At 59.4% G+C, this 115,343-nt stretch carries 93 protein-coding genes (2 of these 93 running past the window's edge); 46 read left to right on the top strand and 47 right to left on the bottom strand.

Annotated features, from left to right (window positions below):
- Positions 1–894 carry the 3' portion of a hypothetical protein gene (locus IPM54_45220; protein ID MBK9266965.1) on the top strand. 315 nt of this gene lie to the left of the window's left edge, so only the last 894 of its 1,209 coding nucleotides appear in the window; the start codon falls outside the window, past its left edge; its stop codon occupies positions 892–894.
- A gap of 380 nt (positions 895–1,274) precedes the next feature.
- Here the strand turns inward: IPM54_45220 and IPM54_45215 are convergent, their stop codons facing one another.
- The 4 genes from IPM54_45215 to IPM54_45200 form a co-directional block, all read right to left on the bottom strand.
- A complete protein-coding gene (locus IPM54_45215; protein MBK9266964.1) occupies positions 1,275–2,006 on the bottom strand; it encodes an ankyrin repeat domain-containing protein in 732 nt (243 codons plus the stop codon).
- Between the two features lie 7 nt (positions 2,007–2,013).
- Positions 2,014–2,256, bottom strand: coding sequence for a hypothetical protein (locus tag IPM54_45210; protein ID MBK9266963.1), 243 nt, complete (start codon positions 2,254–2,256; stop codon positions 2,014–2,016).
- Positions 2,257–2,258: 2 nt separating this feature from the next.
- Positions 2,259–2,951 (bottom strand): hypothetical protein, encoded by a 693-nt coding sequence (locus IPM54_45205; GenBank protein ID MBK9266962.1) that lies wholly within the window; start codon positions 2,949–2,951, stop codon positions 2,259–2,261.
- A gap of 377 nt (positions 2,952–3,328) precedes the next feature.
- Positions 3,329–3,544 (bottom strand): hypothetical protein, encoded by a 216-nt coding sequence (locus IPM54_45200; GenBank protein ID MBK9266961.1) that lies wholly within the window; start codon positions 3,542–3,544, stop codon positions 3,329–3,331.
- A 118-nt stretch (positions 3,545–3,662) separates the two neighbouring features.
- Here IPM54_45200 and IPM54_45195 point away from each other — a divergent pair, with 118 nt between their 5' ends.
- A complete protein-coding gene (locus tag IPM54_45195) occupies positions 3,663–4,175 on the top strand; it encodes a hypothetical protein (GenBank protein MBK9266960.1) in 513 nt (170 codons plus the stop codon).
- Between the two features lie 124 nt (positions 4,176–4,299).
- Here IPM54_45195 and IPM54_45190 read toward each other — a convergent pair whose 3' ends face one another.
- Positions 4,300–7,008 carry a hypothetical protein gene (locus IPM54_45190; protein ID MBK9266959.1) on the bottom strand — a complete coding sequence of 903 codons (2,709 nt, stop codon included), beginning with the start codon at positions 7,006–7,008 and terminating at the stop codon, positions 4,300–4,302.
- A 221-nt stretch (positions 7,009–7,229) separates the two neighbouring features.
- Between IPM54_45190 and IPM54_45185 the strand changes: the two genes are divergently transcribed.
- Both IPM54_45185 and IPM54_45180 read left to right on the top strand, forming a co-directional pair.
- Positions 7,230–9,449 carry a hypothetical protein gene (locus IPM54_45185; GenBank protein MBK9266958.1) on the top strand — a complete coding sequence of 740 codons (2,220 nt, stop codon included), beginning with the start codon at positions 7,230–7,232 and terminating at the stop codon, positions 9,447–9,449.
- Entirely contained in the window at positions 9,446–10,030 is a 585-nt protein-coding gene (locus IPM54_45180; GenBank protein MBK9266957.1) for a hypothetical protein, read from the top strand. Before IPM54_45185 ends, IPM54_45180 begins: the two co-directional genes overlap by 4 nt.
- Before the next feature lie 6 nt (positions 10,031–10,036).
- Here the strand turns inward: IPM54_45180 and IPM54_45175 are convergent, their stop codons facing one another.
- Complete coding sequence (locus tag IPM54_45175) at positions 10,037–10,759, bottom strand: PspA/IM30 family protein (protein MBK9266956.1); 723 nt, start codon at positions 10,757–10,759, stop codon at positions 10,037–10,039.
- Positions 10,760–11,547: 788 nt separating this feature from the next.
- Here IPM54_45175 and IPM54_45170 point away from each other — a divergent pair.
- Complete coding sequence (locus IPM54_45170; GenBank protein MBK9266955.1) at positions 11,548–12,888, top strand: cytochrome P450; 1,341 nt, start codon at positions 11,548–11,550, stop codon at positions 12,886–12,888.
- Between the two features lie 201 nt (positions 12,889–13,089).
- Here the strand turns inward: IPM54_45170 and IPM54_45165 are convergent, their stop codons facing one another.
- The 3 genes from IPM54_45165 to IPM54_45155 all read right to left on the bottom strand — a co-directional run bounded on the left by IPM54_45165 (position 13,090) and on the right by IPM54_45155 (position 17,176).
- The gene (locus tag IPM54_45165; protein ID MBK9266954.1) at positions 13,090–13,314 is read right to left on the bottom strand and encodes a hypothetical protein; all 225 of its coding nucleotides are present in this window, start codon (positions 13,312–13,314) and stop codon (positions 13,090–13,092) included.
- Between the two features lie 5 nt (positions 13,315–13,319).
- Positions 13,320–14,234, bottom strand: coding sequence for a diiron oxygenase (locus tag IPM54_45160; GenBank protein ID MBK9266953.1), 915 nt, complete (start codon positions 14,232–14,234; stop codon positions 13,320–13,322).
- A gap of 185 nt (positions 14,235–14,419) precedes the next feature.
- The gene (locus IPM54_45155; protein MBK9266952.1) at positions 14,420–17,176 is read right to left on the bottom strand and encodes a pyruvate, phosphate dikinase; all 2,757 of its coding nucleotides are present in this window, start codon (positions 17,174–17,176) and stop codon (positions 14,420–14,422) included.
- Between the two features lie 958 nt (positions 17,177–18,134).
- Between IPM54_45155 and IPM54_45150 the strand changes: the two genes are divergently transcribed.
- The 4 genes from IPM54_45150 to IPM54_45135 all read left to right on the top strand — a co-directional run bounded on the left by IPM54_45150 (position 18,135) and on the right by IPM54_45135 (position 20,651).
- Entirely contained in the window at positions 18,135–18,623 is a 489-nt protein-coding gene (locus IPM54_45150; GenBank protein MBK9266951.1) for a hypothetical protein, read from the top strand.
- Positions 18,624–18,826: 203 nt separating this feature from the next.
- Positions 18,827–19,561: a hypothetical protein gene (locus IPM54_45145; GenBank protein ID MBK9266950.1), complete on the top strand. Its 735-nt coding sequence runs from the start codon at positions 18,827–18,829 to the stop codon at positions 19,559–19,561.
- Between the two features lie 54 nt (positions 19,562–19,615).
- On the top strand, positions 19,616–19,801 hold the full coding sequence (locus IPM54_45140; GenBank protein MBK9266949.1) for a hypothetical protein: 186 nt from the start codon (positions 19,616–19,618) through the stop codon (positions 19,799–19,801).
- 64 nt (positions 19,802–19,865) lie between these two features.
- Entirely contained in the window at positions 19,866–20,651 is a 786-nt protein-coding gene (locus IPM54_45135; GenBank protein MBK9266948.1) for a hypothetical protein, read from the top strand.
- 39 nt (positions 20,652–20,690) lie between these two features.
- Here the strand turns inward: IPM54_45135 and pbpC are convergent, their stop codons facing one another.
- Entirely contained in the window at positions 20,691–23,120 is a 2,430-nt protein-coding gene (gene pbpC / locus IPM54_45130; protein MBK9266947.1) for a penicillin-binding protein 1C, read from the bottom strand.
- Entirely contained in the window at positions 23,117–28,855 is a 5,739-nt protein-coding gene (locus IPM54_45125; protein MBK9266946.1) for a hypothetical protein, read from the bottom strand. The genes pbpC and IPM54_45125 overlap by 4 nt, the downstream gene beginning before the upstream one ends.
- A 220-nt stretch (positions 28,856–29,075) precedes the next feature.
- Here IPM54_45125 and IPM54_45120 point away from each other — a divergent pair, with 220 nt between their 5' ends.
- The 3 genes from IPM54_45120 (at position 29,076) to IPM54_45110 (ending at position 35,266) form a co-directional block, all read left to right on the top strand.
- Positions 29,076–33,062, top strand: a complete 3,987-nt coding sequence (locus IPM54_45120) for a DNA topoisomerase 3 (GenBank protein ID MBK9266945.1) — start codon at positions 29,076–29,078, stop codon at positions 33,060–33,062.
- 328 nt (positions 33,063–33,390) lie between these two features.
- Complete coding sequence (locus IPM54_45115) at positions 33,391–34,488, top strand: hypothetical protein (GenBank protein ID MBK9266944.1); 1,098 nt, start codon at positions 33,391–33,393, stop codon at positions 34,486–34,488.
- Positions 34,489–34,492: 4 nt separating this feature from the next.
- Positions 34,493–35,266, top strand: coding sequence for a matrixin family metalloprotease (locus IPM54_45110; GenBank protein ID MBK9266943.1), 774 nt, complete (start codon positions 34,493–34,495; stop codon positions 35,264–35,266).
- Between the two features lie 3 nt (positions 35,267–35,269).
- On the opposite strand, the gene IPM54_45105 is transcribed toward IPM54_45110, so the two are convergent.
- A complete protein-coding gene (locus IPM54_45105) occupies positions 35,270–35,836 on the bottom strand; it encodes an RNA polymerase sigma factor (protein MBK9266942.1) in 567 nt (188 codons plus the stop codon).
- Positions 35,837–35,982: 146 nt separating this feature from the next.
- On the opposite strand from IPM54_45105, the gene IPM54_45100 reads away from it, so the two are divergent.
- The 4 genes from IPM54_45100 to IPM54_45085 all read left to right on the top strand — a co-directional run bounded on the left by IPM54_45100 (position 35,983) and on the right by IPM54_45085 (position 40,903).
- Positions 35,983–36,987 (top strand): hypothetical protein, encoded by a 1,005-nt coding sequence (locus IPM54_45100; protein ID MBK9266941.1) that lies wholly within the window; start codon positions 35,983–35,985, stop codon positions 36,985–36,987.
- Positions 36,988–38,367, top strand: coding sequence for a serine/threonine protein kinase (locus tag IPM54_45095; GenBank protein ID MBK9266940.1), 1,380 nt, complete (start codon positions 36,988–36,990; stop codon positions 38,365–38,367).
- Complete coding sequence (locus tag IPM54_45090; protein MBK9266939.1) at positions 38,364–39,395, top strand: hypothetical protein; 1,032 nt, start codon at positions 38,364–38,366, stop codon at positions 39,393–39,395. The genes IPM54_45095 and IPM54_45090 overlap by 4 nt, the downstream gene beginning before the upstream one ends.
- Before the next feature lie 131 nt (positions 39,396–39,526).
- Positions 39,527–40,903 carry a 3-deoxy-7-phosphoheptulonate synthase gene (locus IPM54_45085; protein ID MBK9266938.1) on the top strand — a complete coding sequence of 459 codons (1,377 nt, stop codon included), beginning with the start codon at positions 39,527–39,529 and terminating at the stop codon, positions 40,901–40,903.
- Between the two features lie 198 nt (positions 40,904–41,101).
- Here IPM54_45085 and IPM54_45080 read toward each other — a convergent pair whose 3' ends face one another.
- On the bottom strand, positions 41,102–42,190 hold the full coding sequence (locus tag IPM54_45080; GenBank protein ID MBK9266937.1) for a hypothetical protein: 1,089 nt from the start codon (positions 42,188–42,190) through the stop codon (positions 41,102–41,104).
- 179 nt (positions 42,191–42,369) lie between these two features.
- Between IPM54_45080 and IPM54_45075 the strand changes: the two genes are divergently transcribed.
- The 3 genes from IPM54_45075 (at position 42,370) to IPM54_45065 (ending at position 46,376) form a co-directional block, all read left to right on the top strand.
- Positions 42,370–43,407 (top strand): hypothetical protein, encoded by a 1,038-nt coding sequence (locus IPM54_45075; protein MBK9266936.1) that lies wholly within the window; start codon positions 42,370–42,372, stop codon positions 43,405–43,407.
- Between the two features lie 103 nt (positions 43,408–43,510).
- Entirely contained in the window at positions 43,511–44,926 is a 1,416-nt protein-coding gene (locus tag IPM54_45070) for a glycoside hydrolase family 1 protein (protein ID MBK9266935.1), read from the top strand.
- Between the two features lie 13 nt (positions 44,927–44,939).
- Entirely contained in the window at positions 44,940–46,376 is a 1,437-nt protein-coding gene (locus IPM54_45065) for an MFS transporter (protein ID MBK9266934.1), read from the top strand.
- Between the two features lie 15 nt (positions 46,377–46,391).
- Here the strand turns inward: IPM54_45065 and IPM54_45060 are convergent, their stop codons facing one another.
- The 4 genes from IPM54_45060 to IPM54_45045 form a co-directional block, all read right to left on the bottom strand.
- Positions 46,392–47,876 (bottom strand): hypothetical protein, encoded by a 1,485-nt coding sequence (locus IPM54_45060; GenBank protein MBK9266933.1) that lies wholly within the window; start codon positions 47,874–47,876, stop codon positions 46,392–46,394.
- Between the two features lie 26 nt (positions 47,877–47,902).
- Positions 47,903–48,997, bottom strand: a complete 1,095-nt coding sequence (locus tag IPM54_45055; protein ID MBK9266932.1) for a hypothetical protein — start codon at positions 48,995–48,997, stop codon at positions 47,903–47,905.
- A gap of 161 nt (positions 48,998–49,158) precedes the next feature.
- Entirely contained in the window at positions 49,159–50,700 is a 1,542-nt protein-coding gene (locus IPM54_45050) for an aldehyde dehydrogenase family protein (GenBank protein ID MBK9266931.1), read from the bottom strand.
- 49 nt (positions 50,701–50,749) lie between these two features.
- Positions 50,750–52,021, bottom strand: a complete 1,272-nt coding sequence (locus tag IPM54_45045) for a hypothetical protein (GenBank protein ID MBK9266930.1) — start codon at positions 52,019–52,021, stop codon at positions 50,750–50,752.
- A 157-nt stretch (positions 52,022–52,178) separates the two neighbouring features.
- Between IPM54_45045 and IPM54_45040 the strand changes: the two genes are divergently transcribed.
- Together IPM54_45040 and IPM54_45035 are read left to right on the top strand one after the other, a co-directional pair.
- Positions 52,179–52,319, top strand: a complete 141-nt coding sequence (locus IPM54_45040) for a hypothetical protein (protein MBK9266929.1) — start codon at positions 52,179–52,181, stop codon at positions 52,317–52,319.
- A 722-nt stretch (positions 52,320–53,041) separates the two neighbouring features.
- On the top strand, positions 53,042–53,560 hold the full coding sequence (locus tag IPM54_45035) for a hypothetical protein (GenBank protein ID MBK9266928.1): 519 nt from the start codon (positions 53,042–53,044) through the stop codon (positions 53,558–53,560).
- A gap of 95 nt (positions 53,561–53,655) precedes the next feature.
- On the opposite strand, the gene IPM54_45030 is transcribed toward IPM54_45035, so the two are convergent.
- Complete coding sequence (locus IPM54_45030) at positions 53,656–54,045, bottom strand: hypothetical protein (GenBank protein MBK9266927.1); 390 nt, start codon at positions 54,043–54,045, stop codon at positions 53,656–53,658.
- Positions 54,046–54,182: 137 nt separating this feature from the next.
- Between IPM54_45030 and IPM54_45025 the strand changes: the two genes are divergently transcribed.
- From IPM54_45025 to IPM54_45015, 3 genes are all read left to right on the top strand, one after another.
- Positions 54,183–54,341, top strand: a complete 159-nt coding sequence (locus tag IPM54_45025) for a hypothetical protein (protein MBK9266926.1) — start codon at positions 54,183–54,185, stop codon at positions 54,339–54,341.
- A gap of 69 nt (positions 54,342–54,410) precedes the next feature.
- Positions 54,411–55,217 (top strand): bifunctional hydroxymethylpyrimidine kinase/phosphomethylpyrimidine kinase, encoded by an 807-nt coding sequence (gene thiD, locus IPM54_45020; protein MBK9266925.1) that lies wholly within the window; start codon positions 54,411–54,413, stop codon positions 55,215–55,217.
- A 238-nt stretch (positions 55,218–55,455) separates the two neighbouring features.
- Positions 55,456–56,817: a HAMP domain-containing histidine kinase gene (locus tag IPM54_45015; protein MBK9266924.1), complete on the top strand. Its 1,362-nt coding sequence runs from the start codon at positions 55,456–55,458 to the stop codon at positions 56,815–56,817.
- A 13-nt stretch (positions 56,818–56,830) separates the two neighbouring features.
- Here the strand turns inward: IPM54_45015 and msrA are convergent, their stop codons facing one another.
- Genes msrA through IPM54_45000 form a run of 3 tightly spaced genes read right to left on the bottom strand, consistent with a single transcriptional unit; the run spans position 56,831 to position 59,013 of the window.
- A complete protein-coding gene (msrA, locus tag IPM54_45010) occupies positions 56,831–57,490 on the bottom strand; it encodes a peptide-methionine (S)-S-oxide reductase MsrA (protein ID MBK9266923.1) in 660 nt (219 codons plus the stop codon).
- Positions 57,491–57,550: 60 nt separating this feature from the next.
- A complete protein-coding gene (locus IPM54_45005) occupies positions 57,551–58,471 on the bottom strand; it encodes a hypothetical protein (GenBank protein ID MBK9266922.1) in 921 nt (306 codons plus the stop codon).
- Positions 58,468–59,013, bottom strand: a complete 546-nt coding sequence (locus IPM54_45000) for a DUF350 domain-containing protein (GenBank protein ID MBK9266921.1) — start codon at positions 59,011–59,013, stop codon at positions 58,468–58,470. The genes IPM54_45005 and IPM54_45000 overlap by 4 nt, the downstream gene beginning before the upstream one ends.
- A 123-nt stretch (positions 59,014–59,136) precedes the next feature.
- Between IPM54_45000 and IPM54_44995 the strand changes: the two genes are divergently transcribed.
- Together IPM54_44995 and IPM54_44990 are read left to right on the top strand one after the other, a co-directional pair.
- On the top strand, positions 59,137–61,233 hold the full coding sequence (locus IPM54_44995; GenBank protein MBK9266920.1) for a M3 family metallopeptidase: 2,097 nt from the start codon (positions 59,137–59,139) through the stop codon (positions 61,231–61,233).
- On the top strand, positions 61,230–62,102 hold the full coding sequence (locus tag IPM54_44990; GenBank protein ID MBK9266919.1) for an Hsp33 family molecular chaperone HslO: 873 nt from the start codon (positions 61,230–61,232) through the stop codon (positions 62,100–62,102). The genes IPM54_44995 and IPM54_44990 overlap by 4 nt, the downstream gene beginning before the upstream one ends.
- Before the next feature lie 173 nt (positions 62,103–62,275).
- Here the strand turns inward: IPM54_44990 and IPM54_44985 are convergent, their stop codons facing one another.
- Positions 62,276–63,208, bottom strand: a complete 933-nt coding sequence (locus IPM54_44985; GenBank protein MBK9266918.1) for a hypothetical protein — start codon at positions 63,206–63,208, stop codon at positions 62,276–62,278.
- A gap of 222 nt (positions 63,209–63,430) precedes the next feature.
- Here IPM54_44985 and IPM54_44980 point away from each other — a divergent pair, with 222 nt between their 5' ends.
- From IPM54_44980 to IPM54_44970, 3 genes are read left to right on the top strand one after another with little or no spacing between them, the layout of a single operon-like run.
- Positions 63,431–64,201 (top strand): hypothetical protein, encoded by a 771-nt coding sequence (locus tag IPM54_44980; protein MBK9266917.1) that lies wholly within the window; start codon positions 63,431–63,433, stop codon positions 64,199–64,201.
- A 41-nt stretch (positions 64,202–64,242) separates the two neighbouring features.
- Positions 64,243–65,577, top strand: coding sequence for an aminotransferase class III-fold pyridoxal phosphate-dependent enzyme (locus IPM54_44975; GenBank protein ID MBK9266916.1), 1,335 nt, complete (start codon positions 64,243–64,245; stop codon positions 65,575–65,577).
- A 53-nt stretch (positions 65,578–65,630) separates the two neighbouring features.
- Complete coding sequence (locus IPM54_44970; protein MBK9266915.1) at positions 65,631–66,467, top strand: hypothetical protein; 837 nt, start codon at positions 65,631–65,633, stop codon at positions 66,465–66,467.
- Between the two features lie 3 nt (positions 66,468–66,470).
- On the opposite strand, the gene IPM54_44965 is transcribed toward IPM54_44970, so the two are convergent.
- The 4 genes from IPM54_44965 to IPM54_44950 all read right to left on the bottom strand — a co-directional run bounded on the left by IPM54_44965 (position 66,471) and on the right by IPM54_44950 (position 71,455).
- Positions 66,471–67,793 (bottom strand): hypothetical protein, encoded by a 1,323-nt coding sequence (locus IPM54_44965; GenBank protein ID MBK9266914.1) that lies wholly within the window; start codon positions 67,791–67,793, stop codon positions 66,471–66,473.
- Positions 67,793–68,695 (bottom strand): PEGA domain-containing protein, encoded by a 903-nt coding sequence (locus IPM54_44960; GenBank protein MBK9266913.1) that lies wholly within the window; start codon positions 68,693–68,695, stop codon positions 67,793–67,795. Before IPM54_44960 ends, IPM54_44965 begins: the two co-directional genes overlap by 1 nt.
- Before the next feature lie 56 nt (positions 68,696–68,751).
- Positions 68,752–70,122: a serine/threonine protein kinase gene (locus IPM54_44955; protein MBK9266912.1), complete on the bottom strand. Its 1,371-nt coding sequence runs from the start codon at positions 70,120–70,122 to the stop codon at positions 68,752–68,754.
- A gap of 67 nt (positions 70,123–70,189) precedes the next feature.
- Complete coding sequence (locus tag IPM54_44950) at positions 70,190–71,455, bottom strand: hypothetical protein (GenBank protein ID MBK9266911.1); 1,266 nt, start codon at positions 71,453–71,455, stop codon at positions 70,190–70,192.
- 130 nt (positions 71,456–71,585) lie between these two features.
- On the opposite strand from IPM54_44950, the gene IPM54_44945 reads away from it, so the two are divergent.
- Positions 71,586–72,380, top strand: a complete 795-nt coding sequence (locus IPM54_44945; GenBank protein MBK9266910.1) for a leucine-rich repeat domain-containing protein — start codon at positions 71,586–71,588, stop codon at positions 72,378–72,380.
- A gap of 156 nt (positions 72,381–72,536) precedes the next feature.
- Here IPM54_44945 and IPM54_44940 read toward each other — a convergent pair whose 3' ends face one another.
- Positions 72,537–74,600, bottom strand: coding sequence for a sulfatase (locus IPM54_44940; GenBank protein MBK9266909.1), 2,064 nt, complete (start codon positions 74,598–74,600; stop codon positions 72,537–72,539).
- 188 nt (positions 74,601–74,788) lie between these two features.
- Here IPM54_44940 and IPM54_44935 point away from each other — a divergent pair, with 188 nt between their 5' ends.
- Positions 74,789–76,036: an MFS transporter gene (locus IPM54_44935; GenBank protein MBK9266908.1), complete on the top strand. Its 1,248-nt coding sequence runs from the start codon at positions 74,789–74,791 to the stop codon at positions 76,034–76,036.
- A 180-nt stretch (positions 76,037–76,216) separates the two neighbouring features.
- On the opposite strand, the gene IPM54_44930 is transcribed toward IPM54_44935, so the two are convergent.
- Together IPM54_44930 and IPM54_44925 are read right to left on the bottom strand one after the other, a co-directional pair.
- Positions 76,217–76,630, bottom strand: a complete 414-nt coding sequence (locus IPM54_44930; GenBank protein MBK9266907.1) for a hypothetical protein — start codon at positions 76,628–76,630, stop codon at positions 76,217–76,219.
- A 100-nt stretch (positions 76,631–76,730) separates the two neighbouring features.
- The gene (locus IPM54_44925) at positions 76,731–77,099 is read right to left on the bottom strand and encodes a GFA family protein (protein MBK9266906.1); all 369 of its coding nucleotides are present in this window, start codon (positions 77,097–77,099) and stop codon (positions 76,731–76,733) included.
- A 132-nt stretch (positions 77,100–77,231) separates the two neighbouring features.
- On the opposite strand from IPM54_44925, the gene IPM54_44920 reads away from it, so the two are divergent.
- Together IPM54_44920 and IPM54_44915 are read left to right on the top strand one after the other, a co-directional pair.
- Positions 77,232–77,816 carry a Uma2 family endonuclease gene (locus IPM54_44920; GenBank protein ID MBK9266905.1) on the top strand — a complete coding sequence of 195 codons (585 nt, stop codon included), beginning with the start codon at positions 77,232–77,234 and terminating at the stop codon, positions 77,814–77,816.
- Positions 77,817–77,881: 65 nt separating this feature from the next.
- Positions 77,882–81,217 carry a serine/threonine protein kinase gene (locus tag IPM54_44915; protein ID MBK9266904.1) on the top strand — a complete coding sequence of 1,112 codons (3,336 nt, stop codon included), beginning with the start codon at positions 77,882–77,884 and terminating at the stop codon, positions 81,215–81,217.
- Between the two features lie 7 nt (positions 81,218–81,224).
- On the opposite strand, the gene IPM54_44910 is transcribed toward IPM54_44915, so the two are convergent.
- Positions 81,225–82,829 carry a L,D-transpeptidase gene (locus tag IPM54_44910; GenBank protein MBK9266903.1) on the bottom strand — a complete coding sequence of 535 codons (1,605 nt, stop codon included), beginning with the start codon at positions 82,827–82,829 and terminating at the stop codon, positions 81,225–81,227.
- Positions 82,830–82,970: 141 nt separating this feature from the next.
- Here IPM54_44910 and IPM54_44905 point away from each other — a divergent pair, with 141 nt between their 5' ends.
- Positions 82,971–83,948, top strand: a complete 978-nt coding sequence (locus IPM54_44905; GenBank protein ID MBK9266902.1) for a hypothetical protein — start codon at positions 82,971–82,973, stop codon at positions 83,946–83,948.
- Between the two features lie 10 nt (positions 83,949–83,958).
- Positions 83,959–85,443 (top strand): hypothetical protein, encoded by a 1,485-nt coding sequence (locus IPM54_44900; protein MBK9266901.1) that lies wholly within the window; start codon positions 83,959–83,961, stop codon positions 85,441–85,443.
- Here IPM54_44900 and IPM54_44895 read toward each other — a convergent pair.
- The 3 genes from IPM54_44895 to IPM54_44885 form a co-directional block, all read right to left on the bottom strand.
- Positions 85,430–86,023 carry a hypothetical protein gene (locus IPM54_44895; protein ID MBK9266900.1) on the bottom strand — a complete coding sequence of 198 codons (594 nt, stop codon included), beginning with the start codon at positions 86,021–86,023 and terminating at the stop codon, positions 85,430–85,432. The genes IPM54_44900 and IPM54_44895 overlap by 14 nt on opposite strands.
- A 75-nt stretch (positions 86,024–86,098) precedes the next feature.
- Positions 86,099–87,088, bottom strand: a complete 990-nt coding sequence (locus tag IPM54_44890) for a site-specific DNA-methyltransferase (GenBank protein MBK9266899.1) — start codon at positions 87,086–87,088, stop codon at positions 86,099–86,101.
- Positions 87,085–87,933: a penicillin-insensitive murein endopeptidase gene (locus IPM54_44885; GenBank protein MBK9266898.1), complete on the bottom strand. Its 849-nt coding sequence runs from the start codon at positions 87,931–87,933 to the stop codon at positions 87,085–87,087. Before IPM54_44885 ends, IPM54_44890 begins: the two co-directional genes overlap by 4 nt.
- A 59-nt stretch (positions 87,934–87,992) precedes the next feature.
- On the opposite strand from IPM54_44885, the gene IPM54_44880 reads away from it, so the two are divergent.
- Positions 87,993–88,472: a hypothetical protein gene (locus IPM54_44880; GenBank protein MBK9266897.1), complete on the top strand. Its 480-nt coding sequence runs from the start codon at positions 87,993–87,995 to the stop codon at positions 88,470–88,472.
- Here the strand turns inward: IPM54_44880 and IPM54_44875 are convergent.
- Positions 88,469–90,313 carry a hypothetical protein gene (locus tag IPM54_44875; protein ID MBK9266896.1) on the bottom strand — a complete coding sequence of 615 codons (1,845 nt, stop codon included), beginning with the start codon at positions 90,311–90,313 and terminating at the stop codon, positions 88,469–88,471. The two genes, IPM54_44880 and IPM54_44875, sit on opposite strands and share 4 nt — an antisense overlap.
- A gap of 288 nt (positions 90,314–90,601) precedes the next feature.
- On the opposite strand from IPM54_44875, the gene IPM54_44870 reads away from it, so the two are divergent.
- A complete protein-coding gene (locus IPM54_44870; protein MBK9266895.1) occupies positions 90,602–91,828 on the top strand; it encodes a hypothetical protein in 1,227 nt (408 codons plus the stop codon).
- A 306-nt stretch (positions 91,829–92,134) separates the two neighbouring features.
- On the top strand, positions 92,135–92,959 hold the full coding sequence (locus IPM54_44865) for a hypothetical protein (protein ID MBK9266894.1): 825 nt from the start codon (positions 92,135–92,137) through the stop codon (positions 92,957–92,959).
- 5 nt (positions 92,960–92,964) lie between these two features.
- Here IPM54_44865 and IPM54_44860 read toward each other — a convergent pair whose 3' ends face one another.
- Both IPM54_44860 and IPM54_44855 read right to left on the bottom strand, forming a co-directional pair.
- Complete coding sequence (locus tag IPM54_44860; protein MBK9266893.1) at positions 92,965–94,299, bottom strand: hypothetical protein; 1,335 nt, start codon at positions 94,297–94,299, stop codon at positions 92,965–92,967.
- Between the two features lie 83 nt (positions 94,300–94,382).
- Positions 94,383–95,903, bottom strand: coding sequence for a HAMP domain-containing protein (locus IPM54_44855; GenBank protein MBK9266892.1), 1,521 nt, complete (start codon positions 95,901–95,903; stop codon positions 94,383–94,385).
- 159 nt (positions 95,904–96,062) lie between these two features.
- On the opposite strand from IPM54_44855, the gene IPM54_44850 reads away from it, so the two are divergent.
- The 3 genes from IPM54_44850 to IPM54_44840 are packed head-to-tail and all read left to right on the top strand — an operon-like array spanning position 96,063 to position 98,627.
- Positions 96,063–96,875 (top strand): phytanoyl-CoA dioxygenase family protein, encoded by an 813-nt coding sequence (locus IPM54_44850; protein MBK9266891.1) that lies wholly within the window; start codon positions 96,063–96,065, stop codon positions 96,873–96,875.
- A gap of 24 nt (positions 96,876–96,899) precedes the next feature.
- Entirely contained in the window at positions 96,900–97,313 is a 414-nt protein-coding gene (locus IPM54_44845; GenBank protein MBK9266890.1) for a hypothetical protein, read from the top strand.
- Between the two features lie 42 nt (positions 97,314–97,355).
- The gene (locus IPM54_44840; protein ID MBK9266889.1) at positions 97,356–98,627 is read left to right on the top strand and encodes a M4 family metallopeptidase; all 1,272 of its coding nucleotides are present in this window, start codon (positions 97,356–97,358) and stop codon (positions 98,625–98,627) included.
- 62 nt (positions 98,628–98,689) lie between these two features.
- Here the strand turns inward: IPM54_44840 and IPM54_44835 are convergent, their stop codons facing one another.
- From IPM54_44835 to IPM54_44820, 4 genes are read right to left on the bottom strand one after another with little or no spacing between them, the layout of a single operon-like run.
- Positions 98,690–99,373 carry a response regulator transcription factor gene (locus tag IPM54_44835; protein MBK9266888.1) on the bottom strand — a complete coding sequence of 228 codons (684 nt, stop codon included), beginning with the start codon at positions 99,371–99,373 and terminating at the stop codon, positions 98,690–98,692.
- A gap of 32 nt (positions 99,374–99,405) precedes the next feature.
- A complete protein-coding gene (locus IPM54_44830) occupies positions 99,406–100,101 on the bottom strand; it encodes a hypothetical protein (protein MBK9266887.1) in 696 nt (231 codons plus the stop codon).
- Positions 100,098–100,862: a hypothetical protein gene (locus tag IPM54_44825; protein MBK9266886.1), complete on the bottom strand. Its 765-nt coding sequence runs from the start codon at positions 100,860–100,862 to the stop codon at positions 100,098–100,100. The genes IPM54_44830 and IPM54_44825 overlap by 4 nt, the downstream gene beginning before the upstream one ends.
- Positions 100,859–101,566 (bottom strand): hypothetical protein, encoded by a 708-nt coding sequence (locus IPM54_44820; protein ID MBK9266885.1) that lies wholly within the window; start codon positions 101,564–101,566, stop codon positions 100,859–100,861. The genes IPM54_44825 and IPM54_44820 overlap by 4 nt, the downstream gene beginning before the upstream one ends.
- A 234-nt stretch (positions 101,567–101,800) precedes the next feature.
- On the opposite strand from IPM54_44820, the gene IPM54_44815 reads away from it, so the two are divergent.
- Entirely contained in the window at positions 101,801–102,847 is a 1,047-nt protein-coding gene (locus tag IPM54_44815) for an NAD-dependent epimerase/dehydratase family protein (protein ID MBK9266884.1), read from the top strand.
- A gap of 9 nt (positions 102,848–102,856) precedes the next feature.
- Here the strand turns inward: IPM54_44815 and IPM54_44810 are convergent, their stop codons facing one another.
- Positions 102,857–103,273, bottom strand: coding sequence for an STAS/SEC14 domain-containing protein (locus IPM54_44810; GenBank protein MBK9266883.1), 417 nt, complete (start codon positions 103,271–103,273; stop codon positions 102,857–102,859).
- Positions 103,274–103,499: 226 nt separating this feature from the next.
- Between IPM54_44810 and IPM54_44805 the strand changes: the two genes are divergently transcribed.
- Entirely contained in the window at positions 103,500–104,825 is a 1,326-nt protein-coding gene (locus IPM54_44805; protein ID MBK9266882.1) for a hypothetical protein, read from the top strand.
- The gene (locus tag IPM54_44800; protein ID MBK9266881.1) at positions 104,822–106,510 is read left to right on the top strand and encodes a prolipoprotein diacylglyceryl transferase; all 1,689 of its coding nucleotides are present in this window, start codon (positions 104,822–104,824) and stop codon (positions 106,508–106,510) included. Before IPM54_44805 ends, IPM54_44800 begins: the two co-directional genes overlap by 4 nt.
- Positions 106,511–106,513: 3 nt before the next feature.
- Here the strand turns inward: IPM54_44800 and IPM54_44795 are convergent, their stop codons facing one another.
- Positions 106,514–108,130: a peptide chain release factor 3 gene (locus tag IPM54_44795; GenBank protein MBK9266880.1), complete on the bottom strand. Its 1,617-nt coding sequence runs from the start codon at positions 108,128–108,130 to the stop codon at positions 106,514–106,516.
- 151 nt (positions 108,131–108,281) lie between these two features.
- Here IPM54_44795 and IPM54_44790 point away from each other — a divergent pair, with 151 nt between their 5' ends.
- Positions 108,282–108,698, top strand: a complete 417-nt coding sequence (locus tag IPM54_44790) for a DUF4189 domain-containing protein (GenBank protein MBK9266879.1) — start codon at positions 108,282–108,284, stop codon at positions 108,696–108,698.
- A 26-nt stretch (positions 108,699–108,724) separates the two neighbouring features.
- Here the strand turns inward: IPM54_44790 and IPM54_44785 are convergent, their stop codons facing one another.
- The 4 genes from IPM54_44785 to IPM54_44770 form a co-directional block, all read right to left on the bottom strand.
- On the bottom strand, positions 108,725–109,492 hold the full coding sequence (locus IPM54_44785) for a hypothetical protein (protein ID MBK9266878.1): 768 nt from the start codon (positions 109,490–109,492) through the stop codon (positions 108,725–108,727).
- 99 nt (positions 109,493–109,591) lie between these two features.
- Positions 109,592–111,385 carry a tryptophan 7-halogenase gene (locus IPM54_44780; protein ID MBK9266877.1) on the bottom strand — a complete coding sequence of 598 codons (1,794 nt, stop codon included), beginning with the start codon at positions 111,383–111,385 and terminating at the stop codon, positions 109,592–109,594.
- Positions 111,386–111,403: 18 nt separating this feature from the next.
- A complete protein-coding gene (locus IPM54_44775; protein ID MBK9266876.1) occupies positions 111,404–111,916 on the bottom strand; it encodes a hypothetical protein in 513 nt (170 codons plus the stop codon).
- Entirely contained in the window at positions 111,903–112,556 is a 654-nt protein-coding gene (locus IPM54_44770; protein ID MBK9266875.1) for a hypothetical protein, read from the bottom strand. The genes IPM54_44775 and IPM54_44770 overlap by 14 nt, the downstream gene beginning before the upstream one ends.
- Positions 112,557–112,835: 279 nt before the next feature.
- Between IPM54_44770 and IPM54_44765 the strand changes: the two genes are divergently transcribed.
- Positions 112,836–114,686: an IgGFc-binding protein gene (locus IPM54_44765; GenBank protein MBK9266874.1), complete on the top strand. Its 1,851-nt coding sequence runs from the start codon at positions 112,836–112,838 to the stop codon at positions 114,684–114,686.
- 228 nt (positions 114,687–114,914) lie between these two features.
- Here the strand turns inward: IPM54_44765 and IPM54_44760 are convergent, their stop codons facing one another.
- Positions 114,915–115,343, bottom strand: the final stretch of a protein-coding gene (locus IPM54_44760; protein ID MBK9266873.1) for a hypothetical protein. 888 nt of this gene lie beyond the right edge of the window; the window shows 429 of its 1,317 coding nt (coding positions 889–1,317); its start codon lies beyond the right edge, outside the window; its stop codon occupies positions 114,915–114,917.

Below are 115,343 nucleotides of genomic sequence, written 5' to 3'. Positions count from 1 at the left end.
GTCGCAAAGATGTGCGAGCTCGTGAAGTACGAGGCCCTGACGATCCGCGCCGCCCAGCGTCGTCGAGCGGAACGCGAGATTGCTGCCGGCACGGATATCGCCGAACTGGCTGGGGTTCCACCGGCCGCCGAGGCCGTGGAGGCGCACAAGATGCTGGATTCCGCCATCATGGCGCTCGATCCAGAGGATCGAGCCTTTCTTCATGCGCTGTACGCTGAAGAAAGCACCATTGCCGACATTGCTCGAGAACAAGACGAACCCTGGTCTACGGTGGACTCACGCAAGAGGCGGCTCTTGGTATTGCTACGTGCGGCCATTCGCGCGACGATTGCCGCGTTGGTACTGGTGCCGAAGCGCGCGCGCGCGTTTGTCGCACACGTCACGCAGCAGGCCCCGCATGTGCTGGTGCACGCAACGCACGTCAGTGGCGCCATGGCGGTGACCGTCGTTTGCGGCGCGCTTTTGCCCACGAGTTCGTCGGCGACCCCCCCTTCAGCCATGCCCGTGGGTTTGACGCCGTACAGCATCCCACAAACGACCACGACGCAAGCGGCAAGTTTGCAGCCAACTATCGTTCCCGAGGTTGCGCCGGAAGAACCGGAAGCCCTTGACACCGCGACAAACCAGTGCTCGGCTACGGTCATGAAGTCCGCCAAAATCTCGAGTTACCTCCAAGCAACCGCACTCCCATTCGCTTTGCTGGTCGCCCCTGCGCTCACCCATGTCGCGTGTGCGGGTGCAGAACAACAAACACCACCCCCACGACAACCCGTCAACGATGACGCGAAAGAGGAACGCCAACGGAAAGAAAGTCACTACCTGACCTATTGCCTCCAGGAACAAGCGCGCGGGGACAAGTGCTTGTCAATGGAAGAGTGGGACGCCCAGCAATAAAACTCATGCCGCTTGCTACCGTGACAACCCAATGCTCGGCTTTGGAGTCGCGAGGCATCCCTATTCCCAATCCGCCTTTTTGAATTTCAAGCCCTGATGGCCCGGAACGGGAATCAGCACCCGCAGCAGCAGCCCGCCGCGTCTACGTTCCGCGATGCTCTTGTACGGTTCGAGGAAAGGATCACGTAATCGGAGTCGTCGTCGTACATGACGTACGGTTCCCAGATGCCCCCGTGCACTTCATTCAAATGCCAATGGCCTCCCGTCACGTGTCTCGCGACTTCGCCCGTATACGCGACAATCGCGGCAAACAAATTGGGAATTTTTAATATCGGGTTCGATGGGCGTCGAAGGCCGGGATCGTTCTCCATTGGATTTCTTTAGGGGTTGGGGTTGGTGGACCCAGGGACGCCCGGATCACCCACCAGGCCATCGTCCAGGATGGGCGTCTCCCGAAGACGGTCCTGGTCGGCGGGATCCTCGGGCAGATCCATGTGCCGGAGATGCTCGAACACCGTCATGCGGTCAATGTCTTCAACATGCGGATCTGCTCCGTGCGCGAGCAGCAGCTTCACCATCTCGACATTGAGCCAGTACGCGGCCAGCCCCAGCGCAGTCATGCCACCGCCCACGGTCTTGTTGATGTTTTTGTTCGCACCGCAGAGGAGGAGGAGCCGGGCCATCTCCAGATACTCTTTCTCTATGCAGAAACGAAGCGGTGAATCACCCTCGTTATCGCGCACGTTGGGGTCTGCGCCGTGAGCGAGCAGCAGCCGCACCGCTTCGATGTGATTCATCCCTACGGCAAGAAAGAGCGGATCCCCTTCGTTGTCCACGTCCCAACCCTTGACTTTTGCGCCATGGCGCAGGAGCAGCACGATGGAGTCGATTGGTCCGGCAGGCTCCGGGCCGTACGGGCCGATGGCTTCGAACGCCTGGAGTTCGCCGATCGCAGCCTGCAATGGGAGTTCTCGGCCGCTGCCGTAGTTGGCATATCGAGACTTGCCATCTTCATTTGGATCCGCGCCGGCGGCAAGAAGCGCCGCCACGCGGTCGACGTCGCGAGTCTGAATGGCATCGAGAAGGGCGTCTTCGGCCATGTCCTTGTCCACCGTAGCCTCAGGCGTCGCCCTCGTGATCGTCGCTGGGCGTCGGAGACGGTGGTTCCAGGTCAGGGTATTCATGGTAAATGGGATACAGAAGCTCCGCCCCGAGCTCGGTGAGAACCTGCGCGACCGCCTTCCTGTGCTCTTGAAGTTGTGCCTCCGTGCCATGGTGCTCCATCAACCAAATCGTGTGCACGAGTAGGCCTGAAGCCTGTTGATAAATGTACGCCAACTGTCGAGCTAATTCTTTGTCCATGACTACATCGCTTTCCAGCATCCCGCAGCTTCACGGCATTGCCTCATACACCTATGAAATAGGTTACCGAAATCTGAGTGCTTCAATTTCGGAAGACAAGTTGTTGGGCACGCTTCATTCACTTTACGACAGCGTTCCCTCTCAGCCTCCTCCGCGGTGATCGGCGGCGCGGTCGTCGTCGTGGTGGGTTTGGCGGTCGTGGTCGCCGCGTGCACCATGAGCTGCACGGTGATCGCGGAAGCACCCACGAGGACGGTCAGCGCGAGCAAACAAGGTGGCGACGCAACGCAAGCCGCAAGCGGTATGGCCGGATTACCCAGCAGCATGCGCGATTCCGGCTGTGCAAGCTCCCGATCGAAATTCTCCGAGCGGTGGCGCAGAAGATCGTCCTGGGTCAGCGAGCGGATCGAGGCAGCTATGCATTGCTCGAGCTCTTCATCGCCGACGCTGGAATCCATGAGCGTTATGGAGTCAACTTGGCCGTTGCTATCGAGCGTCACGTCATACTTGACGATTTGGTCCGCATCTCTGACGTGATGCGTGTGCTCGAAAGCGCACGCTTTGATCGGCGCTGCAACGTGCTCGGGAATGTCCGCGACAGGATGAGCTCCCCCGCATCCTTGAGGCAGGAACGCAAAACCCAATCCCATGGCAAGGCTCAACGACAATGTGAGTCTTTTGATGGTGGGAACCATGGTGCGATTGCACCCGATGCAGTCCTTTGTGGTCAAGGTGAAACCCGCATGTGTTCTGGGTACAACCATCCGGCGTCTGCTTGTGCGTACGCTGATACGCAGATCAACCACGAATCCAACTTCCTGCCGCATTTCCGTTTGCTCACCGAGGGTCCGCCTCGACCAACCTTCACGCGCAACTGGTGGCGCTGCACCGCCCGCATGCACAACCACGTCGGCATAGCAAGCGAAAACCTATGCAAGGCATGCGCACCTGCCGGCGTGCGAGGATACAGGTGCTTACCCGGGGCCGTCAGCCTTACGCGCGACGACCTCGCCGACCCCCTTCGACGAGTTCGTCAGCCAACACGACGACATCGCCAAGCCACTCGGCGAGCTCACCAACGAGCGCGACGGAATCGTCGACCACCCTCGACGATTTCGTCAGCCAACGCGACGACTTCGCCTAGGCCATCGACGAGCTCACCGATCATCCCGACCACATCGCCAAACCACTCGACGATTTCACCAACGAACGCGACGACTTCGTCGACCCACTCGACGATCTCACCAACCAACGCGACGCAATCGTCGACCACCCTCGACGACTTCACCAAGCCCCTCGACGACTTCGTCGCCACTCACCAAGGATTCGCACTGTTGGCAGATACATGTTGACGCCCGTTTCCCGGCATGCAAACGTCCAAAGCACCTTGGAGGAGGAGGTAAATCATGAGCAAAGTCACCGGTGCAGCCTACGGGGGACCGCTGGAAATCTCATTGAAGGATCTCGACGGACACTTGATCGACCTACCCAAAAACGCAATGCAACGTCTTCGTTCAGCACAAGACGGCATTGACGACGTCATCACCGAGCTTGCACAAAGCGTCCCATTGCATGGCGAGGATGCCGGCATCACGTCCAAGGTCTATCAAAGCTTCGTGGACGATACGGCGATCATCGAAAAGCTCGAGGCGGGCGAGAGCGAGCTCGAAAAGCTCCTCGAAGTCGTACGCGAAAGCCGAGCGAGAAAGGTGCACGAGCGCGAAAATACGATTGCCCAAATGGCCGACGCGGCCAAATCGACCGCGCACCGCACTGGCGACAAGAGCATCCTCGCGCCCTTCGAAAAAACCATTCGATACAATTCACAGATTGCTGAAAAAGCCGCGCAAACGCGACGAAAGAATGCCGAATCCAAGGCGGCGGAGGGAAATCCGCCCGATGGCAATGGCACGCCATAAAAACTCGGCAACCCCCAAAGTCGTTTCATTTGCGCGGCGATTCCCGAAATCTGAAAGCGCGACCCGCGCCAGGGGGTGACGCGCGAGCGTCCAAATCCAGGCTCGGATCAAACCGATCGACGCTTTACCGCGCCCGCATCCAAAGCTGCTCGGGGTCCCGCGTTGCAATCTGAACGAACCCTTGCGTCGCTTCCAGCGGCGCTGGCGGCTTGCACTTGCTGTCGGTGACGATGTAATCGGCCTGCGCGATGAACGCTGGAAATTCCTGCGGCTGCGTCGGCATCGGCTGCGTCGCCTTCACGCGCGGAGGCCGCTTGACGACTTGCCGCTCACGCACCGACAAACTCGATAGCTTGTGCAGACCACGCTCGTATTGAGCGCCGCAGCCGAGATAGGCAACGATGTTGTTCGGCGTTCGTTTCGAGGGGGCCGTCGGCATCGAATACAGCGCCCATTCGCCAAACTTCTTGATGAGCTTCGGCTCGCGCTCCATGAACGCGAAAAACTGAATGTCCGCGCCAAGACTGTCGTGATGGGTGCTCTTTTCCACACGGGCAATGATGTGGGTCACCCCGAGCCCGCGAATGCGCTCGTACACCTCGGCGGGGCCCTTCAGCATTTCATAACGATAGGCATACGCGAGGCCCGGTTGGTCGGAAACCACCGTACGCCACAAGCCGAGGCGCGTTTCGTGTTCGTGCAAAAGCACGCGCGCATCCTGGGGCAGCGCTGGGTCGCGACCCATTTCGAAAAGTCTGTCGCCAAAGCCGTAACGTTCTTTGTGTTTTCCCTTCATTCCCTGCGCCAATAGCTCTGCCGTGACGGGGGCAGCGCTATTGCCCGTCATTGCATGGGCAGGAATGAAGTACGCGTCGCCACCCCAAACGATTTGAACGCCCACGAGCATACACGCGAGGGGTTTGGCGCTCCAGTGCGCCTGTCGCCACAAGAGCAGCAACGTCGCGGCGACAGTGCAGACCATCCACGGCAAAAGCGCTTGCAGATAGCGATCTTGATGCAGCGTCCAGTACCAAACGACGACGCCGACGTGTGTCGCGACGAAGAGCGCCCAAATGCGCTTGGTCTTCTTCAAAAATGGCAAAATGAGCGCGCTCAGGGTGAAGAGCGAACCGAAAATGGGTACTTTCCCGTGGAACTTCGCCCAGTCGTGCGGCTGAAAGGAGAACATCACGACGGCTTGGGCTGTTTCGGCGAGTTTTTCGGGCAGGGTGCCTTTGGGTCGCCAATTTTGATGCTGCGTGCCGTCCCAGCCGGCAAATAGCGCGCTCGTGTCCGGCACCCACTTCGGCGACAACATGAAGCGGCTCAGATACGGGAACAATGGATCCCCATAAAAAAACCAATTCTTGAGCCAATGGGGCGTCGTGACCAAGAGGCCCACGACGAGCGCCGTGCCGAGGCCCGCGAAAATCGCACGGAACGTGGGCCTCAGCAAATCGCGACGACGCACGAGCGCACGGCCAAAAAACCACACGACGGCGAAAGCAATGGCCATCAGCGGAAATGCCGCGAGGTACATCGCTTGATATTTCGTCAGCATCGCGGCCGCCAAAAATGTCGCCAATAGGCCAAAATTGCGGGCGGCAAATGCACCGCCGCTCTTGTCCACGTCGAGCGACCGGAGCGACCGAAGCATCATCAGGAAAATGGGAATCGCCCAGAATGCATTGATGTGATCGGCTGCTGCGGACAAGGCTGAATCATAAACGAGCAGACCGGGGAACAAGAAAAACGCAGCCCACGAAAGTCCCGCTTTTGCCTTTGGGACGAGCTTGCGTACGAGCACTGTGACGCTCACGAGCGTCATCAAAAAGATCACGAATTCGAGGTGCGCGGCGCACACGACACGCTCGAACATGTTCATTCCCGGCAGAATGAACGTCCACGTGTAGAGCACGCTCGCAAGATGAGGAATCGCGGCAGGCAGCCACGCTTCTGGAAACGCGCGAATGGCGCCTTCCACGGCGTATTGCTGGGCAAGACCGAGGTGATAGAAATAGGCGTCGTAGGCGATGTTTTTTGCCGAAAGAATGGCAAAATAAATCATCGCGACGCCGGCTGCGCCGAAAAGCAGAATGGGGTAAAGCCACGGCGAAGGTTGCCCCTTCACGCGCGCTCGGGCCGCGCGAAAATGACGCACGCTGCGCCGAACGTGACGCAAAAGCGGCACCGCACCGAGCCCGAATACGACGATGGGCATGACGACGGCAAAAACGTGGCCATAAATTCCAAGAAGGCCGCCGCCGAACATGACGAAATAAAAGAAAATCACGCCGCACGCGAACGACATGATCGTTCGTTCGACGAAGGGCAAGGTTTTCCCTCCAATCGCTTTGACGACGAGGTGCCCGGAACTGGCGGATGCGAGCGCAAAAAGGGAACACCACCCCCAAATCTTCGCATACGTCCAGAAAAGCCAGTTCTTGATCGCGTAATGCTGATTGACTTGAATCAAAAATACGAATATCGCCACGCCCAAGGCCAACAAAAGCAGCGCATTACGCGCCGATGATCCGATTCGGCCGATGAACGACCTCCACTTGCTCGGAGCCTGCGGCAAAGGTGGCGGCGGTGCTGCAGGCAATGGCCCTGCTTCGGCAGAGACGACGTGAAGAGGCGCGAGTGGTATCGTGGGGCTCGCAGCCATCGGCGGCTCGGGCGCCATTGCCGACATCGACGCATCCGCGACAGCCATTTCGGGCTGGGAAACATCCGGCGCGACTTGCAGCGGCGCGGCCTCGGGCGCCGTGGCGCCCTGTTCGGATGGGTTGTCGGAAGAAGGATCTTGCGTGTTTTCCGCCGATTGAGACATCGTTTGCGCCCGAAAAGTGGGCGCATGTTACCGCGTTGCTTGCCCTTGGCAAGCTCGTAGGACACCGCGATCCGTAGGATGGATCCAGCACACAACGAGCCGACGTTTCACAGACTCGCAAGGCCCGGTGAACCAATTCGTTCGCCCGTGGGACGATGGATCGACTGTTGGGCGTTCTCGGGGTGCAAGAGAACCGGTACGGTGCGTTTGGGAGAAGAACGATGCGGGGTTTCTGGTGTTTTCCGCTCTTTGCAGCAGCGGTTTTGGCAGCTTGCAAAGGCGGGGAAGGACAAACGGACGTCACGGCAAAAGGGCCGTCTTCGGGCGGGAGCGCAACGCCCGTCGCGAGCGTCGACGCTTCACCCGTGAAGGACAAACCGAAGCCCGTCACGCTCGTCGGTAGCACGATCGCTCGCACGCCGCAGAGCGATGCGCTTTACGTCGCCGACGAAGATCGAGGCGTCGTGCATCGAGTGGCGATGCCGATCGACGTGAACAACCGGCCGCTCACGATCCCGATGCCCGGACAACCCGCGGAGCTGGTGGTGCTGGGCGACAAGGTGCTCGTGACGGTGCGCAGCGAAGGGGCCATCGTTCCTGCGGCCGAAAAAGCGGCATCGAACGACGCGGAAGCCGCCGCGAGCGCGTCTGCCGGCGCATCCGCGAAGGCTCCGAGCGCGCCCGCGAAAACGGGGCCCATCATGGCAAAGCAGGTCCCATCGGCGACGGGGCCAGGGCTGCTTTTGGTCATGCGTCCCGACCCGGAAAAAGGGCTCGTGCAGGTGTCGCGAACGGAGCTCCCGGAAGATGCGTGGGGCGTGACCGTGACGCCGGACGAATCGTTGGCGCTCGTAACATCGCCGTGGACGCACAAAGTCACCATCGTCGACATCGCGTCGGGCAAAGTGAAGGCCACGATCGACGTACCGCGTGAGCCGCGTCGAGTGATCGTGCATCCCAGCGGCAAGTCGGCGTATGTGACGCATCTCGTTGGACCGGATCTGACGCGCATCGACGGGATCGACACGGATGCGCCGACGGCGCACGCGGTCAAGCTTCCGCCGACGCCGGCTCGCACGGCGCCGCTTTCCAAACCGAGCGCATCTTTGGCGTATTCGGCGACGCTTTCGCCCGATGGCAAGAAGCTCTTCGTGCCTCGCCACGCGCTTGGAACGACGGGTCCTCAGGTTTGGCTGGGTACATCGGCGGTCGATGTGCTGCTCACGGCCGACGATTCGCCCCTGTCGCCGCCTCGCACGGACAAACCGCGTGTGGAAACGTCGAGCATGGACGGCAAAGTCACCGTTCATGACGAACAAACGGGTGGGGAGGGACCGCGTGCCGAGCCAAACCCCTTCGTGCAGCCGCGAGCAGTCGTTTATCGCAAAAAGAAAGACACGCTGCTCGTCGTCTCCGAAGGACTCGACAAAGTCGTGGAGCTACATGCGCGCACCATCGAACCGGCCATGTTCGTGCGAGCAAATTACGCGATGACGATCGACAAGGACCCGAAATATGGGTTTTCGAGTGGTTGTGCTGCTCCATCGGGCATAACGCTTTCGGACGATGAAGACACGGCGTGGGTATTTTGCCGAGCATCGGCATCGATCGTGGTTTTGAGCCTCGAAACGCAGGGTCCGCGGCCGTGGGTTCGTCTTGCGGACGATCCGCTCTCCGAATTGGCTGCTGCTGGACGGCGACTGTTTTACAATGGTACGGACGAAGTCACGAGCGGTGGAATGGGGTGTGCTGGTTGTCATCCCGAAGGTCGCGACGATGGCCACGTTTGGCACGAAGCCATCGAATGGGAGGACGAGCGGCGGTTTTTCGCGGGCAAAGACAACATCCCCGACTGGCCGAGCGATCCGCAGCGTGGTGGTTTTGCTCGCCAAACTCCGATGCTCGCGGGACGTCTGGCCGCCGAAGGGCCTTATGGTTGGCACGCGGAGAGCCCGCATTTGACGCATCGATTGACGGGCGGTTTTCGGCTGCATCGATGGGGATCGTTTCCGTGGGGGCATCACGCGAAAGAATTGCATGATCGAGCGATGGCGATTCGGGCGTTTTTGCGCGAGGGTCTCGCGCCTCCGCCGCGACGCGCGCGTGAATTGTCGGACGAAGAAAAGAAGGGCAAGGAAATCTTCATGCGCGTCGATACGAAATGCGCCGGCTGTCACGTGCCCGAAATGGATTACAGCGACCGCGCCAAGTATCCCATTTATGCCAAGCTGCCGACGCCGAAGGATTTCGACTACGATGAAGTGACCGAGTTCAAAACACCGTCGCTCCTGTTTGTCGGAGGAACGGCGCCTTATGCGCATGACGGGCGATTTTCGACGCTGGAAGAGCTCGTCGATTTGAACGAAGACCGCATGGGCAATACGAAGCAATTGACGAAACCCGAACGAGCGGCCCTCGTGGCTTTCTTGAGGACACTATGAAAAGCAGCAAGATTCGTCTTGGAACCACGATGCTACTGCTGGCGACGGGGACGCTCTTCGTATTCGCAGCCAATGCCGAAGACGCTCAGGCGCCTGCCAATGCCGATTCCGCCGATGCAGGGGCCGCGGATGGCGACGCCGATGCAGGTCCGCCGCCGCTCCCCGCTTTCGATGCATTGCCGTTTCTCGAGGAAAAGTCGGCACGACCCACGAAGGATGAATGGAAGAACGCCCCCCAGGTGGCTCTTTCCGAAGGATCGATGCCCGGGGTGGGTTTGTGCAAATACCAACGTCTTCGCGAATGGATCCGGATTCGTTGTTCTACGACGACCGCCAAAATCACGCTGATGTGTGGAAATAGCGAAGACGTTTACATGCAGCTCGATCCGTTACCCGAAGAATGGGGCATCTTTCCGGATGGCGGGGAACTGGTTTTTCCTGTACGCCGCGGTGACCGACGCCTGTTCGAATGGCAAGGTGTCGAATGGGGTTACAGAGGGGCAAACACCGCCATCAACTTGCTCGTGATTTCCGAAATGTGGCTTCCCGGCGACGACAAACCCGTCGTCATCGCCAGGTAACTCGCTTCATCCAATCCGGATCTTCTTCTTCAGCGCCGCAAGCTCGTCGTCGATCTCCGGATTGCTCGACTTGCCGCCGTCGCTCGATGTGCTTCCGCCGCCTTCGAGTCGCGCGAACTTCGCTTCGAGATCCACATCCGACATGCCGTGCGGTCGCAGGGCATCGTCAATTTCGCGCGCCGCCGCAGCCTCCGCCACTTGCCCCTCGATCTTGTCCTCCATCCGCCGAAATTCAGCGAACGCACCACCCGAGCTCTTCGCCCCCAAGCTCTCCGCGCCGCCGCCTGCTTTCGCTTGCTTGATCTGCGCCGCAAGCGTTCCCTTGCGCGCTTCGAGCTCTTGCTGCTTGTCTTCCATGCGCTCGAGCTCCCGCTTCATGTTCAGCGCGGCTGCTCGCTGCTCCGCTCGCAACGCTTCGGCGCGATCACGATCGGCCACGATCTTCTTCTTCTGCACGAGCGCTTCGCGTGCGAGCGTTTCGTCTTCCGCCTTGAGCGCAAGCTCGGCTCGACGCTCCCACTTTTGCACTTCCGCATCGAGGTCATCGACCTTCTTGCGCAGCACTTTTTCCGCGGCGATCGCTTCGACGAGCTCTTTGCGCGCCGCGCGGATCTGATCCTTCATTTCCTCGACGATCAGATCCACGGACTTCTTTGGATCCTCCGCCTTGTCCAACAGCGCGTTGACGTTGCTCGAGATGACTTTGCCCATCCGGTCGAAGATGCCCATGCACGCAAAATGCCCCGCCTTGGGGTCGGAGTAAAGTGACTGCGTGCGTTTGGTCGACGCGACGGCGCGCGTTTTGCGACGGCGAGGGCGGAGAACCGCAGGTCGCAAGGACAAAAAAGAGAGAGCCTGCTCTACGGTGGGGGGGGCTGACCGGAGCAAGCTCTCTGCCCGTAGATAGAGCAAGCAGCGGGCCAATCTGATCGGAACGCAATTTCAAGGAGTTACGACGGATTGTGCACGCAACCGGATCGCACATTTGCACGATGGGCCATTGCACGTTGCAGATCCGAGACCAGCAGCCTCGGCAGCACGCAGGTCCAGACGTGCTCGTGACGATGCCTTGCGGCATCACGCGAAGGGCGGACCTCGCAGCGCATCCTGGATAGGTTCGTCCGGGCGCAACCGTATCAGAGGACGCCGCGACAAACCGTATGCATCACGCGCGCGCTATCGGTGTGCCGCGGCGCTCGAACGCACGGACAAAAAAGAGAGAGCCTGCTCTACGGTGGGGGGGGCTGACCGGAGCAAGCTCTCTGCTCGGTACATAGAGCAAGCAGCGGGCCAAGCTTCGCGGTCGTATTTTCAAGGGCTTAGGCGTGTCGTTTGCGGTGGTGCATCGCAGATTTGAAGGATGGGGCTGAAAAGTTTTGCAAGATTGCGCGTCGCTCGCGCCTTGACCGCACCATCACACTCGGCGCAGGATTTCCCCAATGTCGATCAGCCATTCAGACCAAACCGAATCATCGCACCCGTCCGATTCCCGCGCGTCGTCGCAGCGGCCTTTCCGCGTGCGTGGTCCCAAAGGCTTGATGCACGCCTATTTTTTCAAGCGCATCCTCGAAAATTACGCCACCGCGGACCTCGAGCTCTTCCGTCGCTACGGCGACGTCGTTCGGGTGGTCGCTCCAAGCGCACAGACGTATTTTTTTCGCCCGAGCCATGTGCGGCACATTCTGCGTACCAACGTCCTGAATTATCGCAAGAGTATCCATTACGACATGCTCAGACCCATCCTCGGTGATGGCATTTTCGTCAGCGAGGGCGATTTGTGGACGCGGCAAAGGCGACTCCTTGCCCCCGAATTTCGCGAAAACGCGGTGGCCCGATTCATTCCTCCCATCGTCGATTGCGCCGAAAAATTATTTGCCGAATGGGACGAGGCGCGGCGGCGTGGCCCCATCGACGTGACCGCGGACATGATGCGCCTGACGCTTTGGATCATCGGGCGAGCGATGTTCAGGAGCGAATTTCTTCGCGAAACCGAAGTGATCGGGCATTCGCTCGAGGTTTGTCTTGCCCACGGAACATTGCAAATGATGTCGATGGGCCTGTACAAGGACTGGCTTCCTACTCGCGGCAATCGCGAAGCGCGAGAAGCCGAGCGAGCATTGAACGATGCAATCAATGGAATGATCCGCCGCGGCCGCGCGGGCGATTTGGGCACGCACGACGTCTTGTCGCGCATGATCCTCGCCCGTGATCCCGAAACCGGTGCAAGCATGAGCGACAGGCAATTGCTCGACGAAACCAAATCATTGGTCCTGGCCGGGCATGAAACGACGAGCCTCGCATTGTCGTGGGCATTTTATCTGCTTTCGAGCCACCCCGAAATTGAAGAACGTCTGGTCGAAGAAGCAACGCGCGTCCTGGGGGATCGCACGCCGACGGCGCAGGACGTCCCGCAGCTCGAATACACCCGGCAGGTATTCTTCGAAGCAATGCGACTTTATCCGCCCGTACCGGCGGTGACGCGTAATGCAGTGAGCGCCGATGTCATCGATGGTATTCGTATCGAGCCCGGGGCACTCGTGGCCGTCGTGCCGTACGTCACGCACCGTCATCCTGAGTATTGGACGAATGCCGAACGATTCGATCCCGACCGTTTTTCCGAAAAACGTAGGGACAGCATCGAGCCGTACAGCTACATGCCGTTTCTTTTGGGAAGGCGTCAATGCCTCGGCGAGCACTTCGCAATGCTCGAAGGCGTGCTGCTATTGGCGATGATCGTGCGCCGTTATGCGTTCACTCGCGTTTCGCGCGAACCCATTGAAACGCGCCCCATCAGCACATTGCGTTTTGCCCGACCGCTCGTGATGCACGTTGCCGATCGCCGCGCGCAAGGCCGGTAGACAAAAAGCAGAGAGCCTGCTCAACGGTGGGGGGGGCTGACCGGAGCAAGCTCTCTGCCTATTCCCTTAAGCAAGGGTCGGGCCAATCCTTACGGACGAGATTTCGCGAGGTTGCGGCCGTCTGAACGTGCCTAGGGAACGCAAATCTGAAAGGTCGGGGCGCAACAGTGAAACAGGAGCAGGGACGTGTTGTGGCCGAAACTACTCGTCTCTGGCACCATGTAACAAGGCTTGCGTTCGAATGGCTGCCCCCAAAGCTTCGAGCAGCCCTCCACGTGTCATGAGCTCTTTGCCGAGTTTCAGCCGATCGTTGGGCGTTTTCACCTCTTTGATGCCCAAGATCGGCAACGTTTGCGCAAGCAGTACGCGTGCTCGCTCCGGACCAAGCATGTGACGCAGCTTCATGACCGCCGGATCTTCTGCCATGGCCGTCACCTGAACCCTTCGGCCTTCGTTTTGATGCGATCAGCCGCTTGTGGCGAGATCGTCCTGACGATTTCTTCGAATGCTTTGTTGGTCATGCCCGAAATGAGAAACGTATTTCGGTACGCAGCATGTTGCGACGCGACGATGGCTTTTGCGTCCGCGTCGGAGAAGGTTTGTCCGAGTGCCTCGGAAAGCGTTTGCAGGTCGAGCTGTGATTGCGTGAGCAAGAGCCCGTCGAAAGCATCCAGCAGCTCGATGTATTCGTCGAAGCACGTCGCAATTTGTTCGGGACCGACGGCATCCAGGAGTTTGTCGAGCTCGAGGGCGTCGATGCGCGCGTGTTGCGCTTCTTCCATCCAATGATGGCGCAGCAAATCACAGAAAAGTGGATCCAGGTTTTGATTACCGCGCACGGATTCCGTGTAATGCGCTTGCGTCATCAGTTCGAGGTGCAGCGTCACGAGCGTCACGGCCAGGGTGCTCTTGCCGAGAATGACGCCTGCCACTTCGGCGGCAGCTCCCAAAAGGTGGCACTTGTGCCCGAAATCGCGCTCGAACGTCGAACAATAACGCCAAAATAGCTGTTGATGCTTGGCTTCTTCCTCGGCGAATCGGACGAGCGCCCGGACGGCGAGATGATCACCGAAAAGCTCGGCCTGCGCGTGCTTGACGGCCATTGCGGTGATGTATTCTTCGACGAAAGCGAAGAGATTCAGGTAAGAATTGCCGGAGATCTGATTCAACATGAGCCGCTGCGCGGGAGTAAGGCACGTGAGCCGCTCGATCGAAAATAATCCTTCGGGCAAAAAGGGTCGGCTGAAGTCGATCTTCGTTTCCGGGGGCATCACTGCATCGAGTTTCCAGGCAACCTTCTCGGAACTGCGAATGCAGGAAGCGTAATCGTAGTTGAGCTGCAACATGTTGGTCAGAATCCCTCCGCGAGTGCGGATACTACATTCCGTCCAACACGCTTTGCAACCGAACTTTGCGACGTTTCGACATCGAGTCTAGACGTATCGGAAATGGGCTCGGGTGCCCGCGAAGTGTCTACCGCGCACGCTGAGCCTGCGGGTAGACACCACGAGCACGAAGCCGCCGGATCGACTCAATCCGTTCTTCCCACGGTCGCCGCACTTCCTTCGGCATACGCTGCTTGCGCCGCCGCCAAACGCGCAATGGGCACGCGCATTGGCGAACACGACACGTAATCGAGTTTTACCTTCTCGAAGAACCGAATCGATGCCGGGTCTCCTCCGTGCTCGCCACACACGCCGCATTCGATCTGCGGCCTCGTCTTGCGACCGCGCTCGCATGCAATCGCCACGAGCTCGCCGACGCCTTCCGTATCCAAGCTCGTGAACGGATCCTTCGGCAAAATCCCCGCTTCGACGTACGCGCCCAGGAATTTGCCCGCATCGTCTCGCGAAATCCCCATCGTCGTTTGCGTGAGATCATTCGTTCCAAAACTCATGAACTCCGCTTCTTCGGCCAGCTCTCCCGCGCGCAGCGCCGCTCGCGGCAGCTCGATCATCGTGCCGAACATGTACGGGACCGTAAGATTTTTTTCCGCGAACACTTCGGATGCGACTCGTTCGATCGTCGCTCGAGCAAGCTGCAGCTCGCGCCTGGTCATCGCGAGCGGGATCATGATCTCGAGCTTCGGGGGCGAGGCTTTCTTCGCTACTTCACACGCTGCCTCGAAAATCGCGCGCGCCTGCATTTCATTGATCTCGGGATACGTGACGCCCAATCGACACCCACGATGTCCGAGCATCGGATTGAGCTCGTGCAGCTCCTCCACCTTGCGCACCAGTTCGGCAGGACGAACGTTCATCGTCTTCGCCAAGTCTTCGATTTGCTTGCGCTCGTGCGGCAAGAACTCGTGCAGCGGCGGATCGAGCAAGCGAATGGTGACCGGGAAACCGGCCATCTCCTCGAAGATCGCGATGAAGTCTTCACGCTGGAACGGAAGCAGTTTGGCGAGCGCGCGGCGGCGCGCATCGACATCGCGCGACAAGATCATCTCGCGCACGGCTGCGATGCGTTTGTCATCGAAGAACATGTGCTCGGTGCGGCACAGGCCAATTCCTTCGGCGCCAAACGATCTCGCCGTCTTCGCATCGGCGCCCGTGTCGGCGTTCGCGAGGATCCGCAAGCGACGTACGGAGTCCGCCCACTGCATGAGTTGTTCGTACTCGGCCGACAGAGCAGCGGGCGCCGTGGGAATTGCGCCGAGGTACACCGAGCCCGTTGCACCATCGAGCGTGATGATGTCGCCTGCGCGTACTTCCACGGTTTCCGTAGGCTTTCCGGCAGCGTCGTAGACCGTCACGGTCATCGTTTGCGTCTCATAACCGACGGCGATCGCCGAGCAGCCAGCGACGCAGCACTTGCCCATGCCGCGTGCGACGACGGCCGCGTGGCTCGTCATGCCTCCACGCGCTGTGAGGATTCCGTTGGCTGCCTTCATCCCGTGGATGTCTTCGGGCGACGTTTCGGCACGCACCAAGATCACGGGCAAACCCTGACCCGCGCGACGTTCCGCTTCGTCCGCATGAAAGACCACCTGACCACTCGCAGCACCGGGGCTCGCGGGCAAACCTTTCGCGAGCAGCTTTTTCGGAGCTTTCGGATCGATCGTCGGATGCAAAAGCTGTTCGATCGATACGGGATCGACGCGCATCACCGCTTCGCGCTGATCGATGAGCCCTTCTTTCACCATCTCCACGGCGATGCGTACGGCGGCTTTGCCCGTGCGTTTGCCGTTGCGCGTCTGCAAAAGATAGAGCTTGCCCGACTGCACGGTGAACTCGAGATCCTGCATGTCGCGGAAGTGTTTCTCGAGTTTGTCTTGGACACGCATCAACTCGGCGTGTGCTTCGGGCATGCGTGCTTCGAGCGACGCTTCGTCGTTGCCTGTGCCGCGTGAGACCGGGTTCGGCGTACGTACGCCTGCGACGACGTCTTCACCTTGCGCGTTCGTCAGCCATTCGCCGAAGAAGCGGCGTTCGCCCGTCGATGGATCGCGCGTGAACGCCACGCCCGTGCCCGAGTCGTCGCCGAGGTTTCCGAACACCATCGCTTGCACGTTGCATGCAGTGCCCCACGATTCGGGGATGTCGTGCATTTTGCGGTAGGTCTTCGCGCGTTGATTGTTCCAGCTTCGGAACACCGCAACGATGGCACCTTCGAGCTGCTCCCAGGGTTCGTCCGGGAACGGTTTGCCCGTGACGCTCGCGACGATGCGTCGTTGTTCCTTCACGAGCGAACGGAGCGTTGCTTCGTCGAGCATCGAGTCGGGAAGTTTTCGTTGCAGCTCGGCAACCGTCAGTCTTCCCGCTTCGATCCCCATCGTCGCGGCCGCTTTGCGCCTGGCGATCTCGAGCGCTTCGTCGAAATGTTTCCGCGGCACGTCGAGCACGATGTCCGAGTACGTGACGATGAAACGTCGGTACGCATCGAGTGAAAACCGTACGTTTTGCGTGCGTTTTCCAAGGCCCTCGGCGATTGCTTCGTTCAGGCCGAGGTTCAGGATCGTGTCCATCATGCCGGGCATCGACGCGCGCGCGCCCGAGCGAACGCTGACGAGCAGCGGATTGTCCACGTCGCCGAAGCGCATCCCCACGAGCTGCTCAATGCGCTCGATGGCGCTTTTCGCTTCGCTCATGAGGCCGTCGGGAAGCTTTTGACCGCCAGCAAAGAACGACGTGCAGACTTCGGTCGTGATGGTGAAGCCCGGGGGAACGGGCACATCGAGTCGCGTCATCTCGTGCAGGCCCGCGCCTTTGCCGCCGAGCAGCGCCTTCTGTGTACCTTCGCCATCAGCCTGGCCGCCCCCGAAGAAGTAGATTCGCTTTGCCATTGCATCCTCGCCATCGCTCGCGCGCCCGAAGCTCGCTTTTCGCGTGCCATTCCTGGCACTGTTACCGGGCCGAACGCAAGGGAATTGTGGCTCTGCCCGATAGGTGGCGCGACGTGACGAAACGATGGCGACAACGTCCAGGCGATCCGTACGTTCGAGTCATCGAGAGAGGGCGAGGGGAGAGAATATGTATTTTTGCGGGGTGTCTCATTCGAGAACCAAGCCCCAAGAATCGATACGCACGGATGTTCGCTTCGCATTGCGGAATTCTCATTGGATGCTGTGTGGTCATGGCTGCGACTTGGACGGCCGTGCGTGCGCATTGGGCGAGATGTGAATACCATTGCGATGGGCGCCGTTCCCATGCCCCTACGGAACGCACCTCGGTCATGACGAATTTTTTGTATCGTCATCCAGTGCATTCATTGGTCAATAGGAACGTTGCCTTGGCCGATGGGAATCGAATCGATCAACCGAGGGACATTTCCTATCGCAATGGGAGTCACTTCCTCGTCGATGGGAATTTTTTGTAGCCGCCAACTTGCCGGAACCATCGCGCTATGAAAAATTTTCATAGCACAATGAAAATTGTGTCGGGCGATTGGTGCAGCTCTTTGGCCTATAGGAAAAATTCCTAGGCGTCGACTCTCCACAAACCAGCGGTCATGCATGACTGTGGCGCGAGGCACAAATGTTGGTGGAAGACGAGGTGATTGCTCCTTGGTCGATAGGAAAATTTCCTAGTCGCCTATTTGCTGAAGGTATCGACCTATGAAGCGGATGGTGTGCATGATGAAAATGGTGTCGTGACCGAGGAGAAATCTGTATTGCGACCGACGTTCGAGGGCAGTTTCGACATTGTTGACGTAGCGGCGTGCGAAGGACTTGCACTGTACCCCGCAGTTGTGTGATGGTCGGGAAGTTCCTGGCCTTTGCTGGGAGAGAAAGGTGAACCATCGTGAGTGATCCCAAACATCCGAAAATTGGGGACGTGGTCATCGATGCGTCGGGTATCCCGCTCATCGACAGCACGCCCGAACGCATTCGTCAGTTGACGAAGCTGCGTGATGGTTTCGAGGCTGTCGTGACGAGCATCCTGCAACTCGCTGCCGCCGATGTGGAGCGCGCGGGGTTGAATCCGGCGGAGATTCAACGGTTGAAGATATTGTCGGACGACGAAGCGTATCTTGGTCAATTGCACGCAGCTTCGCAGAAATTGACCGAGTTGCTGTATGAAACGCGCATGGAGCGACGGCACGAGATCGGAACGCTGCTAGGTGAATTCGCCGCCCAGTCACGACGCCGCGGGGATCGCGCCGCCAACAAGCACGAAGTGCTCGGGCCCGTGGCCACGTTGCTCGAATACCAATATGGCCCGGCCAAACAAGCGGCGGCGACGAAGGAAGCGGCACAAGGAACCGGGAACGATCCTGGCAAGGAGCCGTGAGCGATTGCGTCGCAATTCCAAATGCTTCGATCCACGAGCGTCGGTGATTGCCGTATCGTGAGCCTCTGAAGCGCTTTCCCTTGCAGAACAGCCGCCCTATGTGCGATTCATTGCTTCATGCAAGCAATGAAGAGACACCATTCGATCATGCTGAAAATTTGACCGAACACAAAGCATGGACGAATACCTTGAGGAGAGCAACGATGCTTTGGATGAAACATGCGATAGTGAACATGATGCGGATGGCCCTGAGTTGGATGTCCGTGATAGGTGTTGCGGCATGCCTCATGCTGGCATTTGTACCGTTCGGATGCGCGGGCTCCATTGAGACGGCTCCATTACGATATCGTGAGCAGCATCAGAACGCGCGTCATCTCCTTCCTGACATCACGGTCGAGCGGTTGCAGGCGTGTGTTGAAGAACATGCTTCCCAACTGGAACCGCAGCCATATCGAGTAGAAGCGAAAGTGCAGGTGGACCAGGAGGGTCGAAAGCAAGACATCGTGGTTGGAGGCATCCCGGACAGCGCGCCGGATCTTGCGGCGTGCACGCGCATCGCGTTGCGCGACATGGCACTCCCTGGGTCGTTACGACAATTGCGTGGGGAGGAAACGATTGGGATGGCGAACGGGCAAATAGTACCGAGAGGTAATGAAATCGGCAATCCGATCGTGTTGGTTGAGCTCGGGTCTGCGCTAGCGGAATTCGTTGCGGCGCATGGGGGGCGCATGGTTATCTACGCGGTGACGGTGGAGGTGATGGGAGGGCTCGCCGTGCTAGCAGTCACCAAACTCAGCGAAAGATGTCGCAAAGTGAAGGAACAGTGCATCGCATCATGTACAAAGTCTACCCTGCCGACAGGAAGACTCCATGGAATCCCATTTCATCGATGCCTTCGTGAATGCATGGAGGCCGCGGGGTGCTTTTACAACCCGTGACCGTAATAAGGAAACATCATGCAGCGAGAAATAGCAACGGAAATACTGGCACTCATGCTGGAATACTCGGGCAAGCTGGATCGATCGGTCCAACTCGTGAAAGATACGTGCAGCGAGGAGGAATTCATCGACTACCGGACGGCCGTCGGCACCATTATGGGCGAAATGTATACAGAGATCATGTGGCCCATTTTTCACGACCATCCCGACCTCGAACCGGAGGAAATGAAGCCGCAATGACGTGGCGGGGCTCGTTTGTCACGACCACATTGACACCACGACCAATGTGGTCTAGGCGCGGCCGATGATCGAACGCACCACCCCTCTCTTCGGGTGCCTGGTCTTCGACCGAGACGCCATCGTGCGCGCCGCGCTGCGTGCCTACGTCGAAAGCTGGTTCGCGGACCTCCCGAATGGCCTGTGGATGCCAGCCGCCGAGATCGCGTGGTGGACAGGCGATCTCAACGCGGGTGCCCTCCTCAATGATGACGGCTGCGGGGACTACGAGGTCGTCGCGTGGACCGAGGCGGGCGTCGTCGGCCTCGGGTTCGACCTGGGCCTCGGTCCGATCGAGCAGCTCGACCTCCCGGTCGACGCGGTGACGGGTGGTCCGGACGATGTGCGCGGGGCCGTGCCAGGGCTTCCCGGGGAGTTGGAGCCCGCGTTCGTCATGGCCGTCGGGATGCTCGTAGTGGGAAATCATGGGGAGAAGCTGGCGGGCGCAGGCTTCTGGCTCTACGGCGATCGTGGAGGAGGCACGCTCTTCCTCGCCGACGATTTGACGCTGGCCTGGGGCACCGAGCGGCTGGCCGCGTGGGGCTTGCTCCACAATGGGCGGCTGCTGCCGCTGGATTGTGATCCGCGCCCCGGGGCGATCGTGGTCGACTACACCCGCCCCGAAGACGTTCACTTCAACGCGATCATCGACGCGGTGGTCGATCGGAGGCTGCGTGGCCCCACGGAGCTGACGCCGGACGAACTTGCGACGCTCATCGTCCGCGAGCCGGATCCCGAGAAACTGCTCGCCGTCCAGCGGAGGCTTCAGGAGGTGGGCATCACTTGGCCCAATTCGCCCCAAATCCCCGATTAGCTCCGGTGAGCGTGTGTCCACCCCACGGGAATCCGAGAATCATCGCACCGAAAATCTTGTGACCGCACGGTGCACGGGCGCATGCGCGTCCGAAGGCCGCACCACCAATTCATGATCGCCTGGCTCGAGCCGATAGCTGACACGAAATGGCGCTCGGGAGCGGCCAATGACTTTGCCATCGACCACGAATTCGACTTCGTTGACAATGCGCTGATCAGCCGAGCCGCCAACGATGGATGCCCCGACCGTCAACATGTGCGCGTTCGAGTCGTCGTATACGAAAACGCTTCCGTCAGCGATTCCGTCGATTCGTATTGATTCGGCCGTCGTCGTCCCGCACCCCGGAACGCTCGATTTCGACATCCATGGCAACCCATGCGTATCACGCCCCGGTGCTCCAAGCGGCAGGGAAGCCAAAAAGTTGTCGTATTCTTTCGGCAATACCACGATCGACCCGCCGCCCGCCGGGTCGCAAACGAACGGAGATTCGCCTGGATGATCGATAATGCGCGCAGTGGCTCGCACATGCATGTCGCATGATTCCGTGGGTGCTTTGCCCCGAATGAAGTGGCGCGGCGCATGGTCCACGCATGCGGGACCCGGACGCTTTCCCGATAGCGGACAAACCTCGGCCATTTCGAGGTCGTCGGCATTCCAAAGCGGCGCTCGCATAGGCACGTCGTCCATGCTTCGCCGCATGACGTCGGCGAAGAGCGGGCCAGCGCCGGTTGCGCCCGTCAATTTTTGCGTCGGTGCTCCTTTTGTATTGCCCAGCCAAACTGCGACCGTACGTTCGTGCGTATATCCCGCACACCAAGTATCTCGGTAGCCCGAGCTCGTGCCGGTTTTTACGGCCACGGGAAAACCTATGTCGAAGGGACCTCGACCGTGAAGCCCGCGCACGCGAGCGAGCGGATCCGATAGCGATTCCGTAACGAGTGCCGCAATCGACGAATCCATGAGGCGTTCCCCTGGGACCGGCGTCGCATCGCCATGATGCACCAAGCGCATTGGCATTGGCTCGCCCCCGCGCGCGAGCGTGACATACGCGCCCGCCAATTCACGAAGCGTGACCTCACCAGCGCCAAGCGCGAGCGCCAAGCCATAATGGCTCGCATCCTTGTCCAAGCTCGAAAAGCCCAATGCAAGCAGTGCATCGAGCACGCGGTTTTCACCGATTTCGGCGGCGAGCCGCACGACGGGCACATTCAAGCTTCCTGCGAGTGCTTCCCGGGCGCTGATGGGGCCTTCGAACGTTCCATCGAAATTGCCCGGCGCGTACGTTCCACCCGTTTGCGAAAAGTGCGTGGGCACATCCGCCAATGGCTCCGCTGCACTGTGACCATCGGCAAATGCGAGCGCATAAACGAATGGTTTCAGTGTCGATCCGGGCTGCCTTCGAGCGCGCACCATATCGACTTGTCCCGAAATGGCTTCGTCCCAAAACGAACCACTTCCCACCCACGACAATACATCGCCTGTCGCATTGTCCACGACGACCACGGCAGCGTTCGTTGCGCCAAACCCTTCGAGCGACGCGAGGTGCGTGCGGACGAGCCCTTCGACGTCCTTTTGAAGCTGAAAATCGAGCGTCGTGCGAGTTACGCCATGACCACGTTCCCCACTGGGAACCGTTTCGGCAAGAACGGCATTGACGAAGTGTGGTGCGTGAAACGGTCGATGGAGCGGTCGTACTTTGATGGGCTCTGCCAACGTTCGGCTGAGATCCGCATCGGTCAAGATACCCGTTTCATGCAAGGATTCGAGCAGCGCACGTTGACGCAAAAGCACGCGATCGTGATGATGGTACGGATCCAAGAAGGAAGGCGCGCGCGGCAACACCGCTAGATACGCAGCTTGTGCAAAGCTCAAGTCGCGTGCCGCGACCCCAAAGTATCCTCGCGCTGCGGCCTCCGGCCCGGACAAACCATGCCCATAATCGAGCCGGTTCAAGTAAGCCTCCAAAATGGTCTGTTTGTCCGCGACTTTTTCGAGGTTTTGGGCGCGAGCCGCTTCGACGAGTTTCCGCCACAGCGTGCGTTTTTCTGGTTTTCCCTCGCCATCGAGCAATTTGACGAGCTGCTGCGTGATGGTGCTCGCTCCACTTACGAGCCGCGTGCCCTTCACATTTTGACCAATCGCTCGCGCAATCGCGAATCCATCCACGCCATCGTGTTCGAAGAAACGCTTGTCTTCGCTCACGAGCGTCGTGACGATGATTCGGTCGCCCATTTCAGACAGCGAAATCGGGCGCCCGCGCAAATCATTTTCGGAAACGACTTCGCGCAGAAGCTTGCCATTGCGATCCTCGATTCGATGCCCTTCGTGCCATTGCTCGGCGAGCTCTGCCGACGGTTCGCCCGCTCGAGCCCGCGTATGTTCCATCATGGTCAGCGCGCAGGTCGCGAGTGTCACTGTTCCGAGCGCCGCGGCGGCGATTCGCAATTGCTTTTTGCGCGTCGGCGTCATTGGATCGTCACCTCTCCAGCATCGCTGTATCCAAGCCCATCGGCTTCGTACATCAATTCTCCAACGGCGGCGGGCAGCGCAAATATTCCAGGCGTCGTCGCTCGGACGAGGAACGTTGCCGCCACGGAATCACCCCACGGCCGATCGAAGTAAATGCTCACGCGATCGTCGTGCATGTCGATGTGATTCGCTTCCGAAGAATTCCACCGCAATGCACTCGCGAATGGGTGATGATTTTCGATGTCCGGGGCACTGGCCACCGTCGCCAAATCCGGCTGGACCGGCTCGAATCCTGCCGGCAATCGATCCGTCAGGGCCACGTAACCACGTCGTTCTTCGTCGAGCTCCGGCAATCGGGCATAAAGTGCCACGCGTAGCAAGGTTCCTGCTTTGACTTTGCTCAAGTCGACCGCTCCACCGCGCGGATCGCTGATGACGCGATACACCGAAGGACCATGAGCGCCTCGGGTTTTGCTTGGTGCATCCGCGGCCGACATCGTTCGTTGCCACGATGCTGCAATGGTGTATCCCATGGCTTCGTTGCTCTCGGTTTCCAGAACGAGTTTTACCTTCTTGCCCTTCACCTGCCCAATGGGAATTGCGAATTCTTTGCTGCCGAATCCCAGGTCTTTTGTTACGGCGAGCGTTTGTCCGTCGAGTTTCGCCGATACTGGTGCACCTGCGTCCGTGCTCGTTTCGAGGTGCGTGCTCAAGGCCAAGAGCGAATATGCGGTCGCTTGCGTCGTGTACGAATCCATGCTGCTTGCCGTGCGGCTCAGCAAGATTGGTAGAAGTGGCGATGTGCGACGCAGTCGTGCGAGCGTCATGGTCGCCTGCGCGCGCGTCCGGTCGTACGAGCCGAAATACGAAAAGTCGTTCAATCGTTTCGCGTTGGTGAGCGCACCTTCCGCGTTGAATCCCTTTTCAATCGCATCGAGCAAACGATTGACTCGGTCTTCTTGCCCTGGCAACGTCGACAGAGCCAATGCGAGGCTGGAAAGTCCAAAGATGCTTTGGTCTTCGTGGCGATCGTAAAGAGCGTCCGCGGCGCTTGCTTCGAGGCTTCCGGCGTCTGCGAGACTTTCGGCAATGGCGGCCGACACTTCCGGCGGCGTGTTGCTGTCCAGCATTCGGTCGGCGAGGAAACGTTTCATTCCGTCGAGCATTCCGGAGGGCGGCTGCACGCCAATTTTCTGCGCCAGAATGACCGCGCGAATGGCATATGCCGTACCATACACATTGGATTCGTCTCCGCCGGGCCAATACGCAAGACCGCCGTCTTCCGTGCGCATCGTGGCAAGGCGAGCGATACCCATGCGAATGCGACTGTCGAGCTCTGCCTGCGACAGGCGAGACAAACCAATTCGTGGCAAAATCGTTCGTGCTGCAATCAGCGGCAGCGTGCTGGATGTCGTCTGTTCCACGCAACCATGAGGATACCCAAGGAGCCATTCCAGACGATTACCGAGCTCGGGCCAGAGGTGTTGTCCGACCTTGACCGAAATGGCGCCGCCGCGGTCGATGACGCTTTGGGGGACGTCGAGCAGAATTTCGCGCGAACGATTGAATGCGCCGCTGATGCGCGGGTGCTCGTCGATTCCCGGTTCTCCCACGGGAAGTTTCGCTTCGACTTGATCCAGCGTTTTTCCGGATTCGTCTTGCGCCGTGAAAAGGAGCGGCAACGCACCGGCGGTTTTCGGTTCCATGGCGAAACCAACGCGGGTTTTTGCACCTGCGGGCACCGTGACCGATTGCGATCGGTCGCCGAGGCGCACCGTGGCCGCAAGCGACGCGGTCGTTTCGTTGTGGAGCATGGCTGCTGCTTCGAATTTGTCGCCCACACGGGCAAATCGAGGCACCACGGGGACGAGCATGACGGGCTTTTTCACCGTGAAGCTCGATTCGGCGCGCGCGCCTTTGCCTTCGCGATTCAGCGCGACGGCCATGATTCTGAATTCCGTGAGGTTATCCGGCAGCTTGAATTTCACACTCGCGTGACCATTTTGATCGGTGCGCACGTCTGGCCGGAAAAGCGCCGTTTCGACGAACTTCTTTCGAGCTTCCGTAATCGTCGAAAGGGCAACGCCACCGCCGTCGCCGGCCACATGGCTACGACCGAAGAGCTCTCCGAGGTCGCTTCGTGAATCACGCACGCGGAAGGACAAACCTCGTCCGGGGCGCAATGCAACGGCCGGATCGATCGGGTGGAAATCCGTCAATCGCAAGACGCCTTCATCCACGACGGCCAGGGCCACTTCGCAATCCGCTTCGGGTTTGCCCCCGTCGGTCACCAGAATGCCAACTTCGGCTTCGTCCCCTGGCGCGTATTCAGGTTTGGCGCTACGTACCATCGTTTCGAGACGCGCGCCCGACATCGATACCGGCAAGCGCACCGCACCCATTTTATAATCCGCTACGCTTCGTCCTTTTGCGCCAATGGGCAAGAGGGTTACGGTCGCATGCACCCACGGCGCGTGCTCTGCAGCGAGGGGAACATCGATTACCGTCGCACCCACTTTGATTCGGCGCGCTTCTTTCGACAAGACCTGTCCTTGTTCCACGGTCGTTATGAGCGTGGCTTCGGGGTAGGGATTTCGTACGAGGATTTTTGCGGTTTCTCCCGGCGCGTACTTATTCTTGTCGGCCGTCAAATCGAGCACGTGAGGTTTTTCCGGTGCAGAAGGTGTCGCCTCCCCTTCGCTTCCGTAAGCCCACAAAGATGCACTGCCTCCCGCTCGCCCGTCGACTTCTGCTTTGATTTCGTAACTTCCGGGTTTCCGAATATCGAGCGTGCACTTGACGGGTTGCTTGGCGCTCGTGACCGAGCACTTACCTTCTTCGATGTGTCGAGCCGTCCAATCCCATTCAATCGAACCTCCGGGCCCGCGGCGCTTCACGTTTGTCCATTCGATTCGTTCGAGTTTCGCTGTAATGGCAGCACCATCGACGGGTTTGCCCTCGGTATCGATCACGCCCAATTCGACGGGTACTTGATCGCCCACGCCAAACCAGGACGCTCCAATCTTTACGCCGGCGTAGCGTTTGGCCGGGTGAAGCACGACGCTGCCTTTGCCCGCAATGTGCCGATGCGAAGCGTCCGAAACGTCTGCTTCGACGGTGAACCTTTGAGGTCCAAGGTTCGCAGCCAAATCGAGCGATTGTACGATGGTGAGCGTTCCGTCTGCCGATAACGAATTTTCACCGGCACGCGACCAAGGTTTGTCATCGTCGTCGTACCAGCGAGGGGCTTTGCGAAATACGAGCCCTGCGGCCGTGAGCTGACCGTCCGGAAATGACGCCGGGTCCCGACGCACGGTCCATGATGCATTGGCCTTGTCCATGGGCGCGCCAAAAAGGTATCGAGCTCGCACGTTTGCCCGCAGCGTGTTTTTCTCTTCCGCTTTTGCATCGACATCCACGACGAATCGAGGCGGTTCGAATTCCGCCACCTGGATCATCGTTTGCGCCAATGTCTCGTCTTGGCTTTCCGGAGTTTCCAATAGTATGCGATGACGGCCGATCTTCGCGTCCGCCGCTAGATTCACCGTCGTCGCGATGCTTCCCATGTCATTCGTGGTCAGCGTTTGATTGAAAACTTCGTCCTCGGTGGGTCCAAGCACCCGCATGCGCAAGGTCGTATTGATCACGGGTCGTAGCCACGCTCCGTCGGGTTTTCGCACCGTTGCTTTGACGAAAACCGCCGAACCGGGGCGATAGATGCCTCGGTCGGTCAGGACGAACGCCCGCCCGAGGCTCGACGAAGGTGCGTCGCTACCGCCGAGATCCGGGAAGAGTTGGCGATTGGAAATGGCTGCGCTGCCGAGTGGCAAACGCAATTCAGCGTCGGCAGCTTTTACGTCGAGCGCTGGCCGATCGGTATCTCGCAAATCGAACGGCAAGAACGCCATACCAAAATTATCCGTTTGCATCGCGGATGAATCCTCGTCCCCAGACAAACGCACGGAAGCTCCTGGCACCGGCAAACCACTCGCAAGACGCGCCACGTGCACGATGGTTCCGTTTGGCATGGCACGCGTATGCACGGCGAGCGATCGATGGTCGCCAGGGCGCAAAAGCGTTACGATGGGTTTACTCGCGTCGCTGTGTCGTGGCATTTTGACGAGCTTCGAGCCAAATGCCAAACCGCTTGCTTCGACCGTTGCGAGATAGGCTTGGCCAGCCGTCAGATGAGGCGTTAGATCCACGTGCGTCGTAACGAGTTTGTCTCGTTCGACCTTGACCGGAATCCTAATGCGAATTGGAGCACGGTCCGAAGGCAGGTCGCGGGCGCGCATGCGCTTGAGCGCCGCATCTTCGGCGGCTCGATCGCCTGCGGGAATGGGCCACGCAAGCAGCGTCGCTTCCGATACGTTTCGCGTCGTTACCGCAAACTTGCGCGTCGTCTCCGGATCGAGCCACAAATTGCCGTCGGGCATCGATACGCTCGCAGCAAGAGGCGCTTTGTCAATGCGGAACGCTATGGGTTTGGCGAGACGATTGCCGTGCCGATCCGCCAATCCGTCGATGGTCACATCGTACTTTTTCGACGGCTCGAAGTCACCGCGAATGACGAGCTCGTTGCTCCACGTTTCATTGTAAATCGTCATGTTTCGCACGGCAGGCGAAATGCGGATTCGATTCCGCAGATTGTCGTCCGACGTCGCGATGCGATGATTGAAGCGGACGTGGACTGCCCTGCCGGCCATCGACAAGGTATTGTCGTCGAACGAGCACGGCTTATTTCGACCGTCGTCGTCCCACACCCATTCGCAAGTAATTTCGTCGAGCGCCAAGGGCATTGCCACGGTGACGTCGATCCACCGTTTGGTTTTCGCTCGGACGTCCCGTGCTTCGAAGCGCAGCTCCGTGCCTCCCGCAATCGGAGCGACCGGACGTACGAGCACGACGAATCGTGGGTCCACTTTGATCCCTTGAAATGTCGGCGTCTTTGGATGATCCACGACGACGGAAATGGGACGATTGCTTTTCGTGTCGACGAGCGATACGAGCGACCGGGCTGTCGGCAAATCGATGGGTTGGTCGTAAAGAACGGCAAACGTTTCGCGAGACGATACATCCGAAGTCGTGTAAGACGGGTGCATTGCAATACTTCGCGGCTTTCCGACGACAGGAATGTATCCGAGGTCTTTTCCGGCGATCGTCACACCCGGGGTTGCCGTGAATTGTGCTTTCCACGCCGTTTCCAGTGTCGCGCCCGAGGGGGTTTTCACCGCTGCGAGCGCGACTTCGTATTTCACTTGCGTATCGAATGGCCGTTTGGCGACGAATTCGAGCGTTCGATCGTCGATCCATCGAGCTTCACCTTCGACGGTGGGCGTGATCTCGAGCGTTCCTTTTGCGGCGGGTACCGGCTTTTTGGGGGATGCTTCGGTGGCGCCATTGGCAATCGGTTGATTGAAGATGATGCGGAACGACGTGCCGTGAAATGAAAAGGTACGCTCGGAATCGAGCGACGGCGTGGTAACCTTCAAATCGGCCGACGAACCATTGGTATCGTAACTCCGGAGAGGCAATCTTGGAATTCGCGTCTTCGCCGGTGGAAATACGAGAGGTTTGTCCGGAGCGTCCGCCGTACGTGCAATGAGAATGGGGGGCGGAGGCTGCTGCGGTGAAGTGGTCGGTGTCGTCGGGGTGCTGCTGCACACGAGGCCGAACGAGGATGCCAGAAGTAGGGCGGGCAAGAGCCAGAGCGGACGACGGCGAACGGAAGGCATGGATCGAGACTCCTCGGCGCAGGACGTATCCACACCCCGGGCCGCGGAAAAACCTCAACAAAAGCGAAGACTTGTGAAGATCGCCTGTGTCCACGGGGCCGCGTGCGTGTGGCTCGGTTGCCGCAGCCCGTCACGTTTGCGCAGGGCGGAGCACTTCCGCGATTGCTCATCGCCCGACAGTTTGTCATGATGCGCTCGCCCTACGTTCAGGTATGTCCTCATGACCATCGCCGTCGTCGCAGAAAAACCGTCCGTTGCTCGCGACATCGCGCGTGTTCTTGGCGCGAAGCAGGCGGCGGATGGGGCGATCGAAGGTGGCGGGTACGTGGTGACGTGGGCGATTGGGCATCTCGTGGCGCTTGCGCAACCGCATCAGGTGGATCCGGCCTGGAAACGATGGGACTTGCGGACGTTGCCAATGCTCCCGTCGTCATGGCCGCTCGTGGTGATTGAAGAAACGAAAAAGCAGTTCGATGTCGTCAAGAAGATTTTACGGCGACCGGATGTCGAATGCGTCGTGTGTGCAACGGATGCGGGGCGCGAAGGCGAACTGATATTCCGATACATTTATGATGCGGCAGCGTGCAGCAAACCCGTGCGCCGGCTTTGGATTTCGTCGCTGACCCCGGATGCCATTCGTAATGGTTTTCGCAATTTACGCGACGGAAAATGGTACGATCCGCTTGCGGATGCGGCGAGAGCACGCAGCCGAGCCGATTGGCTCGTCGGAATGAACCTTTCTCGAGCATATTCACTTGCATTTCGTGAAGATTTTTCCGTGGGCCGCGTGCAAACGCCCACGCTTGCCATGGTCGCCGAACGAGAATTGGCCATTCGAGCTTTCGTTTCGGAAGATTATCTCGAATTACGTGCCACGTTTTCTCCCGAAGGCACGAAGGGCGAAGATGCTCGTTACGTTGGCGTACTACTCGCGGCGTCCGAAAAACCAGAAATGCCGGAACGGCCTGCGAGAATGCCGCCCGATGGGCAAGAGGCCGAGCGTATCAAAAAGCGTGTGGAGCGGGGGCAAGCCAAAATTGAAAAACTCAAATCGGAGATTCGCAGAACGCCTCCGCCGCTTCTTTATGATTTGACCGAATTGCAACGTCACGCGAACCGTCTTTGGGGATGGAGCGCGCAAAAGACGCTCGATGTTGCGCAAGGTCTGTATGAACGTCACAAGCTCATCAGTTATCCGCGTACCGATAGCCGGCATTTGTCGACCGATGTTGCATCGACGCTGGGCGATGTCGTTGCGGCCATCGAGGCGCCGTATCGGTCGCTGCTGGCGCCGGGAACGGGACAAACACCGCTTGGAAAACGATTCGTCGACGACTCGAAAGTGACCGACCACCATGTCATCATTCCGACGACGACGAGCGTGCCTAGTGAAAGTCTTTCCGCGGATGAACGCAAGCTTTATGATTTGATTTGTCGCCGGCTTCTTTGCGCCTGGCACGATGATCTCGTCGAGCGCACGACGACGGTGATTACCGAAGTCGAATCGGTGGATGAAGGACGAACGTGCAAGGATCGATTCAAGACGACGGGTACGGTGGTCGAAGAGCCGGGCTGGAAAGTATTGGATCTTGGTGGCGTCAAAGAAGGTCCAAAAAAGCGGAAGAAAAGCGAATTCGGGGACGAGACCGACGACGAGCCGGAAAACCAAGTGCTTCCGAGGGGTTTGGCGCAGGGGCAAAAGCAGCGGGTGGAGGACGTCCGTATCGATAAGAAAAAGACCAAACCGCCGAAACGTTTTACCGAAGCGACGCTCTTGACGGCCATGGAGACGGCGGGAAAAACCCTGGACGAAAAAGAATTGTCCGATGCATTGAAAGATACGGGGCTCGGCACTCCCGCGACACGTGCAGCGATCATCGAGACGCTCATCAAACGCGAATACGTGACGCGTGAAGGGAAGAGTTTGGTTGCGACGGACAAGGGCATATTGCTCGTGAATTCGGTCCATCCGCATGTGAAAAGCGTGGCAATGACAGGGGAATGGGAGGCGCGGCTTGCGCGGATGGCTCGAGGAGAGGGCGAATTGAAAACGTTTCTTCGCGCAATCGAAGGTTACATCAAGTACGTCGTGGGCGCCGTTCAAGATGGGGAGATCACGCCAATGCCGGTCGAGGCGGCGAAGCCGACTGGCGAAAGCAAAGCGGTAGCGGCAAAGAAAAGCGTGTCGAAGACGCGTGCGAACGGTATGGCAGCGGAATCGAACGTCGTTGCAAGTGCAATGGCGTCTCCCAAGGAATCGAAGGGGGGCAAACGAGCGACGATGGATGGGAAAACAATGGCCGCCCCGGTGTCGGGGGCGGCGAAGGCTCGGACGAATATGCCGAAAATCGTACCCGACATTCCCGTCGAGCGCAAACCGGTGGCGCAAGGGACGCCGCTTGTCGAGATATTGCGCGAGCGGTTCGGATTTCCTGCGTTTCGGCGATACCAAGAGCCCGTTTGTCACGCCGTCGCCGAGGGGAAAGACGTTTTGATCGTGATGCCCACTGGGGCAGGGAAGTCTTTGTGTTATCAGCTTCCGGGGGTTGCGCGAGGTGGGACGACGCTGGTCATCAGCCCGCTCATTGCATTGATGGAGGATCAAGTCGGCAAGTTGAGAAAGCAGGGTTTTTCTGCGGAGCGAATTCATTCGGGGCGTGACAGAGCGAGCTCTCGAGCTGCGTGCATTGATTATTTGGCTGGCAAATTGGACTTCTTGTTTGTCGCGCCAGAACGATTGCGTGTACCCGGTTTTCCTGAAATGCTTGCCCGGCGAAAACCGACGCTCGTTGCGGTGGATGAGGCACATTGTATATCGCATTGGGGGCACGATTTTCGGCCGGATTACCGAATGATTGGACAAAGGCTTCCGTCGCTCAGGCCGGCGCCCGTGATTGCGCTCACGGCAACGGCGACGCCCGTGGTTCAAGACGACATCGTACGAGAATTGGGTCTCGGAGAGGGGGTTCGGTTCATTCATGGGTTTCGCCGGACGAACATTTCCGTCGAAGTCGTGGAACTCACGCCCGCCGGACGAGTAGAAGCCGTCACGAAATTGCTTGCGCCTGAAGACAGGCGACCGGCCATCGTGTATGCTCCGACGCGCAAGCATGCCGAAGATACGGCGAAGGTGCTATCGCGGAAATATTCCGCGGCCGCATATCACGCGGGAATGGAAACGGCCGTGCGGGATCGTATTCAGGCGGCATTTCTAGCGGGTGACATCGACATCGTGGTGGCGACGATTGCATTTGGAATGGGGGTGGACAAACCGAACGTGCGCACCGTCGTTCACTTGGCGCTGCCCGGAAGTGTGGAATCATATTATCAGGAAATCGGGCGAGCGGGGCGCGATGGGCTTCCTTCTCGGGCGATCCTTATGCATTCTTTCGTCGACCGCCGCACACACGAATACTTTTTCGAGCGAGACTACCCTGATCCGGCACTGCTTTCGGCGCTTTATTCTTCGCTGACGGACCGGCCGCAAACGCAGGATGCGCTTGCTTCGCGATTGTCGTCCGAGCGAGAAGAATTCGACAAGGTGCTGGAAAAGTTGTGGATTCACGGCGGTGCCATCGTCGATCATGAAGACGGAGTGCGTCGGGGCGCGGACGATTTTTTGCCCGAATACATTGCGCAGCGGCGGCACAAGCAAGAAAGCCTGGCGAAGATGGCGAAATTCGCCGAAGGGCATGGTTGTCGCATGCTGCATCTGGTGCAGCATTTCGGCGATCAAGAGGACGACGGAACGCCTTGCGGAATGTGTGACGTATGCGCGCCGGATGCGTGTGTGGGGCGGAAATTCCGCGAGCCGAGTCCTGCGGAAACGGCGGCAATCAACAAGATACTCGCGGCGCTTTCTCGGGAAGATGGGCAGGCAATGGGGCGGCTTCATCGTGACACGTTCGGTGATACGCTGGATAGGCGGTCGTTCGAGCATATCGTCAATGGCCTTTCGCGCGCGGGTCTCGTGCACGTGCGCACGGATTCATTTCAAAAAGGCGGGGAATGGATTGAATTTCAGCGAGTGACATTGGCGGACGATTCGCCCGCGGCATCATGGCAACATGCGTCGGCCGCGCGTTTCGTGACGCTCGATGAAAAACCCGCAAAGAAAAAAGCAGCCAAGACGAAGGGCGCGTCCGGGGCGAAGTCGAAGGCGTTTTGGGCGCGTCGCGCAATGGCGCGTAAGAAAAAAGGTAGTTGAGCAGCGTATTTCGACGAATCTAGGTTTGTCCGCCCAGGGAGGGTGCGGAGCGATTTCGCGGCGTCGCGGTGCCCCCCAAACTCGCCCGCTGCGCGGGTTCGAACAGTGGGACCCCCCGCAACGCCGCGAAATCGCTCCGCACCTTCCCCGGGCTATCCTCATCAGTAGCAAGTCCTGGTTCACGCGCGCTTTGAGCAGTTTTTACCTTTCCTCGTGGACCGTGTCCAAGCGCGGGACATGAGCGACGCACGTGCACGGATGCCGCGCGATTGGCCATGTTTTGGACGCGATTTTCGCTGGTACGAGGATCGTGGGGAGAGGTTTTGGCATGAAACTGCTTCAGAATACGTTGGCGGCGCTCGTTCTTTCTTTGCCTTTGGCGCTCGTGGGATGCGGTGGGAATCCCGAGCCGGCGCCGGCCGGTGAGGAAATTACGCAAGACGACGTGGTGGATCTCGGCGATTTGATCACGCAGGATCCGGATGCTGCTGCGGCCGCGGAGATGATTGGTGATCCGGCGACGCTGCTTGCCGAGGGGCGAAGGCAAGGAGACAAAGCACGAATGGACGTGGCCGCGGTGCTCGGTTTCGTGAAGGAATTGGCCGCGGGCGAACCGTCGAGGAAAGGCGCTCGGCCTGATGGTACGGCATTCGCCGAATGGGAAAAGACGATTCAGGGGAAGGACGCGACGCTCGTCGTGGGGCGTATGGCAGCTGGTCGTTTCCGATATCTCGTTGCTCTCAGGAATGCCGACAACACACGTACTCCCTTGCTCACGGGTATTTTCGTAAAGAAAGGTCCGCGAACCGGCGGTGGTCGTCTGCACGTGAACCTGACGAATCTGAGCGATGCATTCAATGCGCCCGGCGCCGATGGATCGATTCACTTCTGGTTTGCCAACCATCGTGGAGACAAACGCGGACGGCGCATTGCATACCATAATGTGGTACGTCGTGACGATCCCGATAAGCGCGTCGTCAATTTTGGTGCCGATCTCGTTCGCCTCGTGGGTGTGGGCGGACGCTTCCGATCCGTCGGAATCGGCGACTTCATTCCGTCACTCCCGGGCCCCGAAGCCACGGGCCTGCGTATCTTGTGGAAACGTGACGAAGGCGGCCGCGGCGCGGCAGCAGTCGCTTCGCTCGGTGCCATGAAGCAATTGCTCGGCACCGCGCATGAATGCTGGGACAAGGATGGTCTCCGGACGGCGTACGAGGATGACAATCCGAACAACGACGCCATGAATCCGAATGAAGGTGACGTGGCGATGTGCGCCGGGTTTGCCCGAGAACAACCGCCGGATGAAGCGGATGTGGGCGAGAACGGGATGGATGTGGATCCCGAGCTCGATGCATTGCTCGAGGAATCGGGTGCCATGGATATCGATGCGGCCGAAGCAGACCGCGTCGACGACGCTGGCACCTGAACCCATGGTTCATTGGCGCGCCGCATCGCGGTTTTTCCGGACGCTCCTCGTGGTTTTGGCCGCCCAGGTGGCGGTCGTGCCAAACGTTTTGGCCTACGAGGAAGGCCGGACCGAATACGGCGCACGTCTTCGCTTGACTTCCTTGCCGGCACGGGTGCATCTCGATTCACCCGTGCCGGGTTTTTCCGATGGAGGCCAAGCTCCGCTTTTGCGCGCCATTGCAACGTGGAATGCGAAAGCTTGTTCGTCGCCCGTGTTCGTGCTCACGGAAGACGAAGATGACGTATTGATTGAGATTCGGCCCATCGTCGACGATTGGAAATTCGGAAAAGCGATAGCTGCACACACGGATATCGACAGCGACAAATTTCACGGCGATATTCGCCACGTGGTCATTGAAATCGATGCAACGCGCACATGGAGCGGCGAAACCAGCGTGCCGAGCGACGCACTCGATCTCGAGAGTGTGCTTTTGCATGAGCTGGGGCACGCTTTGGGGCTCGCGCATTCGAGGAACCAAGATGCCGTGATGCGCGCGGGCATCAAGCCCGGACAAACGCGGCGCGTGCTTCACGACGACGACGCGGCTGGCGCTTGTGCAATCGTTCGAACAGTCACGTTGTACGATGCCGAGTCGGCGTCCGAATTCATGGTAAGGCTATGGCGATCGAAATGGCTTTTCATCACGGCGCTCCTTTTTGTCGCCGGATTATTGGTTTCGGTCATCGCCCTCGTGAAACGAACGACGTACCGTCAATCGATCCATGAAACTCGATGAGCATCACGTCATCGGATTGGGAATCCATTCGCGCAAGCGCTTGATTCCGTGATGAAAATTCACCTTGGCGCTGTCTTCGCTGCAATCCGCGAGGACGGCTATTTCACCAAAGCTCAGCTCGTGAAATAACCGCAGCTCGACCACGAGCCGCTGTTTGGGTGGCAGCTCGGCAATGCGTGCGGCAGCGCGATTCCACACTTCCGCAGCCACCAGACGACTCGTTTCGAGGGCATTGGTGAACGTGGGCAAGTCGTCCAGCTCTGCAATGGGCGCTTCGTGGGCTGCATGCCGAACGTGGTTCAAGGCCAGGTTGACGGCGATTCGATGGAGCCAGGTGCGAAACGTCGATTCACGGCGGAAATCGCCGAGCTTCTCGAATGCATTCAGAAAAGCTCGCTGCGCCACGTCTTCGGCGTCTTCATGGCGCCGCACATATCGGCGACATAGTCGCGTGATTGCATCACGATGCGCCGTGACCAAAGCGTCGAACGCGTGCCTGTCGCCGAGCAGAGCGCGATCGACGAGCTCGGCATCGGGATCGGGGCGTGCTGGGGGGGTCTGCTCTTTCATGTTTCCCTGGAAGAATATGCCATGCCGGCGCGGCTGTCGTCCGAATTGGTGTACTCGGCGTCGAGGTCGGTCGAAATATGACCTAGCAGCCGCTTGATTGGTCGACGAGCGCTGCGATCTCGACTCGGTTGTGGTATCGTGATGGCATGTACTTTGCTCGCCTGAGTGTGACGATTTTTTGCTTCGCCGCCATCGTCGGCGCATCGTACAATGTTCCCTGCGCGCGTGCGCAAGAGGCTGAAGCGGCTTCGAGTGATCGGCGAGATGCTGCTCGGCGCTTGTTCGAGCAAGGGGAGCGAGCTTTCGACGCTGGTGATTTCGTGCTTGCGGCAAAGTCCTTCGACGAAGCGTATCGTAACATGCCGCATTACGCTCCGCTGTGGAATGCCGCTCGATCGTGGGAGCGTGCAGGGGAGCCAACACGGGCGGCAAACGGATATGCAAAGTATTTGCGATTGGCTCCCGATGATGCTCCGGACCGAGACGCTGCCACGGCAGCACTTGGCGCGCTTGCGGAGAAGCTTGGCCGCATTGAAGTGTATGCGGCCGAGGTCGACGTCGTGCGTGTCGACAATGAATCGATTGAAGGCACGAGCGTGTATGTCCACCCCGGGATGCACGTTATCGAAGGACAAACGGGCGAGACGAAAATTCAGCGTACCGAAGTGGTTGAGGCCGGCAGCGTGCGCTCCGTGGTGCTCGTGGAAAAGCCCGAGCCCATTTTGCGTGACGCTCCCGCGCCGGAATCGATTGTCCAAACCTCCGTGCCGACCGTGTCGAAGCCGCATTCGGGGGCGCCATCGAATACTTTTCCGCCCAAGAATCGAGCGCAAGGGTGGCTCGGGTCCGCGGCGATCGCGGCGGGTGGCGTTACCGTTGGAGCTGCGTCGCTCGTATTGTGGTCTGGTATGGATACGCTGGCAGCAAAGGAAGAATTCGACGCGGCACCGACCGAAGAAAAACTCGCAGCGGGGAAAGACAAGCAATTCCGCACCAATGCAATTTTGGGAGGGGCCATTGGTTCGGCCGTGGTGACGGCGGCGCTGATATCGCTATGGAAGTGGAATGGGTCGACGACGAAAACGGCAATTTCCGTGCTACCGCCGGTAGCAGGGATGCCTCTGCAATTCGGTGTCATGGGGAGTTTTTGAATGCGTGAAACACCAATACGGATTGGTTCTCACGATATCGTGGTTGAATTGGCTGCTGGGGGAATGGCCACGACGTATCTTGCGCACAAGCGTGGCGACGCTTTTTTCGCGCGGCTCGTCGTCATCAAGCGGATTCACCCGTGGCTTTTGGTAGACCCGAAATCAGGAGACATGCTGCGCGAAGAAGCTCGCCTCGGAGCGGCCATTCAGCACCCGCACGTCGTGCATGTCGAAGACGTGACGAACCATGATCGTGAAGTTTGTCTCGTCATGCCTTATGTGGAATCCTTGTCTCTGGGAGCATTGCTCGGGGCCGTACGCCGAGCGGGTGAACGCATTCCTCCCGCCATGACGAGTCGCATCATGCTCGATGTATTGTCGGGGCTTCATGCGGCGCATGATGCGAAGGATCTTCGTGGCGATCCGCTCGAAATCGTTCATCGTGACGTGAGTCCCAACAACGTGCTCGTCGGGACAGACGGTCGCGGTCGCATCATTGATTTCGGTATTGCCCGCGCCGCGAGTCGATTGTGTAAAACGAGAAGCGGCGATATGAGGGGCACGATTGCATACATGTCTCCCGAGCAACTCCGCCGTCGCGAATTGGACCGTCGTGCCGACGTATTTGCCGCAGGTGCGGTGCTTTACGAAGCGCTCACGGGGGAAAGACTTTTCGAAGGGCGCGACGAAGCGGATATTTTGATTGGTGTTTTGGCCGATGAAATTCCCACCGTGAGCCGAGCGATTCCGGACGTTGGGCTCGAAGTGGATGAAGTCCTTGCTCGAGCGCTGTGTCGTGAGCGTGAAGAAAGATTTCCGACGGCGCGTGCCTTCGCCGAGGCGCTCGAACGTGCATTACCGCCGGCACCAGCGACCGACGTTGCGGCTTTCGTCGAGCGGTTTGGCCAATCTGAATTTTCGAGGCGACGAAATGCTATTCGAGCATTCGTGGATGGCCAGACAATCGATGTGCCAGCGTTGGACGACGGTCATGGGTCGGCAGCGAGTGTCGAAGCGCGTTCTGGCAAGAAACGAGACACGTATCGCAAATGGAGCGCTGTTTTACTCGTGTCCATCAGTACGGCGGCAAGTGGCGGCATGTTCTTCCTTCCGCGCAATCCGAGTCCGAATGCATACGCGCAAAAAATGGCGGTGCATTTGCCGACGACAAACCCCGCGGCATCCAGCGATCCCGCCGAAGCGCCTCCGGGGGGCTCGAAAAGCGACAGCAAACCTTTGGCTCCTTTGGGTTCGGTGGTAACTGCGACTGCACCGTCGTCGCCTCGCACGCCATCGACGCCCGTTCGTCGAGCGGCACCGATTCGAGAAAAGGTAGACAAGCGCCACTCGACCGAGTTACAAGAAAATCCTTATCGATGATTCCCTTGGCTGTTTGTCTCGGGCCGCGCAGACGCGCAAGGTTCGTTGCTGCGCTGTTGACGACCGGCTTTGTCGTGCACGGATGTACCGTATTCGACGGTCTCACCGTTCCGCCCGCCAAAACTCCCTATGCAGGCTATTTGTCTGTGGAGGACGGGGTTCGAGCGTGTTTTTTCGCCCGCGACTGCCCCTATCTGTCCGCGGCGATTGCACGGTCCATCGGGGTACCTGCGAGCCCGCTTCGATTTTCGACGTGCTTGTCGTGGCTTGCAGGCCCTTTGCCTTCGACACGTTTTGGGCTCGATGCGCAAGCTGCAATGCTCGAATGCATTGCCCACGCCAGCGGGTGCGCGGAGGCGCTCGAGTGTGCATACGTGCAGCCGCTCGATAATGCCGATCCGCAGTGTAATGGAGTGGTCGGGGACCAATGTATGGCGGGTGGAGTGCTGCTGGATTGCACGACCGAAATCGCGGAACGGTGCCGAGCTCCCCATTATGGAGCCGGCAGCGAATGCGATTTGGGGCTCGGCGGCGAGGGCCGATGCGCGCTGTCGAAGTGCAGTCAGGACAGCTCCCCGCCGCCGCGCTGTACGTCTGGCGTTTACGTGCGTTGCGATCCGGCGACGAATTTACGTGTTGCGAAGGATTGCAATACCGTGGGACTCACGTGTCCCGAGGGCGCGGAGGGCGCCGATGCGCAATGCGCGACCGAGGACGGAGTGTTTCCTTGCGACGAACCCGGGAAAGCAGTCTGCGCACCCGATGGAAAGCGAGTGCGCGTATGCGATGGCGCTCTTGCATCCGAATTCGATTGCGCCGCAATGGACGCGGATTGCAGCATGGAATCCAAAGGTGGACGATGCGTCAGGACGACCGATGTGTGCAGTCCGGACTCCGCAGGCATCGACACGTGTAATGGCACGATGATTACTTTGTGCATTGGTGGAACGAAAATCGAATTCGACTGTGGTCGCGTTGGGTTTTCGTGTGTACCACCGTCCGGGGAGGACAGTGGTCATTGTGGTTGAGGCGTTCGGAAGGCATTCCATGTATTCGCGAATCGTCTGCGACCGACGCCACGGCAATTGCGAATATCGACGAAAACAGAAATGGCTGTCGCCCGGCTGTGCAAAGCGATCGAGCGCGCTATGCTTGTTCTGTGCAACATTGGAGCCCGATTTCTTGGAAAACCTTTCCTAATCCACAGTCGATGCCTTATGCCGACCCAGACGAACTCGATCGCATTGCATGTCGCATCGCGAATCTGCCGCCGCTGGTAACGTCGTGGGAAATCGAACGACTCAAGGCGCTGATTGCGTCGGCTCAGTGCGGTGAACGCTTTCTGCTTCAAGGAGGCGATTGCGCCGAGACCCTGGAACAATGCAATCCGGGCGCGATCGAGCGTACGCTCGCGATTTTGCTGAAAATGTCGCTCGTCCTCATCTTGGGCAGCAAAAAACCCGTCGTTCGAGTCGGGCGCATTGCGGGTCAATATGGAAAGCCGCGCTCGAGTTTGACCGAGACGTGCGGAGGCGTCACGTTACCCAGTTATTTCGGCGACCTCGTGAACAGGCCCGAACGAACGCCCGAAGCGCGAAGGCCCAATCCGCAGCTCTTGCTTGCGTGTTACGAGCATGCGGCAATGACCCTCAATTTCGTGCGTTCACTTTCCGGTGGCGGGTTTGCAGACTTGCACCATCCGGAGGTTTGGGACCTGTCGTTTTTCGACCGCGCTGGCCTCCCTGCGCCGCTTCGCGAAAGTTATCTTGCGACCACGCAAGAACTGGCCGATGCATTGCGATTCATGGAGGCGCTTGGAGAACATCCCGTATGCGAACTGTCGCGGGTGGAGTTCTATACGAGTCACGAGGGATTTCACCTGCATTACGAGTCTGCACAGACCAAGGTGATTTCCGGCCAAAGCGGACATTACGACTTGACCACGCACATGCCATGGATCGGCGCGCGTACGCGCACGCTTTCCGGTGCGCACGTGGAGTTTTTCCGGGGCATACGCAATCCCATTGGCGTCAAAATTGGCCCTGACGCGACGCCCGACGAAGTGCTCGGTCTCTGCCAAGTGCTCAATCCGGACAACGAGCCGGGTAGATTGGTGCTCGTCACGCGTATGGGTGCAGCGCGGGTGAAAGGCGCCCTGCCGCGGCTTCTCGATGCCGTACGGCGAGCAGATCGAAGGGTGCTCTGGGTATGCGATCCGATGCATGGCAATACGGTTACGGTGGCGGACGGGAAAAAGACGCGTTCGTTCGAGGCGATTGCCAGCGAAATTGATGAAACGTTCGAGGCGCATTCCGATTGCGGAACCATTCTCGGCGGCGTGCACTTGGAATTGTCCGGTGACGACGTGACCGAATGTATCGGGGGCGGAGTGCGGGAAACCGACCTGTCGCGCGCGTACGAAACGCGTTGCGATCCACGGTTGAATCACGCGCAGGCGCTCGAGATGGCGTATGTCGTTGCAAGGCGCATGCGCAGCGAATGCACCAACGGGCACAATCGGCAATTCGCGCTTTAGTGGATTGACCAGAATATGCGGCAAATCGCTGCTTGTTCGCCTGGGGAGGGTTCGATATTGCGGCACTCGCGGTCCCCCTGAACTCGCCCGCTTCGCGGGCTCAAACAGCAGGAACCACCACGAGCGCCGCAATATCGAACCACTCCCCAGGCTTTCGTCGTCACCAGTGATACCCTGATAAGCACCCATCAAGAGCAGCTACTCGATGGTCGAATTCGTCACCTGTGGGTCGCCCTTGGCCAGCACGAAAATGCCCGGATAACCTTGCGTTTCGAATTGCAGGCTCTTGTTTCGCTGCAATGTCGAACTTTCGATCGTGAGCGTTCCCGTGCGATCGTTGCTCACGAAGAAAATGGCGCCACCTCCTTCATTGGCCGTGCTATCGGTAATGGTCGAGCCGCACAGCGAGAGATGGAACGTATTGCCGTCGTTGTAAATGGCGCCTCCGTTGCCGCCGCCAGGAGTCCCCGGTTTGGCCGGGTTCGCGCCATTGCCAATCGCGCGCTCGAAACTGAAGGCGCTGTTGATGACCGAATACGACACGCCGATGCTGCTGAGTGACGCGCCGTTCGAGCATACATTGCCGAGAGCGTCGCTGCCGCCGAACGTGCTGTTCACGATGTACACGGGCAAACCTTCGTATTGACTGAGCACTCGAATGGCCCCGCCTCCCACGTCGGGTCCAACGTCGTCGCAGCGATTGTGGAAGAATCGGCTGTTGACGACTTTGAATCGACCTCCACGAACGAAAATGGCTCCGCCGCCGTAGGGATCGAGTCCCGAGGCGTTTCCATCGACAAACGTGATGTTTTGGACGGTGAGGGACGGATGATCTTGATTTTGGCACATCGGTGTGGTCCAAACTTGAGCTTCGTCGCAGGTGTTTTGGTACAAAATGCGGACGTTGCCCGAACCGCTCAGCGTGACCTTGTCGCCGCCGTCGATGACGATTTTGGGACCGGTATTGTTGAATATTTTTGCAGTCTTATCGAGCTTGATGATCACGGGATCAGGGCCGCAATCGAACGTTATGACGCCACCTTTGGCAACCGCTTCGACGAATGCATCGCCCGTGCAGCTTTCAGGAGTGCCGGTGCCGACGACATGATCGGGGTTCGACGTGTCTTCGGCTCGAGCTTCAGTCGGAATTGCGCATTTCCCATCCGGATTGCCAGGCGGAGGACCCGCATCGGGATTGGTATTGGGATCAGGCGCGGGGGTGTCCTTGTGACTCGTCTCGTCGCACCCCACGGACAAGATCGCCATACAGATGGTGACGATGCCGATAATCGTTTGAGCTTGTAACATTTCACCCTCCGGATTTCAGAAAAAAGGCCGTACGCGCTGCGTCACGTCGACATGATTGCATAACGAACAGCACAGGTATATACACGCTTGGCAGTGAAGTGGTCTTCCGCCGCAAAGAGTAAGGGCGCGCTCGTGGGCAGGCCGAGGCGATGCGTGGCATGAAAAAGTTCATTTCTCTCTTGACTTTGGCTGCCATCGCGTCGATCGCATACCCCGCGGACGCCGAAGTGCAACGGAAAGCGACCGAAAGATCGGCATCGGCCGGATCTTCGAATCGCGCCGATGCTCCACCACCGGTGCCTCGAGAAAGCTCCGTCGACCTATCGCTTGTCTGGGTACCATTTGGAATGCATTATACCCGATCGGCCTGGGGCGCGACGCTCGGATACAAGGTGCCGCTCGTCAAAAGGCCCGGTATCTTGTGGGATTCGACGAATGTTACGATTGGCGTGCGTGACCTGTACGGCTACGTGAACAATACATTTGGGCCGTTCATCGAAATCACGCCGATTGCGTTTTTCAAGCTCCGAATGGAGGCAGCTTACGACTATTTCATCTATAGCCCATTCAATGGGGGCTTGCGTGTTTTGACTCCGCTCGGGCACGAGCGGCTCGCGGAAGGGCGGATCGAACGAGGCAACACATCGGCGCTCGATTGGTCGGGCGACGCTGGCGTCAATAACATCGCAAATTATGAAAATCCCATCAACATTGGTGGCACGCGTCTACGCGTGATGCCCACGCTGCAGGGCAAAGTCGGACCCATCGTATTTCAATACAACTTCATGGCCGACTTCAATCTTTATCGGGCGCCCGGAGCGAGCTACAACGCGGTATTCCACGACACGTTCACGTTTACTTTGCGCAAACTTCACGACGTGAGTCAAACCCATGAATTGGTCGTCGGCTATGCGGCTCCCGTGACGCTTCCCGGAGAATTGCTGCTTGGTATTACGGGACGGTACAATCGAGTCTTCGGCACGGGCCTCGATCAATTTTCACTCGTAGGCTTCGTCTTTGCTCGGCTGCCGCGAAAATTGTTCAAACAAAAGGTGTCGCCGTTTGCTGCTGCCCAACTCGGTACGTTGCTCGTCGACCCCATGTGGCAATACGCATTTTCGTGGGTGACCGTCGTGGGAGCCGATATCAACTTGCACAAATCCAAACCATATTACATCCCCGCGGACAAACCATGACCCCGGGTCTTGCCCGCGCCACGCGCGCTGCGCCAATCTTTCAAGTGACTGCACAAAAGTCTTTTCAAGTGTCACGACTTCGTAGCATCCTGGAGCCCGTCCGATGAACCTTGCCCGACTCGCTCGCACCGCATTCGATTCGCTCACCAAAGACCCGCATCCGCCGCCGTGTGCTCTTGGTGCCGCGGATGTGCTCGAAAATGTGCGCTCGTCGCTGCCAGCCGGGTTTTTGCTCGGTACGGCCACCGCGGCGCATCAAATCGAAGGCGGGCTCGACAACGATTGGACCGACTGGGAACGAGGTTCTCACGCGGACGGTTCGCCGCATGTCAAGGATCGCACGGTATCGGGCGCAGCGTGCGATTCATGGAATCGATTCGACGAAGACTTGCGGCTCATGCGACGCCTCGGCGCGAATGCATATCGATTCAGCGTCGAATGGAGCCGGCTCGAACCGGCCGAGGGCGTTTGGAACGAAGACGCGGCCGAGCGATATTTGTCGTGGGCACGCGCTTTACGTAATGCTGGCATCGAGCCTATGGTCACGCTTCATCACTTCACGTTGCCGCGATGGGTGGTTACGCAAGGGGGCTGGATGAGCGATCGGACCATTGATCTGCTGGCTGCATTCACGAAACGCATTGCCAGAAAGCTTGGCAGCGCGGTGGATTCGTGGTGCACCATCAACGAGCCCAACGTGCTCATGGCAATGTCGTATATCAAAGGGGTTTTTCCTCCGGGGCTGAAAGACCAACGCCTTTGCGCACAAGGCCTCGCGCGGCTCCTGCGCGCTCACGGACGCATGACGGAAGCGCTACGCGAACACGATACCGTTGATGCGGATGGCGACGGTTTTTCCACGCGCATTGGTTTGGCGCATCATGTGCGTATTTTCCAGCCCGCCACTCGCCATCCATTCGATCGATTGATTGCAGGATTCACGGATCGTTTTTTCAATCAAGCAATCATCGACGCCATAGCAGCCGGTCGAATCACGCTATCGATTCCAGGTGTCGTGGACATCGACGAGGACGCACCCGAATTGAAAGGTTCGCTCGATTGGCTGGGTATCAACTATTACGGGCGAGACCACGTTCGTGCAGACTTGTCGGATCCGTCGCTTTCCGAGCAATACGTGCCGGCCGAGCGTCCCGTGAGTGATCTCGGCTGGGACATTTATCCCGAGGGAATGTATCAAGTGCTCAAACGGTACAGTGCACTCGGTTTGCCGCTTTACGTCACCGAAAATGGCATAGCGGATCAGCGCGGTGACAAGCGTCCCGGTTATTTGCGCTCGCATTTCGAGGCGCTCGTGCATGCCGCGCGCGATGGCGTGGACGTGCGAGGGTATTTTCATTGGTCGCTCCTCGACAATTTTGAATGGGCCGAGGGGTACGAGCCGCGGTTTGGCCTCTATCGCGTCGATTACGATGATCCGGACAAACGTCGTGAACCTACCGAGGCTGTAAAGACATTTCAGCAAATCGCAAGGGGGCTTGGCCTGACGCCCGAAGGCTGATGGGGCATCGAGTATGGCAAACGTAGCAAAACTTCCCACATCGAAGCTCATTTTATTCGCATTGGGCCAGTTTGGGTGGTCGTTGAGCTCGTTTGGCGTTGCCAACTTGATGAATTATTTCTACATGCCGCCGGAATCGGGCAAAGTAGCCCTCTTTCCGACGTACATTCACACCGGTCGCATCTTGGGTTTCTTGACGGTCCTCGGGATCATCACCGCCATTGCGCGCACCTTCGATGCCATCACGAATCCGCTGATCGCCAATTGGTCGGATCGAAGCACTTCACGCCTCGGACGCCGAACGTTTTTCATGGCATTCTCGGCATTGCCCGTGGCCCTTTTGTCCGTTCTGGTATTCTTGCCCATCGCGCCGACCGAAAGCCCGCTGAATGCATTGTGGCTTGCCGGGGTCTTGCTCGCTTTTTATTTCTTTTTCGTCTGTTATACGACGCCCTATACGGCGTTGCTCAGCGAATATGGCCACACGCCCGAAGAAAAGCTGTCTCTGAGCACGGCGCTCTCCGTGACCTGGGCGCTCGGGTTTGCCTTGGGACAAGGCGTGTTCGCCATTCAGCCAATCGTCGAGCAAAGTCTGGGGATGAGCCCGGCGCGCGCTTTCCAATTCGTCATGGCAGCATACTCCAGCGTTTCGCTCGTGTGCATGCTCCTGCCCGTGCTGTTCGTCAAGGAACGTGATTATGCAGAGCCACACGTATCCAAGGATAATGTGCGGCAAGCTCTGGCGGCGGCATTCAGCAATCGCAACTTCGTCCGGTTTGCGCTTGCGGATCTGACCTATTGGGTGGCGTTGACGTTCATTCAAATGGGCATGGTCTTTTATTTCACGACGCTCCTGCACCCGAAGGACGACATCCGTGAAGACACGGCGCTCGTGACGACGCTCATGACCGTGATGTTTCTCGCGAGTTTCGTGTGCTACTTGCCCGTGAACATTGCGACCAGAAGGTTGGGCAAAAAACGCGTAATGCTCGTGGGGTTTGCCATGTTTTCACTCGTGTTCCTTCTCGTCGCGGCCATGGGGGTCGTGCCAATGCCCAAGATGATTTACGCATACCTCGTGGCGATCGTCGCGGCCGTTCCCGTGGCCATCTTCGGAATTCTGCCGACGGTCGTCGTGGCCGATGTCGCCGAAGGGGATGGGCATCGATCGGGCAGCCACAAGGCGGCCATCTTTTTCGGGACGAGAACGTTCGTCATGAATTTGGGTATTGCCCTGGCAAACTTTCTTTTTCCTTCGTTTCTGCTGCTCGGCAAAGACGTGCAGAATCCTTTCGGCGTGCGGCTCAGCGCCGCGGCAGCCTTCGTCTTTTGCTTTTTGGGACTTTTGCTGTTCTCGCGTTACGACGAAGAAGAAGTGCTCGCGGACGTGCGCAACAAATACGAGAAGCAGGATTCGAAAGGCGCGCCGGCCGTCATTGACGGCGCGTGAGAGCGCGCGCAATGATCAGGGCGTCAATACACCCGTGAGCGCCGACGCGTAGGCGTTCGTCGTACCGCTCTTGAACGGCGTCGTCGTGTCGAAGCTCGCGCGTACGGAGACGCGAAAGTAGTAATAATACCCGAAACTGAGGAGACCGTCGGGAATGCGGAGCGTGGTATCCGTGGTCGAAAACACCGCAATCGTGCGTGTCGTGGCGCCGCCAGGATCGAGTCTCCGAATGGCAATGATATAGACTGCCGGAGTGCCCAAGGACGGAGGCGAAAACGTCACCGTCGGGGTAAAACCAATCCCCGTGAGCGTATCCTGGGCTGGCATGTCATTGACTTTGATGTCGAGTGGAGGCCCAATGAGAGGTACGGCTGGGGTGACGAAGGACGAGGCGGGCGCGCTTTGACCGATCGTGACGGCGGTGGATTTCGAAATGCCCGAAGGCAACACGTGCGTCATGGCAAACGCTACGTCCGCCGATACGACCTCGGCCCACGCAGACGGAAAAGGATTGCCGTAGGAAAAACTCTGCGGAAGTGTTGCGCTGGGTAATGCTTCGCAAAGCACAAGGTTCGGGGTAATGGATACCGTGGCTCGTTCGCCGCCCGGTTCGGCGATGAGTCGCACGTTTTTCCCGACAACCGTGGCGGTCGAGTGCACGTCCGACGCAAACGCATTGAACGCCGATGCCGTGATGTCGATGGGCAAATCCTTTTGTGGAACGTCTGTAAATGTGCCCGAAACGCTCGTAAGTTCTCCGTCGGTTTGCGTAAACGTAGGCGGCTCGAGCACTTTGCGAACGGATTGGTAGGGTGCCGTCAGGTGGGCCGTTCCGGCAAGTTGGGTAATGACGGCTTTATCGCCCTTGTCGCCGCTGACGAGCGTAGCGTTCAAGAGGCGCGACGTGTCGACGCGATAATCGTTCAGCGACGTCGTGCCGGTCGTGGGAAACGTGCCATTCGTGGGAAGCAGCGCTCCGGCGGATCCGGAACCGAGTGAAAAGAGCTCCAGCGCATCGCCATCCGACCAAGGTTCTAGATTGGTTGCCGAAAGTGCGATTTCCGTAGGTTCCGTTTCGATGAGCTCCGCATCGGGGCGCCCCGCATATACGCGCCCGAGGTCGATGTTGCGCGGTGCATTCACGATATAACGTGGTGGCAGCGTTCCAGCGCCGTAGAGCTCGACGAAACGAAGGTCATAAGGCACTTCGGGGACGTTTGAAATGACGAACGATCCATCTTTGTTGATGAGCGCAGGGATTTCACGCGGCGTGCCATCGTCACCCGGAAAAACCGCCGCCACTTCGTATTGCGAAGGCTCGCGCATATTCGGCATATCGCCGTTTTCGGTCACGTGGACATCGATGATGGTCCCGGTGACATCGGAAACGGGAGGGCCAGGTGGCGGAGGAGGATTATCGATGGTGTCGCCGCAGCCGATTGCAAAGATGGCGCTCGAGCAGGCCAAGCCGAGGAAAAAGCGCATGCTGCGGCGTATCATGATTGCGGTTATGGTGCAACGGCCTATCAATCTCTGAGCAAAATATCCAGCTCGAGCGTGCTGAGCGGCAGGCCGGCCGCCGTGCCTTCTCGGCGATTTGCAGCAAGCGTCACCTGAGAGTGGGGTTTGCCCATTGCCGCAACGAGGCCCGCGAAATAGCCCGAAAGCATGGGTGTAAACCAAGGCAAAAGCCAGGTTGGCACTCCGCGCGCATGGATTCGCAATCGATTGCGTTCGTCACGGGTGACGTCCCATTCCCCGAAGTTGTAATATCGACTCGCGAGCGGTCGCAATCGCAAATGGAAGTCATCCGAGGTGCGGCCCTGAAGCAGCGCGCGATAAGCATTCTGGACGTCGTGCACGGCTTGCGCGCGACCTTGCTGCTGCGCAAATACGTCGAGCGGAATGCGGGTCATCTCCGAAACAATCGCGCTACCCGCCGCCAACGGCAAGAGATCGTAAAAGCTGCCCGCTAGAAATGGCTGCGCAAAAAAATCACGCATTGGCTTGCTCGGAAGAGCCGCCGAAAAGGCACGAATACCTCCATCGACACGATGTTGACAATAATGGAGCAATCCGCGATGCGCCAATCCCTTGATTTGAAATGGTCCCTCGCCAGGCCGCAGCGGCACCTCGGCATACCATTGGCGCTCGGAAGAACTATGCGGCGCCGAGCTATGCGGCGCGGAGCTATGCGGCGCGACGCTATGCAATGAGCGCTCGGATACAGCCGATAACGTGCCGCTGCCACGTAATGCCGTCGGGGGACGACTCGTCCGCAAGGTCGACTTCGTATCACTTGCTGGGGGGGCGCTGATGCGTTCGGACGATAATAGCGCCACGCTGGAACGATCCGCCGACGGAGGAATGTTGAATGTCTGGCGATCGAACGACGGCGCAGGAGGTGCCGCCCAGCTTGCTCGCTCAGCGGCAGCGCGATCCGTAGAAGGTGGCGGCGGCGCTGGCGTCCAGCTCTGTCGCTCGACAGGCGCCGGCGCGGGCGGAGGCCAGCTCTGACGCTCTGGAGACACAGGTACCCAGCTCGTTCGCTCTGTCGCCGCAACCGGCGGTGGTGGGGTCGTACGTCGCTCGAAGGGGCCCATTCTAAGATCTTCCGGCATGAGATGCCGCGCGCTCGTGCCAGCTTACAACAAGCTTCACGCTCTTGACTAGCAAGATTCTCACGTTTTTTGACGGCTTCGACTGGAATGTTGCCTTACGCTACATCTCTTACGCAGTTGGATTCTCACATTTCACAGTGCAGTGGCGTATAGGAGCGTTCTCACGCCCAATCGCGCTCGTCAATCGACATTCCCTTGGGCACGGGCGCCGAACCAGTCGATTCGACAATTCCAGCGACGGGATATGCACAATAATCGAGGCTGTATGCACCAGCCGGGCGGTGATTCCCAGACAAACCAATTCCGCCAAATGGCAATTTGCTGCTCGCGCCTGCCGTGCCCGTATTGACGTTGACGCACCCAGCACGCATTTCACGGAAAAATCGCTCGATGGTCGTTGCGTCTTGGGTGAATATCGATGCCGCAAGTCCAAATCGCGTCGCGTTGGCGTGAGCAAGGGCGTCGTCGAACGAATCTGCAATGGCCACGCGCACGAGCGGCCCGAATACTTCGACATCGGCACCCGCGCCTCGAGCGTCCGCCGTGAAACCATCGACACGAACGATCCCTGGCGAAAGGAAAAACCCACCGGCGCTCGTTTCGATGCTGCGCGCTTCGAGGAGCACCTCGGCCCCCTGCGCCGCAAATCGAGCCTGCGCATCGAGCACCGACTGCCTGGCTTCCGCCGTGATGATCGGCCCCATGAATGGTTCGGGATTCGCAAATGGATCGCCGACCTCCAGCCGAGACGACATCGCGACGATCGCTCGGACAAACTTGTCCGCGACGGCTCGATGCACGATGACTCGACGCGTGCACGTGCAACGCTGCCCCGTCGACACGAACGCGGACCGCACGATTTCAATGGCAGCTTGGCGAAGATCCGCATCGGGCATCACGATCGATGGACTGTTGCCGCCCATTTCAAGGGCCAAAATTCGGCCTGGATCGTCGAGGTTGAGCTCCATGATCTTTCTTCCGACAGGCCACGATCCCGTGAACAAAATGCCGCCTACCAAAGGATGCACGACGAGTCGCGTTGCAACGTCGGCGCCTCCATGAACGAGATTGATGACGCCTGGAGGTGCTCCTTCGGCCACGAGCGCTTCTTGAAGCCACGTTGCCAACATCTGTCCAACCGCAGGTGCTTTGTCGCTTGGTTTGAACACCAGGGTGTTACCGAGCGCCAGGGCGGGAATGATGTGCCCGTTCGGCAAGTGCGCAGGAAAGTTGTACGGCCCGAGGACCGCCATGACTCCGTGAGGCCTGAAAAAAGCGCGTCCCGTGCGCGTTGGGCCGAGCGAAACTTCGAACGCACGCACGCGACGCATGCCCCCGTGCTCGGATTCATCGAGCGTAATGTCGACCTTCGCCGCGAGCAAATCTGCTTCGGCACGCGCATCCCAAAGCGCCTTTCCGGTTTCGCGCGCGATGAGGCGAGCCATCTCGTCCGCGCGCGCGCGACACAGATCGCGGTAGCGCAAGAGCGCCGCGTACCTGCGTTCAGCCGGCAAACGTGCCCATGCAGGCTGCGCGCTCGCTGCAGTCGCAACCGCTCGATCGACGTGCGCGAGCACGGGACTCGCACGCCAGACGATCTCGCTCGGGCGAGCCGGGTTTGTCGAAACGATCGCTTCACCCGATAGCGCAGCGGTTTCGCCGCCGATGATGTCAACCGGAGGGATGGGGGACGCAGAGAGCATTGCCGCAAGCGTTCGAGGTGTCGCGGCGTCTGTCAAGTGCGCCCCGCGTTTACTGCGGGGCAAATGCAACACCGCGATACAACGTGTTCACCGGGGATGTCGCAATGGGCACGATGATCGGGGAGAACCCGGGCTCATCGAAGACCGACAAGATGCGGTTCGTCGGCGACTCCGAAGTCGTTGCGATGATACGCACGCCCGTTCCCTCGATCTTTGCGGCGAGTCCACGCACGCCGGACGTTCCATCCCCGAAGGTTGTTTCATGCAGCCAGGAAAAACCGTCGTAGACCCACCGCTGGATGCCGCCGCCGTTCAAGATCGCTCGATCGTCGGCGACGTAAAGCGTGTCGACGCCTGCGACGGCAGGCAAACGATCGACCAGGGCAAACGCGTAGGGGCTCGGTCCGGTCGTCGTGGGCATGCCTGGGAGCGGCGTTGCGGTTTGTCCTGACGATGTAGGTACGCCCGTGCCAATCGTGAAGACATTGACGAACGTCCCTGCGCCCGACGTGCCGTAGAGCTGGTTCGATACGACATTGACAAACCTTGCATTGCTTGGAGCGGCAAGAATTTGCGTCGTACCGGACGCGCCGAGCGTCGTATGGTGAACGCCGCCAAGGGAAGCCGTTCCATTGCCCGAAACCCATATCGATATGCCGTCGGTCGACGTCGCTCCACGCACGCTGCTCGTGCTGAACGCGGTGCCGAGCGACGTCGTCGTATTCACGACGCCTTGTGCATCGATACGACCCACGACGCGCGGATAAACGTTGGCATCCGTCGTGTTGACGACGGGCGTGCCCGCATCGGCTCCATAACCCGCGAGAACCACGTACTTTCCGTTCGACGACAGCGAAAGATTGCCTTCGGCGCTTGCCGATCCCGAAAGCGTGAGCGGCCAATTGGTGCCCGAAGCAAACCCGGGAAGCTCGATCGTGGTTTTACCAGGTGTGGGCGATCCGTCGGTTTGCAAGTGCTCGATGTAGACCCGCGTCGCGGTGCCCGTGAGCGCGCTGATACCGTCTCCGACGCGAAGCACGACGAACGAAGCTGCCCCGCCGCCTCCACCGCTCGAACTGGACGACGATGACGAGGACGCTGCGGACGACGAAGAGCTCGATGCGCTGCTGCTACCTCCGTTTCCGCCGCCTGAACCTCCGCCTGATCCACTGCTCGACGAGCTGCTCGATGATTGAGCTCCCCATTCGCCAGCCTCGCCGCCGTCGCCGTTGCCGCCGATGCCGGGACGCGTGGTGCCCGTGGCGCACGAGGAAATGGCGAAGGGAGAAAGGACGAATGCGGCGCAAGCGATTTTGGTCATTGTGCACGAGCGGCGTAGGAGCACGGAGGGGCCTTTCTGAATGGAGCGTGGATCCACGACTCGGTTTGCGTGTAAGCTTGGCGCGACCTCGCGCGTTTTGGGGAACAATATGACCTGCAAATGCATCTGTCTTGGGATTTTTACGAGTTATTTGATCGTGATGATGCTCGGTGCGCCAAGAGATGCTCGGGCGCAGCCGAGTGAAGAGCCCGAAATTGCGGCGCCGAGCGAAGAGCGATGCACGGAACGCGGCGAACGAAAGGCGATCGTGCGTCGTCGTGTTGCGCCTCCTCGCTAATCCTCGTTGTTCCGTTCCCCGAAGTCCGCGTGACAATTCAGGTACTTGCCGACTTACGATCGAAATCTTGCTGGAAAATCTGTTTTCGGCGTATAAGCGAAGGTGATCGGAGCGGCCTATGCGAAAGCTTGTGTCGACTGTTGTAGCGTTGGCCTTGTACGGTTCGTTCGCTGCAGCGTCAGGTGCGTTTGCCGGCACGCACGACAATACCGGGTTTTCCAAGCTTGTCGACAATCAGATTGACGAGACGCCAGAAGAAATGAGGCTACCGCTTTTCCAATGCGCATCTACAGCTTCAATGTGTGACATGACCGATGCAGTAGACGAGTCCGCCGAATTAGTCGATCCCCCGGTCGGAGCGTACATCATCGACCCAGACGAACCCGGCGCTATCATCCCAGCATCGCTAATGAACGAAATACAGATGTCCATCGATCCAACTGATGCATTGCAAGGGATCTTGCCTGACGACAGATGTGTCGAGAAGCCTTTTGAATGCCCCTATAGGACGAAATGCCAATGGCTCGCGTTTGGCGGGGCATGGTGCACCGTAACGTCGTGCGGAACCGGATCGTGCCCGATTTGTCCAGGCATGTTCCCCGGAGTGTTCGTCCAGTCATGGTGCGCGTATGGCTGCATGAAAGGCACGAAAATGGTCGGCGGCGCATTCATGATACAAACACGGTTTCGTTGGATTGGACCTGTCTGCATACCGGCGTAATATGATTGGAAACGATAACATGCATGGATATTTCGGCGATGGTACGCCCATCACGAAGGACTTCGCGACGGAATTCTCTCATGTCGTGAACGCCGCCAGTTGGATCGACATGCTGGCTGCGCCAAAATTATGGGCAGCGCTGCGTCGTATTCCCCCGAAAACATTTCTTCTCGAATTGGTCGAGACGTATCTCGAGTATGCAAGAAGCCGCCGCCATTATGCCTACATTCCGGAAGAGCAGGAACGACCGGATCTGAGCCTACGTGGTCCGGCGGTGCAACGCCTGCGCGATCTATTGCTGGGCTGGGAGCCTCCGCTGATTACGCCGGAAATCCAGGATGCAGCGCGTGCGGTATATCTAACCGAATACGGCGCGCCCCCCAAGGAATCGTGGGATGAAGCCGAACACAATTTTCCGGACACGCCGCTCGAAGCCTCCTTGATTTGGCCCGCGGGGCCATGGGACGAGGAGGCATTCCTGGCTGCACGAGTTGATAATGAGCCGCCGTCTGAGCTATGACGTTCGTAGCCGCAGCAAGGGCTGCGGGGCTCGAACTCCCCGCAGGGATGGCTTCGCGAAACCAGCATCCAACCATAGGTTTGGCATCCAATGGTTCATGGCGCTGATGTCGTGGCGCTCGGCGCCGGCCCGAAACGGGCGGGCACCGATGTTCCGGATGATCGCGGCCGCGCGGTTATCGGCGCCTTTCCGCTCGATGCCGGAGCATCCTTGACGACGGCCGATGGCGTGCCGTTCGGCGGCGCGGAGGTTCCGTCTTTGAATTGGCACGAATAGTCGCCCACGAAGATGTATTGCCGTTGGCACGAAATGGGTCGTTCGCCCGACGAGGCCGACGTGTACATCTTGAAGGTATGCGCCCATGGAGTTCGCTCGGCGCGCGTGTATTGTGCCGAGCATGGTGACGGTTGACCCTGACAAGCCAATTCCTTGGCCATCGTTTCTACTTCGGGCCCCACACCGTAGACGTTGTAGATACAGGCCACCGCAAAGCCCACAAAAAGCAAGGAAATCGTGTTGCGAACGAACCAGCCGATCGTCCCGAGAACCGGCGACGGACGGGAATCCCTCTTGGTAGATGAAGAATCTGACATGTGCGAACGATACATGCATCGATCACGTCATGCAAGACAAACGTTTGTCCGCGGAGCAGGTGAAAAGATACAGCGGGGATGCAGGTCGGTTGGGTGCGCATGGCGACCGCGGCAAGGCATCCTTGTGGGGCAAAAAGCCCACGAATGAAAGCAGACTGCCCATCACGTCACGAATGCGCGCGGCGTAGAGTGCACGCAGGACCGAAGCACGAGCGTCACGCTTGCATGCGGCGGCCTTCTCTAGTAATTCCTTCTATATGCAAGGGCGAGTTCTCATCGTTGCCGGTTCGGATTCGGGCGGCGGCGCAGGCATTCAGGCCGATCTGAAAACCGTCACGGCGCTCGGCGCTTTCGGCGCCACCGCCATCACCGCACTGACCGCGCAAAATACGCGAGGGGTTTTGGGCGTTTTTCCCATTCCACCAGACTTCATCGCGCAACAAATGGACGTCGTGCTCGAAGATATCGGCGCCGATGCCATCAAAACCGGCATGCTCCACTCCGCGGCCGTCATCGCTGCCGTTGCATCATCGTATGAACGCAATGCCCGAGGCGTCCCGCTCGTCGTCGATCCCGTCATGGTCGCCAAAGGCGGCGCTTCACTACTTCTGCCCGAAGCACGCAAGGCACTCGTGACGCGCCTTTTGCCCCTGGCAACACTCATTACGCCCAACCTACCGGAAGCAGAGGTTCTTACAGGACAAACCATTCGCTCCGTCGACGGCATGCGCCGCGCCGCGGCCAAACTCCTCACCATGGGTCCCACCGCCGTCCTCGTCAAAGGCGGACACCTCGAAGGCCCCTGTGTCGTCGACGTGCTGCTCACCCACGCTGGCGAACATTCATTCGAGGACGACCGCATTCTCTCGACGTCGACCCATGGCACGGGCTGCACGCTCGCTTCCGCCATTGCAGCAGGTATCGCGCAAGGCCTGGACCTCGCCGCCGCCACCGAACGAGCTCGAAAATACGTGCGCCAAGCCATTCTACATGCACCAGGCTTGGGCCACGGCCACGGACCACTCAATCATGCCGTCACCGTCGTGCCCATGCTGGATTCATGACCTTTCGACTGTTTCGGACGTCCCCATACTCGTGTGGACGTTGCACATAGACCGTTTTGTGAGAGCACGGCTACTGCGTGCAGAAACGGGTCGCTCAACCATCCCAAAAAATGTATTCTCGTGAACGTTGGGGTGGGGGTTGAGAATGAATCACGGCCTGAATTCTGACTTTGTTGGTTATCCATATTTAGAAGAATTTTCATCGACTGCTGACCATCGCGATGACGCGACACCGAAGGTGTGGGTCAAGTTTCGTTACGACCATCCAGGCGTATGGCAAGCGACGGAAAATATGCGCAAATCCGTTGCCATTGTCACGGATATGCTCGTTCGGACAGCACTCGAGGAATCTCGTTCACGATTTTTGGCGGATGCGAGCTTGCGACTTTTTGCATCACCCGACGAAGATTCGACGCTTGCTATGCTGTCTCGGCTGCTCGTTCCGGCGCTGGCGGATGGCGCGTGCATATTGTCGTGTCGAAATGCGGTGCTCCAATGCCGCTTTGTGGCCCACGCGGATCCGATGAAAGAAAGGTGCGTCCGCGTGCTCGGGGCGGGACTTTGTGCCGACGGAGGAAAACGGGCCGATTGGGTCGATCATGTTCTTCGTCGCGGGCGTTCGATCGAGCTCTCCGGACAGACCCTCGCGGATGCACTTGCATTTGGATCCCATGATTCCGATATTTCGGCCGCGATTGCCGGGCTCGATATGAGGTGGCTGGATGGTTTGCCGCTCGTGTCGCACAATCGTGTTCTCGGCGCGGTATTTTTGTTCGGCACGCCATTGCGACAGGAATTGGATGGTTCGGGCAAGGCGCTCTTGCAGGCGCTTGCGCATCGGGCGAGCATGGCGGTAGGCAATGCGCAGCTTCACGAAAATGCGCAGCATTCGATTCGAGCGCGCGAGCATCTCATGGCGGTTGCGTCGCACGATCTGCGCAATTCGTTGTCTCTTGCATTGATGAGCCTATCGGCGCTCGAAGTGCCCCTCGATGGTTCGAGCGCTCTGCCTCCGGCGTCACGCGTTGCGCTGCTGCGAAAAGGTCTTGGTCGAATGCAGCGGCTGCTCGACGATTTGTTGGACTTTGCCAGCGTCGAAACCGGACAGTTGTCGCTTTCGATCTGTGAACAATCGGCCGCGGCGCTCGTCGACGAGGCCATTGAAACATTCCGCGAAGCGGCTATGCACAAGGGGATCCAATTGGCTAGACAAACCCCGGATGGCTCCACCATGATCGAATGTGATTCGTTCCGGATTCTTCAAGTCCTATCGAATCTCATTGGCAATGCGCTGAAATTCACGCCCGCGGGCGGAACCGTCACGGTCGCGGCGGTCGCTCGAGAGGGCGATATCGAATTTTCCGTGGCCGACACGGGATGCGGCATTGCATCTTGCGATTTGCCGCGTGTATTCGAGGCTTATTATCGTGCCCCTCGGGCGGGCAATGGTGGGATGGGCCTCGGGCTATCGATATCCAAGGGAATCATCGAATCGCATGGAGGCAAGGCTTGGGTCGAAAGCCAGCTTGGCGAAGGCACGACCTTTTATTTTCGCCTCCCCAAGCATTTGCCCGCTCCCACCCAAAACGACAATTTCTAACATCCTCGAGCGCCTATTGGCCGGTAGAAAGGCCAATGGGACAGCTCACGCCCGTTCCTCCGAGGCCGCAATATCCGTCGGGGTTTTTCGACAAATATTGCTGATGATACTCCTCGGCATAATAAAGCGGCGGAGCGTCGAGAATTTCGGTGGTAATCGTACCGTGACCGGCTTTCGTGAGCTCTTTTTGATATTCGTCGCGCGACCGTTCCGCGGCTGCTCGCTGGGCCGGCCCATGACAATAGATGCCGGATCGATATTGCGTCCCCGCGTCGTTGCCTTGGCGCATTCCCTGGGTCGGATCGTGGTTTTCCCAAAACACCTTCAAAAGCTCCGCATAAGACACGCGACTCGGATCGAACACGACGAACACCACCTCGTTATGGCCCGTTCGACCCGAGCAAACCTCTTCGTATGTCGGATTCGGCGTGAACCCCGCGGCATACCCCACGGCCGTCGACGTCACGCCTTTCGTCTTCCAAAACTTGCGTTCGGCACCCCAAAAGCACCCCATACCGAACATCGCCAGCTCGCGACCTTCCGGAAAAGGCGGAACGTACCTGGTCCCGAGGACATGGTGCGTACCCGACACGTGCATGGGCGTGCTTCGCCCCGGCAGCGCGTCCTCTTTGGCCGGCATCTTCAGCTTCTGCTTCTTGTCGGAGAAGAACATGCCCTCATCTTGAAACCATCCCGTTCGATTGGAAAGGGCAGCCGCGCGTTTGTGGCGCGCTCAGCGCTGCTTCCGAGGTTTCGGACCCGGGACTTCTTCCGTCGCCTTGCCCGTCACCGACGAGCCCGACTTCGTTGCGCCTTTGCCACCGACGCGCACGGGAACGACGACCCAATCGTTTGGCCTCAAAAGATCTTTTGAAATCCAGCCAATCGGCGCGTTTTTTGCGGTTGTCTCGACGAACGCGTACGCTCGCCCGTCGTACGTGATCTTCTGACCCTGTGCGGGTATCGCCACACCCAGCATCGAGTGCCGATGCGCGTCCGACGTGAGCATCACGCTGTCGATGCCGAGCGAATCGAGCAGCATCAGGAGAAGTAGCGCCTTCGAGTCGCAGTCGCCTTTCTTTTGAGCAGCAACGAGTGCAGGCGGCAAAAGACCAAACGGACGCGTCTTCGGGATCTCGTACGGGATCGCTTGTACATACGACGTGACGAGCTCGACGGTTTGCACCGGATCGAGGTTCGCTTCACGCACACGCGCTCGAAAGCGCGCCGCGAGCGGTGCGACCTCGTCTTTGCTGTCCTCGGCGAGGCTCTCGAAAATGCACCGCATGCGGACGTCGCAACCCGGCGGCGGCGTCCACTTGAAGATGCCGTTGCCTTGATCTTTGAACTTCACGCGCTTCGCCAGCGCTAGGTGAGCTTCGTCGACTGCAGCTTGCTCGCTCGCTCCAAGCGCGTAGCGTGCTCGGTACACGGGCGGTTCGAGCCTTCGATCGCGCCAAGCGTATTTCGTGGCGCCTGCTTCCGGAGCGGTTTTTGGATACGCGGCGAGGCCGAGATCGACGCCAGGCGTGCTGTCGCTCGGCTCGGGTTCTTCCGCGATGATGAACGTGCTGAGATCGGGAAAGTTGCAGCAGCAACCAGTGACCCAAAGGGTGAGAATGACGTAAAAAGCGATGGATTTGCCGCGGTTCATGACGGCGCCACGACCTCGTCGCGAGCAAGCGTGGGCAGCGGCAGAAGCCCATCGAGCGCGGTTTCGAGGCCCGGAGCGACCACGAGTGCGATGACGATCATCACGGTTCCGAGCACGATGGCGGGCGCCACGTTGCCCTTGCGAATCTGCGCGATCTCGTCCACGCCGCGCGTCAGACGACTGAACAAAAACGTTCCGATCGCGAGCGTTGCAGCGCCGACGGCCAAGGACAGCGCTGCGTGCGCAATGCCATAAAGTGCGAGCTTTCCAAGCAGCGGCGCTTCGACTTGGCGACCGCGGATCAGAAAATCGATCGCTGAGAACGTTGCCGTCACGGCGTGTTTGGCGAGAAGGCCGAGCGACAAGAGGCCTGCTGCGGCGAGCACTGCGGCTGCGGCGTTGCCCTTTTCCAGCTCGGCGTCCATTTCGCCCGTGCGCAAAAGTCGCTCGAGCACGCGCGCTCCCATCCACACGCCCGCGGCGCCGACTAAAATGCCAAAGAGAATCTTGCCGATGCCAATCAGGAAGAGCGAAACGTTCACACGGGCGAGCGTAGCCCGACTTTGCCCGCGTTACGATGGCGTTGCGAGTCGCCGTAGACGATCGTAGGTAATGCAGTCCAACGCCAGGCGTCGCGCGTCCGGCCTGCACCGAAAGCGAACACCATGTCCGACTCGTCAGAAAATCCGCTTTTGCACCTGAAAACTGGCATGCCGTTCGATCGGATTCGCGGCGAGCACGTCGAGCCTGCGGTGCATGCGTTGCTCGACGAAGCGAAAGTGCGTCTGAGGGCACTCGAAACGTCGCAAGGGCCGCGCACCTTCGCGAACACGATGACGGCGCTCGAGAAAGTGACGGAAGACCTGGAGCTTGCGCTCGGCGTGATTTCGCATCTCGAAAGCGTCGCGACGACGCCGGAGCTACGTGACGGATACAACGCCGTGCAGGCTCCGGTGAGCGAGTTCTTCACGAGCATCACGCTATCGGAAGGCGTGTGGCGGGCTCTGCGTGAGTTTGCCGAGACAGACGAAGCGCGTGCGCTTTCGGGGACTAGGCGCAGATTCTTGGACAAGACGCTCGCGGATTTTCGCCGCAGCGGCGCGGAGCTCGATCCCGAAGGCAAGAAACGCCTTGCGCAGATCAACGTCGAGCTTGCGGTGCTCACGTTGAAGTATTCGCAGAACGTGCTCGATTCGACGAACGCGTTCGAAATCGTCATCGAAGACCGCGACAAACTCGCGGGTTTGCCCGAAGGCGCCATCGAAGCGGCGCGCGCGAGTGCCGCAGAAAAGGGACTTTCTGGGTATCGGTTCACCCTTCAGGCGCCGAGTTACAACGCGATCGTGACGTATTTGGACGATCGCGCGGTGCGGGAGAAGATGTACCGGGCAAACGTGTCGCGTGCGACCGAGGGTGAACGCGACAATCGGCCGATTGTGCGCAAAATTCTGGAGCTTCGCCGGGAAAAGGCAAAATTGCTGAAGTTCGCATCGTTTGCCGATTTGGTGCTCGAAGACCGCATGGCGAAGACCGGAGAAGCAGCGCGAAAATTCATCGCAACGCTACGCGAGCGGGCACTGCCGCAATTCAAGCGCGAGAATGCCGAGCTAGAAGCATTCAGTCGTGAAATCGCTGGCCCATCGGCCCCGCCGCTCGCACCGTGGGACGTTCCGTATTACGCGGAAAAACTTCGCCGAGCCCGATACGATTTCGACGACGAGTCCCTGCGACCCTATTTCCCAGCGGACCCCGTTCTTTCGGGCGTATTCACCATTGCATCTCGACTTTACGGAGTGCGCATCGAGCCGTGGGCTGGAGTATCCGTGTGGCATCCGAGCGTCAAAGCGTATCGTATCGTCGAGGGTGACGGACGGACGAGCGCGCTGTTCTATGCCGACATGTGGCCGCGTGAAACGAAGCGTGATGGAGCCTGGATGCAGGGGCTCGTCACGCACGTTCCTTCGAGCGAAACGAAACACGACGATGCGCTCGGTGGAATACACATCGCGGTATTGGCCGGTAATTTCATGCCGCCCGTGGGCGACAAACCCGCGCTGCTCAATCACCGCGAGGTCGAGACGGTTTTTCATGAATTCGGGCACATGATGCATCATGCATCGAGCTGCGTTGAAATTCGCACCTTGGCCGCGACGAACGTGGCATGGGATTTCGTCGAATTGCCTTCGCAGATCATGGAAAATTGGTGTTGGGAAAAAGAGGCACTCGATCTTTTCGCGCGGCACTACCAAACGGGCGAACCGATCCCGGATGCGCTTTTCGAGCGGATGCGGGCTGCGCGCACATTCCGCGCCGCCAATGCCATGATTCGGCAGCTCGGGTTTGCCGAGGCAGATTTGGCGCTCCATATCGATTGGGATCCTGCAAAAGATGGCGATCCCGTCCTTTATGGTAGGTCGATTTTCGAGCAGTATTCTCCGCTTCCATTGCCGCCCGAACACGCGATGCTCGCGTCGTTTTCACACTTGTTCTCGAGCCCCGTGGGGTATGCCGCCGGGTATTATTCGTACAAGTGGGCAGAGGTGCTCGATGCGGACGCGTTTTCGCGATTCAAGCGCGAAGGCATTTTCAGTCGCGAGGTGGGCGAGGCATTTCGATCCCATATTCTCGCCAAAGGCGACAGCGCCGATCCCATGGCCTTGTATGTCGGTTTCATGGGGCGGCAGCCCACGCTCGAAGCGCTGCTCCAGCGCGACGATCTCGTAGCGGAAGCCGTCGAAGCAGAAGCGGCGGTCGCCTCATGAGCTCCGATGCAGCACGCTCCAGCGATCGCGTCATTCGTTCCATGACGAACGACGGCGCATTCCGGGTCATTGCGGCCGTCACGACGCAAACCGTTCGTGGTGCGTCCAAAGCGCAGCAAGCAAAGGGCGCCGTGGCAGCACGGTTCGGTGAGCTCATCACGGGAGCGATTCTGATTCGCGAAGCCATGAGCCCCACGCTTCGAGTCCAAGGAATATTGAAGAATCCTGGCGGCGGCAGCATGGTGGCCGATGCGCATCCGGATGGAACCACGCGTGGTATCGTGGGTTTTTCCGGAGCTGCGGGGACGAACACCGGCCATGCCATGTTGCTCGAGATGATGCGCACGCTTCATAATGGAGCGTTGCATCGAGGCATCGTGGAAGTCGCCTTCGACGGGGAGGCAGGAGGCATTTCCGGTGCGCTGATGTCCTACATGCAGCATTCCGAGCAAATCGTGTCGACCATTGCCGTCTCGACGCTGATCGAGAATGATGAAGTCGTGGCGGCCGGTGGGTACATGGTCGAGCTTTTGCCGGAAATCGAGCGGGGCCCGCTGATGATCATGACGCAGCGCCTCGAAGATTTTCCGCCGCTTTCCGAGCTATTGCGTAAAGAAATGACGCTGGCCTCGCACCTCACCGAGGAACTGCTTTTTGGCATGCCGCACACCATTTTGGCGGAATCACCGCTCGCTTATGGTTGCCAATGCAGTGAAGTGCGAGTTCTTTCGAGTCTCATCACGTTGCCGCATGCGGAAATCAAAGCGCTCCTCGAAGACAATCGAGTGCTCGAAATCACATGCGACTATTGCCGGAAGGATTACGCAATTTCGCCCGAGCAGCTTCGGTCGTTCATGATGCCTAGTTGAAGCCGGGCCAGGACTTGCACGCTCGCTTCGCGCGCGTGGGACGCGCGCTGCGCGAGGCTAGTTTACGATGGGGGGGCCGAGGCTCGCCTCCCGGTGCTTTTGCTTGCGCAAAAGCACGGCGAGGCTCGGCCCCCCCAAACCCCCCGATTTATCCCTTTCATCAATCCGCCAGGCTAATACGCGCACACTTGCGTCGAGGGATCCACGGCGCATACCATGTCGACGCATTCGAGTGTTCCGAGGCAATCGATGGTATCGCTGCACGCACCACCTTCGGTCGGCCTCTTGCGACATGTTCCCGCATCGCAATGGGCGTAGGCCATGCATTGACCATCTTCCGTGCACGGCTGACCATCGCCGGGCAGCGGCGTGCATTTTCGATCCGTGGGGTGACAATAATCATCGAATCGAATGCACCCTCCAGCTTCGAGCGCCGGGTTGCAAGCGCCATTGCGATTCGAGAGCAAATAACACGTCGGCAGGCTGCCGCTGACGTCGCAGCGCATGCCTTCTTTGCATTGACCCTGGGCGTCGCACGCGTCGCCGTTGTCCTTGCGAGCTTTGCAGGTGGGCGGCATCTCCGACGCATCGCAATACGCCGATTCCACACACGGATTCGTCGTGCAATCGGCGCCGATCGCGACCGGCGCAGGTGGTTTTTCGCATACGCCAAGACAGCATGCTCCACTGCCCATGCACATCGATACGTTGCACGTGCCGCCTCCCGCGCATTCGGTGCTGAACAAACACGACGAACCTTCGGGGATTGTCCCGACGAACATCTTGGAACACGCGTCAGCGAGCGCTTTTTGCGTCGCGGTCAGGTTGTCGCAACTGCGAGCACGGATCGCTTCGACGCACGTGCGTGCCCCAGCTTCGTCGTACGTGACGCGGCCGAGAGCAGCGTCGGTCAAGAGTTGAAGCGTGAGGCGACTGTCGCCTTGAGCGGCTTCACACGTGGCCTGATCCGGCATCAGCCCGCAACGTACGTACTGGTTGCATGTCGCCGTGGACAGTTCGTCGCGAAGCTCTTGCAGCGGGATGGGGCCCGGACCGGGAGCCTCGTCCGCGCATCCGATCGCCGATGCGACGGCGACGAGCAGCAAGGAAAAAGCATGGACAACGCCGAACGAACGTCGGCGCGAGGCGAAGGTAGGCACGTGGTTGGGCATGATGTCCGATTGTACCCGTGCACGTCGCGATGATAAGAGGGATCGTCACGATGCGCCGCATTCGGCCGTCGAAGGACGCCCGTTTTACTTGGCGTGCCGCGCGCATTTGGCTTATCGTCGCGTGTCCGAACACCTGTTGTCGGTGGAGGTTCTCCCATGGTTCGCTCAGTCGCTTCCGTCTTCGTGACGTTCGCTTTGCTTGCGGGTTGCGGTGGCTCTTCAACGGATCCTGCAACGCCAGACGACGTGAAGAAGGACGACGCTGCGGCGAAGAGCGACGCACCCGCGGACGCGGAAGCGAAGGCGGAAAGCGGCGGCGACACGACGGAGACGACCGATGGCAACGCGCAGCCAGTCGCCGATGCAAAGCCCAAGGAACCGGCGAAGACGGCGAGCGAAGCCGAGACGCTTGCGCGGGACATCGTGAAGACCAGCGGGCGCCGCATCGGATTTTCGGCCGCGAAGAAAATGTTTGCTGTACCAAACGAAAAGCGTACCGAGACAAACTTCGGCATCGACGTGTTTTTCTACGGTGACGACGGTGCAAACCGCGATCCGATCCGGATCTGTCAACCCGGCGAGTGTGAAGAGCACATGAACGAGAAGCTCGACGAGCTGCTGCCGAAAATCGTGCAGAAGCTCGAAGAAGGCGGCTACGTGAACGTGCGCGGTATCGGGTGGCCGGATGGTCGAGACGAGCTCGAAGTGAGCACGCTCGGCATGAAGCTCAAGTTCAGGAACGGGCGTCTCGAGGGGCTACGCGAAGGCAAACCGCCGGTCGTGTTTCAAGTCGCCGGCGGACGCCTCGATGTGTCCGAAATCAAAGCCATTTACCTTCCTTCCGACAGCAAGCTCATGGGCCTCTTCGGCAAGCCTTCCCGTCCGTCGGGTGTGGTGCAGACGTTCTACGTGCTGAAGATTCCGTGAGCTGAAAGCGTTCTCGTACCCGTGATGCTAGGACTGCCAAGATGATCGACGACATTTCCGAGTTTACCGCGAGGCATACGTACGGCACGTGGCGCGCTCAGCGCGGATGGAAGCCTTTGCACGTCAAGCGTGCCGAAGGGTGTTACTTCTGGGATGCTGCGGGCAAACGATACCTCGATTTTTCATCGCAGCTCGTGTGCTCGAACTTGGGCCATCAGAACCAAGCGGTCATCGATGCCATTTGCGCGCAAGCGAAGGAGCTTGCGTTCATCGGGCCTGCGCACACGTGTGACGTGCGCGCGCAGGCGGCAGCGAAGCTGCTCGAAGTCATGCCGAAGGGCCTCGATAAGTTTTTCTTTGCCACGTCCGGCACGGAGGCCAACGAGGCGGCCATCAAGATGGCGCGTGCAGTGACGGGCAAATACAAAATCATTGCGCGTTACACGTCGTATCACGGCTCGACGGCGGGTTCGATTGCCGCGACGGGCGACATGCGTCGCTGGTTTGCCGAACCGACGGGCAAAATTCAGGGCGTCATTTTTGGCCCCGAAGCGAATTGTTATCGCTGCCCGCTTGGTCGCACCTATCCCGACTGCAATGTCGCGTGTGCCGATTACCTCGCGTACATGATCGATCACGACGAAAACGTGGCCGCAATCATTTTCGAGCCGGTTGTCGGGACCAACGGCGTGCTCGTGCCGCCGCCCGAATATCTACCGCGCCTCGTGGAGCACGCGAAAAAGCGCGGCGTTCTCGTGATTGCGGACGAGGTCATGACTGGCTGGGGACGCACGGGAAAGTGGTTTGCCGTGGAAAATTGGGGAATCACGCCGGACATCCTCACGACGGCGAAAGGCGTGACGAATGCGGCAGTGCCACTCGGCGTCGTCGCGACGAACCGCGCGGTAGCGGATCATTTCGAGGACAATTTTTTCGCGCACGGGCACACGTACGAAGCGCATCCATTGACGCTCGCGCCTGCCATTGCAGCGATTGACGAGTACCGAAGGCTGGGCCTCATCGAACGTTCGGCCGAAATGGGCGAGCTTTTGGGCAAAAAATTGCGTGCATTGGCGGAAAAACACCCGTCCATTGGCGATGTCCGGGGGCTCGGGCTTTTTTGGGCGGTGGAATTGGTCAAAGATCGCACGACGAAGGAGCCATTGGCCACGCCGCAGGACAAGGCAGCACGCAAGCCGCTCGTGATCGATCAAGTCGCGGCGGAGATGACCAAACGCGGCGTGACCGTGTTGGCATGGGTCAGTCATCTGGTCATTGCGCCGCCGCTCATCGTGACCGAAGAGCAGCTCGACGAGGGAATCGCAGCGCTCGATGCTGCGCTTTCGATCGCGGACGCCCACGTCGTATCGCGCTGATTACGTAGTACCAAGAACTTTTCGATTCGGTGAACTGCTGCTAGAGTGCCCGGATGCGTGGCGCCATGGTGGGGTTATTGGTAAGTTCACTCGCCTTTTGCGGGTGTGCTTCGCTATTCCCTTCGCTGTTTTCACCGGCAGTCGCGGGTGTGGAAGCGTTTCAATTCGAAGCATCACGCGTGCCCGTGGGTATCGTCTATCACTACGTCAAGTCGAACATCGACGGCTCGACGCCCGAGCGCATATCGCTCTACATGTCCGACCAAACGACGCTCGAGGCGTATCGGTGGCGTGAGCCGACGCCGCAGACGACGTTTCACGTCAAGGCGACGATGGATTGGGATCGGCTTTCGGCAGTCAGGCTCGAGTCATGGAGGAAAGTGCGGTTTGGCGGGGAACAGCTCAATGCGGTTGCCGAATATTCGGCTCTGACGCGGGTGATGTCGATCGAGTTTTCCGACAAGACTCGGCATACGGTGGCGATCGATGATTTGCCGTTTCATTTCTATCAATTCGATTTGGCGAGCCTCAACGTGGCGTTTCGCCTACTGCGCGATCCGAAAGCGCCGTTTCGTGTGGGGCTCGTGAATCCGACATTCGCGATGACCGGAGCTGCGCTCGAATACCGCGGACTCGCTACGGTCACCTACGAAAAAGACGAGACGCATAACGAGTTTCCGTGTCGGCGTTACCGTATCGATGGTCCCGGCTTGAAGAACAAGGGCGGCAGTATCTGGGTCGATAAGAGCGAAGGGCACATCATCGACCTCGAGATCCAGCTAGAAAATCATCCGGACTGGACGTCGTTCAAATTGAAGTTCGTTGGAAAAGAAACGATGGATGCGGCAGCGTGGCAAGCGTTCATGAAGTCGCGGTTCGACGCGACGTGAACGTCACTGGCATTTGCAATCGACGAATTTGCACGCGTTGAATGTCGGAATGCAGTTGCCTTTTCCGACGAGGCCGAACGTGAAACGTTGGTTTTTCGCGCCGAGAACGCAGGTCGTGCCGTGGAGATTTTTGCACATTTGACTCTGGTCCACACAGGCGAAGCATAATTCGAAAACTTGTTCACAGCACGTGGCCGTGACGTTACCATCGCATACGGTGTCGCCACCGCAATTCCAGGTGCCGGTACACGGATTGCAACTTCCGCCGCAATCGGTGCCGGTTTCATTGCCGTCTGGAGCGCCGTTTTCGCAACTGCAATTGCCATTCAAGCAGGTGTCCGCAGCGGGGCTATTGCATTCGTTGTCCGGATCTTCGCCGTTTTTTACGGGTGCACACAAGCCGCTGAGAATCCCCGTTTTGGCCTGGCTGCACGCCATGCACGTGGACGAGCATTCGGAATCGCAACAGAACCCGTCGACGCAATAGGTGCTCGCGCATTCGCTGTCATTCACGCACGTTTGCGGTTTGGGCACGCAGGCGCCCTCGTGGCAATCGGATGTGGCTCCATCGCAGGGTTTGCACAAACCATCTGCGGCGCAAGCAAAACAATCACCGCAACTCGTGCCTTCGGACGCAAGATCGTGCGCGATCTCCCCGCTTGGCAGGCAATAATCGACGGTACACGGATCGTCGTCCGATGGAGCATCGTCGGCGGCAAACGCTTCGGGCGCTTCACCAATGGCATTGCATAGGTTTTTCTTGCAGTCTGCCGGCACGGGGTCATCGGCGATGGTGCCGACGATTGCGAGATTCTTGACGCAAACCGAATCTTCACACGACCATGTGATGCACTTCGTGTCTTCACCGCAATCGCTGGGAGCCGTGCATCCTTGGCACACGCCATCCGCCGAACACGTGACCGTGGGGACCGTACCGCATTGAGCCCCCTCTTTTGACTGCACATTGGAAGGTTTCCCATTCGTGCAGACATCGTCCGTGCAATTGTCCCCATCGACGCGTACATTGGTATCGTCGATCGCGATGACTTCATTCCCGTTGCCGTCGCAAACGAAACGTTGGCAATTTCCGGGCTTGTTGTTGAGCGTCAATGCTCCCGCGGGAGCGGGATTGGACAACTTGCATAGGCCGTTTTCACAGAGCTTTTGTCCACATGCATCCGAACCAGGACAATCCTTCGCGTCTTTGCATCCAACCGGTGGTTCTCGATCGAAGCTGTAGACCGCAATGCATCCGCCTCCGACCACGCACATGGTCGCGAATGCCAAAACGCTACGAATGGCTCGCAAATGGGGCGCCCTTCGCATCAAAAGCTCCCTTCGATGCCTACGAATCCAGGCCCGATCATCAGGGAATGAGCGCTTTTCGGTTTCGTCGCATCCTTTTTCTTGTCCAAGAGCAGCAGTGCCGTACCGGCGCCCGCACCCGCAATGGTCATGCCCCATGCAATGGTATTGACGACGAGGAGCGTTTTTCCAAGTCGCGCGGCTTCATAACCTTTTGCCGTCGTGCACACGGTTTGCGGACAGCCCTCCTCCATACGCGCATTGGCGGAAACCACGAGCCCCCCAGTGATCGCTGCCGTTACGAATCCCAGCCCCCCGACACCGAATGCAGCAATCGCTGCAATGCGGCGTGGACCGAGCGCATTGGTTACCGGAGCATCCGGTAGGCGCGGTCCTGCCTTGACCGTAATCGTCCCGTGCTCCCCTTCGTCGAGCGTGATGTGTGCAATTTCATCGGCGTATTTCGGCACCAAAACCTTGATCTCGTGTTTGCCCGGATCAACCGCGAATTCCACATCGATTGCTTCCACTTCACGACCATCGAGCGTTACGCGACCACCCTTGGGAAGACTCGACGCCAATTTGATGGTCAGGTATGGCAATCGTGGCTCGATGATCGCAAGCTGCTTTTTCGAAGGCGCGAGCCTCGGATCACCAGGCTCGAGCACCACGATTCCTTCTTTGTAATACCGCACGGCCGAAACGAGGCGCCCTTCGTGCTCTTCGCATTGCGCCAAATTGAAGAGCGTGCCTGCGCGCCGTGCAAGCTTCAGGCTCTCCTCGAACTTGGGACACGCCGTTCGATAATCGTTTGCTTTGACCGCCGCGCGAGCTTCATTGAAGAGCGTCTCCGCGCGCTTGATGTTCTCGTCCATCTCGTCGGCAACCACCGAGCCGGAATAGGACATCACCGCGATGGTCACGGCATGCGCGACGAGACGAGCAGTACGGGAAAAAGGCGAGGATTGTTTGTCTTGGTTTACCATTGGCTGAAGATGTCCTTCGAGCCACCGGTGTCCGGCGTTTTTGTCTTCGAGGTCGTTTTCGTCGTCGTCGTGGTTTTCGGAGTCGCCGTCTTGGGAATCGCCCCCGCGTTCGTTTGCAGCGGCGCGCTTTGCAGCGGCGCGCTTGGCGTTGCGACGGGCGCTGCCGATGCTTGCGCCGATGTCTCTGTCGGCGGTGCGGGTGCAGATGCGGCCGGCGCGACGCTCGCAGTATCGGGCGCCGCGACGAGCGTTGGAGCTGCCGACGCAGCCGTCACGCGCGGTGCAGCTCGCCTGGTCGATGCGAATACAATCGCCGTCACGACGGCGGCCATCGCAACGAGCCCGCCTGTCGCAAGCACCAGGCGTCGACCTTTGCGTGACGAAGGCTCGTGTGCGTCATGGGCAAGCGCAACGTTCCCCGTCATCGGCCCAGGAAATCGCGCGCCCCCTGGGCCCATCGCAACGACGGCTGACGTCGCAGGCAGCGATTGTCTCGCGAAACGCAGCGCGTGCTGCATCGTTCGTGCATCGGACCAACGTTTGTCTCTCTCGAACATCAGCGCTCGATCGACGACGTCGCAAAGCTCGCGCGGTACGTCGGGCACGACCGTCGCCAAAGGTGGTGCGCGTCGCGTCATCGCCGACAAAAGCACCTTGTTCAGCGTTTCGGCCGTGTGGATGAGCTGGCCCGAAAGAACGTAGAACATGATCGCACCGACCGCCCAGAGATCCGTGCGTCCGTCAATTTCAGCCGTGTGCCCGAGCGCCTGTTCGGGAGGCATGAACGCAGGTGTGCCCATGATGTGCCCAACCTCGGTCATGCGTCCGTTGCTCGCGCTTTCACCCATTCGAGCCGTACCGAAGTCGAGGATCTTGACGTCACCGTTGGTGGTCAAAAAGACGTTCTCGGGCTTGAGATCGCGATGAACGATGCCTTTGTCGTGAGCTGCTGCGAGCACGTCGAGGAGTTTGTCCACGACGAGTGCTATGTCGCCCGGACGCATGCGCGCGCCGGGAAATGAGCGAGCAAAATCTTCGAGGGTTTGTCCTTCGAGCAGCTCCATGACGAGGAAGACGGAACCGTCTTCCGCCATGTCGTCGTCGAGGACGACGACGGCACCGGGGTGTCCGATGCGGTTGGCGACGTAGCCTTCGCGCAGAAAGCGCCTTCGCGCTTCTTCATTGACCGAGATGTCGGGGCGCAACAGTTTTACTGCGCCGCGCTTTCCATTCCGGTGCGTTGCCGCATAAACACAGGCCGATCCGCCTACGCCGAGCAGCGCATCGAGTCGCCATTTGCCGCGCAGGATTTGGCCGACGCGCGCCGCGGCTAAGGCGTGGACATCAACGGCACCTGCGGACATCGCTTCGATCGAACTAATTTATACGCGAAAGTCAAGGATTGGAACGAGCAAGTTTCGCCCCGACAAGTTACTTCTTTGCTTTCTCGAGCGACTCTTGGAGCGCCAGAAAACGTTCGCACTTCTTGCCGATCTCGAGCTTCCAATCGACGCGTGCTTGGCAAAGCTTCTTGGCTCGCTCCACCGCCTCGGCGTTGCCCGTGCCCATCGCCTTGCTCGCCATCGCTTCCGAATCTTTGCCGATGTTTTCTTTGTAGCCCGTTTCGTTCTCGAACTCTTTCGTGCCGAGCATCTTGCGCAAGTCATCCGAAATGCTCGGCGTCTCGCCCCACGCGTCCTTCGAGCGCACGGCAGCACGTACATAGGCAAGCCAAATGCGATCTTTCGCTTTGGTGTCCCCACACGGCATGCTCGCTGCCGTTACAAGCAAATCTTCGGCTTGCAGTTTCCCCTCGGCAGCACGGCCAAGACGCGCGGCGGCATCTTTTGCAGTTGCTTGGTCTTCCGCCGTCAGCTTGCCCGTTTCGAGGTCTTTGGCGAGCGTGTCGCACGACGTCAAGTAACGTTCCTTGGCCTGTTTGTCCTCGCAAACCTTCTTCTTCGCGTCGATGGCGTCGAAGTGTTCGGGGAGCGCGTGACGTTGCTCGTCGTCACTCAGCTCGATGGGTATGCACGGGTCCTTGATTGCCGCGATGCGTGCAGCCACGCGCTGACGCGCGCCGGCAATTCGTCTTTCGCGGACCTGAAACGCAACGGCGACCGAGATGACGGAGAAGATCAAGAACCCAAGCGAGACGCGAAGGAGCAGTCGGCGCTGAAGCACGCGCTGGACGAGATTGCTCTTGTTAATGGTCTCCGCGGCTTTCTCGATGCCCTCTTCCCAAATGTCGAGCTCGGCGGAGAGCTGTTTCAAGGGGGCCACGAGCTCTCGTTCCCGGGAAAACCGTCGCGATACGTTGAGCAGCGCTTGCGCGGCGCTCTTTCGACGCGGATCGACTTCGATCGTGGCACCTGCCAGGCCCGTGAGCAGACCACCGACAGCGAGCGAATAACGCTCGAACGTCGCCTGCGCTTGGACTCGTGCCGCTTCGATCTTGTCGGCATGCGCCATCATCTCGGCCCACGGCAGGATCGCTTGGACTTCTCTTGGCGATAGGCCCGACCGTTTAGCCGTTGCTTGCACGCCTTGCACGAGCGCCCCGACGAGTTTTTCTTTGGTTACCTCGGCGAGCCCGGGCATGACGCGCACTTCGCGCCAATGCTCGAATGCAAGCGTGATTGGAGCGTGTGCCGCTTCGCTCAGCGCGCTACCGAAGTCAATCCGTTTGGCTGTCACGTGGTTCCTCGGGGTTTGCCGAGGGGCATCGTACGAACAATCGATGCTGCCTGCAATCGATCGCGCACGTCACACGATCTCGCCGCGTGGTTGTACCTTTTTTTGCGCACTGCGGTTACCATGCGCGTCGATGTCGTCACGAACCTTGCTCTCGAGCGTTGCTCTTCCTATCGCGATCGCGCTTTTGGCCGCTTGCGACGAACCGACTCCGAAGGCGGATACCAAAGCGCAAAAGCCGAGCGCTGCGCCATCGGTCGCTGCGGCTCCACCGGCGGTCGCGCCGGCAGCCACCGAATCTGCGGCTCCGCCGAAGAAAAAAGAAGTCGTGTGTTCGAAGGATGCGAACGTCACGCTGCCGGATCCGAAGTTCGAAGCGGAAGTACGCGTGCAAGCGCAGAAGCCCGAAGGGCAACTGACGAAGGCGGATCTTGCAAAAGTCAAGACGTTGAAGCTCACCGAAGCGAAGCTCAACGAGCTTGATCCGTGCATTTTCCCGCTGTTCACGTCTGTCAAGGGGATGTACTTACCGCCGGGTAAAATCGATGATCTCACGCCGTTGAAGACGCTGACGACGATCGAGTCGTTGCGAGTGGCTGCGACGAACATCAAGGATCTCACGCCGCTTGCGGGTCTGGCGAAACTCGACCGACTCGACATTGGGCGCACGCCGGTAAAAGATCTGACGCCGCTGTCGGGCTTGACGAACCTGACGGAGCTTCAGATTGACGAGACGGAGGTGACGGATCTGACGCCGATATCGAAGCTGAAGAAGCTCGAGATGTTACAGATGAAGCGCACGCGGATTTCGGACTTGTCGCCGCTGAAAGAGATCAAGACGCTGAAGACGCTTTACATCGAAGGTTCGTCGGCGAGCGGAAAAGCGGTCGGCCTGGGGATCCCAGGGCTCAAAGTGCATGATGATTGAGGCCGGCACTTGATTTGGACGCTCGCTTCGCGGGTGGGCCCCTCGCAAGTCTGTTTACATGGGGTCCGCGGCTCGCCTCCCGGTGCTTTTGCTTTGCAAAAGCACGGCGAGGCGCGGACGCCCCCCATACCCCCCCGGATTCGAATTGAACGTTGATCAATGCGCCGGCAAGTCTGGGCACGTGAGCAATCGCGGGGCGAATCGGTTATCGCGCATCGCTTGATTGTGCGGGGCGTGGTAGTCGATTTGTGCGCGCATTTGTGCGCCGAGCATGCGTGAGAGCGCGCGCGAGACGGCAGGTTTGTCCTTGGCCAAGTTGCGGGCTTCCATTGGATCGTCGTCCAAGTGAAACAGGCGCACGACGTTGCCTTCCGTGCGGTCGATCCACAACTTCCACGGATAACAGATGACGCCCTCGGTCATTTGATAACCTTGGGTGTTCATGAAAATGCCCACTCGCTTGGCTGCATGCGCCGCGGGGTTCGCAAAGCTATGGCCCTGAAACGCCGGGTGCGGGGGAATGCCTGCGAGGTCCGAAATGGTTGGCAATACGTCGAGGTGCGAGACGGGCGTGAGGACGTCGCGAGGCGCTACCTTGGGCGGATAATGCACGAGCAATGGCACGCGCGCTTCGCCCTCGAACAGCGATTTGCCATGCGTGACGACCCCATGCTCGCCCATCATCTCCCCATGGTCGGCCGTGATGACGAGAATGGTTTTGTCGAGCAAACCGCTTTGTGAAAGGTATTGTTCGAGCTTTCCCACCTGGGCATCGACGTATGCGATGGCATTGTCGTAACGATTCGTGAGAATGGGCTTCTCGGTCTCGCCGTATCGCACGAAATTGGCGGTATGCGGGTAATATGCGGGTGTGTACCGAGGCGCTATGCCGTCGGGCAAACCGTAGGGAAAGTGGGCGATTTGAAAATTCACGTAGAGCGAAAAAGGTTTGTCTTGGTGGGACTTCATCCAAGCAATTGCGCGTTCTGCCGTGACATGGTCGGGAACGACTTTTTCGCTGATGATGTCGACGCGGGGACCGTCGTAATCAGGCGCATGCCAAAGAAAGATGGGTGTCGCGGTCTCCTCGAAGCGTGCAATGCCTTGCCAATTTTGATCCTGGCTCGAAATGGTCGCCGCCGTGTGGCCTGCTCGGTGAAATACGTCGTGCAGGAGGACGCGGGGGTAGTCCAGACGAGTGTATTGGTCGAGCCACGGGATGCGGCGCGGAAAAAGCGACGACAAGATGGCGGGCTGAGCGTAATTCGAATGCGTCGCGGTGGCCCAAGCTCGCAAGAGGCGCATGCTGCGAGCTGCGATTCTATCGATGTTCGGCGTGATGGGACGCGAATATCCCACATATCCCAAATGCCGCGTCGTGAGCGAATCGATGACGACCAGAAGCACGTTCGGGCGCGCGGAATCGTCATTGGCGACCCGATCTTCCCATTCGGTTCCCACGATGCGCGGCGCGCCTTCGACGACGCGGCGAGGCGGCGGGCCATTCTGTTCGTCCGGAGAAACCTCTTCGGACCACGCGGGGACCGATTGTAGCGAGCTGAGCAGCGCCATTTCGGGCGTCGTGCGTGAAAGGCCCATCGCCATGGCCGCTTTTGCTGGCAAAACGAGCAATGCAATGCCGGCAGTGGCTACGAGCGCCGCGGAAATGCCGAGCAGCCGTGCTGCGCGTTGCGTATTTCCATCTCGACGCAATGCTTGAAAAAGATAGACTGCATAAAGTACCGCGACGGTGAGCCCAATGGCTGCGACGACGGCCACGTGCATGGCGTATGTCGTTCGCAAGGCGCGGAACATGCTTTCCTGACCATTCAAAAAGAACTCGAGCGCGCCGCGCGTGAGAAATGCACCCGATACGATACGCACGGCGACCCCCACGACGTGCAGTGCAACGAGTCCCGTGACGATGAGCGTCGTGAGCGTCACTGAAACGGCTCGCCCAATGGCCCATCGCATCGTGGGTGCCGTCATGATGCTCGTCATGAGCAGCACGGCGGCATATCCAGCGGCGGTGAGCAGCACGCCACCGAGCCGCGCTCCGAGCCCCGGGGCAATGCCTCCCGAAGGCGCGCCGCCAAAAAACATGATTGCAGCTTGACCCAAAAGCCCCAATGCGGCTCCGAGGGCTGCGCCGAAAATGACATTGCGTGCGCACCAAAGCAAGCTCCGCGAAGAGGGAGCGGTGGCGAAAGTCGTCGTCACGATACGATCGTTGGTACACCAAGAAGTTACGCCGGTGCAACATTTCTGTCGCATTTTCCAGTGGAGGCGTGGATCGCAATGATGGATCGCGTGCCCGCGTACGATGGCAGCATTGAGCGGCGAAGTTACGCGTAGCTTGACGCGGTGGAATCGGCGCTTCTATGATGCGTCCGCGATCGGAAAGCATCATGACCAGTTCCAGCGAATCCATTTCCAAAGACAAGGCAACTCGCGCAGTCCGTCTGGCAATCGTCGTTGCCGCGCTCGGTTACTTCGTCGACATCTACGATCTCGTGCTGTTCAGTATCGTGCGCGTCGCGAGCCTCAAGGGGATTGGCGTCACCGATCCGGACGCTCTTTTGGATCAGGGCGTTTTGCTCATCAACATGCAGATGGGCGGCATGCTCATCGGGGGCATTCTATGGGGCGTGATTGGCGACAAGCGAGGCCGTTTGTCGGTGCTCTTTGGTTCGATTTTGCTCTATTCGGTGGCGAACATTCTCAATGGGTTCGTCACTTCGATAGAAACGTATGCGGCGCTGAGGTTCATTGCCGGTGTCGGGCTTGCCGGTGAGCTTGGTGCGGGCATCACGCTCGTCAGCGAAATCATGCACAAAGAGGCGCGAGGGTATGGGACGACCATCGTTGCGAGCATTGGCATTTGCGGCGCCGTTGCAGCGGCGCTCATCGGCGACATGTTTTCGTGGCGTATTGCTTATTTCGTTGGCGGTGGGCTCGGCCTCGGACTGCTCGTCTTGCGGATTGGTGTATACGAATCGGGGATGTTCGAATCGGTCAAGAAAAAGGCCGTCGAACGGGGCAACTTTTTCAAGCTCTTCTCGACGGGCGAACGCGCTCGGCGATACGCGGGCATCGTGCTCATTGGTATTCCGATATGGTACGTCGTCGGGATTCTCGTCACGTTTTCGCCGGAAATTGGCAAAGCGATGGGAATGCCGATACCTCCCAATGCGGGTCGCGCCATTCTGTACACCTACGTGGGGCTTGCCGTTGGCGACTTGTCGAGCGGCGCGCTAAGTCAAATCGTGAAGAGCCGCAAGCGGGCGGTCATGACGTTTCTGCTGGTGACGACTGCCACGATCGTGCTATACTTTTTCGCCGGTGCGCAATCGATTACGATGTTTTACGCCATTTGCGTGGCCATGGGTTTTGGCGCCGGGTATTGGGCCGTATTCGTGACCGTGGCGTCCGAACAATTCGGGACGAACCTTCGAGCCACCGCGACGACGAGCGCCCCGAATCTCGTGCGTGGTGCCGTCGTATTGCTCACGTTGGCTTTTCACGGGCTGAAGGAAAAAGTCGGCGTCGTCGAAAGCGCGATGATCGTCGGAGCAGTGACCATCGTCGGGGCATTCATTTCCTTGCGAGCCATGGAAGAGACCTACGGCAAGGACCTCGATTACCTCGAGCATTGATATCAATCCATGATTTGAACGCTCGCTTCGCGCGCGTGGGACGCGCGCTGCGCGAGACTTGTTCACGATGGGGGGCTCGCAGGCGGCTCTATAAGTGTTTTGGCCTTCGGCCAAAACACGAGCCGACTGCTCTGCCCCCCATACCCCCCGAATTGGCGTTGGCGCAAATTGTTCAGCAAATCAACTACGATTTCGGTACTTTTCCACTTCTGCCACGGCATCCGCTTCGGTTGCGACGAAAATGGTGGGGCTCGTTTCTTGTATTCCAAGCGCCTTGCGCGCGCGAAATGACATGTCCGCGAGAACTCGCACGGTGAAACTCCCACCATAAGAAATGCTCATCACGAGCCCCGGTGGTACGTTTTGGCGGTCATTCATTATTTTTCTCGCGTCACGCGACATCGTTCCCAGTTGCGACAAATCGGAGAGCACAAAGTACTGCGTTTTGGTACTGCCCCATTCGTCTTGCCACTCGAGAATGGATTGCAACTGCGGACCGGTGAGCGTTCCTTCCAGCCGCATGAAAAAAATATCCGGCTCCTGAATCCAGGTGAGGTGCTGCCCGAAGCGGCGGATGGCCGCGGCACTGGACATCCTAAGCATGCTCTTGGAGGAAGACATTCTCGTGCGCCGACCGTATCACGGTGTCCCGGTGGCTGACAAGAGCATGCTGCGATCCCAAACGATCCGGCGTTTACCTACTTCTTCCGTCCACTTTTTGCAGTTGCAGCATTTCGACGTCGACATCGTCCACGCAGCGAAGATTGATGGCCTTGACTTCATTGCCGTCGGGCATCGTTCCTTGACCGAATGGATGAATGCCACACACCTCGCAAAAGACGTGGTGCACCATTTTCTGGTTGAATTGATAATCGCGCAATTTGTCATTGCCCGATAGAAGCTTGAATTGCGCCGCCGGGACGAACGCGAGAATGTACCCCGCTTTCGTACATATCGAACAGTTGCACGAAATGACGCCTTCGAGTTTCATGGTCGCTTCGTAGCGCACGGCGCCGCAATGGCAGCCTCCAGTGTAGGTCTTCATTTCCGTTGCATTCGTCATGACGCACCTCCTGAGTTCGTCCGTCTGTAACGAGGGTTCGTCGCACGAGTACGCGCTGAAGGCAAGTCTTGGATGCGTTCCGCGCACGATTTCGGCTGGACATGCGCATGGCTTCGTAGGACACTCGGTCACATGGCCGACGCCGCTGCTCGCACGCGCATGAGCGAAGACGAATACCTTGCGTTCGAGCGAGCCTCGGACGAGAAACACGAGTTCGCCGATGGCGAGATCTTCGCCATGGCGGGCGGAACCTTCGAGCACAGTACCGTTGCTCAGGGCATCGGCGGCGTACTCAGGGCCGCGCTTCAGGGGCGACGATGCACTGTGCAAAACTCCGACATGAAGGTGTACATCCCGAGCACCGGTCGGTATGTGTATCCCGACGCCATCGTCGTGTGCGGTCGTCCCGAATTCAGGGATGACAACCGCGATGTACTGCTCAACCCGCGCGTCGTCGTAGAGGTTCTTTCTCCGACGAGCGAAGCTTATGACCGTGGGGACAAGTTCGCCAATTACCGGTCGATCCCTTCGCTGAAGCAGTATGTCATCGTGTCGCAGGACAAACCCTACATCGAAGTCTACACACGACAAGATGATGGTGCATGGGGCTTGCGCGATTACGGGGCCGGTCAGACGGCCGCATTGCCTGCCATTGAATGCGCCATCGAGGTCGATCAGGTCTACGCTGGCGTGTTCGAACAGTACGACGACGAATGACAGCGTGACAATTCTGCGTTTCGCATTCCCGCTGGCACATTTTTTCCTTCCAATCTCCTCCCGGTTTGGACTATCGTCCCGACCTCATGTACGTGCCCGTCGACGTTCGTCGCGCCTTGTCGTCCCTCGCGCTTCAGGTTGCCGCTCATCCAAACCTCGAACAAATCGCCTACGTGCGCTTTCGCGCGAATGCGGACAAGGTGGCGCTCGACAAGCCCTTGCCCGACGAAATGCGCGTCGCCGCCGCGCTGCTCGCACGTGAGCTTCCACCGCTGACCAAATCGCTCGATGCGTGCAACGAGCTGGCAACGTTCCTCGGCGAACCGGCGGGCGACGTGCTTTTGTCGTGGTGTGCCGCGAGCACGTGGCGTCGTGATGTGCAAATCGCTCCGATTCTGTACGGCGGGCTGGAAACGTCGGTCGCGTCGCGCATCGTGGACATTGCGCGAGCGCGTGTCGTGGAGGGGCCGCTGTTCGACGCTTTGGCATGCGCGCCGCTTCTCGGGACGAACAACGAGCTCGTGCAGCCCATCAACGCCGAAGCGCGTGCGCGGCTCGAAATCTTGATTTGGGAAGCCGGCGCGAGCGCGCTCGAAGTGCCGCTGCTCGGTCAATGGCTTTGGAGCACGCCGGATGTTTTCGATGCAATGATTCACAATCCGGCTCATGGCGCATTGCGGGGCCGTGTTCTCGCAGCAAGGTGCCTGGAAATCAGCGTCCGAGGAATGCCGCCGGATACGCATCCGGAGCTCGTGGCTCGTACGCTGCAAATTCTTCAACCGCTGCTTTTGCATCCCGAACCGCTCGTATGGGTGCACGCGGCCCGAGCGCTCGGGCGCCTCACGGGCGTCATGGAGCCGCTCGAAGGAACGCTGCTCGATTGGGTATTCGGGCATTCGCAAGTTTTGCGACAGCGAGCGACCACCGCATTCGCATCGCTGCCCGCAGATAGGCTCGCGTTTTTGTCGAGTCAGCTTCAGGCGATATTGGATTCACCCGCCGAGGAAGATTGGGTGCTCGCGGCCGTCGCTGCAGCGACGCCCTATTTGTATTTCGAGCGTAAAAAAATGTGGGACAGGCTGGCTCACCGCATTCTTTCGGGCGACGGTGGTGCGATTGCAGCTCGAGCCCTCGCACGAGGTTTGGCGACGCTCCTTCGGCGCGGCGGGAACATGCCGGAAATCGAGGATACGCTCCGGACCTTGCGTGAAAAGGCGAGGTTTGTCCAAGCCGATACCATGGAAGAATGCCGGCGATGGATCGAAGTGACCGCGGTGAGCGACATGGTGGATCGTGCCGAGCGGGATCCGCTGGACTTGGAATTGGGGCTCGAAAATTTGATGCGTATGGCGGCGCAATACGATGACGAAGAAGCCGACGCCCGCGCAGCTCGGTTTGCAACGACGCTTTTGCCGACATTTTTGGAAGCGCGGCGAATTGCGCATGGAACGGGCGGAATGCGGCAGCGAGCGGCTGCGCTGAATGCGCTCGAAGGCAATGCGCGAGCATTCGCATTGCGCCTCTGGCGACCGCTGCTCAATACGCGACCTGCGGGGGACCCCGTCGAGGAACCGGAGCTCGAAGAAACGTGGAAAACGCTTGCTCGGGCGCCCGCGGAGATTTTGGATTTCATTGCGGAGCGGCGTGCCAATCAAGGCATTCCCGTAGAAACCGATCTTTCGCTCGAAGTCGCTGCCATCAGGCTCGGTGGTTATGCGCTCGACGCGTGTGGCGAAGATGGGGAATTGGGTCCGGGCCGAGGTCCCACGGCGCACGATACGTGTTTGTGGCTGCGCAAGCTCGAAGGGCTCGCAGACGGGTCGCGCGCATTGCCGGCTTCGCTGAAAAGTGCTTTGAGCTCGCTGCTTTGGCGTATTGTCGACACGACGCGAGGTACGGCGCTCGGCGAGGTCGACGATGCCAAATGGCTCGGGCCTTTTGCGGCGTGGTGGGCGCTCGTGATTGATCGGCCGGCCATGCTTCTGCAGCTTGCGACGGCACTTCCGATGATGTCGGAAACGGCATTGCGACATTGCGTCGAGCAGGCCGAAGCATTACGGACGGCCGCGAATTCGGCCGAGGAAGACCCGGGCTGGGCATATCCTGCCGAGGAAGCATTGGCGGCGCTTCATGCGCGAGATACCGAGCTTGCGAAGGCCATTACGAGCTTGTGCGTGGCGCTCGAAGATTTCACCGAAATGAGCGGGCTGAAGCCGAATCTCGAGGCGCACTGTCAAAAATTGGTATTGGCGGGAGATCGGCTGCAGGCGGCTCTGGCGGATCCGGTGAAAGCATTGCATTCGTCGGAAGGTGACACGTCGGAATTGGTTTCTACGGAAATGAAGCAAAACGCGCCTCGCGTCGCGGCGCTCGTGGCGCGCGCCATTCGAGCGCGTGAAGTGTCGATGCTCGAGGTGTGGTTTGCGTCGCTCGGCCCTGTGGCATCGGCGCTTCTCGAGGGAGCGGTGCGTGGAGCGATCAAACGAACGCCTCCGCCGCCGCCATCGGCGAAAAAACAAGAGCCGAGAATCATCGAAGGGTACGAGCTGGTCAAACCGCTCGGCGAGGGCGGTATTGGATCGGTTTGGCTCGTACGCAAGCCGGGTGCAGACAGGTTGTTCGTGCTCAAAATTCCAAAGGCTGAAGCATTGGCGCAAGCGAACGACATCGAGCGTGAGGGCATATTGGCGTCATTCGTCGAGGAGGCGAAGGCGCTGGCGGGTCTTTATCACCCGAACGTGGCGAACATCATCGATCGGGGCGTATCCGATGGGGCGCCGTTTTTGGTGCTCGAATACTTGATCGGCGCGGATTTGCGTCAATATGCGATGGCGCAAATGATGACGTTATTCGAATTGCGCCGCGTGATTTTGGAGACGTGCGCGGGGCTTACGGCACTTCATGGTGCGGGGCTCGTGCATCGAGACATCAAGCCGGCGAATTTGTGGCTGCGTTTGCCATTGCAAGGAGGAGTGGCATTCGATCCGAAGCAGCATCGGGATCCGGCGCGCGCTGCGCCGCTGGCGACGGTGGTCATCGATTTCGGCATGGTGCGAGCGATTCGAGTGCCGGCGGAGGTGGGCGGAAAGTTTGTCGCGGGAACGCCTGGGTACATTGCGCCCGAACAGGTGCTCGATCCTGTGGAGCTCGATCCGCGCGCGGACGTGTATGCCCTGGCGGGGACGATTTACAACGTGACGACGGGCCGGGCATTTTTTGACGACCTGGGGCCGCGGGACAGGATCATTGCGCACATGCGGCGTGATCCATTCGAGGATGCGGAGCGGTTGCGCGGGTATCCGGCGGCGGTGGCGAAACTGCTTCGCGCGGCGACGGCGCGTGCTGCGGCGGACAGGCCGACGCCGATGGAGTTTGGGCGGGAGTTTGCGGCGGCGATTTGAGAAGTGCTCAAAACGCCGTAATCACGACCGGCGTCGACTTTCCATTGCCATCGCCCGGACGAATTCCGCCCCATCCCTCGGGCAGCGGCGGGTCTGTCCAGCCAAACATGAACGCCCCGTCCTCCGGCGAAAGGTTCACGCATTCGGCGCTCTTCAAATTCCCAAAATCCTCGTGCCAGTACGCGACATGCATCGCGAGCGGTGCGCGCAAATATTGAATGTGCGGCACTTCGGATATCCAAAGCTTTTTCGGCGGCCATTCCTTGTCCGGCGACATGACCGATACATGATCCTTCCACTCGATCGGAAAAAATCCCGTCTTCGTCATCGAATGAACGTACGGATCGTACCCCGGCACGGGCGCTCCACCTTTGCCCGGTGAAAACATCGTCGCATACACCGGCGTCATTCCTTCGTATGCCGTGAGCGTCCCCGGGTTGATCTTCGCCTCGATCCACTTTTCGCCCGGACCAACGCCCGTGGGAAGCTTTTTCGGCAGCCGAGTCACCGTGACGCTCTTCGTTGCGGCAATGTACACGCCAGGCTCGTTACGCAGCGGATAATACGATTGCTTTCCTACTTTGATCGGTTCGTCGTTGATTTGAACAAACGTTTTCGATGCAATCGTTTCTCCCATCGGAATCATTTTGTCGTCGTCCTTGGTGAATTTCTGGATCGGCGACAAACCTCGATTCCACGCGAGCGGCAGGTTTACCTTTTCGCCAATGTGTACCCCGTGAAACTTGGATCGTCGAAACGGTCGCATGCGATCGGCCGGCACGAGCATCAAATCCGGCGTCACGAGCCACACGCGACCGTCTTGTTCGAACGCTTTCGCGTACGCCACCATGGATCCGTTTGGAATGACGCGCCAAACCAATTTCTTGGGATCGTACGCGCCATTTCCACCCACCGTGCGTTTGTGATCCGCAAAAATGGCAGGCACGGCGTCTTTGCCAACGATTTTTTCGCCATTGGCAATCAATTCTTCATGCCCAGCCGACCATTCTGCGAGCTGCACGAATTTGCCCGCTTCGCCAAAAGAACGCTCGGCCTTTTCCGCTTCCGCTGCCGTGGGAACGCGGCTGTACATCGGCGCCCCATTCGAAAATGCATAACTGTACGGGAACGACGTTCCCTTCGCCGGGGCGAACTGCGCCAATGCTTGATAATACGGATCGGACAAATCGAGCGTCGTTTTGCGCGGGTCGAGACAAACGTACCCTCGAGGTTTTACCTTGTAATACCCTCGCGGACAATCCTTGCCTTCGACCGGATCATTCGACAAAAGCGGAGCGCTCGTGCCCATGCGAATGTACCCGAGCGGCAAACCTTTGGCTTGGGGTTTTTTATAAATGTATGCTCGTTCGGCAATCGCTCCGATGCTCTTCGGCCCGGAGACTCGTGCCGGCGTAGCTCCGGGGGCGTCTGTGGATGCAATGCGTTTCACATTGGCGGCGCCCGAAGGGGAGACTCGTTCCGAACTGTCACGAGGCGCATCTTTCGCCGTGTCCTCGTGAGAGAGCGAGACGGCGGGCGAGGGGGGAGCTTTGGCATCGCACGCGGGAAATACGAGGATCGAGAGAGCAAGAATGCGCCGAGGGGTGAGCATGGGAAAATCGTATCGAGGTCTGTGGGACAGTGCAAAATTCCTCGCAGATCCATTCTGGTTGGTGCACGCTGGAGCACACGGACAGCGGTCGACTTGCAGGCGGCTCCATGCGTCGGCAGATCGACGTGAGACGGCGGAGTGATGAGAAAACGCGTGGGGATTCGGCGGACGGCGATGGTGGCGGCTCTCGTGGCGAGCGTGGTTTTCGCTGGTCCTGCGGCGGCGCAGGATGGCGCGAAGAAGGCGGCGGCCGATGCGCTGTTTGCCGAAGGTCGGGCGCTCGTGACGCAAGGCAAGTACGCGGAAGCTTGCGAGAAATTTGCGGAGAGCGAGCGGTTCGAGGCGGCGGTGGGCACGTCGCTGAACTTGGGCGAGTGTCACGAGCGGCTCGGGCGTACGGCGAGCGCGTACGGTGCGTTTGGTGAAGCGAAGCGGCTGGCGGCGTTGCGAGGGGACACGGAGCGCGAGGCGCATGCGGCGGAGCGTCGCGAGGCGCTCGAACCGCGGCTGTCGAAGATTGCGCTGTCGGTGCCGTCGAAGGCGCGTGGGGTGAAGGTGCTCTTGGACGGGCGCGAGCTTGGTGCGGGAGCGATTGGCGCAGCGATTCCGGTGGATCCGGGGCGGCACGTGGTGAATGCGGTTGCGCCGGACAAACCGATGCCGTTCGACAAGGAAGTGATCGTGGGGCCGGGGCCGGTGACGGTGGCGGTGGAGATTGTGTTTCCTGGGGAGAAGCCGCCGAGCGATGGTTCGTCCTGGAACATGATGCGCAGCACGGGCGTGGTCGTGGGCGCGGCGGGCATCGTGGGTGTTTTGGTGGGGGGTGGTTTTGGCATTGGGGCGATTGTCAAGAATGATGCGTCGAAGGCCGAGTGTTTACCGGCGGACCCGACGCAGTGCAGTTTGCGCGGGCTCTCATTGAATCGGCAGGCGGGGACGTATGCCAACGTGTCGACGGGAGCGTTCGTGGCCGGTGGTGCGCTGGTGGGCGTGGGTGTCATGCTTTATTTGATGGGCGGCGTGGAGGGCGTGAAGAAGAAGCCCAAAGCGGAGGAGATTCAGATTATTCCCGTTGTGGCACCTGGGTTTGGCGGGGCAATGGCCGGGGTGGAGTTTTGATATGCGAACGATGACGAAATGCGTAGTGGGCGCGGGTTGGTTGATTCTGGGTTCGTATGGGTGCAAGCAGGTAATGGGCTGGGAGGAAGCGACGTGGTGGGGCGAGGGCGGCTCCGGTGGTGAGGCGGGGCAAAGCAGCAGCAGCGGCGGCGCTGGAGGCATGGGGGGCGACGCTGGCGCGGGTGGCATGGCAGGCATGGCTGGAGCGGGTGGCATAGCGGGGATGGGCGGGGCAGGGGGCATGGGAGGTGGCGGCGCGGGGGGATCGGGCTGCATGACGGAGGCGGATTGCCCGGCGGTTGCGAATGCGACGAGGACGTGTACGAATGGGGTATGTGGTTTTACGTGTAACAATGGGTTTGGCGATTGCACGGCAGCGGCGGGATGTGAAACGGTATTGACGAACAATCGGAATCATTGTGGCGCGTGTGGAAATGCATGTGCGGCGTATTGTGCGGGGACCGAGTGCAATGATCCGGTGAGCATTGCGGGTGGGTATCACCATCATTGTGCGGTGATGACGAATGGAGATGTGTATTGTTGGGGCAGAAATGAAAAGGGGGAGCTTGGGGACGGCACGCTGGGGTCGAAGCCGGTGCCGACGAAGGTGAAGGGGTTGCCGGGGCCCGCGGTGCAGGTGGATGGAGGGGCGAGCGCGACGCAAAACAATTACACGCCGAAAACATGCGCTGCGCTGGTCAACGGTGAGGTGTGGTGTTGGGGCGAGGGGAATGGAACGCCGACAAAGGTGGGGGGGTTGGCGAATATCAAGGAGGTGTCGGTGGGAGATGCGCATCTATGCGCGGTGAGTAAGACGGGAACATTGTATTGTTGGGGAAGCAACAGTTACGGTCAGGTAGGCGATGGTGGAACGGGTTACGCCGCCGTGCCGGTCCAAATTACATCCAATGTTTTGCACATATCTGCTGGAGGGAAGCATACATGTGCTGTGGTTACTGGCGGCGCGCTGCAGTGCTGGGGTGACAATGGTGATGGCCAACTTGGCATTGGTTCTTTTCTCGGGAAGCAATCGCCCACCGTGGTAGAAGGAATTGCCAACGTTAGCGCTGTACGTTGCGCGAATAGTCACACATGCGCGTTCGCGGGGGATGCACTTTATTGCTGGGGAGCAAACCAGGTAGGTCAACTGGGCACTGGAAATATTAATTCATCGTCAGTTCCCAAAGCCGTCAACCTGCCCGGGGTGGAAGCGATTGCTGTTAGCTATAATTTTAGCGCAGCTGTTACGGACGGGACGCTTTCGATGTGGGGATTCAATAGCAGTGGCCAACTTGGCACTGGGATGACGAATACCGTTTATAGTCCAATGGCTGTAGCTTTGATGGACGTGCAGGCGATAGGGTTGGCAAGCACGTCTTCATGCGCATTGCTGAAGAATAGAGAAATTCGCTGTTGGGGCGCGAATACCTACGGGCAGCTCGGCAATGGTGGGATTCAGCAAAAGCTATTGCCAACACTCATTAGTTGGCCATGACCAGTGCACGCGAGTGGCGATGTAGGCGTGGTGTGTTGGCTTTACAGATCGTGATTAAGCTCATCTCATCCACCTGCGTGCCGACGAAATCGGTGGTTCGCGTGCAGGTCGGAATTTTGTCGCCGCAGGTGGTGCCAGCACAGCCGAACGTCGTTTTCCAGACGCTGCTGCCCGAAATCGCATCACCATCGACAATGACATCGATGGTGTACGAATCCGTTGTTGTTCGTTTCGAGCCGGTGCCGTCTGGCATGTCGTATTGCACGTCGACCGTTTTTCCGGTGAATTGGTATCCGGTATCCGTTGCGACGCCCTCGAGTGTATTTGAGCCGCTGTCCAAGTAATAGGCGTCATTGATGCTCGCGTAAATGATCCACGTGCTGCTTCCACGAATGGTGGTGTCATCACTCGCTTGGTTCGGCGGCGGATCCGAGTCCGGGTAATAACACCCGCTCGTCTGTTCCGTCACGCCCGGCGATACGCGATAAATCACGTAATCGCCTGGCGAAATCCCACATCCCACGACCCCCAGCGCTCCTGCAACAATGGCAGCGCATTGCAACGTCTTCGCAAAACTCATGGCACAACTCTCCTCTTGTTGTCGCGAACAATCGCCCAAACAGCACCGCCACCCTGGATCCGCGCAAAACCTGCTTCAGCCTTGCGCAGAGGGCATTCCATCAGGTGGCGGCGTGTGCCGTGAAGGCTCATCGTCCACGTCGTGCTCATTCGACCGCGACGATACACCGCCCAGCCAAGAAAAGCTCATCTTTTGTACCGTCAATCGCTTGGCTGTGATCTCAATCGCTACGTTGCTTTGATCACTTCCGACGAACCGACGTCCCAACCGCCCCGCCGCCACCAACGTCGTCCCACTCCCACACATCAAATCCGCTACCACCGCACCCTCGATGCTCGACGCTCGCACCACCCGCTCGAGTAGCCGCTCCGGCTTCTGCGTCGGATACCCCGTCCCCTCTCCCACAATCGGCGTGTTCGCGACCATCGCCGGAATGTCCGCCCACACACTGCCAAGACGCCGACCCTCGTCCGCATAATAACGATACGGCTTGCCCCCTATCACCCGCTCCCGATAGAGCCGCCCCGCATCGTCCCGATGCTTGAAGTGCATCGACAAGCTCGTCGCCGCATAAGGCTCGCGCAAATCGGGATCCGACGCGTTGTACACGACCTGCTTTCGCTCGGACGCCGCACGCGCATACATCAATATCGTCTGGTGCGTCACGGCAAACCCTCGCGCACCCCGATTGCCATTGCCAGGCACCCAGATCACTTCCCCCAAATACGCCCCGCGCCCGAATAATCGATCCACCGCCACCTTGACGTCGTGCACCGTGCGGTGATCCAAATGCACGTAAAGCGTCGCCCCAGCGCTCATGCAGTCGCGAATCGCCGAAAGACGCGGAATCAACATCGATACCAGCGCATCCGGATCGTAACGATCTTCGTACGCCACGGGACCTCCCGTCCGCGTGCGCTTGCCTCGAGTTTGTCCGGGCGCAGTGCGCGCCGTCATCGCCGTGCCCACTCCATACGGCGGATCGAGGTACACGAGGTCGAATCGCAGATCGCTCGGGAGCTTCGCGCATACGTCGAGCACGTCGCCGTGGCCCAAATAATTCATGGCGCAGCGACCTCGGTGGCGCCGGCCTCCGCAGGCAAAAGCCCCTCGAGCAGCGCAACGAGAAGCTCTTCGTCGGAAACGTCTCCAAGCACCGGCGGGTTCGGTAGCCACGGCCAAGCAGGCCCGTGCACGTCACACCCGCTGACGAGCTCGTCCTGCGTGCACGCGATGCGCAAATGAAAGTGATCATCGTGCGGCGCGCTGTCCGCCGGCTGAAGCAGCACGTTCTCCGCTTTCCAGATGAGCTCCAAGTCTTCACCGCGAGCCCGCGCATGCTCGATGAGCAGCGCTTCGAGCCACCGCGCGAGAAAAATCCACTGCACGTCGGCCTTGGGCGACGTGACGAGTGCCTTGACAAACTGCCAGTTTCGCTCGGTGTCGAAACGAACGAACGTGCCCGCAGGTGTTTCAGCAAGACCATCGGGGCCGAACAAGACAAACCCGGGGCTCGGGATCGAACGACCATCGGGCGTCGTGACATAGAGCAAGAGATCAACGTCTCGGCCCGTGCGGTGCGACCTGTGGCCCGTGCGAAATCCGCCGTATTTGGCGGACAAATCGCCCACCAAGAGCGGCGCTCCAGGGCGAAGACGACTCACGGTCGCTGCTGCATGCTGGATGGTCGCGATGAGTCGCGGAGTACCCCACCGCGCGGCGCTCGCGTCACGGTAGAGCCGAAACGTGTGCGTACGCTTGGGGAGCGACACAGCATCCGTCAGCACGCCGAAGTGCGGCAGACCCACGGACCCTCGCACGTTCGGCGTGAGTGGTGACGGTGTGCCGACACATCCGGCAAGCACCATGAGCAGCGACACGAGGAATCCGAAGCAGGCGACTTGATGCATCCGACCGATCGAGACGTAGAAGAGCAAAGGAAACGCGAGACGTGAAGAGGCTGTTTGCCATGAGCAGCCCGCAGAGTCACGCTCGGACGATGAAGGAGCTGTTGCGCTCGCAGATGGGAATCATCACGCACGAAGGCGGGTTTGTCCGGTTGCGACGCACGTCGATGCCGATGTCGGCGGCGAATCCCTTCGAAGTGGATGAGGTCATCGAACGATTTCGGATGCTGGTTCCGCTACGAGAACGGCGGAATTTGGGCTTTTTGTTGGATTCGCGTGATGCCCCGATGGTTGGCGACGACGCGTCGATGTTATCGATCCGTCCGGTGATGGAGCAGTTGATGACGGGGTTTCCTCGCGTGGCGATCCTGGTGCAAACGGCCCTCGGCAAGCTCCAAGCGACGCGTCGCGCGCGAGGGGACTCGCTGTTCGAGCAGCATCACTTGACGGTGTTTTCCGACGAAGCGCAGGCGATCGCGCATGTGACGGGGCAGTCGACTTCGCAGACGGGGCCGCTATCGGTGCGGGGGAAGCCGGTCTAGAAACACTCCCCGGCGCAGTTTGTCGCGACGCAATTCGTCCATGCGTTGCAAGTGCTGTTCGTGCAGCACTGCGCCTGACACGCTTGCGGATCCGTCCCGCTGATGGTGCACCTTTGGTAGCAACCCATGCTTCCCGCGCACGCTCCGTTCATCAAACACGCCTCCGTTTGATTGCAGCAACTACCCACGACGCACTGCGTGCAGATGGTGCCGCCCGGATCGAGGTTGCACGTGCCCGCATCTCCCGGAGGCGGCATGCCGCAGAAGCCTCCGTTGCACACGAGACCCATGCAGCACTGCGCGCTCGAGTTGCACGTGGATCCAATGGGCAAACATGATCCGGCGCCGCAGAGATTGTTTTGACAAACTCCGTTGCAGCAGTCCGATGGAGCATTGCAGGGGAATCCATCGAGCTTGCACGTGGGACCTCCACACACGCCTCCGTTGCACGAGCCCGAACAACACTCGAAGGCGGATCCGCAGGGAGATCCATCGGGGAAACATTGGCTGAAGCCACACGTGAACGTGTTCGGATCACAGAACCCGTTGCAACACTCGAAGCCGCTCGAGCACGGGAAACCGTCGGGTGAACACATTGGGTTGATGCACGCGCCGAACTGACAGGTGTTCGAGCAACATTCGGCATTCGTGTTGCAGGGGAAGTTGTTCGGGAAGCACCCGCCAAGACCGCACGTGCTGCTGAGCGGATCGCACACGCCCGAACAACACTCGAAGTCGTTCACGCAGAACACGCCATCTTCGCTGCATCCGCCGAACGTGCAGATGCCGCTGTTCGGATCGCAGAAGCCCGAGCAACACTCGAAGTCGGAGCTGCACGGGATGCCTTCGGGGAAGCAGCCGCCGAAGCCGCACCTGTTGGTGTCGAAGTCGCAGATGCCCGCGCAGCACTCGGCGCCATCGATGCAGAACGAGCCGTCGGGCAAGCACATGGTCACGCCGCACGTCTTCGTGAACGGATCGCAGAAGCCGTTGCAGCACTGAGCGTCGGTGCTGCACGTGGCTCCGTCGGGGTTGCAGTTACCTCCGCCGCATACGCCGCCTTCGCATTTGTTTGAGCAGCAATCAGTTGGGAAGGTGCATGCCGATCCGTCGAGTCCGCACGTGGTGAAGTTGCAGATGCCGCCGGGGCATTGTCCCGAACAACAATCGATCGCAGAAGCGCACGTCGAGCCGTTCGGAAGGCACATCGTCACGGTGCCGCAAACGCCATTCGTGCATGCGTTCGAACAACAATCGCTCGGGTTCTGACAGACGAACCCGTCGGGTTGGCAAGACGAACCGCAGACGTTTCCATTGCAAGGTGCGTTGCAACATTCGTTATCGCCGAAACAGGTGGCACCTTGAGGTTTGCAGGTGTTCGGCCCGCAAAACCCGTTGGAGCACAAATTGTCACAACATTCGGTTGGCGTGTTGCACGCAGTGCCTTGCGGTTTGCATTCGATGCCGCCGCAGAACCCCTGCGAGCAATCGAAGTCGCAGCACTGTTCGCTGGCCGTACACGCGAGACCTTGCGGAATGCACGAAGCGCCGCCGCAGAAGCCATCGACACAATCGAGGTTGCAGCAGTCGACCGTCGTTGCGCAGGCAAAACCTTCCGGAGCGCAGATCTGCTCGGGTTTGCACTGACCGTCCTTGCAGAGCAGATCGCTGCAGCACGTCTGCTCGGCCGAGCACGCATCGCCAAGCTCGGCGCACACGGCTTGCGAATTTCCGAACAGGTCGAGATCTCCCGTGCGCGAACCGCAGGAAGCGAACGTGAGCACGAGGATCGTGACGAGTGCGCAAGCAGAAGCCACGCGAGCGGCAAGCGAAGGACGCATGTTCGCAGTCTAGAGGGCCCCGAGGCAAAGCGGAACGGGGCGCGCTTGCCAAGACGCTCGGTGGAGAGAAAACTGCCCTCCCGCATGACGCAAAAAGGTCCCGGAAAGCTCGTTGAGAAACCCGTGCCCGGTGAAGGTGGTGGCAGCGGGCTCGCGGGCGTCGTCGCAGCCGCGTTCGTCATCGCGGCGATCATCGTCGGTGTGCGTTACATCGGCGCTGGTGGTGAGCTCGCGGCGTCCAAGACAAACCCCGTGCTCGACGAAGAAGACGCGGCCGTTGCCGCTCCGATCGTCGTGCCTCCGCGCTGCAAAACCATTTCGTCCGAAGCATTCGTCGTCGGGGACAAACCCACGACGCGCGCTCGTGCGGATGCGGGTGCGGACGAGGCTGATGAAGAGTTCGACGAGCTCGCGCCGTACGCGGTCGAGCTTGGGCGCGGAGCGGTCACGAGCGACGGGTTTGCCGTGGGGGCGCTGCGCGATGGCGATGGCGGCTCGTACGCGATGGTGGCTCGAATTGGAGCTGATGGGCGAAACGGAAAACTCATGCGACTCGGGCGAAGCCGCGGTGACTTCGATGCGCCCACGGTGACGGGTTACAAGGACTCGGTCCTTGCCGCGATGCTCGAGCCGAACGCTGGAGGTCGTGCGATACGCGTGGCGAAAGTAACGGGCGACCAAGTGACGTGGGGCCCGGAGGTGAGTGAGGGGCGGGACGAGTCACTTGCCGTAGACATCGCGACATCGGGCGATCGCGCGGTTCTCGTCTGGGACGATGTGAGCAAAGACGGCAAACGAACGATGATCATGATCGAATCGTTCGACCCCCAAACGATGCGATCGGAGGGTGCGACGCGGCCGATATCGTCGCCGAAAAACGATGCGGAGTTGCCGCGATTGGCGCCGCGGCCCGGCGGATATTGGCTTGCGTATGCGGTGGTGGGCGAGGGGAAAAGGCCCAAGGACGAAGACACGGGGCTTGGTGGGGAGGCCATTCAGCCGCGCTGGGTGGAAGTCGTGCCGCTCGATGAACGAGGTCATCCTGTATCGACGCCGCGGGCGATTACGCCGAAAGATGGTCATGCGCTCGCATTCGACATCGAAGCATCGGATGACGGGGGAATGATATTGGCGTATCGGGACGACGACACGCCGAGCGGGTCGACGGGCGGAAAAGTCATGACGATATGGGTGCGGCTTTCGGGCGTCGGTGAGCCGCAGCTCGTGACGGAGGAGGCGAATTCGACGGGCGTACCGGATTTGCTTCCGGGGTGGATGGCCATTGCATCGTTATCGGGTGCGACGCGAATGGGTCCACTTTCGGCAAAAGGTGAATTGCTTGGTGAATTGCGTCGCGAGCCCGAAATTGGGAATGGCGAGGTTTTGGCGGCGACGAAGGCATCCTTATTGATTGCGCGGCCGGCGGGCAAAGCGATGAAACTATCGGTCGTGGAATGCGTTCCGGACGAGCCGACGCTGGATGGTGGCAAGCCTGCTGTCGATGCGGGACCTTAGGCTTGACGCACGCCTGATTTTCGCGAACATGCGGGAATGCTCATTTCGCCCAATTCTTGGACGGTTGGGACCGTTTTCCTGCTCGGCTGCAATTCTACCGGCGATTTGCCTCAACCCAATGCGGGTTCATCCAGCGGTGACACGGCCGACGCTGGCCCACAGACCATTTGTGATGGCGATGGAATCTGCGAAATCGACGAGACCTGCCAGAGCTGCGAATCGGATTGTGGCTCTTGCATAGAGGGCGCACCATGTGCCCGTTTCGAATCGGTCACGGCAGGTTCGACCATTTTCATTTCGGGCGATATGGGCGACGATCGCGCTGGCATGGGTGCCGGATGCGATATCCACGCCAAAGTGCAGAAGGTGACCGTAAAGGGATCATGGAGTGGCGATGTTCGGTGTCATCATTGCAATGGCTGGATATTTGAAAATATCAGCGTCTCGGACGGTAGTTTGCGCATGATTGCAGGAGATGGCTGGACGATTCGCGATAGCACCATCGATGGCGGCGGACGCGGAATCATGGCCGTCGTGGGGACGGGTTCCGATGATTTACCCGACGGTCAAGCGACGAATTGGCTCATCGACAACATCACCTCGCGTAATGCCGGTTGCCGTCCAGCCGACGACCCTTACCCGACACATGTTCGAGCGCTTTATGTCATTGGCAAAAATGGCGTTCCGAATCATGGAACCGTGCAAAATAGTCTGTTCGAAGGGGCGGGGTGCGGAGTGACGGTGAAAATCGGCGGCACTGGCAATTTGGGGTCTTGGTCGGGAGCGCCGGATGCCGCGGACGATGTCGTCTTTCGAAACAACGAGATTCGAAACGTGGGTGATGGTCCCGAACGCGAAGCGCTTTTGCTCGCTACGAACAGCGACGATGTCATCGTTGAAAACAATCGATTGACCGCAGGCGAATATGCCATCGTTGCATCGGGGCCGTGGAGCGGCAGCGGGCTTCGAGTCACCGGCAATCTCATCGACGCTCCCGTTTTCATGATGGCTCGGCTATGGAACAACCCCGCAGCCGGAGCGCTCTCGTACCTTTATGGAGAAAAGTTCGTGACGTTCGAAGACCCTGGGCCGTGCCCCGAGGTCGGGACGTGCGAAAACAATACACGCTGAAGTGTTCAAGGCGCGATTGTCGCGGTAACCGTCGTAACGCCAGTCAATCCGGGTACGTCGCCAACCATCACCGCTTTGCCATTGACTCGCGCGTGTCGCAATTTATTTCCGGCCGCATAGACGATTTCGGCGTCTGCCCCTGACAAACCTCGGACCACCACCGGCGCCGACGATGTACCTGCGGGCACTTCGACCGTCGTAATGGAACCGAACGCCCCGTCGTTGCCCCGCACGAAATAAATGCCCTCGTCGAGCATCCCGTGGTACGCAATGAGGATGTCTCCACCCGGGACCACTTCCGCTGCAGCCGGCTGTTTTGAGGTGGCAGCGCTTGCAATCGTTTCTTCGGTCGTCCAGGAATTCTGCGGCGTAATCCATTTGATCGTACAAATACGATTGTCGCTCTGACGCACGTAGACGATCCGTAGGTCCATTGCGGCGTCCACGAGTGCCAATGGCCGAATCGTATTGACCACGGTCGATGTCGGAGCTTGCGTCGACGGTTCCCAGGCCCCGCCCGGGCTGGATTTGTACGAATAATAGAGCCGAGCATCGTCACCTGCGTATACCGCATACGCACCCGCATTGCCGCCAGCCGCGAGCACCGTTGCGCTGGGCCCGAATGCTTGAATTTGCACCATGCCCGCAGGAATGGGTCCGAATGCGCCAAATGAATTTCCGTCGCTATTTTGCGCATAATAATGCTTGTTGTCCGTGCCGAGGAAACTCATGATGACAGAAACGCCCGCCATTGCCGCGGCGGGACCATCCTTGGCGAATCCAAAGGTGCCAACCTGTTGAGGCGTCGTGAAGCCGGATGCTTTCGACCACGTCGTCCAAAAAAGCTCATTGTTTTCAGCGGGCACGGCGCTCGAACGACGCATGACGGCCAGCGCGCCGCCAACCATTTGTGGTGTGATGTCCGCCGAATGAAATGAAAAATTCAAGGGTGCGGCGACCCAGCCCGTCGCAGGCTCGAAATACGCACCTCCCGCCGAAGGCCCGGCGAGCGCAACGAGCGTTCCCGTCGGCCCGCCGCCCATTCCTCCAGCGCCCCCATTCCCCCAGCGCCGCCCATTCCCCCAGCGCCGCCCATTCCTCCAGCGCCGCCCATTCCCCCGGAGCCCGACGATGCGCTGCTCGAACTGCTGCTCGCCGCGCTCGACGAACTGGACGCGCTGCCCGCGGTGCCGCCCATTCCACCAGCGCCGCCCATGCCTCCATCGCCGCTGCTCGAAGAACTGCTCGACGAGCCGCTCGAGCTCGACGTCAGCGAAACCGAGCCGGTGGAATTGCCGAGCTCGGTGCCGGTCGCACATCCGATGAAAGAAACCAAGCATGCCAGTGTCCAGCGAGAGCGCATGAGGTTCTTGTACGCGTACGTTTTCAGGGGCGTCAAGCGTGTTTGATGCAAAGCGCCGCATCACCCTCGATACGGAATCTCGAGCGTAAACGTCGCGCCTTCCCCAGGACGGCTATCCACGAGCACCCGACCGCCATGAGTCTCCGCAACGCTTTTGACGATGGCGAGGCCCAGCCCCGTGCCATCGCGATCGGCGTCCGTCGTGAAAAACCTGTCGAAAATGCGCGGCAAAATGGCCGCCGGAATGCCTGGCCCTCGATCCCGAACCTTGAATCGAACGACGCCTTCATTGGCGCCACCGTCGATGGTGAGCGCGACCGGCTCCGACGCCGGCGAAAATCGTATGGCATTGTCGAGCAAATTCCCAATGGCCGTCTCGAGGTCCATTGCGCGACACGTGAGAATGCGTTCGCCCGCCAAAAATTCCAAATTCACGGGTTGATCGGGGCTCGATGCCCGCTCCACCGCTCGCGCCGCAAGCGATTCGATATCGCACGGCCGCATGGCTTCTGCCGACGCTTCAATGCGGGATAGCTCGAGCAGTCGCGACACCAGCCGATCGAGCCGCGCCACGTCGAGCTCGATGTTGCGCAAAAAGCGGCTGCGTGCTTCCGGATCGTCGAGCGCTCCTTCGCCCAGCAATTCCGCAGCGCCTCGAATCGATGTCAGCGGCGACTTGAATTCGTGCGCAACATCCGCCGCGAAATCGGAAATGTAGCGCATGCGTGCATCGAGGCGTTCTTTCATTGCGGCGAACGCTTCACCAAGCTCCCGGATTTCTCCTCCACCGCCAATGGGAACGACGACGTCCCGCTCGCCCGCTGCAATTCGTTTCGCTGCACGAGAAAGCCGCCCGAGAGGCCGTGAAATGCTCAATGCCAAAAGAATGGATACGAGGCCCGTTCCAATGAGCGCCACCGCGAGCACTCGAACGAGCCCCGAACGAATTCGATAAAGCTCCACGAGCACCGGCTGCGTGGACCTCGCAAGATACACGACACCTCGCACGCCGCTCGAACGAATGGGTTCGGCGAGGAACAAAAATACGCCCGGTTTGCGTTCGCGAACACGCGTATACGTCGCCTTGTTGCCGGAAAGCGCGGTGCGCACTTCACTACGATGGGCAAGCTCGGGCCACTTTTCTTGCGGATCGGCGAAAACATCGATCACTTGCGATACTTCGCGTGAACGTGGTAAAACCGATGGAGGCAATGGCTCGGGACCTTCGGGCGGGCCATCGGCATGAGAATCCGCGACCACGGCGCCACTTTCGTCGATGATTCGAATGCGCGTTCGCGTGCGTTTCGCCGCCGTCGTCAAAATGCGTGCATATTCGACATCGGCAAGCGGCTTACCATTGCGCAAACCACTTTCGATGAACGTTCGTACGAGGACCGCTTGATTCGACATGTCACGTTCGAGCGCGTCGAGGAGCTCGCGCTCGTGGACTCGGGCAAACTCGATACCAATGGCCGGGACGAACAGCGCCAGAAGATTGACGATGAGCAATCGATAACGAATTCGGGCGAGTGAAACGAAAAATTTTTGCACGAGATGCCTCGAATGGGATTTTAATTCAATGTGTGCGTCGACTCATGCGTTTGCCCCGACCACTTGGAAGCAAGACACACTTGGCACGATCGCTCCGCGGGCGCAAGAGAGCGTGTTTGGCAGATTTTGATCCCTGTTCGGTTTCTGGAGACTTGCCTCGAGCCTTCGTTCAGTCCTACAGTGCCCACCATGACGTCTCAGCCCGTGGACATCGAACAGCATGTGCAGCGTATCGAGCGAGATGGTTATACCATCCTCGAACGCGTGATCGAGCCCGACCTCATCGACATGATCGCAGAGGACTTGGGTCGCATCGAACGGGAACGATCCATTCGGCCAGCGCAGAACCTGTTCGAAGGGTTGCGAACGGTTCGGATTTACAACCTCCTCGCATACGGCGCGCCATATGATCGGATTCCAGTGCACGACCGAATTCTTCCGCTCGTCGAGCGCGTGCTCGATCGGGGATGCTTGGTGTCGTCGATATCGTCGATCGCCATTGAACAAGGCGAAACGCCTCAACCGTGGCACGCCGACGACCAGCATGTTCCGCTGCCTCGGCCCCACGTGCCCATCGTGTGCAATACGATGTGGGCGATTACGGATTTTACGAAAGACAACGGCGCCACGCGGCTCGTGCCGGGGTCGCACCGATCCGCCGACGTTCCTCCGCCCTTTGGAGACATCGATGGAGCCATTGCGGCGGAGATGCCTCGCGGCAGCGTGCTCGTGTATCACGGCAGCTTGTGGCACGGCGGAGGAGCAAACTCGACGAACGATCGCCGGGTCGGGGTGGCGATGAATTATTGTGCGGGGTGGGTTCGCCAGCAGGAAAACCAATTGCTTGGAATACCCCTCGAAGTTGCGCGTACGTTTTCGTCGCGATTGCGAAAGCTTTGCGGATGGGGCTTGTACAAGAAATTGATGGGCCACATCGACAAGTGCACGCCGGAGTATTTGCTCGACGGTTCCGCACCCAAGAAAGTCGTGGGAGAGGTTTGAGGTTCACGGCGCGTCGTATGACGCTTGGCCACGAAGCGTTCCGGCCACAATGCGCGCAGCGATGCTTTGGTATTGGGGGGTTACTTTATGTTCGCCAATCATCCTGTGGGTGAGAGGCGGCTCACCGCCAGTGGTGTCGTGCTCGGCACGCCGGGCTACATGTCGTCCGCGCAAGCCATGTGCCGCGATGAAATTGGCTGGCCCGTGGACGTGTTCGCGCTGGGCGCGGTTCTTGATGAAGCCATTTTAGGCGAGGCTGCATTTCCTGGTGCTCATGCCGTTGCAGTGCTTGCCAAGGGATTGTTCGAGGAAGTACCGGCGGTCGAATCTCGGCGCCAAGTGTGGTCAATGATGACGTGCGTCCGGTACGCTCGAAATGGTGCCCGTTCGTCGAGGCGAACGAGCGAATGTTTTGAATACAAACGAAATGAGCGGTGATGCTTCCAATTCGAAGCCTCGACGAATGAAGGCGAGCCATCGATGCCCGTCGTATTCGTCGATGCGCATTCGGGCGATATCGTTCTCTCGTACGACAACCTCAAGACGCAGCGCAATCGCAGCACCTACAATGGCAAGACGCAAAACTCGCTCCCGGGTACGCTCGTGCGTAACGAGGCGTCTAGTCCGAGTGGCGATGCGGTGCTCGATCTCGCGCACGACAACGTTGGCACGACGTACGACTATTACTTCGCGTCCTTTGGTCGCGACAGTGACAATGACGCGGGCGCGGCGCTCAAGGCCACCGTCCACCACAAGAAGAATTACGTGAATGCCTTCTGGAACGGTTCGCAGATGGCCTACGGCGATGGTGACGGCTCGCAATCGTCGGCGCTCGTCGTGCTCGACGTGACCGCCCACGAGCTCACGCACGCCGTGACGGATTACTCGTGGGACCTCATTTACAGCAATGATTCCGGTGCGTTGAACGAGGCCATGAGCGATATTTTCGGCGCGGCCGTCGAAGCGTATCGTGACAATGCCGTTTCGAAAAATACGTGGAAGATCGGTGACGAGTGCTGGACGCCCAATACGCCGAACGACGCATTGCGGTACATGTACGATCCGGCGGCGGCGGGCGATTTCGACTTCTATCCGGATCGTTACCAGGGCACGTCGGACAACGGCGGCGTGCATTGGAACTCGGGTATCGCGAACCTTGCGTTTTACCTGGCCGTCATGGGTGGTACGCCTCCGCGAGGCAAGACGAGCAACGTCGTTTCGCCGCTTTCGTCGAATTCGCTGACGTCCATCAACATGGGCGCCGCGATTTTCTATCGTGCCAACACGACCTGTCTCTCCCCGAGCTCCACGTTTGCGGACGCGCGTTCCTGTACCGAGGCAGCCGCGACGGACCTTTATGGCGCATCGGCGGCAACGGCCATTGGCGATGCGTGGACAGCCGTGGGCGTCAGCAGTTCGGGCGGTGGCGGTGGCGGTGGCACGTCGACGTGGACCGTCATCGACACCAAGAGCAACCTCTCCGGCGCGCGTCGTAGCGGAACCAATTACAGCTATACGACGCCGGCTGGCGCTTCGCAAATCAAGTTCGATACGTCCGGTGGATCGGGCGACGTCGATCTTTATGTGAAATTCGGCAGCCCCCCAACGACATCGAGCTACGATTGTCGTCCCTATGCGGCCGGTAACGCGGAATCTTGCGTGTTCAATCCCGCACAGCAAGGCACGTACTACGTCATGCTCCGCGGCTATTCGGCGTACTCCGGCGTGACGCTCAAGATGAGCACGCAGTAGTCCCTTCCGTGCGTGCCGCGTAAAACGGCGCGCACGTTTCCTCCCGGCATCCACGATTCAATTCACGTCCCTGCAAACTTGTATCCCACGCCGTGCACGGTCATGATGGGATCGTCCCCGCCCGCTGCGCGAAATTTGGCGCGAATGCGTCGAATGTGCGTGTCGATCGTGCGTTCCGTGATCAAATTGTCGAACTTGTACGCTCGCGTCATGAGCTGACTGCGTGAATACACGATTCCCGGCCTCTCGAGCAGCACGCCGAGCACGCCGAATTCGGTCGCGGTGAGCGGCACGAGCACGCCGGAGACGCGCGCTTCATGCCGTTCGACGTCGAGCTCGACCGAACCTTGCGTCAGGACTTTGCGGGCGTTTTCTTCGGGCGCTTCGAGCCGTCGAAACATCGCTTTGACGCGCGCCACGAGCTCGCGCACGGAAAACGGTTTTGTCAGGTAATCGTCTCCGCCCAATTCCAGGCCAAGCACGCGGTCGATTTCATCGCTCCGCGCCGATAGAAACAAGATCGGCACCCGGCTCGACGTGCGAATGTTGCGGCATGCCGACAAACCATCGACCTCGGGAAGCATGACGTCCAAAATGACGAGATCGATTCCGCCGCGCTCGACCGCATCAATGGCTTCTCGTCCGTCGGTCACGGCGACGACTTCGTACCCTTCTTTGCGAAGCGCGTAATCGAGCACTTCACGAATGCGAGCTTCGTCATCGACAACCAAAATGCGTTTGCTCACGACTTTTCCCGATTGGCAGAACTCCGTCCACGTCACGTCTCGATGGGCTCTTCGGCGCGCAGGCTCTCCTCCGCCTCGATGGCGGCGCCGAGTCCTTCGACGCGCGCCCAAACTTCACCCACGATACCACCAATGTCCGCCGCAGAGGAACCGCTGAACCGCGCAAGCGTGACCTGCGTGCGCAGCGCCTCGACGAGCGCGCAGAGCTCCTCCAGCGCCCGCGCATCGCGCTCGCGCAAGGCCCCGAGGCGCCGCACATTGTCGAGCTCGAGGCGCGCCGTGGACAGCGCCCGCGAAGACCCTCCGCTCCGCTCCAATTCGCGCACGCGCGCTTCGAGACGCGTCACGTCGAACGCTTCCTTGCCGAGAAGCGAGTCGAGCTCGACGAGACGTTTTTCTCGACGCACCACCTCGGCCTCGATGCGCGAAGCGGACTCCGGGGGCAACAGCGTCGCGAGCGGCGTGCCTTGAATCGACGCGACCGCATCGGCGAGCGCCGCCTTGACGCGCTCGAGTGCGCCGCTCGAACCAGGTGATTGCGCAAGCGTTCCTGTCGCATCTCCACGTTTGGCCGTGAGCGCAATCGGAGCCCAGAGCGGCCAGAGAGGTACCGCAAGCGCCGCGGATCCGAGGCGATTCGCGTTTGTCTCGGGCGACGATCGATAAATCGCGATCGCAAAGCAGCACCCGAAAACGACGTACAGAAGAAGCAAGTCGCGCAGACTCATGGCGCCTCTTCGACCGTGCGGGAACGACGCGAATCATCGTCCCATTCGGGCTCGACCTTCCGCGGCTCTTCGTACGATGGTTCATCGTCGTACGAATTTCGCGCGTAGTGGCCGTTTGCCGAAGCCAAACTCGTGAGGACCGATTCGACGAACGATCCTTCGCGATCGCGCAAAAACGGGATCGACGTGGTGCGAGGACGCACGAGGTACGGGCGAAGAATCCAAGCCGTTTGACCTCCAACCATGAAGAAAACAGCCATGAAAGCGAGGGCCGTCGTGATTCTTCCTGGGCCTTCACCGAGACCTCGGACGAGCACGGAAAGAGCAGCGAATCCTGCGATGGCGTACGCTCCGGACGCGCAAAGAGCGGCCGTGTGGTAACCCATGCCCACGTCGTAAACGAGCCAAAGTGCAGGGGCGAACGCGAGCAAAACGAGCGACGAACGACCCGCGGCAGCAAGCGCGAGCGCGATGATCGAACGCATGGGCCACGGCCTTCCAAGGACCGCGGCGATGGCGTGAAACGCGGGCGCGGCGAGGCACAACGTTGCGAGCACCGCGATGGGAACTTTGGCCGCGCCGTAGATGATTTGGTGTCCGCCGCGGAAACTGCCGACGACACCGCCGAACGCGGCGGCTCCCAAGATGGTCGATGCGAGCGAGAACGACGCGATGGCGCGGACGTCGTCTTCGTCGTCGCGACACGCGCGAGCGACATCACCGGGCGAACGAAGCAGGCGGGCAAGGACATGAGCGCTCACAGGTCACCTCCGAAGATGGGCAAAGTGCTCCACCAGATGCGGGCAGAAAGAGCGGTTGCGAAGATGGCAAAGCCGGCCAGGGCAAACCCGCTGACCGTTCGAGGAAGCGCGGAGGCGTGCCCGATGGGCGATCCAATCGTGCGCAAAAACGCGCGCAAGCCGAAGATGCCGGCGAGGATCAGGCCGAGCCCTGCGCTGACGGCAGCTCCTCCGCGCGAGCTGGTTGTCGTGACGAACAGGGCCATGGCGGGCGCGAGACCACCCAGCACGAGGCCCGTTGCAGCGGCACCGCGTGATGCTGCGGAGAAGGCGGCCGATGGGCTCACGGGTGCATCGAAAAGCGTGAGGACGATGAGCAGGGCGGGCACGCCGACGACGGCCACGGCAAGGGGCGCGAGTGGCACTGCGGCGGCATGTTTCAAAAGGGACATGCCCCCGTCGCGTGTGCCGACGGCGAGGCCATAACTTGCGGCAAGGGCAAACGCGACGCCGAATCGCCCTAGCCCATCCATCAGGGCGAGTTTGTCGTCAATGAGCCCCTCGCCAAGCAGGCTCGATGCAAAGGATCGAGGCGTTTTGGACGGCGAGATCGGCGCGGATTCTCGCGGCGTCTCCGCCGGGAGCGTGGTCGCGTGGTGCTGTGCGTCCGCCTGCTGGGGCGGCGGATTTTGAAGCAGTTCGACGAAAGAGGCTTGAGCTTGCATGTTCCTCCGGACAAACGGCCAATGCCGTAGGAGCGGTCGCCGCTTTGGGCGATCGTGATGGCCATGCGGTTCTACGAACGGCGTTTGACGCTCGCTTGCCGAAGTCGAGAAAGAATGGAGGATTGAATGCGTCAGAATTGTGGCGCGGGTGGATCATCGATGTACCAGTTTGGGAGGACGATAATGTTGCGGATGGGTTGAGTGAGCGGGGTGATGCCTGCTAGAAGGGTTGGCATGCATGTGCTGGTGATCGGCGGGACGCGGTTTGTCGGTCCGCTGTTCGTGTTCCGTCTGCTCGCGGGCGGACATCGAGTGACGCTGTTCAATCGTGGAACGCGGTCGGATCCATTTGGGGATCGCGTCGAGCGGCTCGTTGGGGATCGAACGACGGCGGATTTGTCGCGGCACATGTGCAATCGGCAATTCGACGCTGCGGTCGATTTTGCGGCGTATCGGTGGGAGGACGGGCGAGGCGCCGTGGAGGCGCTCGGGGGGCGGGTCGGCCATTATGTATACATCAGCAGTGGGCAAGTGTATTTGATGCGCGAGGATTGCCCCCGGCCGGCGCAGGAATCGGATTATACGGGGCCGCTCATTGAAAAGCCCACGAACGAAGCGGATCTTGCGCAGTGGGAATATGGAATGGGTAAACGGGATTGCGAGGATGCGCTGGTGGAGGCCTGGCAAAAGTCGGGTTTTCCTGCGACGCGTTTGCGATTGCCGATCGTGGCCGGCGAGCGAGATCATTATCAGCGACTCGATCCGTACGTATATCGATTGCTCGACGGCGGGCCCATCATCGTTCCGGATGGGGGCATGCATCCGGTTCGGCATGTTTATGCAGGAGAAGTGGCGCGGCTTCTCGTGGAGCTGCTCGGGCGTGAGAGCTCGTTCGGGGAAGCGTACAACGTATGTCAGCGCGAAGCGCCATCGCTTTCGGAATTGGTGGGAATGCTTGCGCAGATTCTGGGTTCGCGCTCGAAGCTCGTGCCCATTGAAACGCCCGACATCGTCGCGGCTGGTTTCACGCCGAGAACGATATCACCATTCAGCTCACAGTGGATGAGCTTGCTCGATCCATTCAAAGCGGAAACCGAGCTCGGATTTCGTCACGAGCCACTGTTTACGTACCTCGGCAAAATCGTTGCGAGTCTCGTGGCGTATGCGCGAGCGACGCCGCCGGACGGCTACGAGCGGCGGGTGGAGGAAATTGCGCTGGCGGAGCAATGGCTGAAGGATCGTGAATCGGTGCGCCCGCCGCCGTCGATTCGGTTTAGTTGAAGCCCGTCCTCAAACCGATTCCCGTGTCTCGTTCAATTGAATCTCGTCTCGCTTGCTCGAAAGCCACGCGCGACCTTCCTCTTCGGTCTCGAAAAAACGAGTGGGCACCGTATCTATTTTACGAAGAATGCTCCCGGCTCGAACGACAAGATTGGCAAGGACGCGAATGGCAAAATTTGCGCCGAATATGGCGACGGCTTTGACGGGTACGTCGTGTACTTTTTCCGCGCCCGCTTTTCGCGCTCCCGCCGTGATGTTGCCCGCCCGGCGCATGTCCACGAGCTTCAAGAGATACGGCAAACCATCAATCAATTGTTTTTCACGCAACGTGAGTGCACGCATCCCATCTTCCGATACATCCCCGTGAAATCGCCAAACGGTCATATCGGGGGGCTCGAACGATACGGTGCTTTTGGCCGTAGTCATGCGATGAATGCTCGAACGTCGAACATCGCATGATTCTACTGCTGGCGTAAAGCAATCATTTCCTACGTAGCGCCGGTAGCAGTGCGCATTCAAATACGCAGTCAATGTGAAACTCGTGCTATGCGCAAGTAAAACTTCCGCTTCGTGGTTGCATGTGATAGCGAAATGGAATGACGCCGGCATTGTCGATCGAGCGCGATCGAGTACGAGGCGCTGGGGGTTTGTCATGACCAGTCGTGGGCGGTTGATTGGGACAAACGCAGCATCGCTCGCGGCAGCGTGGATGCTCGCAGGATGCGGCCAAGACGCGCCGCCGTACGAGGAGTTGCCGCTACGCGATGCGCTTCGTGCAGCGCCCGAGGTGGTGGCGACGTTGCCGTTCGAGACGCGGCGCGAGCTTGCCCTCAGACTCGATGCAGCAGGGCTCGATCAAGACGGCGCCACGATGCTCGAGCTGCCCGATACGGCGACGATCGATTCGCTCGCACGCGTTGCCGACGAAGCGCGTGAAGAAGAGGGGCAAGATGCGCTGGTCGTTGGCGAAATATTTTCGCAGGCGAACGAATTCGTCGTGCACGCGGAAAATGCCGACGAAGCGGCGCTCGATGGCACGACCGTGGGGCCGATCTTTCTTCGCGGGCAGCCGGGGGCTGAAACGAAGCCTTTCGAGGATGCGGCACTTCAAGGCCGTGCGGGAAAGTGGTTGCGGGAGCTTTCGGCACGTGCCGATACGAAACAAATGGTGCGGACGACGGGGTTGCCGATGGGGGCGTGGGCATTCGACGACACGCTATACGTCAATGCATCATGGCTCGTGGCCATGTCGGCACTCGAACAGGGCGTGAGCGCGCCCGCAATGGCGTCGGGGCAGGGGGCGACCACGGCTCCGGGGAAAAAGCCGCTCGCGGTCGATTTCAATCCGTACAACCTTCCGGGGAGCCTTGCAGAATGCGCCCTGCAGGTGGAAACGACGTGTCAATGCGGCACTTCATGTGATCACGACGTGACGGATCCCACGTTCTCGAGTGCCGTCGACGAATGCGCATGGGTGAATCAAAATGCATTAAACAGCTCGGCCCTGTGCGTGCTTGCCCTCCTCAGCATCGACGCCGTTCGCGCGTGCATGGAATCGGCAGCAGCGCAATGTTCGGCATTGCCCGTGACGACGCGCGACGATGCGCTTCTATTCGTGCAGAACACTACCTGCATGGATCTGCTCGATATGTGTTTGCAAGACGGCTACATACCCAAGCCGTCGAGCGGTGGGGGATCGAGCTGCAATTCGTGCAGTGACAATTCGGGATCGAGCGACGGTTGTTCGAGCTGCAACAACGATTGCTCGAAGTGCAACGACAATTGCTCGCAATGCAATCAAAATGTGTCCGATTGCAATCAAAATTGTTCGAACGTCAACTCGAATGCGGGCAATTGCGGCAAGTGCAACGTAAAGCCTGCGCCGGGGCGATCACCGCTTCCGGCGCCCGTGGGCACGACGTTTTGGCTTTTGGCCCCCGTGGCCTACTTGCTTCTTCGCGGCAGGAGGCGGTCATGAGAAGCGCACTCGTTGCTTGGTTCGAGCGAATGGGTTTGCCCGGATGGCTTGCGCCTGATTACATGATGATGGTCGGGGTGGCCGCGCTCCTTGGAGCTGCGGTGACGATGTGGCTTTCGGAGCGGGACGGCGCGGATACGCGCATCGAGCGTCGGGCCCTCTTGGCGACGTACGTGGGTGCGCTGGCGGGCGGGTACCTATTCGAATGGGTGCGAGCGCTGCCGGACGTGATTGCAAAGCAATCGTGGGGACCTCTGCTGCATTCTGGACGAGCTGCTTATGGTGGGTTTCTCGTCGGAACGCTCGCTGCGGTCGTCGTTTTGCGAAGGGGAGGGGCGAACGTGCTGCCATTTTTGGATCGTGCGGTACCGCTCTGCGGAATTTCGTACGGGTTTGTCCGAGTGGGATGTTTCTTGGCGGGCTGCGATTACGGTACGCCGACGGCGAGTGTCTTGGGCGTGAGGTTTCCAGCCGGAAGCCCGGCGGCCGTGGATCACGCGGCGCTCGGATGGATACCTCGAGGCGCGGAAAGTTTGCCCGTGCACGCGACGCAGCTTTACGAAGCTGCGATAGGCATCGTCGCCGCCGCCATTGCTTCGATATGGCTCGTGAAAGGAAAACGCGACGGACGAGCCTTTGCAACGTTCGCCGCTCTGTACGCCGTAGGCCGGTTTTTTGTGGAAATGCTGCGAGGCGACGGGTCGCGCGGGCTTTATGGTACGACGAGCACGTCGCAATGGGTATCGCTCGTGCTTCTCGTCATGATTGGTGCATTTGTTTGGCAAGCCAAACGTCAGGCGCGACAAACCGTGAGCGCGGCCCTGGCTCTCGTCGCGCTCGTCGCATTCCCGCGGCTTGGTATGGCGCAAAAAGTTGGTGGAGGCCCTGCGGCCCCGCCTCCAACGACGACCGCTTCGTCGTCGAACGTTCCGCCGCCGCCTCCCGTGCCCGCGGCACAACCCTATCCCGGACAACCCGGCGCGCAGCCATATCCGTATCCACCGCCTGCTGGCGCGCAGCCGTATCCTTATCCCTATCCGCCGCCTGCTGGCGCGCAGCCGTACCCTTATCCCTATCCGCCGCCTGCTGGCGCGCAGCCGTATCCATATCCCTATCCACCGCCTCCTGGAGCCGCGCCTTATCCACCGCAACAACCTCCGCCCGGGTCGACTCCGCCGCCGGCCGAAGAGCCCGACGAACCAAAGGCGGACAGGCAAAAAGGGTACAATGAGCGCCATTTGGGGATTGGCCTCGCGCTTGGGGGATACTTGGCACCCAAGTTTGGCGTATCGCATGGCACGACGATGGAGCTCGAAGCGACGTGGCGCTTCAATTCGTCGGTGCGGACTCGTTTGGAAGTGGGTTTGGAGGGGCGCCTCGTGCTGACCAGCGACGCAACACAAGGTGGCATTGGTGTGCCGCTGCGTTTCGTGGCCGGGCTTGGTCGGACGACGGAAATGGATGTGACGATGGTGCCGTTCTATTCGCGTATTGGCTTCGATTCGAAATATTTCGAGTCGATCAACGCGTTCGGCGCTCGATTCCAATGGGGCATCGGCTGGCCCCTCTCGTCACACATCGCGCTCGGGGTGAACCCGATTGTGATTGGCGTCATGGGTTCGTCGGACGTGAAACCAGTGTTTACCTTCGAACCCAAGATTTGGGTGAAAGTGGCGCCGTTCTAATCCTCAATCCGCCGTCGGCATTTCCAAACCGCCACCGCCGAGCTCGACGAAGCGCGTCTTGGGAAACGCTCTCGCGCACGTCTCCAATTGCCAATCACCCTTGAAGAGCACCACCGGGCTCCCGTGAATGTCCAGCGCGCCATAACCATACAGTTGCGATTCGAGCTCCGCGAGCGGTAATGGTTCACCCTCGACCCACCGCGCCAAGTTGAACGACAACCGTTCGATGCGAACATCCACATTGTATTCGGCGCTGAGGCGATGTTTGACGACGTCGAATTGCAATTCACCGACGGCGCCCAAAATCGCTTCGCCTTCACGTCCCTCGGGCGGGCGAAAAAGCTGCACGCTGCCTTCTTGCGCGAGCTGCTCGAGTCCTTTTTTGAGCTGCTTGCGTTTCATCGGATCCATCATCAAAAAGCGCGCGAAGTATTCCGGCGGAAATTGCGGAAGCGGCGCATATCGAATGGCTGGGCCGTCCGTGATCGTATCCCCAATGAGGAATATTCCCGGGTCGAACACTCCAATGATGTCCCCGGCAAACCCGTCTTCGACGAGCGTACGTTCCTGCGCCATGAATTGCACCGGATTGTTGAGCCGAATATCTCGCTCCAGTCGTACGTGACGAACCTTCATCCCGCGTTCGTAACGACCCGAGCAAACGCGAAGAAATGCCACGCGATCGCGATGAGCTCGGTCCATGTTCGCTTGAATCTTGAACACGAATGCCGTGAATCGTTCGTCGTCCGGCGCAATCTCGCCCTTGTCGCTCGGACGCGGCATCGGCTTGGGCATCATCTCCACGAACGAATCGAGGAATTGCGGGAGACCGAAGTTCGTAATGGCACTGCCGAAAAACATCGGCGTGACTTCGCCTCGTGCGAGTTTTCCCGCATCGAGCGCATCGCCCGCTGCGTCGAGCAATTCGACGTCGTCGCGAAGCTGTTTGACGCCTTCTTCGTCGAGCGCCGCTGCGAGCGCCGGATCTTCGAGGTCGTGCGCAGCCATCGGCGCGATTTCGGCGCCGTGTGCAACTTGCTCGAAAAGCGCGACCTGCCGCGTGAGACGATGATACACGCCCTTGAACTTGCCTTGCGACGTAATGGGCCACGTGATCGGGTAGACGCCAATTCCAAGGACTTCCTCGACTTCACCTATCAATTCGAAAGGATCCCGCCCCGGCCTGTCGAGCTTGTTGACGAAGGTGAAAATGGGCATGCTGCGCAATTTGCAGACACGAAATAATTTCTTGGTTTGAGCTTCGACACCTTTGGCGGAATCGAGCAGCATGATGGCTGCGTCGGTGGCCATGAGCGCTCGATACGTGTCCTCGCTGAAGTCCGCGTGGCCGGGCGTATCGACGAGCGACAAGAGATGTCCGGCATAAGGAAATTGCAGGACGCTCGATTGGATGGAAATGCCGCGTTCTCGCTCCATTTCCATCCAGTCGCTGACGGCGTGGGATCTGTCGCGCTTGGCCTTGACGGCGCCTGCGAGCTGGATGGCTCCACCGTAGAGCAAGAGCTTTTCCGTGAGGGTGGTCTTGCCCGCGTCGGGGTGCGAGATGATGGCGAATGTTTTGCGGCGCGCGATTTGGCGCGCGATGAGGTTGTCTGTCACGGCGGCGCGCCAACATAGCACCCGCGGACGGATGCGCGAGGGGTGTTTGAGTTTCTCGTAACGTCCGTCCGGTTGGCACTCGGCGTGCTTCTGTCAGGCGCAAAACCGCAGAAATGTGCAGCGGACGCACGCGGCTGAAGTGGGGAGCGTCATGAAAAATTCATTTGTGTTGTCGATGGTTGCGGGGATTTGTGCTGTATCGGCTTTGTCGGTGCCAACACTGGCGCAGGCGGGAGAATACGGCGCGATTGCGTATTCCGAGGGAACCGGGGCCTATGGCTGGGCAACGGATTACGATACGCGAGACATCGCGGAATCGGTAGCGCTTCGTCGCTGCGGCGAACATGCGCAAGATTGTTACGTGGCCATTTGGGTGCACAATGGGTGCGCGGCATTGGCGCGCGGCTCGCGCGTGGGAAACGTGGTGCATGCAGGATGGGCATGGGCGACCGGTCAAGGGTCCGAGTCGGCAAACCGAGGCGTGGCCGAGCGGCAAGCGCTCACGTTTTGTTCGCAACGCACGACGAACTGCACGGTCACCGCAACCGTTTGCAGCGGACGCCAATGAGATTCGATTCGTGAAATTCGCGATCGTTACTTGGGTTTTTCCAAGGTAAACGTCACCGTCACGCCCACCGGATCGGCGCTCGGCGCTCCCACGGCCCGATTCTTCAAAAGCACCCGAATGCACGAAGCTGCGTCGTCACTGATGCCCTTGGACGAAGCCACTTCGACCCCCTCGGCCCGGCCGCGCACGCGCACCAAAAACGTGATTTTCAAACTCCCCTTTTTGCCCTCGAGACCCCCGTTCGTGGCAATGCACTTGGCAATCCCCTCGATTTGGCCATTGATGAATTTTTCGGCCCGAGGAACATCGCCGCCCTCGAATTTGGGCGCCGCCGCCGTCACCACGGGCGGAGGCTGAGGTTTTTCCGGTACGGGTTTTTCCGGTACGGGTTTTTCCGGCGCAGCGTCGGCCCCTGCGTCCGGCGCGGGCGCTGCATCGCTTGGCGGCGCCGCATCACTTCCAGCATCGTTCGCGGGCGGTTCGGGTTGCGGAGCCGGCGGCAGCCACCCCGCATCACGTTCATCGGGACGCAGGCACCTGACAAACCCTCGATGCGGATCCTCGAGCGCCCCGTGAGGGCAACGCGGCGCATCCGCACCTGCGTCGGCCGAATTGGCATCACGCCGCGCAAGTTCCTCGGGCGTCTCGTCCGTGGGATTTACCTTCGCAGTCGATCGACCCGGATGGGGCCCGAGCGGATCCGATTCGGGCATGGCTGCGCCACACGCGCCAGCCGCTGCCAGACCAAGAAGCATCGCGGTAGCAAGGCGAAACGAACAAGAACGAGCATCCATCGCCGGGCGACCATACTTCCATCGAGGCATCTGGGCCAGAAAACGGCGAAAAAATCTTGGCCTACCACAGACAGTCGGCGGATCAGCGCCCTGTCGCTTTTACAGCGCCTGGTACGCGTACGAATGCCCCGAAACGTTCCACAGCGCACGAGCTCGCTCGAGCGCCGCCGCATACCGAGCGTCGTCCTCGGAAATGCCTGAAAGTTTTAGCACGCTGGCATCCTCGCCAAATTGCACACTCTTCACGTCTGGAAAATCTCGGCGCACATCGGCTGCAAGGCGCCGCGCGATCCGATCGAGAAACCTTCGCGTGCTGTCTTGATCGATGTCTTTCCACACCATCACGTGAGGAAGCTGCAATTCATCGAGCACGCGTTTGCGATCGCCGAGGCCTGGTTGTCCAGACAGACGTTCCAAAATCGCTGCAAAAACGCTACCATACGCGCGATTCACCTGCTCGCGCCGAAATGTCTCATCGAGCACCGGCGTGATACGTGACTCGAGCGCCACGACACCGTTGAGACCATTGGCCCAGCGCCCCTCGTTTTGCGCATGATATTCACCTCGCTCGCGCAAAATGTCCGCCATTTTCGTGAAGTGGTTCGACATGGACGAGAGCGCTCGCAAAACGACGTCCGTAAAGTCGAGCTCGCCGCGGATCCATTCGATGTCCGTGATTTTGTCCGCGAGAAACGGCCAGTACACGAGGTTGTAATAATTGTTGAAATCGAGCAAGTACTTGAGCCGAAATATTTCATAACTCCCAAAAATGGCGTACATCCGCGAATAAAGCAAGAGCGTGCTTTCGTACTTGAATCGATAATATGCGTCGTAGAGATCCACGCGCTCTTCGAAGTCGGCTCGCGAGCCCCCGAAATCGGCCTGAATCAGCGCTCCGATGAATTCGTTCGCCGTCGCAATGAAGTCCGAACCGGGACTGTAAAACGGATCGACGAATGCACCGGCTTCACCGGTGAGCGCCCAGCGGTCTTTCGCGAAAAACTTCTCCGTGTGGTACGGCAAATGCGCGTAACTCTGAAAGTCCTCGAAAATGGCCCCACGCATGAGGTCCCGTGACGAACGGTGTTCGTTGAGGAACGTTTCGAACGCGTCGCGATTGCGCGGTCCCGGACCAATCCTAGCTTTGTCGTACACGACCCCGACGCTCATGATGTCGCCGGCGAGCGGAATGAACCAAATCCAATACCCATCATACATGAAATGGTTTGTCGACAAATGCCGAGACGTATAACGTACTCGATTGCGAAATGCCGGATCAGTGACGGCATCGAGACCCGCGACGTTGCGATAACGTCCCCATGCAGCAGCCGTTTCGAGGCGCGTTTCCTTGTGAATCGGCATGCCGAGCTTCCGGGCGAGCAATTGCCGCCTTCCGCTTGCGTCGACAAACCACCTTCCACGTGCTTCGTGCCGCTCGCCACCTTGTTCCCAAATGACGGTATGCCCGTCCGTGCCATTGATTCGGACGTCTTGGACTTTGGCTCCGAGGCGCACGTCGACGCCGTCACTTGCGTTCATTGCCGCGAGATCACGTTCGAGCTTGGCGCGTTCGAGCTGAAAGCTCGGATGAAATGGCAAATGATCCGATCCGATTTCGCTCATGCGTTCGAGCGGCAGGTCTTTGTTCGGCGAATCGAAGAAAAATCGCAGCCCGTTTTTCGGAAGCTGATGTTGATATAGGTACGTACCAAGCTCGAGGCGCCGAATCATGTAACTCGCCGCGACTTCGACCGTGCTTTCGCCGACCTTGAAGTCGTCCATGACGGGTTTCGATTCGAGAAGCAATATGTCGAGCTCGGGCTTTTGACGGCGGAGCTGACGAGCCAAGAACCCGCCCGCTATTCCACCGCCGGCAATGATGACGTCATGCATGGAGCCTCCGCCAAACCATCAGCCGCAATCGACATGCACCGTGGAAATGATGTGTTGTAATACCTGCTCGACGACGGCCGTGCGTTCATGACGAACGATCATGTACCCGTCGCCTTCGTAGCCAGTATTGCGCATGTGACCGACGACAGGGAGTTTGGAGCCGACGATGAGGTGTCCGACTTCGGCTTCTACTTTGTCGAGGCCCGTGATGGAGCGAATGGGTCCCGTGCCTTGCCCGCGCAAGTACGCAATGCCGGCGGCAAATCGACGCTTCGGCGGATCGAAGTCGCCGAATATCATCACGCGCGCCCATGCATAAGAAAAATCGATTTCGTGCGCAATGCCCACGAGCTGCGTGAATTGAGCGCCAGGCGGGCGAGCTCCCACCTCGGAGACCGCAATCGAACCGTCGTGACGCCGAAACCACTCCATGTGGCTGAGACCCGTTTCCATGCCGAGGACATCGAGCGTCGCGCGAGCAGCCGCTCGAATGTCGTCGTACCGCGCATCATCCACTTCACGCGGGAGCACGACACTCCATTGAATCCACGGATTGCGCAAAACTTCGAGCGGCGTTGGATAATAATGCGTGAGCGAATGCCAAATGTGTTTGCCGCCTATCGAAATCGTCTCGAACGAATGCTCGTTCCCCATGACCAGTTCTTCGACGAGGACGAGATCCTTTCGGACCCACCGTGACGCTGGGCAGCCGCCGTTCCAAATCGGCCGCGTCGTTGACTCGAAATGTGGACGCTGCTCCGGCACCCGTCGGGGGTTTGACCACGAGCGGAAATCCAAGCTCTTCTGCGGCTTTCCAGATGCCTTCCACCGACTCCGCCGTACGATGCCGAGCACAAGGAACACCGGCTTTTTCGAGCAGCGACTTCATGCGGTGCTTGTCGCGAAAATTCAATGCAGTCGCCGTGCGCATACCAGAAATGTCAAGCTTTTCGCGGGCTTGTGCGATCGGAACTTGAATGTGTTCGACCGCGCCAAACAAGCGATGAATGGTCGAAGCTTTGACGTATTTTTGTAAGTCGCGCGCCCCTTGCTCGATTTCCGCAGCAGCCATGCCGCAGTCGATTGCACCGTTCGATATGATGTCGCCGGTTGTTTTGTATGCTGCGATGCCGCCGAGCAGATGTCGCGGAAGCCGCTCGAAAGGTTCCATCGAGAGGACGCCGAGCTGCACGTCGGGGAGGCGGGAAATCGCTTCGATGAAACGGATGGCGTGGTCGGTGAAAAAAGGAGCGGTGAAGATGACGAAGTGCATGGCCAGCGGCGCCGTTTTAGCACGGAATTTCCGCAAGTGGAGCGGAAGAATCAAGCCTGCGCGACGCGTGCGCCGCGGCGTGCGCGGCAGCGAACACGATGCAGAGCAGACGCCGGCACGCTCCATTGCTTGACAGAGTCAGCAAAATGCGCTGTTTTTGGGATAAGGATAACGAACATGCATACAAATTCCCTTCGGTGGCTATTTATTTCGACGGTTTGCGGGCTTGCATCCATCGCGGCATGCAGCGCCTCGAGCGGCAAAACGACACCCACCGGCGGTGGTGGGGAAGGCGGCACCGGAAACTCGGGCAGCGGCAACTCGCCGAGCACGGGTGGCACGGGTGGCACGGGTGGGGACATTGTTTTTCCCGCCGGCAGCGGTGGAAACAGCGGGTGTGCAACGACGTGTTCGGCAGACTTGAAAAAGGTCGTCGATTGCAACGGTGTCGTCATCTCCACATGCTCGGGTGAACAAGGTTGTGCGAACGGGGCGTGCATCAACGATCCGTGTCAAGCGGCCGAAATTTCAAAGAGCTCGTACGGGTGTGACTACTGGTCGCTCAAGACCGAGCTGATTTCTGAAGGATCGGGCGCATGTTTCGCCGCATTCGTGGCAAATACGTGGTCGACGCCCGTACATCTCCAAGTCGAATACAAGGGTCAACAACTGCCCGTTGCAAACTTCACGCGAATTCCTCAGGGTCAAGGGCAGAGTTTGTCCTATGCGCCTTACGATGCCGCCGCGGGGCTTGCGCCTGGTCAAGTGGCCATTCTTTTTCTCGCGCAAGGTCCCAATTTGGGATCTTTCATGCCCGCATGCCCCGTTCAAGCGGCGGTTGGGGAAGAGGCGGCAGTCACGGGCACGGGATATGGAAGCGCGTTTCACCTGACCTCGGACAGGCCCGTCGTGGCGTATCAAATTTTGCCGTATGGCGGCGGCAGTTCGGCGGCGACGTCCGCGACGTTGCTCTTGCCCACGAGCGCATGGGATACGAATTACATCGCCGTCAATGCATACAAGCAAAGCCAAGTCGTGCCGCAGGCAGCTCCGTCGCTCGACATCCTGGCGCACGAGGACAACACCCAAGTCACGATTCTGCCCAAAGTGGCCATCAACGGTGGCAATGGCGTTCCCAGTGGATCCGCTGGGCAACCGCAAACGTACACGCTGAATCGAGGGCAATATTTGCAGCTCACGCAATCCGCAGAGCTCACGGGTAGCCCCATTCAGTCCGACAAACCCATTGGCATTTGGGGCGGAGCGACGTGTCTCAACGTGCCCGTGAACGCCACGGCTTGCGATTCGGCGCAACAGCAAATTCCGCCCATCCGCGCGCTTGGCCACGAATATGCGGCCGTGCGTTATCGAGGACGTGCAGGCAACCCCAATGAAGCGCCCCCGTGGAGAATCGTCGGCGCAGTCGACGGGACTCAGTTGACTTGGGCGCCCACGACGCCTCCCGGCGCGCCATTGTCGATTTCATCCGGGCAAGTACACGAATTCAATTCGCCTGGGCCGTTCGTCGTCGCGAGCCAAGACAAGGACCATCCATTTTACCTCGCGTCCTACATGACGGGCGGCGAGGACTTCGGCGGCGAAGGAGATCCGGAGTGGGTCAACGTCATTCCCACTGCGCAGTACCTCGATTCGTACGTGCTCTTCACCGATCCCACCTATTCCGAGACGAACCTCGTGGTCGTCCGTAGACCGTCGAAGGACGGAGCATTCGCCGACGTGAAATTGGATTGCGCCGGATCGCTCACGGGTTGGGAAAAAGTCGGACAGTACGAATACACACGCATCGACCTCGTTACCGGCAACTTCCAAAATGTCGGGAACTGTTCGAATGGCAGACACGAAATGTCGAGCGATCTGCCTTTCGGGGTCACCGTCTGGGGCTGGGGCACGATTCCTGGATTCCCAGGTCAAGGGGGCCTTTTCACGCAATACGTGTCCTACGCGTATCCTGCAGGCGCGAGCGTGCAGTCCATCAACGACGTCGTCGTGCCTCCAGTGCCGAAGTGAATCGAGTACGGGCCAAGATCTGAACGCTCGCTCCGCGCGTGTGGGACACGCGCTTCGCGAGGCTAGTTTTCGATGGGGGGTCCGAGGCTCGCCTCCCGGTGCTTTTGCTGACGCAAAAGCACGGCGAGGCTCGGACCCCCCATACCCCCCGAAAGGGCCATCTTCGTGAGTGGTCTCGACACCGCATGACCCGCCCGAAAGGGCCATCTTCGTGAGTGGTGTGCTCGTTCAAGCACCTTCGCCAAACAGCCCCGCACGCAGCTCATTCGCCATCGTGCGCGCTTCACCCTCGGGCACGAGTCCGTCGAAATACCCGATAAGCACCGACAACGCTCCGCGATGCCGATTCACGATGACCTCGAAGCCAGGCCACGGAACGACCGATGGCAGCGCGTACGCATCGCGCACAGGCACGTTCGCAAAGTCGTCGATCGCGATCGCTCCGGGATTCGAAAAAATGAGCGACGAAAGCTCGCCTCCGAACGGGAGCGTGGCCAGGCCGTGATAAAGCCGCGACGGTAAGACGCGCACGAGCTCGAGTGCCGCAGCCATCGCGAGGTCCAGTTTGTCTCGTACGATGGCCCGTTGCTGCTCGGCAAGCGACGCGATCGCGCGTCGTTCATCCATGAGATCGTCGCGCCCCAGGTCGAACATCAT

This window comes from Polyangiaceae bacterium (genome assembly GCA_016715885.1).
GTDB lineage: Bacteria > Myxococcota_A > Polyangia > Polyangiales > Polyangiaceae > Polyangium.
Note: the sequence above shows the minus strand (reverse complement) of the source record. Positions and strands in the feature narration are given on the sequence as shown.

What these genes read in the sequence shown, in the direction of transcription:
- IPM54_45210 (MBK9266963.1), bottom strand. Translation starts at nt 2,256, where the DNA reads ATGGACAAAGAATTAGCTCGACAGTTGGCGTACATTTATCAACAGGCT.
- IPM54_45205 (MBK9266962.1), bottom strand. Translation starts at nt 2,951, where the DNA reads ATGGTTCCCACCATCAAAAGACTCACATTGTCGTTGAGCCTTGCCATG.
- IPM54_45195 (MBK9266960.1), top strand. Translation starts at nt 3,663, where the DNA reads ATGAGCAAAGTCACCGGTGCAGCCTACGGGGGACCGCTGGAAATCTCA.
- IPM54_45190 (MBK9266959.1), bottom strand. Translation starts at nt 7,008, where the DNA reads ATGTCTCAATCGGCGGAAAACACGCAAGATCCTTCTTCCGACAACCCA.
- IPM54_45185 (MBK9266958.1), top strand. Translation starts at nt 7,230, where the DNA reads ATGCGGGGTTTCTGGTGTTTTCCGCTCTTTGCAGCAGCGGTTTTGGCA.
- IPM54_45180 (MBK9266957.1), top strand. Translation starts at nt 9,446, where the DNA reads ATGAAAAGCAGCAAGATTCGTCTTGGAACCACGATGCTACTGCTGGCG.
- IPM54_45175 (MBK9266956.1), bottom strand. Translation starts at nt 10,759, where the DNA reads ATGGGCATCTTCGACCGGATGGGCAAAGTCATCTCGAGCAACGTCAAC.
- IPM54_45165 (MBK9266954.1), bottom strand. Translation starts at nt 13,314, where the DNA reads ATGGCAGAAGATCCGGCGGTCATGAAGCTGCGTCACATGCTTGGTCCG.
- IPM54_45160 (MBK9266953.1), bottom strand. Translation starts at nt 14,234, where the DNA reads ATGTTGCAGCTCAACTACGATTACGCTTCCTGCATTCGCAGTTCCGAG.
- IPM54_45155 (MBK9266952.1), bottom strand. Translation starts at nt 17,176, where the DNA reads ATGGCAAAGCGAATCTACTTCTTCGGGGGCGGCCAGGCTGATGGCGAA.
- IPM54_45145 (MBK9266950.1), top strand. Translation starts at nt 18,827, where the DNA reads ATGCTTTGGATGAAACATGCGATAGTGAACATGATGCGGATGGCCCTG.
- IPM54_45140 (MBK9266949.1), top strand. Translation starts at nt 19,616, where the DNA reads ATGCTGGAATACTCGGGCAAGCTGGATCGATCGGTCCAACTCGTGAAA.
- IPM54_45135 (MBK9266948.1), top strand. Translation starts at nt 19,866, where the DNA reads ATGATCGAACGCACCACCCCTCTCTTCGGGTGCCTGGTCTTCGACCGA.
- pbpC (MBK9266947.1), bottom strand. Translation starts at nt 23,120, where the DNA reads ATGACGCCGACGCGCAAAAAGCAATTGCGAATCGCCGCCGCGGCGCTC.
- IPM54_45125 (MBK9266946.1), bottom strand. Translation starts at nt 28,855, where the DNA reads ATGCCTTCCGTTCGCCGTCGTCCGCTCTGGCTCTTGCCCGCCCTACTT.
- IPM54_45120 (MBK9266945.1), top strand. Translation starts at nt 29,076, where the DNA reads ATGACCATCGCCGTCGTCGCAGAAAAACCGTCCGTTGCTCGCGACATC.
- IPM54_45115 (MBK9266944.1), top strand. Translation starts at nt 33,391, where the DNA reads ATGAAACTGCTTCAGAATACGTTGGCGGCGCTCGTTCTTTCTTTGCCT.
- IPM54_45110 (MBK9266943.1), top strand. Translation starts at nt 34,493, where the DNA reads ATGGTTCATTGGCGCGCCGCATCGCGGTTTTTCCGGACGCTCCTCGTG.
- IPM54_45105 (MBK9266942.1), bottom strand. Translation starts at nt 35,836, where the DNA reads ATGAAAGAGCAGACCCCCCCAGCACGCCCCGATCCCGATGCCGAGCTC.
- IPM54_45100 (MBK9266941.1), top strand. Translation starts at nt 35,983, where the DNA reads ATGTACTTTGCTCGCCTGAGTGTGACGATTTTTTGCTTCGCCGCCATC.
- IPM54_45095 (MBK9266940.1), top strand. Translation starts at nt 36,988, where the DNA reads ATGCGTGAAACACCAATACGGATTGGTTCTCACGATATCGTGGTTGAA.
- IPM54_45090 (MBK9266939.1), top strand. Translation starts at nt 38,364, where the DNA reads ATGATTCCCTTGGCTGTTTGTCTCGGGCCGCGCAGACGCGCAAGGTTC.
- IPM54_45075 (MBK9266936.1), top strand. Translation starts at nt 42,370, where the DNA reads ATGAAAAAGTTCATTTCTCTCTTGACTTTGGCTGCCATCGCGTCGATC.
- IPM54_45070 (MBK9266935.1), top strand. Translation starts at nt 43,511, where the DNA reads ATGAACCTTGCCCGACTCGCTCGCACCGCATTCGATTCGCTCACCAAA.
- IPM54_45065 (MBK9266934.1), top strand. Translation starts at nt 44,940, where the DNA reads ATGGCAAACGTAGCAAAACTTCCCACATCGAAGCTCATTTTATTCGCA.
- IPM54_45060 (MBK9266933.1), bottom strand. Translation starts at nt 47,876, where the DNA reads ATGATACGCCGCAGCATGCGCTTTTTCCTCGGCTTGGCCTGCTCGAGC.
- IPM54_45055 (MBK9266932.1), bottom strand. Translation starts at nt 48,997, where the DNA reads ATGCCGGAAGATCTTAGAATGGGCCCCTTCGAGCGACGTACGACCCCA.
- IPM54_45050 (MBK9266931.1), bottom strand. Translation starts at nt 50,700, where the DNA reads ATGCTCTCTGCGTCCCCCATCCCTCCGGTTGACATCATCGGCGGCGAA.
- IPM54_45045 (MBK9266930.1), bottom strand. Translation starts at nt 52,021, where the DNA reads ATGACCAAAATCGCTTGCGCCGCATTCGTCCTTTCTCCCTTCGCCATT.
- IPM54_45035 (MBK9266928.1), top strand. Translation starts at nt 53,042, where the DNA reads ATGATTGGAAACGATAACATGCATGGATATTTCGGCGATGGTACGCCC.
- IPM54_45025 (MBK9266926.1), top strand. Translation starts at nt 54,183, where the DNA reads ATGCAAGACAAACGTTTGTCCGCGGAGCAGGTGAAAAGATACAGCGGG.
- thiD (MBK9266925.1), top strand. Translation starts at nt 54,411, where the DNA reads ATGCAAGGGCGAGTTCTCATCGTTGCCGGTTCGGATTCGGGCGGCGGC.
- msrA (MBK9266923.1), bottom strand. Translation starts at nt 57,490, where the DNA reads ATGTTCTTCTCCGACAAGAAGCAGAAGCTGAAGATGCCGGCCAAAGAG.
- IPM54_45005 (MBK9266922.1), bottom strand. Translation starts at nt 58,471, where the DNA reads ATGAACCGCGGCAAATCCATCGCTTTTTACGTCATTCTCACCCTTTGG.
- IPM54_44995 (MBK9266920.1), top strand. Translation starts at nt 59,137, where the DNA reads ATGTCCGACTCGTCAGAAAATCCGCTTTTGCACCTGAAAACTGGCATG.
- IPM54_44990 (MBK9266919.1), top strand. Translation starts at nt 61,230, where the DNA reads ATGAGCTCCGATGCAGCACGCTCCAGCGATCGCGTCATTCGTTCCATG.
- IPM54_44980 (MBK9266917.1), top strand. Translation starts at nt 63,431, where the DNA reads ATGGTTCGCTCAGTCGCTTCCGTCTTCGTGACGTTCGCTTTGCTTGCG.
- IPM54_44975 (MBK9266916.1), top strand. Translation starts at nt 64,243, where the DNA reads ATGATCGACGACATTTCCGAGTTTACCGCGAGGCATACGTACGGCACG.
- IPM54_44970 (MBK9266915.1), top strand. Translation starts at nt 65,631, where the DNA reads ATGCGTGGCGCCATGGTGGGGTTATTGGTAAGTTCACTCGCCTTTTGC.
- IPM54_44965 (MBK9266914.1), bottom strand. Translation starts at nt 67,793, where the DNA reads ATGCGAAGGGCGCCCCATTTGCGAGCCATTCGTAGCGTTTTGGCATTC.
- IPM54_44955 (MBK9266912.1), bottom strand. Translation starts at nt 70,122, where the DNA reads ATGTCCGCAGGTGCCGTTGATGTCCACGCCTTAGCCGCGGCGCGCGTC.
- IPM54_44945 (MBK9266910.1), top strand. Translation starts at nt 71,586, where the DNA reads ATGTCGTCACGAACCTTGCTCTCGAGCGTTGCTCTTCCTATCGCGATC.
- IPM54_44935 (MBK9266908.1), top strand. Translation starts at nt 74,789, where the DNA reads ATGACCAGTTCCAGCGAATCCATTTCCAAAGACAAGGCAACTCGCGCA.
- IPM54_44930 (MBK9266907.1), bottom strand. Translation starts at nt 76,630, where the DNA reads ATGTCCAGTGCCGCGGCCATCCGCCGCTTCGGGCAGCACCTCACCTGG.
- IPM54_44925 (MBK9266906.1), bottom strand. Translation starts at nt 77,099, where the DNA reads ATGACGAATGCAACGGAAATGAAGACCTACACTGGAGGCTGCCATTGC.
- IPM54_44920 (MBK9266905.1), top strand. Translation starts at nt 77,232, where the DNA reads ATGGCCGACGCCGCTGCTCGCACGCGCATGAGCGAAGACGAATACCTT.
- IPM54_44910 (MBK9266903.1), bottom strand. Translation starts at nt 82,829, where the DNA reads ATGCTCACCCCTCGGCGCATTCTTGCTCTCTCGATCCTCGTATTTCCC.
- IPM54_44905 (MBK9266902.1), top strand. Translation starts at nt 82,971, where the DNA reads ATGAGAAAACGCGTGGGGATTCGGCGGACGGCGATGGTGGCGGCTCTC.
- IPM54_44900 (MBK9266901.1), top strand. Translation starts at nt 83,959, where the DNA reads ATGACGAAATGCGTAGTGGGCGCGGGTTGGTTGATTCTGGGTTCGTAT.
- IPM54_44895 (MBK9266900.1), bottom strand. Translation starts at nt 86,023, where the DNA reads ATGAGTTTTGCGAAGACGTTGCAATGCGCTGCCATTGTTGCAGGAGCG.
- IPM54_44890 (MBK9266899.1), bottom strand. Translation starts at nt 87,088, where the DNA reads ATGAATTATTTGGGCCACGGCGACGTGCTCGACGTATGCGCGAAGCTC.
- IPM54_44885 (MBK9266898.1), bottom strand. Translation starts at nt 87,933, where the DNA reads ATGCATCAAGTCGCCTGCTTCGGATTCCTCGTGTCGCTGCTCATGGTG.
- IPM54_44880 (MBK9266897.1), top strand. Translation starts at nt 87,993, where the DNA reads ATGAGCAGCCCGCAGAGTCACGCTCGGACGATGAAGGAGCTGTTGCGC.
- IPM54_44875 (MBK9266896.1), bottom strand. Translation starts at nt 90,313, where the DNA reads ATGCGTCCTTCGCTTGCCGCTCGCGTGGCTTCTGCTTGCGCACTCGTC.
- IPM54_44865 (MBK9266894.1), top strand. Translation starts at nt 92,135, where the DNA reads ATGGGCGACGATCGCGCTGGCATGGGTGCCGGATGCGATATCCACGCC.
- IPM54_44860 (MBK9266893.1), bottom strand. Translation starts at nt 94,299, where the DNA reads ATGCTTGGTTTCTTTCATCGGATGTGCGACCGGCACCGAGCTCGGCAA.
- IPM54_44850 (MBK9266891.1), top strand. Translation starts at nt 96,063, where the DNA reads ATGACGTCTCAGCCCGTGGACATCGAACAGCATGTGCAGCGTATCGAG.
- IPM54_44840 (MBK9266889.1), top strand. Translation starts at nt 97,356, where the DNA reads ATGCCCGTCGTATTCGTCGATGCGCATTCGGGCGATATCGTTCTCTCG.
- IPM54_44830 (MBK9266887.1), bottom strand. Translation starts at nt 100,101, where the DNA reads ATGAGTCTGCGCGACTTGCTTCTTCTGTACGTCGTTTTCGGGTGCTGC.
- IPM54_44820 (MBK9266885.1), bottom strand. Translation starts at nt 101,566, where the DNA reads ATGCAAGCTCAAGCCTCTTTCGTCGAACTGCTTCAAAATCCGCCGCCC.
- IPM54_44815 (MBK9266884.1), top strand. Translation starts at nt 101,801, where the DNA reads ATGCATGTGCTGGTGATCGGCGGGACGCGGTTTGTCGGTCCGCTGTTC.
- IPM54_44810 (MBK9266883.1), bottom strand. Translation starts at nt 103,273, where the DNA reads ATGACTACGGCCAAAAGCACCGTATCGTTCGAGCCCCCCGATATGACC.
- IPM54_44805 (MBK9266882.1), top strand. Translation starts at nt 103,500, where the DNA reads ATGACCAGTCGTGGGCGGTTGATTGGGACAAACGCAGCATCGCTCGCG.
- IPM54_44800 (MBK9266881.1), top strand. Translation starts at nt 104,822, where the DNA reads ATGAGAAGCGCACTCGTTGCTTGGTTCGAGCGAATGGGTTTGCCCGGA.
- IPM54_44790 (MBK9266879.1), top strand. Translation starts at nt 108,282, where the DNA reads ATGAAAAATTCATTTGTGTTGTCGATGGTTGCGGGGATTTGTGCTGTA.
- IPM54_44785 (MBK9266878.1), bottom strand. Translation starts at nt 109,492, where the DNA reads ATGGATGCTCGTTCTTGTTCGTTTCGCCTTGCTACCGCGATGCTTCTT.
- IPM54_44780 (MBK9266877.1), bottom strand. Translation starts at nt 111,385, where the DNA reads ATGCATGACGTCATCATTGCCGGCGGTGGAATAGCGGGCGGGTTCTTG.
- IPM54_44770 (MBK9266875.1), bottom strand. Translation starts at nt 112,556, where the DNA reads ATGGAACCTTTCGAGCGGCTTCCGCGACATCTGCTCGGCGGCATCGCA.
- IPM54_44765 (MBK9266874.1), top strand. Translation starts at nt 112,836, where the DNA reads ATGCATACAAATTCCCTTCGGTGGCTATTTATTTCGACGGTTTGCGGG.